The organism is Apibacter sp. HY039 (assembly GCF_004023655.1).
Taxonomy (GTDB): domain Bacteria; phylum Bacteroidota; class Bacteroidia; order Flavobacteriales; family Weeksellaceae; genus Apibacter; species Apibacter raozihei.
Genome location: NZ_SAYM01000009.1, coordinates 1 through 101,585 on the forward strand (window position 1 = coordinate 1; position 101,585 = coordinate 101,585).

Annotated in this window: 94 protein-coding genes; 38 read left to right on the plus strand and 56 right to left on the minus strand. The window is 32.8% G+C overall.

Annotated features, from left to right (window positions below; genetic code table 11):
• Positions 1–382 precede the first annotated feature (382 nt).
• On the minus strand, positions 383–1,030 hold the full coding sequence (locus EQ921_RS13630) for a YceI family protein (RefSeq protein ID WP_128332053.1): 648 nt from the start codon (positions 1,028–1,030) through the stop codon (positions 383–385).
• 131 nt (positions 1,031–1,161) lie between these two features.
• Between EQ921_RS13630 and radA the strand changes: the two genes are divergently transcribed.
• The 3 genes from radA to EQ921_RS13645 all read left to right on the plus strand — a co-directional run bounded on the left by radA (position 1,162) and on the right by EQ921_RS13645 (position 3,956).
• The gene (gene radA, locus EQ921_RS13635; RefSeq protein ID WP_128332054.1) at positions 1,162–2,514 is read left to right on the plus strand and encodes a DNA repair protein RadA; all 1,353 of its coding nucleotides are present in this window, start codon (positions 1,162–1,164) and stop codon (positions 2,512–2,514) included.
• 155 nt (positions 2,515–2,669) lie between these two features.
• Positions 2,670–3,530: a M23 family metallopeptidase gene (locus tag EQ921_RS13640; RefSeq protein ID WP_128151584.1), complete on the plus strand. Its 861-nt coding sequence runs from the start codon at positions 2,670–2,672 to the stop codon at positions 3,528–3,530.
• 15 nt (positions 3,531–3,545) lie between these two features.
• Positions 3,546–3,956, plus strand: coding sequence for a polymer-forming cytoskeletal protein (locus tag EQ921_RS13645; RefSeq protein WP_128332055.1), 411 nt, complete (start codon positions 3,546–3,548; stop codon positions 3,954–3,956).
• Between the two features lie 49 nt (positions 3,957–4,005).
• On the opposite strand, the gene EQ921_RS13650 is transcribed toward EQ921_RS13645, so the two are convergent.
• Positions 4,006–5,268: an NAD(P)/FAD-dependent oxidoreductase gene (locus tag EQ921_RS13650; RefSeq protein WP_128332056.1), complete on the minus strand. Its 1,263-nt coding sequence runs from the start codon at positions 5,266–5,268 to the stop codon at positions 4,006–4,008.
• A 171-nt stretch (positions 5,269–5,439) separates the two neighbouring features.
• Between EQ921_RS13650 and EQ921_RS13655 the strand changes: the two genes are divergently transcribed.
• A complete protein-coding gene (locus EQ921_RS13655; protein ID WP_128332057.1) occupies positions 5,440–6,027 on the plus strand; it encodes a DUF3109 family protein in 588 nt (195 codons plus the stop codon).
• On the opposite strand, the gene EQ921_RS13660 is transcribed toward EQ921_RS13655, so the two are convergent.
• The 4 genes from EQ921_RS13660 to EQ921_RS13675 form a co-directional block, all read right to left on the minus strand.
• Positions 6,028–6,558: a thioredoxin-like domain-containing protein gene (locus EQ921_RS13660; RefSeq protein WP_128332058.1), complete on the minus strand. Its 531-nt coding sequence runs from the start codon at positions 6,556–6,558 to the stop codon at positions 6,028–6,030.
• Positions 6,559–6,574: 16 nt separating this feature from the next.
• Positions 6,575–7,303 carry an LPS export ABC transporter ATP-binding protein gene (gene lptB, locus EQ921_RS13665; protein WP_128151574.1) on the minus strand — a complete coding sequence of 243 codons (729 nt, stop codon included), beginning with the start codon at positions 7,301–7,303 and terminating at the stop codon, positions 6,575–6,577.
• Between the two features lie 63 nt (positions 7,304–7,366).
• On the minus strand, positions 7,367–8,515 hold the full coding sequence (locus tag EQ921_RS13670) for a PAS domain-containing sensor histidine kinase (protein ID WP_128151572.1): 1,149 nt from the start codon (positions 8,513–8,515) through the stop codon (positions 7,367–7,369).
• Positions 8,516–8,556: 41 nt separating this feature from the next.
• On the minus strand, positions 8,557–11,349 hold the full coding sequence (locus EQ921_RS13675) for a BamA/TamA family outer membrane protein (protein ID WP_164875648.1): 2,793 nt from the start codon (positions 11,347–11,349) through the stop codon (positions 8,557–8,559).
• A gap of 9 nt (positions 11,350–11,358) precedes the next feature.
• On the opposite strand from EQ921_RS13675, the gene EQ921_RS13680 reads away from it, so the two are divergent.
• The 6 genes from EQ921_RS13680 to EQ921_RS13705 all read left to right on the plus strand — a co-directional run bounded on the left by EQ921_RS13680 (position 11,359) and on the right by EQ921_RS13705 (position 16,276).
• The gene (locus EQ921_RS13680) at positions 11,359–12,105 is read left to right on the plus strand and encodes an RNA methyltransferase (protein ID WP_128332060.1); all 747 of its coding nucleotides are present in this window, start codon (positions 11,359–11,361) and stop codon (positions 12,103–12,105) included.
• Positions 12,092–13,384 carry a deoxyribodipyrimidine photo-lyase gene (locus tag EQ921_RS13685; protein WP_128332061.1) on the plus strand — a complete coding sequence of 431 codons (1,293 nt, stop codon included), beginning with the start codon at positions 12,092–12,094 and terminating at the stop codon, positions 13,382–13,384. The genes EQ921_RS13680 and EQ921_RS13685 overlap by 14 nt, the downstream gene beginning before the upstream one ends.
• A 76-nt stretch (positions 13,385–13,460) precedes the next feature.
• Positions 13,461–14,426: a YheT family hydrolase gene (locus EQ921_RS13690; RefSeq protein ID WP_128332062.1), complete on the plus strand. Its 966-nt coding sequence runs from the start codon at positions 13,461–13,463 to the stop codon at positions 14,424–14,426.
• A 121-nt stretch (positions 14,427–14,547) separates the two neighbouring features.
• The gene (locus EQ921_RS13695; RefSeq protein WP_164875649.1) at positions 14,548–15,021 is read left to right on the plus strand and encodes a lipocalin family protein; all 474 of its coding nucleotides are present in this window, start codon (positions 14,548–14,550) and stop codon (positions 15,019–15,021) included.
• Positions 15,022–15,105: 84 nt separating this feature from the next.
• A complete protein-coding gene (locus EQ921_RS13700; RefSeq protein ID WP_128332064.1) occupies positions 15,106–15,672 on the plus strand; it encodes a cob(I)yrinic acid a,c-diamide adenosyltransferase in 567 nt (188 codons plus the stop codon).
• Complete coding sequence (locus tag EQ921_RS13705; RefSeq protein WP_128151557.1) at positions 15,665–16,276, plus strand: thiamine diphosphokinase; 612 nt, start codon at positions 15,665–15,667, stop codon at positions 16,274–16,276. Before EQ921_RS13700 ends, EQ921_RS13705 begins: the two co-directional genes overlap by 8 nt.
• A gap of 55 nt (positions 16,277–16,331) precedes the next feature.
• On the opposite strand, the gene ffh is transcribed toward EQ921_RS13705, so the two are convergent.
• Positions 16,332–17,681, minus strand: a complete 1,350-nt coding sequence (gene ffh, locus EQ921_RS13710; protein WP_128332065.1) for a signal recognition particle protein — start codon at positions 17,679–17,681, stop codon at positions 16,332–16,334.
• A gap of 181 nt (positions 17,682–17,862) precedes the next feature.
• On the opposite strand from ffh, the gene EQ921_RS13715 reads away from it, so the two are divergent.
• Positions 17,863–18,807: a manganese-dependent inorganic pyrophosphatase gene (locus tag EQ921_RS13715; RefSeq protein WP_128332066.1), complete on the plus strand. Its 945-nt coding sequence runs from the start codon at positions 17,863–17,865 to the stop codon at positions 18,805–18,807.
• Positions 18,808–18,908: 101 nt separating this feature from the next.
• On the opposite strand, the gene tssD (EQ921_RS13720) is transcribed toward EQ921_RS13715, so the two are convergent.
• From tssD (EQ921_RS13720) to EQ921_RS13805, 18 genes are all read right to left on the minus strand, one after another.
• The gene (gene tssD / locus EQ921_RS13720) at positions 18,909–19,301 is read right to left on the minus strand and encodes a type VI secretion system tube protein TssD (protein WP_128151551.1); all 393 of its coding nucleotides are present in this window, start codon (positions 19,299–19,301) and stop codon (positions 18,909–18,911) included.
• A gap of 127 nt (positions 19,302–19,428) precedes the next feature.
• Complete coding sequence (gene tssD, locus EQ921_RS13725; protein WP_128151549.1) at positions 19,429–19,815, minus strand: type VI secretion system tube protein TssD; 387 nt, start codon at positions 19,813–19,815, stop codon at positions 19,429–19,431.
• A gap of 124 nt (positions 19,816–19,939) precedes the next feature.
• Positions 19,940–20,455 (minus strand): type VI secretion system TssO, encoded by a 516-nt coding sequence (tssO, locus tag EQ921_RS13730; RefSeq protein ID WP_128151547.1) that lies wholly within the window; start codon positions 20,453–20,455, stop codon positions 19,940–19,942.
• 11 nt (positions 20,456–20,466) lie between these two features.
• A complete protein-coding gene (locus tag EQ921_RS13735; protein ID WP_128151545.1) occupies positions 20,467–21,627 on the minus strand; it encodes a hypothetical protein in 1,161 nt (386 codons plus the stop codon).
• A 22-nt stretch (positions 21,628–21,649) separates the two neighbouring features.
• Positions 21,650–22,627: a TssN family type VI secretion system protein gene (locus EQ921_RS13740; protein WP_128332067.1), complete on the minus strand. Its 978-nt coding sequence runs from the start codon at positions 22,625–22,627 to the stop codon at positions 21,650–21,652.
• Positions 22,624–23,571, minus strand: coding sequence for a type VI secretion system baseplate subunit TssG (locus EQ921_RS13745; RefSeq protein ID WP_128332068.1), 948 nt, complete (start codon positions 23,569–23,571; stop codon positions 22,624–22,626). Before EQ921_RS13745 ends, EQ921_RS13740 begins: the two co-directional genes overlap by 4 nt.
• Before the next feature lie 9 nt (positions 23,572–23,580).
• A complete protein-coding gene (locus tag EQ921_RS13750) occupies positions 23,581–24,234 on the minus strand; it encodes a C40 family peptidase (protein WP_128151539.1) in 654 nt (217 codons plus the stop codon).
• Entirely contained in the window at positions 24,231–26,081 is a 1,851-nt protein-coding gene (locus tag EQ921_RS13755) for a type VI secretion system baseplate subunit TssF (protein WP_128332069.1), read from the minus strand. The genes EQ921_RS13750 and EQ921_RS13755 overlap by 4 nt, the downstream gene beginning before the upstream one ends.
• A gap of 4 nt (positions 26,082–26,085) precedes the next feature.
• On the minus strand, positions 26,086–26,520 hold the full coding sequence (locus tag EQ921_RS13760; protein WP_128151535.1) for a GPW/gp25 family protein: 435 nt from the start codon (positions 26,518–26,520) through the stop codon (positions 26,086–26,088).
• Positions 26,521–26,537: 17 nt separating this feature from the next.
• Positions 26,538–27,251: a hypothetical protein gene (locus EQ921_RS13765; protein ID WP_128332070.1), complete on the minus strand. Its 714-nt coding sequence runs from the start codon at positions 27,249–27,251 to the stop codon at positions 26,538–26,540.
• 1 nt (position 27,252) lies between these two features.
• Positions 27,253–27,843: a hypothetical protein gene (locus tag EQ921_RS13770; protein WP_128151531.1), complete on the minus strand. Its 591-nt coding sequence runs from the start codon at positions 27,841–27,843 to the stop codon at positions 27,253–27,255.
• A gap of 57 nt (positions 27,844–27,900) precedes the next feature.
• On the minus strand, positions 27,901–29,271 hold the full coding sequence (locus tag EQ921_RS13775) for a DUF5458 family protein (RefSeq protein WP_164875264.1): 1,371 nt from the start codon (positions 29,269–29,271) through the stop codon (positions 27,901–27,903).
• Between the two features lie 2 nt (positions 29,272–29,273).
• Entirely contained in the window at positions 29,274–29,720 is a 447-nt protein-coding gene (locus tag EQ921_RS13780; RefSeq protein ID WP_128151529.1) for a hypothetical protein, read from the minus strand.
• 30 nt (positions 29,721–29,750) lie between these two features.
• On the minus strand, positions 29,751–32,198 hold the full coding sequence (locus EQ921_RS13785; RefSeq protein WP_255424503.1) for an ATP-dependent Clp protease ATP-binding subunit: 2,448 nt from the start codon (positions 32,196–32,198) through the stop codon (positions 29,751–29,753).
• A 35-nt stretch (positions 32,199–32,233) separates the two neighbouring features.
• Positions 32,234–33,322 (minus strand): PKD domain-containing protein, encoded by a 1,089-nt coding sequence (locus EQ921_RS13790; protein ID WP_128332072.1) that lies wholly within the window; start codon positions 33,320–33,322, stop codon positions 32,234–32,236.
• 427 nt (positions 33,323–33,749) lie between these two features.
• Positions 33,750–34,205: a DinB family protein gene (locus EQ921_RS13795; protein WP_128332073.1), complete on the minus strand. Its 456-nt coding sequence runs from the start codon at positions 34,203–34,205 to the stop codon at positions 33,750–33,752.
• 40 nt (positions 34,206–34,245) lie between these two features.
• Entirely contained in the window at positions 34,246–34,902 is a 657-nt protein-coding gene (locus EQ921_RS13800; RefSeq protein ID WP_128332074.1) for an HAD family phosphatase, read from the minus strand.
• Positions 34,899–37,181, minus strand: a complete 2,283-nt coding sequence (locus EQ921_RS13805) for a cation:proton antiporter (RefSeq protein WP_128332075.1) — start codon at positions 37,179–37,181, stop codon at positions 34,899–34,901. Before EQ921_RS13805 ends, EQ921_RS13800 begins: the two co-directional genes overlap by 4 nt.
• A 171-nt stretch (positions 37,182–37,352) precedes the next feature.
• Here EQ921_RS13805 and EQ921_RS13810 point away from each other — a divergent pair, with 171 nt between their 5' ends.
• The 10 genes from EQ921_RS13810 (at position 37,353) to EQ921_RS13855 (ending at position 47,493) form a co-directional block, all read left to right on the plus strand.
• A complete protein-coding gene (locus EQ921_RS13810) occupies positions 37,353–38,600 on the plus strand; it encodes a CinA family nicotinamide mononucleotide deamidase-related protein (RefSeq protein WP_128332076.1) in 1,248 nt (415 codons plus the stop codon).
• 90 nt (positions 38,601–38,690) lie between these two features.
• Positions 38,691–39,647 (plus strand): aldo/keto reductase, encoded by a 957-nt coding sequence (locus EQ921_RS13815; RefSeq protein WP_128332077.1) that lies wholly within the window; start codon positions 38,691–38,693, stop codon positions 39,645–39,647.
• 178 nt (positions 39,648–39,825) lie between these two features.
• Entirely contained in the window at positions 39,826–41,088 is a 1,263-nt protein-coding gene (locus EQ921_RS13820; RefSeq protein ID WP_128151513.1) for a sodium:proton antiporter, read from the plus strand.
• 479 nt (positions 41,089–41,567) lie between these two features.
• Complete coding sequence (locus EQ921_RS13825; RefSeq protein WP_128332078.1) at positions 41,568–41,819, plus strand: GlsB/YeaQ/YmgE family stress response membrane protein; 252 nt, start codon at positions 41,568–41,570, stop codon at positions 41,817–41,819.
• Positions 41,820–41,862: 43 nt separating this feature from the next.
• Positions 41,863–42,099, plus strand: coding sequence for a YtxH domain-containing protein (locus EQ921_RS13830; RefSeq protein WP_128151509.1), 237 nt, complete (start codon positions 41,863–41,865; stop codon positions 42,097–42,099).
• Positions 42,100–42,230: 131 nt separating this feature from the next.
• On the plus strand, positions 42,231–43,589 hold the full coding sequence (locus tag EQ921_RS13835) for an MATE family efflux transporter (RefSeq protein ID WP_128151507.1): 1,359 nt from the start codon (positions 42,231–42,233) through the stop codon (positions 43,587–43,589).
• Positions 43,586–44,212, plus strand: a complete 627-nt coding sequence (locus EQ921_RS13840; protein WP_221410503.1) for an AAA family ATPase — start codon at positions 43,586–43,588, stop codon at positions 44,210–44,212. Before EQ921_RS13835 ends, EQ921_RS13840 begins: the two co-directional genes overlap by 4 nt.
• A gap of 235 nt (positions 44,213–44,447) precedes the next feature.
• On the plus strand, positions 44,448–45,194 hold the full coding sequence (gene fabG, locus EQ921_RS13845; RefSeq protein ID WP_128332079.1) for a 3-oxoacyl-[acyl-carrier-protein] reductase: 747 nt from the start codon (positions 44,448–44,450) through the stop codon (positions 45,192–45,194).
• Positions 45,195–45,264: 70 nt separating this feature from the next.
• On the plus strand, positions 45,265–46,932 hold the full coding sequence (gene menD, locus EQ921_RS13850) for a 2-succinyl-5-enolpyruvyl-6-hydroxy-3-cyclohexene-1-carboxylic-acid synthase (protein ID WP_128332080.1): 1,668 nt from the start codon (positions 45,265–45,267) through the stop codon (positions 46,930–46,932).
• 3 nt (positions 46,933–46,935) lie between these two features.
• On the plus strand, positions 46,936–47,493 hold the full coding sequence (locus tag EQ921_RS13855) for a hypothetical protein (protein WP_128332081.1): 558 nt from the start codon (positions 46,936–46,938) through the stop codon (positions 47,491–47,493).
• Here the strand turns inward: EQ921_RS13855 and EQ921_RS13860 are convergent, their stop codons facing one another.
• Positions 47,494–48,345 (minus strand): hypothetical protein, encoded by an 852-nt coding sequence (locus tag EQ921_RS13860; protein WP_128332082.1) that lies wholly within the window; start codon positions 48,343–48,345, stop codon positions 47,494–47,496. It lies immediately after the preceding gene.
• A 215-nt stretch (positions 48,346–48,560) separates the two neighbouring features.
• Between EQ921_RS13860 and EQ921_RS13865 the strand changes: the two genes are divergently transcribed.
• The 4 genes from EQ921_RS13865 (at position 48,561) to dtd (ending at position 51,880) form a co-directional block, all read left to right on the plus strand.
• Entirely contained in the window at positions 48,561–49,340 is a 780-nt protein-coding gene (locus EQ921_RS13865; protein WP_128332083.1) for an exodeoxyribonuclease III, read from the plus strand.
• 7 nt (positions 49,341–49,347) lie between these two features.
• Complete coding sequence (locus tag EQ921_RS13870; protein ID WP_128151495.1) at positions 49,348–50,259, plus strand: OmpA family protein; 912 nt, start codon at positions 49,348–49,350, stop codon at positions 50,257–50,259.
• Positions 50,260–50,270: 11 nt separating this feature from the next.
• Complete coding sequence (gene gcvT / locus EQ921_RS13875) at positions 50,271–51,350, plus strand: glycine cleavage system aminomethyltransferase GcvT (protein WP_128332084.1); 1,080 nt, start codon at positions 50,271–50,273, stop codon at positions 51,348–51,350.
• 77 nt (positions 51,351–51,427) lie between these two features.
• Positions 51,428–51,880: a D-aminoacyl-tRNA deacylase gene (gene dtd / locus EQ921_RS13880; protein WP_128332085.1), complete on the plus strand. Its 453-nt coding sequence runs from the start codon at positions 51,428–51,430 to the stop codon at positions 51,878–51,880.
• Between the two features lie 126 nt (positions 51,881–52,006).
• On the opposite strand, the gene EQ921_RS13885 is transcribed toward dtd, so the two are convergent.
• The 3 genes from EQ921_RS13885 to EQ921_RS13895 all read right to left on the minus strand — a co-directional run bounded on the left by EQ921_RS13885 (position 52,007) and on the right by EQ921_RS13895 (position 55,615).
• The gene (locus EQ921_RS13885; protein ID WP_128332086.1) at positions 52,007–53,254 is read right to left on the minus strand and encodes a pyridoxal phosphate-dependent aminotransferase family protein; all 1,248 of its coding nucleotides are present in this window, start codon (positions 53,252–53,254) and stop codon (positions 52,007–52,009) included.
• Positions 53,255–53,271: 17 nt separating this feature from the next.
• Entirely contained in the window at positions 53,272–54,300 is a 1,029-nt protein-coding gene (locus EQ921_RS13890; protein ID WP_128151487.1) for a PLP-dependent cysteine synthase family protein, read from the minus strand.
• 151 nt (positions 54,301–54,451) lie between these two features.
• The gene (locus tag EQ921_RS13895) at positions 54,452–55,615 is read right to left on the minus strand and encodes a GlmU family protein (protein ID WP_128332087.1); all 1,164 of its coding nucleotides are present in this window, start codon (positions 55,613–55,615) and stop codon (positions 54,452–54,454) included.
• A 150-nt stretch (positions 55,616–55,765) separates the two neighbouring features.
• Here EQ921_RS13895 and EQ921_RS13900 point away from each other — a divergent pair, with 150 nt between their 5' ends.
• Complete coding sequence (locus EQ921_RS13900; protein ID WP_128151483.1) at positions 55,766–56,164, plus strand: methylglyoxal synthase; 399 nt, start codon at positions 55,766–55,768, stop codon at positions 56,162–56,164.
• Between the two features lie 35 nt (positions 56,165–56,199).
• Here EQ921_RS13900 and EQ921_RS13905 read toward each other — a convergent pair whose 3' ends face one another.
• The 4 genes from EQ921_RS13905 to EQ921_RS13920 all read right to left on the minus strand — a co-directional run bounded on the left by EQ921_RS13905 (position 56,200) and on the right by EQ921_RS13920 (position 62,531).
• Positions 56,200–58,920, minus strand: coding sequence for an outer membrane beta-barrel protein (locus EQ921_RS13905; RefSeq protein ID WP_164875650.1), 2,721 nt, complete (start codon positions 58,918–58,920; stop codon positions 56,200–56,202).
• 121 nt (positions 58,921–59,041) lie between these two features.
• On the minus strand, positions 59,042–59,527 hold the full coding sequence (locus tag EQ921_RS13910) for a hypothetical protein (RefSeq protein ID WP_128332089.1): 486 nt from the start codon (positions 59,525–59,527) through the stop codon (positions 59,042–59,044).
• Between the two features lie 185 nt (positions 59,528–59,712).
• Entirely contained in the window at positions 59,713–60,393 is a 681-nt protein-coding gene (locus EQ921_RS13915; RefSeq protein ID WP_128332090.1) for an NAD-dependent deacylase, read from the minus strand.
• Positions 60,394–60,464: 71 nt separating this feature from the next.
• The gene (locus EQ921_RS13920; RefSeq protein WP_128332091.1) at positions 60,465–62,531 is read right to left on the minus strand and encodes a cytochrome c biogenesis protein CcdA; all 2,067 of its coding nucleotides are present in this window, start codon (positions 62,529–62,531) and stop codon (positions 60,465–60,467) included.
• Positions 62,532–62,797: 266 nt separating this feature from the next.
• Between EQ921_RS13920 and EQ921_RS13925 the strand changes: the two genes are divergently transcribed.
• Positions 62,798–63,802, plus strand: a complete 1,005-nt coding sequence (locus tag EQ921_RS13925; RefSeq protein ID WP_128332092.1) for a hypothetical protein — start codon at positions 62,798–62,800, stop codon at positions 63,800–63,802.
• A 29-nt stretch (positions 63,803–63,831) separates the two neighbouring features.
• Here EQ921_RS13925 and EQ921_RS13930 read toward each other — a convergent pair whose 3' ends face one another.
• The 3 genes from EQ921_RS13930 to tilS form a co-directional block, all read right to left on the minus strand.
• Positions 63,832–65,148: a YihY/virulence factor BrkB family protein gene (locus tag EQ921_RS13930; RefSeq protein ID WP_128151471.1), complete on the minus strand. Its 1,317-nt coding sequence runs from the start codon at positions 65,146–65,148 to the stop codon at positions 63,832–63,834.
• A gap of 95 nt (positions 65,149–65,243) precedes the next feature.
• Positions 65,244–65,717: a hypothetical protein gene (locus EQ921_RS13935; protein WP_128332093.1), complete on the minus strand. Its 474-nt coding sequence runs from the start codon at positions 65,715–65,717 to the stop codon at positions 65,244–65,246.
• 43 nt (positions 65,718–65,760) lie between these two features.
• Positions 65,761–67,065 (minus strand): tRNA lysidine(34) synthetase TilS, encoded by a 1,305-nt coding sequence (gene tilS / locus EQ921_RS13940; RefSeq protein ID WP_128332094.1) that lies wholly within the window; start codon positions 67,063–67,065, stop codon positions 65,761–65,763.
• A 190-nt stretch (positions 67,066–67,255) separates the two neighbouring features.
• Between tilS and EQ921_RS13945 the strand changes: the two genes are divergently transcribed.
• The 6 genes from EQ921_RS13945 (at position 67,256) to EQ921_RS13970 (ending at position 73,502) form a co-directional block, all read left to right on the plus strand.
• Positions 67,256–68,263 (plus strand): o-succinylbenzoate synthase, encoded by a 1,008-nt coding sequence (locus EQ921_RS13945; RefSeq protein WP_128332118.1) that lies wholly within the window; start codon positions 67,256–67,258, stop codon positions 68,261–68,263.
• 198 nt (positions 68,264–68,461) lie between these two features.
• Entirely contained in the window at positions 68,462–69,463 is a 1,002-nt protein-coding gene (locus EQ921_RS13950) for an AMP-binding protein (RefSeq protein ID WP_128332095.1), read from the plus strand.
• Between the two features lie 170 nt (positions 69,464–69,633).
• Positions 69,634–70,542 carry a carbonic anhydrase family protein gene (locus EQ921_RS13955; protein WP_370449529.1) on the plus strand — a complete coding sequence of 303 codons (909 nt, stop codon included), beginning with the start codon at positions 69,634–69,636 and terminating at the stop codon, positions 70,540–70,542.
• A 285-nt stretch (positions 70,543–70,827) separates the two neighbouring features.
• The gene (locus tag EQ921_RS13960) at positions 70,828–71,106 is read left to right on the plus strand and encodes a hypothetical protein (RefSeq protein ID WP_128332096.1); all 279 of its coding nucleotides are present in this window, start codon (positions 70,828–70,830) and stop codon (positions 71,104–71,106) included.
• A gap of 104 nt (positions 71,107–71,210) precedes the next feature.
• Positions 71,211–72,818, plus strand: coding sequence for a SulP family inorganic anion transporter (locus EQ921_RS13965; RefSeq protein WP_128332097.1), 1,608 nt, complete (start codon positions 71,211–71,213; stop codon positions 72,816–72,818).
• Between the two features lie 36 nt (positions 72,819–72,854).
• Positions 72,855–73,502 (plus strand): carbonic anhydrase family protein, encoded by a 648-nt coding sequence (locus EQ921_RS13970; RefSeq protein ID WP_128151459.1) that lies wholly within the window; start codon positions 72,855–72,857, stop codon positions 73,500–73,502.
• Positions 73,503–73,547: 45 nt separating this feature from the next.
• Here the strand turns inward: EQ921_RS13970 and purD are convergent, their stop codons facing one another.
• From purD to EQ921_RS13995, 5 genes are all read right to left on the minus strand, one after another.
• Entirely contained in the window at positions 73,548–74,783 is a 1,236-nt protein-coding gene (gene purD / locus EQ921_RS13975; RefSeq protein WP_128332098.1) for a phosphoribosylamine--glycine ligase, read from the minus strand.
• Between the two features lie 179 nt (positions 74,784–74,962).
• Entirely contained in the window at positions 74,963–76,081 is a 1,119-nt protein-coding gene (locus EQ921_RS13980) for a porin (RefSeq protein WP_128332099.1), read from the minus strand.
• 38 nt (positions 76,082–76,119) lie between these two features.
• A complete protein-coding gene (locus tag EQ921_RS13985; protein ID WP_128332100.1) occupies positions 76,120–77,181 on the minus strand; it encodes a type II asparaginase in 1,062 nt (353 codons plus the stop codon).
• A gap of 463 nt (positions 77,182–77,644) precedes the next feature.
• Positions 77,645–79,045, minus strand: coding sequence for an aspartate ammonia-lyase (gene aspA, locus EQ921_RS13990; protein ID WP_128332101.1), 1,401 nt, complete (start codon positions 79,043–79,045; stop codon positions 77,645–77,647).
• Between the two features lie 32 nt (positions 79,046–79,077).
• Positions 79,078–80,460: an anaerobic C4-dicarboxylate transporter family protein gene (locus EQ921_RS13995; protein ID WP_128332102.1), complete on the minus strand. Its 1,383-nt coding sequence runs from the start codon at positions 80,458–80,460 to the stop codon at positions 79,078–79,080.
• A gap of 303 nt (positions 80,461–80,763) precedes the next feature.
• Here EQ921_RS13995 and EQ921_RS14000 point away from each other — a divergent pair, with 303 nt between their 5' ends.
• The 3 genes from EQ921_RS14000 to EQ921_RS14010 all read left to right on the plus strand — a co-directional run bounded on the left by EQ921_RS14000 (position 80,764) and on the right by EQ921_RS14010 (position 83,610).
• A complete protein-coding gene (locus EQ921_RS14000; RefSeq protein ID WP_128151447.1) occupies positions 80,764–81,414 on the plus strand; it encodes a Crp/Fnr family transcriptional regulator in 651 nt (216 codons plus the stop codon).
• A 97-nt stretch (positions 81,415–81,511) separates the two neighbouring features.
• Positions 81,512–83,203, plus strand: a complete 1,692-nt coding sequence (locus EQ921_RS14005; protein ID WP_128332103.1) for a DEAD/DEAH box helicase — start codon at positions 81,512–81,514, stop codon at positions 83,201–83,203.
• A 77-nt stretch (positions 83,204–83,280) separates the two neighbouring features.
• Complete coding sequence (locus EQ921_RS14010; protein WP_128151443.1) at positions 83,281–83,610, plus strand: heavy-metal-associated domain-containing protein; 330 nt, start codon at positions 83,281–83,283, stop codon at positions 83,608–83,610.
• Positions 83,611–83,725: 115 nt separating this feature from the next.
• Here EQ921_RS14010 and EQ921_RS14015 read toward each other — a convergent pair whose 3' ends face one another.
• Positions 83,726–84,160, minus strand: a complete 435-nt coding sequence (locus EQ921_RS14015) for an NUDIX domain-containing protein (protein WP_128151441.1) — start codon at positions 84,158–84,160, stop codon at positions 83,726–83,728.
• Positions 84,148–84,840, minus strand: a complete 693-nt coding sequence (gene mnmD, locus EQ921_RS14020; RefSeq protein WP_255424504.1) for a tRNA (5-methylaminomethyl-2-thiouridine)(34)-methyltransferase MnmD — start codon at positions 84,838–84,840, stop codon at positions 84,148–84,150. The genes EQ921_RS14015 and mnmD overlap by 13 nt, the downstream gene beginning before the upstream one ends.
• Before the next feature lie 76 nt (positions 84,841–84,916).
• Here mnmD and EQ921_RS14025 point away from each other — a divergent pair, with 76 nt between their 5' ends.
• Entirely contained in the window at positions 84,917–85,975 is a 1,059-nt protein-coding gene (locus EQ921_RS14025; protein WP_128151439.1) for a branched-chain amino acid aminotransferase, read from the plus strand.
• Between the two features lie 179 nt (positions 85,976–86,154).
• The gene (locus tag EQ921_RS14030) at positions 86,155–86,826 is read left to right on the plus strand and encodes an ABC transporter ATP-binding protein (RefSeq protein ID WP_128332104.1); all 672 of its coding nucleotides are present in this window, start codon (positions 86,155–86,157) and stop codon (positions 86,824–86,826) included.
• Between the two features lie 208 nt (positions 86,827–87,034).
• Here the strand turns inward: EQ921_RS14030 and EQ921_RS14035 are convergent, their stop codons facing one another.
• The 13 genes from EQ921_RS14035 to EQ921_RS14095 form a co-directional block, all read right to left on the minus strand.
• Complete coding sequence (locus EQ921_RS14035; protein ID WP_128332105.1) at positions 87,035–87,730, minus strand: hypothetical protein; 696 nt, start codon at positions 87,728–87,730, stop codon at positions 87,035–87,037.
• 86 nt (positions 87,731–87,816) lie between these two features.
• Entirely contained in the window at positions 87,817–88,587 is a 771-nt protein-coding gene (locus tag EQ921_RS14040; protein ID WP_128332106.1) for a hypothetical protein, read from the minus strand.
• Positions 88,588–88,649: 62 nt separating this feature from the next.
• Complete coding sequence (locus EQ921_RS14045; RefSeq protein WP_128151431.1) at positions 88,650–89,336, minus strand: hypothetical protein; 687 nt, start codon at positions 89,334–89,336, stop codon at positions 88,650–88,652.
• Between the two features lie 137 nt (positions 89,337–89,473).
• Entirely contained in the window at positions 89,474–90,169 is a 696-nt protein-coding gene (locus tag EQ921_RS14050; RefSeq protein ID WP_128332107.1) for a hypothetical protein, read from the minus strand.
• 12 nt (positions 90,170–90,181) lie between these two features.
• Positions 90,182–92,959 (minus strand): OmpA family protein, encoded by a 2,778-nt coding sequence (locus EQ921_RS14055; protein WP_128332108.1) that lies wholly within the window; start codon positions 92,957–92,959, stop codon positions 90,182–90,184.
• Between the two features lie 21 nt (positions 92,960–92,980).
• A complete protein-coding gene (locus EQ921_RS14060) occupies positions 92,981–93,472 on the minus strand; it encodes a DUF4280 domain-containing protein (RefSeq protein ID WP_128332109.1) in 492 nt (163 codons plus the stop codon).
• A 96-nt stretch (positions 93,473–93,568) separates the two neighbouring features.
• Positions 93,569–94,687 (minus strand): hypothetical protein, encoded by a 1,119-nt coding sequence (locus EQ921_RS14065; protein ID WP_128332110.1) that lies wholly within the window; start codon positions 94,685–94,687, stop codon positions 93,569–93,571.
• An 83-nt stretch (positions 94,688–94,770) separates the two neighbouring features.
• On the minus strand, positions 94,771–95,892 hold the full coding sequence (locus EQ921_RS14070; protein WP_128332111.1) for a DUF2931 family protein: 1,122 nt from the start codon (positions 95,890–95,892) through the stop codon (positions 94,771–94,773).
• A 9-nt stretch (positions 95,893–95,901) separates the two neighbouring features.
• A complete protein-coding gene (locus EQ921_RS14075) occupies positions 95,902–96,924 on the minus strand; it encodes a DUF2931 family protein (RefSeq protein ID WP_164875651.1) in 1,023 nt (340 codons plus the stop codon).
• Positions 96,925–97,002: 78 nt separating this feature from the next.
• Positions 97,003–98,133, minus strand: a complete 1,131-nt coding sequence (locus EQ921_RS14080; protein ID WP_128332113.1) for a DUF2931 family protein — start codon at positions 98,131–98,133, stop codon at positions 97,003–97,005.
• 1 nt (position 98,134) lies between these two features.
• Positions 98,135–99,529, minus strand: coding sequence for a DUF2235 domain-containing protein (locus EQ921_RS14085; RefSeq protein ID WP_128332114.1), 1,395 nt, complete (start codon positions 99,527–99,529; stop codon positions 98,135–98,137).
• Positions 99,530–99,538: 9 nt separating this feature from the next.
• Positions 99,539–99,718: a hypothetical protein gene (locus EQ921_RS14090; protein WP_128332115.1), complete on the minus strand. Its 180-nt coding sequence runs from the start codon at positions 99,716–99,718 to the stop codon at positions 99,539–99,541.
• Between the two features lie 7 nt (positions 99,719–99,725).
• On the minus strand, positions 99,726–101,585 hold a 1,860-nt coding region (locus tag EQ921_RS14095), incomplete at its 5' end, for a type VI secretion system Vgr family protein (protein ID WP_128332116.1).

Here is a 101,585-nt window from a genome sequence, read left to right on the forward strand (position 1 = left end):
TAACCTTTTTTTTTCCAATTCTCTCACTTCTTCTATTTCCCAATGTTAACACGATTTTATTTCTTTATCCTCCTCCTCTATTTTTAATCATCTATTCTATGATATACTTAATTCTCCCCCCCCTTTTAATTGGGATGTCCTGCTCTACTATTTTCTTTGGTCTTTGTTTCTTTACTTGACAGCTCTTGTTTCTACTTTCTATCCTTAGTATAAGTTATTTCTTTAAAAACTTTTTTATTATTATATACATTATATATACTGCCAAATCTTACTCTAGTATTCTCATCGCATTTTTTAAATACTCTTTATATATATACCTAATTATATAAAAATACCCTGATATAACATATCAGGGTGTAAATATTGGTTATTGTTTTTTTTATTATTTGGTTCCGTGAAGCTCTACTTCCATATCAAACAAATCTTTGATCAACTTATCCTGTGGATTTCCATTACTGTACGTAATATTAAAATCTTGTCTATTAATTGTAAATTTCTCTGTTTTTACAATAATATTATTACCTTCAATAGTTACGTTAGCTTTTACTTTTACATTTTTAGAAGTTCCTTTAATTTCCAAGTTACCTTCAAGCTCTGTATTGTAATCACCTTCTAGAGGTTTTACTGAGGTAATAGTAAATTTAGAGTCCGGATATTTAGCGACATCAAATATTTCTTCTGCTTTTAAATGCTCATCTAATTTTTTAGCAATGCTTTCGTCCGCTTCATCTTCAGATTTGATGGTGTTCATATCTGCAATAAAACTTCCTGCTTCCAGTTTACCATCTTTAACTGTTAGTTCTCCGCTTTTAAAGTTTATTATTCCATGATGTTTCGTTGCTATAGATTGTCCTAACCATTTAATATTACTATTTACAGTATTAATTTGATAATTAGCGGCATCTTCACTAGCCTGAACTTCCTCTTTAGCTTCGGTAGTTGTTTTTGTTTCTTTAGATCCTTCTTTACAAGATTGCATACCTATTATGGTGAATACTGCAATCCCTAGTGTTACTACTATTTTTCTCATATTATTTTTTGAATTTATACAAAACTAATAAAATAATTTAAGTGATTATTATCTTTCTTTGTTAAAATTATCTTACTAAAAAAATAGACTACTTTTGTATATAAATTATCTATTTAAATACAATATATATTATGGCTAAAACCAAAACCACCTTTTTTTGTCAGAATTGTGGTGCGCAATATTCTCAATGGATGGGACAATGTAAAGCTTGCGGTGAATGGAATACTATTGTTGAAGAAGTTATAGAAAAAGAATCTAAAAATAATCTGACTTTTTCTAAAAATGACTCAAAATCGCGAGTTTTAAAAATTCATGAAATTGAATCACAAGACGAAAACAGAATTCTTTCACAGGATACTGAGCTGGATAATTTGCTTGGGGGAGGAATAGTCCCAGGTAGTGTTATTCTTATCGGTGGAGAACCTGGAATAGGAAAATCTACCTTGTTATTACAGATTTCTCTTCAAATCCCCAAGAAGGTTTTATATGTTTCGGGTGAAGAAAGTTCTAACCAAATTAAAATGCGTGCTGATAGATTATCTATATCTAACCCTGATTGCTATATATTAACTGAAACATCTACTCAAAAAATTATAAATAAAGCTCAGGAAATTCAACCTGAATTACTTGTTATTGATTCTATTCAAACCATACATTCTTCTTATATTGAATCTTCGCCGGGAAGTATTTCTCAAATTAGGGAATCTGCATCGGAATTAATTAAATATGCTAAAGATACCTCTACCCCTATATTTTTTGTAGGCCATATTACTAAAGACGGAACTATTGCCGGACCTAAAATATTAGAACACATGGTGGATGTAGTTCTCCAATTTGAAGGTGACCGAAATTATCTATTCCGTCTTCTACGAGCTAATAAAAACAGATACGGTTCCACATCAGAGCTGGGAATTTATGAAATGTTCCAATCGGGATTACGCCAAGTTAAAAACCCTTCTGAGATTCTTATTTCAAAGAAAGAAGAAAATTTATCCGGAAATGCTATTGCTGCAACACTTGAGGGACAACGCCCAATGCTAATAGAGATACAAGCACTGGTATCTACTGCTGTATATGGTACGCCCCAAAGAGTTACCACTGGTTTTGATGTTAAGAGACTTAATATGCTTCTTGCCGTTTTGGAAAAAAGAGCTGGTTTTCATTTAGGTTCTAAAGATGTATTTTTGAATATTACGGGGGGGATCAGAGTAGATGATCCGGCAATTGATCTAGGGGTTATTTGTGCTATTTTATCTTCTAATGAAGATATCTCTTTACCTGATAATTGTTTGTTTGCTGGAGAAGTAGGTTTAAGCGGTGAAATCAGAGCTGTAAATCGTATAGAACAAAGAATTACGGAAGCAGAAAAGCTGGGATACGATGTTATTTTTATTTCCAAATATAATAAGGTTGATGTTAAAAACCATTCTATACGTATTGAGCTGGTTTCAAAAGTTGAAGATGTTTATAAATTATTATTCTAACATATATAAAAATCTGATTTTAAACAATTTAAACTTTAATTTATTTCTTAATGTTCTGCTAAAATATTGTTAAATAATCAGGTTCATCTAATTCAATTATTTTGCAATGAGTATCTTTGTTACCCTTATGATCAAAAAATAAAATCATTTAAAACATGAGTAAAACAAAATATTCTACGGTAATAGTAACAGATAAGCACTCTAACGAAACTAAAGTATACAGTATTAATCAAAGACATATTGAAAATATGTCTTTGTATAAAAAAGTTCTTCTTTATTCATCAATTACTGTATGTATTTTATTAACCGGATTATCCACCTTTATTGCATACGGATACTATCAGAAGAGAGAACTTCATGGAAAAATTGCAGATTTGGAAAATAAACTGGATAATAAAAAATTAAACCAAATGCTGAATAATTTAGATGAAGCTGAAAAATCATTAGATAAAATTGAAAAATATTTAAAAGAAAGAGAAGTAAAGACTTTATCATCTTCCAGAACTTCCGAAGGAACTGACAATGTCGGAGGTGAGTATTATCCTATTGAAGATCTTAATCCCGATTTGATTGAATCAAGAAAAGACAGAGTTCAGGATTTATTGAATAAAATTCAATCTATACCTGTAGGCCTTCCTCATATAGGCAGATTAACTTCCGACTTTGGTGTTAGAGGAAATCCTATGTCAGGCAAGGGGTCAGAATTTCATCCCGGACTGGATTTAGCTGGAAAAATTGGTGATCCTATTCGGGTTACTGCTAACGGAACAGTTACTTATGCAAGTGTTAAAGGCGGATATGGCAATTGTATCATGGTTAAACATTCTCATGGTTATGAAACTCTTTACGGACATTTGTCAGCTATCAATGTTAAGCTGGGGCAAAAAGTAAAAGCAGGCGATATTATTGGTAAACTAGGTAATACCGGACGCTCTACAGGTCCACACGTACATTATGAAATATTATATAATAAGGAAAAAGAAAATCCTAAAAAATACTTACAAATAACAGAATAATTAACCAACTACTATATGTTTAATAAGAAAAAAAATGACTCTCCGAGTCTAGGTTCTGAGAATATAACTACAGTCATTGCGGAAGATTGTAAAATTGAAGGAACCATCAATTGCAAGGCTTTTATAAAAATCGACGGGCAGGCTTTAGGTGGAATAACCAGCGCCGGTGGTGTTATTTTAGGTAAAAAGGGTTACGTTAAAGGCGATGTGAAAACCAAAGAATTAATTATTTACGGAAAAATAGAGGGAGACGTTTTTGCTGATAATCTAACTCTTAAAGAAACCGGAAGCATTATCGGAAATATGCACGTTAAAAGTTTTCAGGTTGAAAATGGAGCCAATTATCATGGAACTGTAAGTATGGATGCTACGCAAATTTCTTCTTCCGCTGATAAAGACACTCATCATAATAAACAGACAAAATAAAAACAGACCAATTAAATTAAATTGGTCTGTTTTTTTTATAAGTTGAAATTTACTTTTTATCTCCTATTTTGTAGGCTATGCCTAATGATGTGTTTCTAGAAAAATAAATGGTCATCCATCTATAAAATGTATTCAATTTATTTCCTACGGAAACTAAAGATATAAGGTGAATAGATGACCATATTGCCCAGGCTATGAAGCCTTTAAGAAACATAGTTGGATGTATCAAATCTGCAACCGCTTTATTTCTACCAATTACAGCCATTGAACCTCTATCAGTATAGTGAAATGGACTTAGCTTTTGATTTTTAATTTTTCTTTTTAAATTTTTTGCCAGGTTTTTCCCTTGTTGTATGGCTACCTGCGCCAATTGTGGATGACCTTCAGGAAATTCTGAATCTGTAGTCATTATACAAGTATCTCCTAATGCATATATATCTTTATATCCTTTTACTTCGTTAAATTCGTCAACCTGCATTCTTCTCCCTTTACCAAAAATGTCTTCTGACAATCCTTTAAAAATTCTTGACGTTACTCCCGCTGTCCATATTATAGTTCTGGTCTCTATTTTCTCACCTCCATCAAAATAAATAGCTCCTTCATCACAGTCTTTAACTCTCGTATTCAATAATACTTTTACCCCCAATTTTTTTAATGCTTTGTAAGATTCTTCATGAGATTTTTCACTCATTGCTCCTAAAAGAGTTGAAGCTCCCTCCACCAGATATATATTTACCTTACATTTTAAATTTCTGTAATCAACCGGAGAAATATAATTTACTATTTCACAAAGTACCCCGGCAATTTCTACTCCTGCCGGTCCTCCTCCAGTAATTACTATGGATAATAATTTTTCCTGTTCCACCGGATCCTGAACCAGAGATGCTTCCTCCATACGTAATAAAAGTGTATTCCTTAATAAAAGAGCATCGTTGAGAGTCTTCATCGGAATGGCATATTTTTCAATGTTAGACATTCCGAAATAATTACTTTGGGTTCCGGTTGCAAATATTAATATATCATAATCTATTTCGCCATTGGAAAGTACTACTTTTTTTTCCTGAGGCTTTACTTCCACTAGTTCTCCTAAATGAAAATGTACATTTTTTTTATGTCTGATAAATCTTCTGAAGGGATAACTGATAGCGGCCGGATCTAATATGCTTGAGCTAACCTGATATATGAGAGGTGGGAAAAAATTATAGTTGTTCTTATCTACCAGAATAATTTCATAGTTATCATCATTGGCCAGCTGGGTCATTATATTAATTCCAGCAAAACCTCCTCCTACAAGGACAATTCTTTTTTTCATATTTTTATTTTATTCCTTTTATTTTTTTACTGTTTTTTATGTGTATGGTATAACTGAGTGTTTAGGCATTATACAAACATTTAGCCAAAAGTGATATTTTTCATATTATATTTTAACAAACTTTTTAAGAATAAAAATATAAGCTTACTTTTGCAGTGTTATTTAAAATTTATGATTCAAATAGACGATACTATCATTTCTCTGGATGTTTTTCAAAAGCAATTTGTATGTAATTTAAACAAATGTAAAGGAATCTGTTGTGTGGAAGGAGATTCAGGAGCTCCGCTTGATGAGGATGAACTGCCTGTACTTGAAGAAATATACGATCAGGTAGCTCCTTATTTGAGAGATGAGGGTAAACGTTCTATTGAGCTGCAGGGAAAATATGTTACTGATATTGACGGTGATTATGTTACTCCTTTAATTGAAGGTAAAGAATGTGCTTACGTAATATTTGATGATGCAGGTATAGCTAAATGCGCAATTGAAAAGGCATATGAGGAAGGTAAAGTTTCCTATAAAAAACCTATATCCTGCCACTTATATCCTATCCGCCTTCAAAAACTTAGAAAATATATTGCTTTGAATTACGATGAATGGCATATATGTTCAGATGCCTGTACTTTAGGAAAAGAATTAAAAGTTAAAGTTTTTGAGTTTTTAAAAGAACCATTAATCCGAAAATTTGGTGAAGATTGGTATTTTCAGTTACAAGAAGCCAATCAACTCATTTTGGACGAAATGGAAGAAAAAAAATAATTATTTTTGGGTTTCGTTTCTAAGATTTTCTATTATTTCCTGAATCTCAGGATCTTTAGCTGTTACTGAATAATATTTAGCTATTTTTCCATCAGGAGCTATAATCATATATCTGGGTATCCAATTTAATTCTATATATTCTGTAAAAGTATTTTTCCAACCTGTATAAAACCAGTAATTATTCCCTTTTTTATCTAATCCGTATTTGACAATACTTTTTAACCAGAATTCTTTATTCCGATCTAAAGACAGATATATAAAACTCACCTCAGGATTATTTTCTTTTAGTTGATCTGAAAAAGGCATATCTACCAGACAGTCTTTACACCACCCTGCCCAAAATTTTATAACTATAATTTTCCCTTTGTAGTTTTCAAGTATTGTATTTAAGGTTATTTTATTATCATTTACATCTAATACTTGTTCAGACAATGCTTCTTTCGAAAATTCAGTCTTTGATATCTCAGGTATTTTCTGAGCCACAAGACTTATAGAGAAAAATATTGATAGTATTGTTATAAAATATTTCATGGTTATTATTTAGGATTTAAATTTTTTCAAACCTGAAATTCTCTCCAAGGTATACCTGACGGACCATTGGATCGTTTGCTAAATCTTCAGGATATCCTTCTTTTAGTATATTACCTTCAAACATAATATAGGTTCTGTTAGTAATTGCTAAGGTTTGCTGTACATTGTGGTCTGTAATAAGAATACCTATGTTTTTATTGACTAACGATCGGACTACTTTCTGAATATCTTCTACCGCTATAGGGTCTACTCCAGCAAAAGGCTCATCAAGCAATATAAAATTTGGGTCGGTTGCCAGACATCTTGCTATTTCACAACGACGTCTTTCTCCTCCGGATAATAAATCTCCTCTATTTTTTCTTACGTGTTCCAATCCAAATTCTTCTATTAAAGAATCTGTTTTTAACCTTCTTTCTTTTTTTGAAAGCTTTGTCATTTCCAACACTCCTAAAATATTATCTTCTACGGAAAGTTTCCTAAAAATTGATGCTTCCTGAGCCAGATATCCTATTCCTTTCTGCGCTCTTTTATACATTGCATCGTGTGTAATGTTTATTTTATCAATAAATACCTGTCCTTGTGTAGGTTTTATCAGGCCTACAATCATATAAAAAGTTGTTGTTTTTCCTGCACCATTAGGCCCTAAAAGTCCGACAATTTCTCCTTGCTCTACTTTTAAAGATACGTCTTTTACTACTCTCTTGCTTCCGTAAGTCTTAATTAAATGTTCACCACGTAATATCATAGGGTCAAAAATAAATAAATTACCTAAGTTTTAGATTGTACTATCTGTTAAATTTTACAAAATTTATTTTTTAAGTATAATTCGAAAGGTTGTACCTTTATTTAGCTCTGTCTTTAAAACAAATATTTTACCAAAATGATAGTCAGCTATAATTCTTCTTGCCAGAGACAAACCTAATCCCCAACCACGCTTTTTCGTAGTAAATCCTGGTTTAAATATTGTTTTAATATTTTTTAAAGGTATTCCTGCACCGTCATCAGATAGATCAATATAGACATGTTTTTTGCTTTCCTGTATTTCCATTACAATATTCCCTTCTTTTTTCATAGCATCTACAGCATTTTTTATTAAATTTTCTATAACCCAACTATAAAGGGATATATTGAGCTGTAGAAATATAGGATGTTCAGGAGATATAAATTTGAAAGTGATGTGCTTGGATACTCTGTTTTTTAAATATAGGAAGGCCTGATAGGAAACTTCTATAATATCTGCTTCTTCTAATGATGGTGTTGATCCTATTTTTGAAAATCTATCTGTAATATTTTGTAGACGATTGACATCTCTTTCTATATTTTGAATGGGATGCTGATCTATATCTTCTAGTTTTAATATTTCCAACCAGCCTATAATTGAGGATAATGGTGTTCCTATCTGATGAGCTGTTTCTTTAGCCATTCCGGCCCATAAAAGACTTTGTTCTGTTTTTTTCAGGGTTTTGAAATACCAGTAGGTAAACCACACAAATAATACTATTAAAATTATTAATATAATCGGGTAATATTCTAACTGTGTAAGTAATAATGAGTTTTTGTAATAAACATATTGCTTTCCAAATGGTAACACTATGGGAATCGGTTTATACAATTCCTGCATATTGTCCAATTCGTCTTTTAATCTTACCGGATTAGTTATAACTTCTTTCTTAACATTTTTTGAGTCAAGATAGGTTCCTTTTTCATCTACTAAAATTACCGGAATAGTAGTATTTTGCTCTATAAACTGTACTAAGAAAACCTGTGTATTAGATGGGATACCGCTTTCTGTATTTAAAAGCTCTAAGGTTTTGGCATAATTCGCTATTTTAACAGATTCTTCTCTTTTTAATTCCTTGACTTTTCTGTTTGAAAATATAACGATAAAAACAGAAACGGTTAATGCTACAACATATCCGAACCAATTGCTTAATCGTATATTTTTATAGAAAGTCATAATTTGTCTTTTATTTAAATCTGAAAAGTTAAATAAAAGGTTTAAAAAGGATAATCAATGGCAAAGTTAATCTGTGGTTTTAATACATTTATATGCTTGAAATACCAGCGGTCTCCTTCGTCTCTTCGCGGATCGTGAAATTTATAAGCAAAATCAAATCGTATGATAAAATTACTTATGTTCCAACGAACTCCCCATCCCCCTCCGATACCTAATTCTTTATAAAAACTGTCAAATTCAAATTTATTCAGGGAATTTTTTCGGATTCCCCATACATTTCCAGCGTCAACGAATAAAGCTCCTTCAAAGCCTTTACTTGGAAGCGGAAAACGATATTCAAGTGAAGTAAGTAGTTTAAAGTTTTCCAACGCAACTAATTCATATCCGTCTTTACTTCCAAACTTAGAAGTTCCCGGACCAAATCCAAACGCTTTAAAAGCCCTAACATCACTTGGTCCTCCCACAGAATAACTTCTGTCGAAAGGCATATCGAAAGAATTTCCGTATGGTATACCTATACCTGTAAAAAAACGTACATTGAATGATTTTTTCAATGATAAATTCCAATATTTCCTGATATCCAAATCAATTTTCACAAATTGAGAGTAGGGAACACCAAATATTTCTTTTACCACTTTATCATTTGATGTGGTAAAATCTTTTAAAGATTTATTAAATATAGATAAGGCATTTCCTGCTAATTCAATCTGGGTTTTAATGTAAAATGGGTTTTTGGGAGGAAAAAAACTTAATCTTTGATCGTAAGTAAAATTATATTTAAAAGAAGATATTAATACATTTTGTGTAAATCTATACCTTCTTGATTCCAATAATCCATAGGAATCCATACTTTCAGGCGAAACATGCATAAGTTCATCTCTAAAGGCCCGGTCGTTAATAACTTGTTCCTGAAGCTGCTTTTCTGTTATTTTCTTGTCGTTTAAAGCACTTTCAAGTTCAGGATATACTTTGAAATAAAGTTCTTTCATAGTATTCCAATCTTCGGTATAAATATTATAGTAATTTCCCGGATTTAGAAACTGTGTGTACTGCAACCCCCATAATGTTACCTGATGAACGGTGGTACGTGTAGGAGTAAAATTATACGATAATCCTGCATTATAATTCCTTCTATCCAGCCCTATATTATATTGTGCATTATATCCCAGGGTAATTGCTGAGGAGGGTCCCCACCTTTTAGGTATGATTTTTTTACCGTTAAAAGGAACCAGCAATTTGGGAAATGACAAACTTGCCTGAGCTGAAACTTCTGAAGCGTTAAATAAACTACTATTATTTTTTTTAGATTCTATGTTTCCTACAGAACCACCTAGTGTGACACTTAAATTCTCTGCTCCTTTGAAAAGATTTTTTGCAGTAAAAGTTACGTTAGGTGTTATCCCGAAATTCACCACTCTGGAGCCAAATGCCTCAAACCCGATTTCGTATGAATATTTATCCATAGGTGTAAGAATAATATTTGTCACCAAAGTTGAATCAGATCCGGATTCAGGTGCTGTTTTAAATCCCAGGATATTAAAGTTGTTAACTTTATAAATATTTCTCCGGGTTTCTATTTCGGAGTTTAATCGATAATATTGTCCTTTTTCAATAGCCAACATATCTCCCAATACGCGATTTTTGTATCTTCCACCTGTTTCATTAACTATGAAAGCTATTGTATCCTTTATAATTCCTTTGCGTTTTTTTCCATCTTCCCATTTGACTATCTTTCGGTCAGTAACGTAATAGGTAGAATCAATATGATACTGCATTTCTTTATTTAAATTCTGCAGAGTTACTCTTAACTGATTATATTTATATTTTTTAAATTTTAGTTGTGCGCTGTCTTTTTTTACATCTGTAGCAATAGCACTTTTTTTTATGGACATCCGAACCGGAACATTATATATATTTTTCGCAGTATCAACGTAGTAAATAACTTCATCCTTTAAATCGTTGAATCGAAAATATCCCATATTTTGAAATCTATTTTCAATACGCGAAATTTCTTTTTCAATAACATAGGCATCGAGTCTGTCTCCTTTTTTTATTGAAGATCCTCTACTGAAAAATGCATTTATCAGTTCTTCTTTTGTTCTTTCAACTGAATTTTTCTTAACTTTTATTTTTGTCTGTCTTTGCAGGTAACCGTTATATAAATTATCCTGAAGTTCCTGGGCTACGTCATAAATTATGGTATCCATAATCATAGGTCGCCCCAATTTTATATCGTAACGTACTTTGGCTTTTTTACCAGATGCTAACAAGGTGTCTTTTACTGAAGATTTTCTCCAGCCTCGGTTTTTAAAATATTGTTGAAGATTTTTAGCAGAAGAAGCTGCTATTGCAGTATCAGCTATTACAGGCGGTTCTCCGTTATTATAGAAAAACCTGTCAAACCATCGATTCTGCCCCACATAGCTTTTAAGATTGTATTTAATATAGAGAGAATCCAGCAATGCCTGATTTCTTTCTTTTTGTTTAACTTTATAATAGTCGTAATAGACCGAATCAAATTTCGGATCAGAACGGTCATACATCCATAAGGCTAAAGGAACAAAAAAAAGTATAGTTTTATTGGGCTTTTGCTTTACGTAACTATCTAGTTCATCGGAAAATGGAGATTTATATTCATTTACCACCGGTTTTCCTTTCTCATCATAAAAAGGCATTCCATACGCATCTAAATAGGGCATCCCTTTTTTATCTAAGTAATTGTATTTATTACCTATAAACAGGTATTGTTTCTCAGGAACCTTATTTGTTTTACATGAAAAAATTAATAAGATTTGAGCGGAAATCAGTATCTTTAATGTTATATTGCGTTTCAATTTTATCATATGCTGTCTACCAACAAAATTAAACTTATTCAATCACTTAGTAAAAAAAAGTATAGGCAAAAATATAACTTATTTGTTGTTGAAGGTATAAAAAACATTAAAGAATTTGTCTTTAGTGATTTTATTTTAAAAAATATTTACAGCACTGAACCTATTTCATTTCTCAATGAGTCTCAGTACGAGTTAATTTCACAAGATGAACTTAAAAAAATAAGTTTTTTAACTACTCCACACAACGCTTTGGCTTTATTTGAAATACCAATATTTAATTTAAATAAAATTGTTGGCATGCAATTAGCTTTAGATGAAGTTCAGGATCCTGGAAATATGGGAACTATCATACGCTTAGCTGACTGGTTTGGAATTGAACAGATAGTTTGCAGTCCCGGTACTGTAGATATTTTTAATCCGAAAGTTGTGCAAGCATCTATGGGATCTCTGACAAGAGTAAATATTGTGTATATGGATTTAGTCAATTTTATTACCTCAAACGAGGATTTAAGAATTTATGCTACAGATATGAACGGAGATAATCTTTATGAGACTTCTTTTGCTTCTGATGCTGTGTTGGTAATGGGAAATGAAGGAAACGGAATTTCGGACCAGGTAAAACAATTATGTACAAATGTTATTACTATTCCACGTTTTGGGAATATTCAAAAAACGGAAAGTTTAAATGTTGCTATGTCTGCCGGAATTATAATAGGTGAATTTTTTTCTCAAATTAATAAAAATGGAAACAGTTAATATTTTTTGGTTTCGCAGGGATTTACGGCTTGAGGATAATCTGGGTTTGTATGAAGCTTTAAAAAAAGGAAAAACTCTTCCGATTTTTATTTTTGATTCTAAAATTTTAGACCAATTACCAGACAAATATGATGCAAGGGTCACTTTTATTTATAAACAACTTACTGTTCTTAATAAAAAACTTGAAAAATGTAACACTTCTATAGCATTATTATCTGGCAGCCCTATAGATTGTTTTAAAAAATTATGTGATTCATATTCCATAGAATCTGTCTATTGCAACGAAGATTATGAACCGTACGGTCTTGAACGTGATAAAGAAATTGAAAAATTTTTAAAGAGTAAAAAAATTTCATTTAAAAAATTTCAGGATCATGTTATTTGTAATCCAAATGAAGTTTTTAAAAAAGATGGTTCTCCTTATACGATTTATACTCCTTATTCAAAACAATGGAAATCTACAGTTTCCGAAAAAAAAATTGAAACATATTCCAGTGAATCTTTGTTAAAAAACTGTATTAATCATAACACTCAGCAATTAAATATCGATAAGTTAGGATTTAAGTTGAGCTCTATCAATCCTCCGGAACTTAATTTATCTTCATCGATAATTACTAATTATAAAAAAAACAGAGATTATCCATCTATGTCAGCCACTACTCACCTAGGTATTTACCTGCGTTTTGGCACAGTTTCAATCCGTGAAATTTTTCTAAAATTCAAAAAACTTGATACAAGCCTTATAGATGAACTTATATGGAGAGAATTTTTTATCTCCATACTTTATCATTTCCCAAAAGTTGTAAAGCATAGTTTTAAATCTAAATATGACAATATTAAATGGAGATATAATGAGGATGATTTCGACCGATGGAAAGAAGGGAAAACAGGATATCCTATAGTTGATGCGGGAATGCGGGAGCTCAATGAAAGTGGTACTATGCACAATAGAGTACGAATGATTACCGCTAGTTTTTTATGCAAGCATCTGTTAATTGACTGGAGATGGGGTGAAGCTTATTTTGCTTCAAAATTATTGGATTTTGAACTTGCCAGCAATAATGGTAACTGGCAATGGGCCAGTGGTTCAGGTTGTGATTCGGTTCCATATTTCAGAGTTTTCAATCCTACAATTCAAATGGAAAAATTTGATAAGGATTACCAGTATATCAAAAAATGGATCCCTGAATTTTCTGATAAAGATTCTTACCTTCAACCTATGGTTGAACATTCTTTTGCTAGAGATAGAGCATTGAAAGCTTATAAAGATGCTCTTTAATTCTGCTAATATTTTTTAGAGTTTTTTAGCAGATTTATTTATTAATTATTAAATTTAATAATTAATTTTATTCGCTATGCATTTTATAGAAAAATCGGGTTATCAACCTCCCAATAACTTTATATTTAAAAATGCTCATTTATCCACTATTATTCCCGGTGCTATAAAAAAATACCCGGTTCCTCCTTATTCAAGAGAAAAGCTGGAACTTCCTGACGGAGATTTTTTACTCCTTGACTGGTGGATAAACGATAGTACGGATAGCATAGTAATTATTTCTCATGGTCTTGAAGGTCATTCAAGAAGAACTTATATAAATAGTTGTGCCGATTATTTTCACAAATTTGGTTATTCTGTTTTAGCCTGGAACCAAAGAAGCTGCGGAGGCGAAATAAATCGGCTTCCAAAGTTGTATCACATGGGGCTGATTGATGATCTGAAGTGTGTAGTTAATCAAGCCATATATTCGGGATTTAAAAAAATTCATCTTATTGGTTATTCTATGGGAGGGATTGTAACTTTAAATTATGCTGGTAAAATTAATGTTCCTCAAGAAGTAAAATCTTGTATTACATTTTCTACTCCTCTCAACGTTTTACAAAATGTAAAAGCATTTAAAAAAACTTCCAATTTTTTTTATCTTCATAATTTTATGGTTGATTTTAAAAAGAAATTAATTTTTAAACATAGTCAGTATCCTGATATTTTCAATATTAAACAGGCTAAATCTATTAAATCATTTGACGATTTAGATTCTTTTTTTACAGCTCCGATATATGGGTTTGCAAATAAAGAAGAATATTATTTAAAAGTTTCTCCTTTATTCGTATTAAACAACATTAAAACCCCTACTTTAATTGTTAATGCAGAAAATGATCCTTTTTTAACCGAAGAGAATTACTTGGATAGATATGAAATTTCAAATCCAAATATTTACTTTGAAAAACCTAAATATGGAGGACATGTGGGATTTCCATTGCATAACTCTAAGTTCTCGTGGGCTGAAATCAGGGCCAAAGAATTTATAGATAGCATACTTTAAAGTAATATCCAAATAGCTATTTTTATCATTTATTATTAATAAAAATTCCCCTTAAATTTATTTATATTAAATTTTAAACATTTTTTATTATTTTTGCCTAAATAAATTTAAATTTAAAATGATGAAAAAACTATTATTAATGTTATTGCCTTTATTATTTATTAATTGTTCAAGTGACGATAAAGATATAACTCCAAATCAAAATTCTTTAGTTGGAAGTTGGAAAGCTCTTAAAAGTGAAGCTATCATTGAAGGAAATAACCTAAGTAACGAAACTAAGCAATTGATTAACAATCAGATGGATCCTGATATTGGTTACACATATATTACATTTTACTCTAATGGTACTGGTGTTGGGGAAGATCTAAGAGAAAACAGTGTTGAAAACTTTACTTATACAGTTCAAGGTAACATACTTTCAATTGTTTATGCTGGTGATATTGATGAAGATGACAGTATAATCACTTTTAAAATTAATGGTAATCAATTATTTATAAATGATACTAGTCCATCAGTTTTAAAAAACTATCAAAAACTATTTCCTGATGCTGGTTTAACAAAAACCGATTATTTAGCTACTTATGAAAGGATGTAACTTTTTAGGAAAATAAACGAAAAAAGTGACTGTATCCAGTCACTTTTTTTTGTAATTTACTTGCTTAAATAATTTAAGTACTATATGAAAATATATACAAAAACCGGAGATAAAGGAATTACTTCTCTTTATGGTGGTACTCGTGTTCCGAAAAATGATATACGAATTCAGGCCTATGGAGATGTAGATGAGCTTAACTCATACTTAGGTTTTATTAGAAGCTATACTAAACAAAAAGAACTTGATGATCAGTTGCAAGTAATACAAAATTCTTTATTTGATTTAGGAGCAGAATTGGCTACTCCCAGTAAAAAAATGATTTTGGCTAATGGAAAGCCCAGATTAGCCTGCTTAATTAGTGAAAAGCAAATTAGTTTTCTTGAGGAATGGATTGATGCGATGGAATCTGAACTTCCTGCATTAACGCAATTTATACTTCCAACCGGATGTCAGGCTACTTCAGTATCGCATATTGCACGAACCATTTGCAGAAGGTCTGAACGATCTGTTATTTCTCTAAATGAACAGGAAGAGCTCCGCCCTTTGTGCTATATTTATTTAAACAGATTATCTGATTATTTATTTGTCCTAGCCCGTTATTTCGGTCATCTGGCGGGACATAAAGAAACTCCATGGACTCCCAATGAATAAAGCATTACTTTTTATCAACGGAAAAAAGCCTAAATCTATACCCGAAGATTTATCCTCTTATTCTTTAATATGTTGCACCGATGGTGCTTATACCCGTTATGTGAAAAAATTCAATTTAACAGTTGATTTCATTTCGGGAGATTTAGATAGTATTAAACGTAAGAAAGTACCTTCTCTTATAACTGTGATACCAACTCCTGATCAAAATAAAACTGATTTCCACAAGGCTTTAGAACTTCTTATTAAGCGTGGAATTAAAGAAGTTGATGTTTACGGTGCAACTGGTAGAGAAAGTGACCATTTTATTGGCAATTTGGCAACTGCTCTATTCTTTAAAAAGAAATTGAAAATTACTTTTTATGATGATTTTTCATATTTTTTCTTTTCTGAAAAAAGAGTAAATCTTTGTGGTGTTAAAGGAAAAACAATATCTCTCATTCCTTTTTTCACGGCAACAAATATTTGTACTGAAGGCTTAGAATATCCTTTGTCTAATGAATCATTAACATTTTCTGAAAGAATTGGTACAAGAAATAAAGCTAACAAAAATTCAGTAACTATCACCTACACTGATGGTGAATTGCTATTGTATATAGGTAAATAAAAAACACGGAGGTTTCCGTGTTTTTTTATGTAGTAATGCTTTCTGATATTTTAAATTAAAATGGTTTACCTCCGTTACCCATTTGTTTAGCCATTGCCTGCATCATCATTCTACCTTGGGGCGACTGCATCATTTTCATCATTTTGCTCATCTGCTCGAACTGTTTAAGTAATTGATTTATATCTTGAACGGTACGTCCGCTACCTTTAGCTATACGATTTTTTCTTGATGTTGTAATAATTGCCGGATTTCTTCTTTCATCCGGAGTCATTGAATATATAAGTGCTTCAATATGTTTAAAAGCGTCATCGTCTATATTTACATCCTTCATTGCTTTACCAACCCCTGGAATCATTCCCATTAAATCTTTCATATTTCCCATTTTCTTAATCTGCTTGATTTGGCTTAAGAAATCATCAAACCCAAACTGATTTTTTGCAATCTTTTTCTGCAATTTTCTGGCTTCTTCTTCATCAAACTGCTCCTGAGCTCTCTCTACCAGTGAAACAACGTCTCCCATTCCTAATATACGGTCTGCCATACGTTCAGGATAGAAAAGATCTAAAGCTTCCATCTTTTCTCCGGTAGATATAAATTTAATAGGCTTATCGACAACTGTACGAATAGTTAGGGCAGCCCCACCGCGGGTATCTCCATCCAGTTTGGTCAATACTACTCCATCATAATCTAAAACCTCATTAAAAGCCTTGGCTGTATTAACAGCATCCTGACCTGTCATAGAGTCTACTACAAAAAGTGTCTCCTGAGGCTGAACTGCCTGATGAACGTTTCTAATTTCATTCATCATAGTTTCATCTATGGCTAAACGTCCAGCGGTGTCAATAATAATTGCAGAAAACTTATTTTGCTTTGCATAATCTATTGCATGTAAAGATATATCAACAGGATTTTTGTTTTCAATTTCAGAAAATACTTCTACTCCGACTTGATTTCCTAAAACTTTTAACTGGTCTATTGCAGCCGGACGATACACATCACAAGCTACTAAAAGAACTTTCTTCTGTTTCTTTGTCTTGAGATAGTTAGCTAGTTTCCCCGAGAATGTAGTTTTACCAGATCCTTGTAAACCTGCTATCAAAACTATTGAAGGATTTGCCGAGAGATTTATTCCTACGTTTTCTCCTCCCATCAATTCAGCCAGCTCGTCATGTACAATCTTCACCATCAACTGACCTGGAGTTAATGAAGTAAGCACATTCTCTCCCATAGCCTTATCCTGGATTCTTTTGGTAAGATCTTTTGCCACTTTATAGCTAACATCGGCATCAACCAAAGCTCTCCGAATTTCTTTTACCGTTTCGGCAACGTTAATTTCAGTTATTTTTCCTCTACCGCTAATATTATGTAAAGCCTTATCTAATTTATCCTGTAAATTTTGAAACATATTCGTTCTTTATAATGTATTGCAAAAATAGAAAAGTTTTAATTAATTAAAAAATAAGTGTTTCAGTAATGCACTTTCTTTTCTTTTGTAAAAAAATCGTAAATAGCGTATATTTGCAACCTCATTATAAAATAGTTATCTGTTTTATCTTATGTTAAATAAATTTTTAATAATAACCCTCATGAGTAAAATACTAATTATAGGACATTTGAATCCTGATACAGACTCAATTACTTCGGCTATATCCTTATCATATTTACAAAATAAACTTGGAAAAAATACCGAAGCTGTGGCTTTGGGTAAACCTAATGAAGAAACCCAATATGCCTTAAATTATTTTAAAACTGAAGCTCCCAGAGTTATAAGTCGTGCCTCGGACGAGACTAAAGAAGTAATGCTTGTAGATCATAATGAATTTCAACAAGCTGTTTCCGATATTTCGGAATTGACAGTTCTTGCTGTAATTGACCATCATAGAATAGCTAATTTCCAGACTATAAACCCTCTTTATTATAGAGCAGAACCTGTAGGCTGTACTCAAACAATTATTTTAAAGCTATATAAAGAGCATGGTATTGAAATTCCTCCACATATAGCTGGATTGATGCTTTCAGGTATTATTTCAGACACTTTGCTTTTCAAATCTCCTACCTGTACAGATGAAGATATTAAAGCTGCTCAGGAACTAGCTGCCATTGCTGGTGTCGACTTAAACGATTACGGTATGGAACTTCTTAAAGCCGGAACTAATTTATCTGGTAAAAGTGCTGTTGAATTAATTTCACTTGATGCAAAATCTTTTGAAGTAAATGATAAAAAAATTCGTGTAGCTCAAGTCAATACTGTAGATTTCAATGATATTTTCTCTAGAAAGGAAGAAATAATAAATGCTATAAACGAAGAGATATCCTCAAATCATTATAATTTGTTTTTATTTGTAGCGACAAATGTGCTTGATAGTGATTCTAGGATTATTGCATTAGGGGATTCTTATTTAAGTGCTGAACGTGCTTTTAATATACATTTAACTGAAAATGAAGGTTTTTTAAAAGGAGTAGTTTCCCGAAAAAAACAAATTATTCCTCAATTAACTGTGGCTTTGTCTGAAGAAACTGTATCTCAATAATCTTAAACTTTTATATCAAAATATTCTAATAAAAAAGTTCGGAAATTTCCGAACTTTTTTATTAGAATATTTTAGTAAGAAAATAACCTACGATAGAAAATTTAGATTTTCCATGTATTTTCATAGGAAACATTGGTTACTGTTAAATTTTTAGCAACGATTAACATACTTATAGACATAGGCTCATCGTTTATGGAATCAAATTCTTCAGTAAACTCTATACAGTATCCTTTTTCAAATTTAACTTCCTGTAAACGACTCATTGCATCTCTTCTATAAAAGATAATTGTTGCATCCTTTGTTTTTTCGGAAGATAACATCCAATCTATAAAAGTTGACTTTCCTGAACTTTCAATTTTCAAATGAACCTGTCCACCACGAATTGTAGCCTGAGGCTTCCCTGTACTATCTACACCTTGATTAAAACTATATTTGCAGTGTAAAACATTGTGGACTTCTCCGTCCATCTCTAATTTGGCTAAAAAAGATGACATGTTTGTTTTTTTTTAATTAATAATAAGAATTTTCATATAATCTGTAATAAAAAAGGGAGTAATATAAAACTCCCTTTTTTGCTCTATAGAGCTTTTTCTTTTAATTGAAAACCACGAATTTTGGTTATTATACCCACTCGTTAACGTGTTCTCCTGTTCCCATTTTGATAGCTTTAGCTGAAATGGTGAAAGTTTCTGTTAGGGGGTTAGAACCAATTGCATCGAAATTTTCTCTGTATTTTACTACATAACCATCTGAAAAGTTAAGTTCTTTAAGAGTTGCATCGGAATCTCTTTTTACAAAGATTACTTTTCCGTCTTTTCTTTCGAAACTGTTGGTCATCCATTCAAAAATATCAGTCTCACCGGTTGATTCTACTGTTACTTCAATTCTACCTCCTCTAGTCTGAGAAGATGGACGCCCGGTTGGATCTGTTTCCTGAGCTAAGGAATAATTAACATTTAGTACATTGTACTTTTTTCCTGCTACTTCTAATTTAGCTTTAAATGACATAATAAAATGATTTTAATGATTAATATTATAATTTAAAATTTAACTAATTAACTAAAACTTATAATACAAATATAAACCTTTTCTTTTATCTTATCTCATTTAAAATGTTAAAAAAAAGTTAAATTTAATCTTTTCTATTTAGCATTCTGCATATATCCAAATCCCTTTTCATAATTTCAATTTGCTTTCTATATGCCTCAACTTTAGCAAGTAGAGTATCAATTTCCGCTTTACTTTTGCCATAGGTTTTAATAGTCTTTTTAGAATCAATAAGGGAGCGGCTGGTAAGCAAAAAATTCTTATACAAGAGCCCTCTTCTCACACTATCCTGACTGGGTATATTTTGTTCCATTTTGATAACCATATCGACTGATTTCTGCTGATAGTAATATGTATCCTGATTAGGCATATCAATGGAATCAATATATTTTTTTAGTAATTCCATCTGCTCTTCAAATTTGGACTGAAATCTAAATTCGTTAATCATAGAGGCATTTTCTTTTTTTAGTTCTTCGTTTTCCCTCCAAGGCAAATGAAAATTAAAAAATACTGATACTACAATGATAACTACAGTTATTAAAAACAGTGAAATAAAGAGTAGAAATGAAATTAATCTTTCTTTTTTATTTAATACTTCCATAATGTTATTTTTTAATCATCAAAAAATCTGCTTCTTTTAGTTTTTTCTATCGGATCGTTTTCCATTCTCTCTTTTACAAATATTCCGGTATCATTTCTTCTTCCGATAAAGTCAAGTTTATTTAATGCAGAGAACAGTTGGTCAATTGTTCTCATGAAAATACTCACCTGACTCATCGTTTTATCAATTTGCGAATGATTATACCCAACGTTTACTAAATCTGTAAACAATACTTCAAAGTCTCCTTGTGATAAACCGCACCATTCTGCCAAATAATTTAATAATTCTTCTTTACCTGCTCCGGATTTGGCATCTACAAAATTTTTCATAATCCTTCCTAAACGAACAATTTTGTCAAACATAAAGGCTGGACTGGTGTATAAACCAAACCATCGTAATGAATTAATTTCGTTTCCTAGATAGGTAATTATTAAATCGGATAATTTAAGTACCATAACCGCTAATTCGTTAGTTTGATGCTTACGGTTAATTTTCTGCGCAATTTGTACTGCATACAGTTCAAGCTGTCCCATAAACTTATCAATTCCCGTGTGCATATCAATAAGTTCTTTATGGCTATTGGTCGTAGTGCAGGGAGGAATATAACCCGGCTGTAAACTGGTTTCTTCTTTATTTATTATTATTTTACCGACAGTGAGCTGATAGCCTGCATATGAAGATTGTTGTGAAAGCTGCCCTTCCTGTACTAAATGTAACTTATATGTTGGTACCAAATATGGATATCTTGGAGGATTTTCTTCCGGATCCAATTCTCCAAAGGGAACTTTCTCAAAAGGATTTACAACAATATTAGCAAGCAAAACAACATTTTGCGCTTCATCCAGATTATATACAGCTTCAGGATATGGCATCTGCATATCTATGGAATTATTCATCGGGGTTATTTCTATTCTAGCTCCGTTAGGAGTAACCGCATGACATTCTTCTATTTTAACTCTTAGTAATTTGTGATTGTCTATTACCAAGGATATTTTTATAGACTCCATTGTATTCTGTACAGGTAACAAGCCATAACTTATTGGAGTTACGTGGCTACCAATGGCATCTCTGGCCATATCTACAAAGTTATCCTGCATTGCAATAAAATGAGATTTATTAATTTTCATCCCATCTATCCAATTAACCGGAAAATAATTTAATTTTTCTAACATGGTAAAGTCTTATTATCTTAAATTAAAAATTATCTTTTTTTTGTTTTTCATCTATATTAGGATTTTCTTCAATCTTATTATCTTTCATATCATAATCCAGTTCATCTTCAGAATTTAGTAACGGGGGTGTCCTACGACAGATTATAACACTGTTTTCTTCTATAGAGTTCATGTACAGCGGATAATCTGGTCTGATAAATTTAGCAAATCCGAAACTTTTGTTTTTCAAATAAAATACCCAATGTTGCTTTTCTCCATTTTTATCCATTAAATTAATAGGGGCATCCGGATTACGTAAATTGTAATCATTTACAAAGTGATAAAATAATCTACCGAAATCCATACGAATAGGAGCTTTAGCCCTAAATTCTGTTCTTACTTCCGAATCGGGTTCTTTATGAAACACAAAGGTAACTACCAGCATATCTCTATATTCACTATCCGGTGGATCAGGATATGCGTGTTCTTCGGGAAACAGCCAAGTTTTGTAAATTTTGGGAGGAATTGCTATGGATGCCTCAAAAGTTAAATAAATCACTGTAGGTATCATAAATACCAAGGAAGAAAACATCATGCTGTAAACATAGGTATTGCCTTTAACTATAGTATATACTAAGAGAAAAGGAATCAAAATATAAATGGTTACAATAAGACTGAAAAACATTTCAATCCATGGAGATTCTTTTTCAAATTTTTCAAAGTAGTTTCTATATACATAGCTATGTATAATACCTAATATGAAAAAGACTATCTGGTAAAAAATGAATATACTGAATATCTGATTATTGAAAACTTCTGAAGAACCAATAAAAATGGTAAGTGCTGTTACAAGTAATACAATTATTATGTATGTAATAAATTTTCCTTTATATTTTTGCTTAAATCCTTCTACTTTAGAGCTAAAAAAAACAGTGAGAATAATTGTAACTGCAAAAATAATTACTATTCCGACAATAATTGATGGATCTATTAAATCTTTAAAAAAGGTTTTGAATCTCATATTCTTGTTGTTATACCTAAAATTGATATTTCTTTTAAACTAAATGCTTCAGCTTCTGCATCCAGTAGTATAGTTGTCTTTACATCTACTTCCATAGGCAGGAAGTATTCATAAAATAGTTCAACAAATTTTTTTAATTTTCCCTGATGTATATATTCAAGAAAAGATGATTTTTTTAGTGGGCCTATCTTGAATTCGAGATATAATGAATAATCCATATACGCACTTCCTGAAATCATATTTAATCCTAATCTACAATCTCCCAGACTTATTTCCTGTTCAGAACTTGATTGCTCTTTATAGGTTTGTTCTGCTATATGAACCTGTTCTTCTAACAGATAACTTAAACAGTGTACTGTTAATTCTAAATTTCCAACTATCTGATGTGTATAGGGCAAAATACGTATTAGTTTGGAAACTAAAATCTCCGGTAAATCTTTATCAATTCCCCAAAATTCATAGAAAAAATCTAGCGGGCGAGATCCATTTAATTCTAAAAGGATATCTTTTTCCAGGTTTTCTCTTTCTATTGTTTTAAGGAAAAATTCATTTTCGAAAGGAAGAAAAAATTTTCGTGCATATTCTTCTTCTTTTTTATGAACTTTATACTCTTTGGTCATTTCGTCGACCGTTTTTTTCAACCGGTCTTCTCTTGGAGCATGAAAAAATCCTTCCGGAAGGGTATCGTAAATTCCGTCTCTTGATAAGTTTATTTTGACAAACTGTGTTGAATCGTAATTAAAATCTACTAATTCTGCATCTAGCACATCTTTTCTAAATGGCCTTTTAAACTGTCCTTTGTGATCAACTAAAAAAGTTTGATCTTCATGGTCAATTTTATTCATTATTTCTGAAATAATTACCTCGGCCTTTAAATCATAATTTAAAGAGTTAATTCGATTCTTAATCTGCTCTAACTTTGTATTTATTTCAGTAATTTTCATATTCTATAATTACTTAGGTTCGGTCTCTTGATCTATAATAAGCCTACCTGCACTTACATATCTTAATTGATAGTAATTCTCATTAAAATCACCTATCATCAGCCCATTTTTTTTAGTACTATATAATATCCTGTTATTTCGTAGATAGATACCAATATCACCCACTGGCATATCTTTAGCATATCTAAAAAAAAGTAAATCTCCTTCTTTTAAAAATTTTCTACCTGTGAAAAGGCTGATTTCATTAGATTTGAAAATACCTAAGGGTGTAGTAGGCAATTTTCTTTTATATGTATATTGATATAAAGCACTTATAAATGCTGCTATATTCAAACTGTCTGCGGTAAACCCTACTTTTGCATATGGAGTACCTATCCATTGATCTATAAAATCATAAAATTTATAGTTTTTCAATTCTTTTGGCTTTATTCCTAATACAATGGCATATTTTTCTTTAAGATATATTTCTCTGTCTGTCAACGTGTCTTCATCTACATCCAAAGTATCCAGGATGGGTAATGTACGGGTTTTAATATGAAATTTATTATCAATTTCTTGTTGACTATAGACTAATTTGTAAGGAACTTCCCTATAATATTTACTTTTACACGCTAATACTAGAAAAAGCATTATTATGAGTGCTGCTACGATATTTTTTTTCATTTTACGATTAATCTATAAGGATAAACATTCGATGAAACATGATCCAACTTATGCAATAAATTATCGCATAAATACTGCCATTCAAAATCTGAAACCTGATATTCGGCATTTACATTTTTTTCTAAAATAATGTCTATTGTTCTAACAAATCCTTTGTTAGTTGAAGAGTCTATTTTGGTTCCTTTTCTAATTTCAATTCCAGAAATTGTAAATTTAAAATGATTGAGACAAAAAGTCTTAATATCAGCAAATGTAACTACTCTTCCTCTGGTTAGTAAAGCTTCTCTATATGAAGTAATTTTTTCTCTTGTATTTAATCTAGACTTTCCTCCTACGGAAGTATTTATTAGCATAATTGAATTTTGAGAAAAATCACTGGTATTAACTCCATCTAATCGCGTTCCTACTTTTAAATCATTTGCATCTTCTCCACTGGTTACCCAATAAGATACTGTGAACATATCATTATCACTTTTTGTAGCAGCCGCTTTGGGTCTTATTATAACGTATGGGAAACTGGATTTTGTAAATTTCCTCTCTTTTATATGCTGTTCTAATGTTGCAATTAGTTGATTAATTTCCCTTATAGTCCCTTTAATAAAATCTCCCCCAATTACCGTAAATGACGCACTTTCGTCTTTAAGCAGTTCAATGAGATATTGTATTAGCTCTGAAGCATTTCTTTCATCAAATCTAACAACCCCTGTGTGTCTCAGGGTAGCATCTCCGATATCAAGATTTCCTTCTGAGAATTCTTTTATGTGATAATGGTATCCTCTGGAATCTGATATACTACCTAAATCAAGAAATATATCGTCTGTGGTTAAAGGAATATAATTGATAAAAGAATCTATCGACTGAGTCTGACTTAAAATCTGCTTGTTTATAACAGGAATAGAGTTTATATAAAACATGACATTTTCCAGTATATCATTGATAACAACTTCAGGAAATTGTACTTTAATCCACAACACATCAGTTAATTCATTTATTTTAGAATTATCTGAACCAAATGCTTCAAATAATTCTTCCGGTATGCTAAAACTATTCTCATCAATAAGAATATCTTCTGTAAAATGAAAAAACTTATCAGCATAAAAGTTATTAACATCTGTATACAACTGATTGATTTTGTTATAGTTTTTATTAACTATAGCATCTATATCAATTGAATAATTTTCAACATTATATCCTTCTTTAAATGATATTTCTTTGTCTTTTATAAAAAATTTAGCTTGTTTTAAATAATTATAAAATATGTCTCTCTGTGATACGTTTCTGATATCTGTAAAAAACATTAGTTTATTTATACTCTCAATTTCCTGAGGGCACTTAAGTCCTAACCATAATGTACCTGGTTTTAAAAACTGATTGCTTTTTGATAACTGGTCTTTGTGAATTACTCTTTTTAATGAGTAAAAAGTATTTCCAAAAGCCATATATTCCAAAGAAACCTCGGTTAGTGTAAAGGGTAAAGTTGTTCCAAAAAATATATCTTTAATGGTTGGCCTAAGTGGATCGTATATATTTTGTATTGTTTTTTTGCAAACAAACTGATGTTCCAGTGATATGGTAAAGTTATTTTCTACGGGTTTGAGATGCATAATTGATCGTGCGGGAATAATTCCTGAATTATTTTCGGGAGACATTATTTCCAAAAGCCTTTCAATTATTCTTGATCTTGAGTTGTTCAGCTCTGATGAAATCTTTTCAAGTTCTGAAGAACAAGCTTCAAGTAATAAAGCTACAATAGGATCGAAAGAAGTTTCCAGTTCACTGTCTGTATACCCCCATGTCTGGGCAGCTCTTCTGAGTATTCTATCTTTTATTCTTTCTTGTGTATCCATAGTATTAAATATAAGATAATGGTCCTACAAAAAAATGTCCATGAAATCTAAACGGACGATTGGTTTTTTTTACAGCTCCCAATATTTTCATTGATATCTTCTTTTTCATTCGTAATGCATTATTATGATTTAAAGATTGGTCTATTCCTACTGAAATTTCAACTTCGGATAACTCCAATCTGCTTTCATGCATTTTAATAGTTTCTTTTATATCTTTTTTAATTCTATCTCGTAATGTATTTGAATCAGATAATAAATCAAAATCCATTTCCCATATTTTACAGCCATACGTTTCATCAAATTTACATTCTCCGAAAGAAGAGGTGACCAGCAGGTTAATGTATCTTGCTATTGAACTTTCAAGATTAGTTTTTTCTATATCTTTTTTTTCAATAATGTCTTTAAAATTAATTGGCGTATTATAATATATCCCGTACATACTTCTATTTTTGGTTATTATAAGTATATGATTTTATTGACTTTACCTTTTTTATCCAACTCGTACTCTTTTATTTTTTCTGATCTTTTAATCAAGTGTATTTCTACTTTTGGTATAGTTTTTATAAATTTTTCTCTATAGGAAATATCTCCTATAAATTTTTGTCCTTCATTGTGATCTACTACATAAAAAAAATGTTCAGTATTGATATTTTCAATAGTTTCTTTAGGCAGATTTCCTGATACCAAAACTGCTGCATCTGAATTTCTTCTTAATGTATATAATAAATAGTTTTCTCTTTTAGTCCTGTATTTGGAAACTTCAAAAATCTCCATTGTTGATTTTAAAGGCTCAAAAGTAACAACAGGAAGGCTATAAACTGTTTTTTTAAACATATTTATTCCAAAAAATGTAAATCCTCCTACTTCTTTGCTTTTCAATTCTTTCATTAAAAAGGAGTCTCTTGTTACCTCATAAAATGTTCTTTCTTCTGTTTTGTCATCAGTTACCATCATTTTATACGTAGGCAGTTTAATTTTGTCAAATTGATCATTATGTATATCCAATTCGACTTCATTGACTTTATCATCGGTTATAGTTATAGTAATTGTATGATTTGTCAATGCTGAATCAAATTCAGACATTTTTTCGCGTTCACCATTTCCTGCATACATGGGAGAACCGGCACTATCTGTAATTGATAAGGATAAACCTAATTGAGGCAAGGGCATTTTAATTGAACTTAAATTTGTTATATTTTAAACATTGTAATTCATCTCTAAAGCGTTCTGAGTCTTCATCATTCATATGAAACTCATAGTCTTTTTCAAATGTAAAAATTTTGATACTTGTTATATTTCCTTGTTCTAATTTTTTTATGATTTTATTTTTAAGTGTACTTATAATAAAACCATCACAATTGGGTGAAAAATCATTTTTCAATCTATATCTAAATCCATTATCCATGATTAGCTCAACCACTTCATCTTTTTTTATACAGGTATTAAATGTGAAAATTTTTATATACAAAAATGGTGTTGTACCTTTTCTTTTTCCCACCTGAAAAACTGCAAAGTTTTTCTTGCTTTTGTAATCCATTTTATAATATGGTTCTGTATAAACGTAAGGCTTTTTTCTTAAAAAATCTACTTTTCTGTTATTTAGGGTAAATAAAGCGTTACAATCTACTACTTTAGTTATTAAAGTATCCTGAGAAATTTTTTTCACATTTGATTCATTCTCTTTTTTGGAAACAGACTGACCAAAGACATAGCTAAAACTTAGAAATATAAATAATATAAAGAGTATGTTTTTATGCCTCATAACTCAATTTTTGATAAGGAAAGGAGAAAACCCTCCTTTCCTTTATTAAATTTTTAATTACTTTTGTTCGTATTCAGTCTCCCATTCATTTCCATCATCTCCTTTATGCCCATCCATTTTAATAAGGAAGTTTTTAGCCGGGAAGTATGGTTTCATATGAATATCTAAATATATTCTATCTTTTTGAACCGGATCTTGTTCGAATCTTCTAACTTCAAAATTTTCAATTAATTTATCCGGACCTGTAATTCCATCAAGGAAACTTACAATTTGTTTCATGATTTCCTGACGTGTTTTAGCTGTAAAGTTTTCGAAAGCTCTTCTGTTTAAGAAATCCATCAATACTTTAGTTACGTAATCGAATACACGAACTACTGAATAAGTTTGAAGTCCTAAATTATCTCCGTTGAAAAGTGTTTTTCCAGAGAAAGCCATAACTTTGCCATATTCATTAACCATAGGAATTAAACCTAAGTTCTCCAAACTTGCTATTTCACTTTTTAATAAGTCAAATTTAACTCCGTCTACTTCATTAATACCCCCAAATTTTTTACCCGCAGTAACCTGAGACATTAATGTTTTATATATTTTACCTGCTAATGCTGCGGATGGTGGTACATATAAATCATCTGTTTCTTCAATGATATCAAATTTACCTCTACCTACTAACCAGTTACATGTCATTAGTACATTGGAGCGATAAATTTCACCTCCAGTAAGATATGCTTCATCAAACATCTCCATAACATCGTCCGGCTCATCTAAGTGTGCAAAGTCTGTAACTAACATTACTTTGTTCTCATGAGCTATCTTCGCCCATTTTTCAACTACTTTATTAGTACCTAAATATCCCGGAATTACTAAAAGTCCGTAGTTATTTTTTAAATCTAATCTATCATAGTTATCTACTAATTCTCCATGAATTGAATCAATAAACCTGGTATTATCCAAATCAGTCAATTGATCTAGCTCAGCATTTACGATTGAAATGTTTTTTACTTTGTCTTGTTCTGTATTTTTATAGAATAAAGCTATAGTTCTGTAAGCTTTTTCTAATTCTTCAGTTTCTTTTACTGCCGTAGCAAGATTTTTCAATAAAGTTTTTTCTGCAACTTTACTTTTATCTTCACTTTGGGCAACCATATCCGTAAGGTTATTGTTGTTTTTCAACACATTTAACCATAATTCTAACGTTTTTTTAAGAGCATCTCTTTCAGATTGTTTGTTAGCGTCGCCTAAAAAAATCTGACGTCTTGCTTTACGATCAGGATTCATATTCTGAACGTTTTCAATAGATGCTTCTAATAAATCAAAACCACCAAATTTTGCTAGTTTATCAAGACCTTTCTGAATACTAACTTTTTTATTGGGTTCAGCTACTGCAACATCTCTGGTCTGGATTTGTGCTTTTACTTCTTCTTTAGCCATAATTATTTTTGATTTAATTCGTTAATTAATCCTTCAATTGTTTCCATTAAAGCGCCTTTAGCATCAGGATCTTCAAGTGCTGCTTTTAAAATTTTATTAGTTTTTAACTGTTTGATTATTTTCTGATACTGTTCTTTTTCAACTTGTAAATCTGTTAAAAATTTACTTTGAGCAGTGATACCTTTTATTCCAAAATCTCCTAAGTTTTTAAATTTTAACTCTTCAAATTTGGTAGCCCCATCAGCATCTTCAAAATTAACTTTAACTTCAGGTTTAAAATGTTCAAACACTTGTTCAATGGTAGATAACCCTTCTACAATTTCAGGTCTTACCGGAGTCTGACCTGTCAACTTCTGGGCTATTAAAGTTCGGTTCTGTGCAATCTCCAGGATTGCCTCATTTGCGTCTAGAGGCACTTCATTTCCTCCAATTCCAAAATTTGATAACATAGAATTTTCTATTTTAAATTAATATATTTTTTAATTGATGATCCATTTTAAATTATTATCATCTAAATCTACTTGTACCGTATCTCCTTCTTTTATTTCATTGGATATAATTTTTTTAGCCATAGGCCTCCTTAATTCGGAACGTATTATTCCCTTTAAAGGTCTGGCTCCGTATGTTGCATTAAAACCATTATCCACTAAGAATGATTTTGCAGATTCGGATATGGCTAAGTTTATATTTATCCCTTTAACTAAATCTAATAGTTCTTTTTTCAAATGAATTTCAAAAATTCCCATTGCATTATCTTTACTTATAGGTCCAAAAGGAACTATCTCTGTTAAACGTCCTAAAAATTCTGGTCTGAAGTTATTGGACATAATTTCAAGTAATTGGTTGGAAGTGGGTAAACCATTCCCCTCATTTACTGATTTAACAATAAACTGAGACCCTATATTTGACGTAAATAATACTAAAGCATTGGAGAAATCTCCTTCTTTTCCTAATCTATCATGCAATTTACCCTCGTCCATAATTTGAAGAAAAACATCAAAAACAGAAGAATGGGCTTTCTCTATCTCATCGAATAAAACTATAGAATAGGGTTTCTGCCTGATTTTATTTACAAGCAATCCTCCTTCTTCATATCCTACATAGCCCGGAGGAGCTCCATATAATAATGCTGCGGAATGTTCTTCTTTAAATTCAGACATATCAAATCTGATGATTGCATGTTCATCCTGAAAAAGGAAGTCTGCCAGTGATTTGGCTAATTCTGTTTTCCCAGTTCCTGTTGGACCTAAAAAGAAGAATGATCCTATAGGTTGACCGGCTTTACTTAAACCCGATCTGGATTCTAATACTGCCTCGGTAATTACCTGGATTGCATAATCCTGACCAACCACTCTTTTCTTCAGTATCTCTTCCATATTCTGAAGCTTATCTTTCTCTTCTGAATGTAACTTACCTAAAGGTATTCCTGTTTTTTGAGCAACAACTGCTGCTAAATCAATAGGTTCTATATGTTCTTTTTTTGAAAGAGCTGCTTCGTTCAATTTTTCTAAAGTACTTTTAAGGTACATGAATAAATCTTCCTGTGAAAGATTTTCAATTTCTACCTGACTCTCTTTTTCCTGAATTAATAAGTATTGAGATTTCCTTTTTAAATCTTCGTAATACCATTTTAAATCTTGTTTATGATCTCCTTCTTTTTCTTTTATGTGGTCCAATTTTGATTCTAAACCTTCTTTTTCTTTAAGAAATGATACTCCAGCAGTTTTAATTACAGACATAGTTCTGTCTAATAAATTTAATGCTGATTCAGGCAAACTTTTTTCTTTTAGATATCTTTTAGCCAGACGTATAGATTCTGTAATTGAGTCATCTGTTACTTTAATTTCGTGATGGGCAAGATAGGATACCAACGCTGATTTTATTATTCTAAATGCTTGTTCTTCATCTGGCTCTTCAACTTTCAGCACTTCAAACATGCCTGAAAGACCTTCGTCTTTTTCAATTTTTTTGGTATATTCGTCAACTGTAGTAGTTACTATAAGCGTTAATCCTCCGTTTCCGGAAAGTTCACTTTTTAGAATACTTGATATTCCTGCATTATCACTATTTTTATCAAGGAGAACATGTATGCCGTCAATCACCAGAATTGCCTGGGGATATGTTTTTAATTCCTGAAGTATCTTTTTTAACCTATCTTCAATTTCTCCTTTGTAGGAAGCCCCGGCAATCAAAGTTCCTAAATCTAATTCATAAACTCTCGTTTTCTGAATTTTGTCTGGCACTTGTTTTTTGACTATTAAATTTACAAATCCGTCTATTAATACTGATTTTCCTACTCCCGGGTACCCCTGTAAGAGCACATTAGGTTTGGAAAACCGACAAATGATTTCAACAATTTCTTTAATTTCCTGTTCTCTAGCTACTATATTTTTAGGATTTTTACGAGCCTGTACTAATTTATCTTTACAATATTTGTATAAATATTTAACAGATACGGGAGGTTTACCATCTTTATCTGAATCATTTTCAGAAGGTAAAGCTGTTTCTACTTCTGTTAACAGCTCATCTCTAACCACAGGAAAACTTTTCATTTGATCGAAGCTAAATCCTACTCCTGGAGTTGCCAATGCAACAATTACACAGTATAAATCAACTTCTTCCCTGCCTAAAATATCTCTTATTTCATCTGCTTCGGCAGTAACTTTATCAATACTTTCATCTGGTTCGGGTTGAGTAGCTCTTCCAGCCTTTGGAGCATCGTCAATTCTGACTTCTGCCCATTCTTCAATGAAAAAAACATCTTTTTTCATAGCTTCCAATTCTTTCAATAAAGATAAATCTCTATGTAGAATTGCTTTTAACAAATGTGCCGCTCCATATTCAACATTTTTATTTTCGATGGCATATTTTTTTGCTATTTCCAAAGCCAGGTACAACTCCTCATGAAATACAGCTTCTTTCTGCATAATATATTAATATAGATAATTAGTTATTATTTTAATTAGTCATAAATCCAGATAAATCCTTTTTTTACTTTGTATTTAATTGTAAACCCTTCAATACAGTTTTTATTATTTCTGGTAAGTCTTAACGATTCTATTTTGATTTTCTTATTTTGAATGTTCTCACAGAATTCAGAAAAACGCATTATGTTTTTATTGTTTTTAATTACCGGAAATTCATAATTACCACAGGTATATTTAGAAAAATCCTCTTTGGTTTTACTTTGTTTAGCCACATCAAGTAAAAGTAATTGAAACTGATTTTCAGATATATCGGGAGCTTTATTTTCTTCAATCTCTCTAATTTTCTTCTGTACAGGCGTTTCCAGTGGTACTCCTGGTATATATCTCATGAATTCTTCCATAGGATCTTTTTGCGGTGTCCCCTTAGGTAGTGTAAAAAGTTCTGCTGCTTTTTCTACTGTATAAGCAGTGTCTTTAATTTTAGTATTTATGAGTTTTCTTGGTTTTACAAATATATCTTTACTTGATATATGAGTTACATCTCCATTGATAACAAAAGTAACTCTTTTTATTCCAGGAGTGCTATAACTATATACCGGAAATTCTGATGTATTATCCAATTGGCCTGTTTCTCCAAAACTCCATTCCCAGGAAAAAGCTTCCCCTCTGTATTTGTAATAAAACTCAATGTTCTGACCAACTTCAACTACTGTAGGAGCTATAATTTTAGGTATTTTTGTAGAATCTACCAACCTACCTAAATCTCTGATTTCTAAAATTCTTTGAAAAACGCAACTCCCGTTAACTTCTAGAGTTATCGTATATACACCTGGCTTTTCATATTTATGCAATGGATCTTTTTCAAATCTTTTCTCCGTTTTATCACCAAAATCCCATTTCCAGCTTCTTGCATTAGGAGTTTGATCTTTAAATCCAATAATTTCACCTACCTGCTTTCTTTCAGCCTCTATTGTGAAGTAAACTTGTCTGCAATCGATATGTCTATAGTATTGAAAGAAAAAGAAAAAGAAAGCCATGAGTATCAATATTATAAAGACTAAAAGAACCCGAATATCAAGCTTGGAAAAAAATTTGCTCAAAGATCTCTTTCTGTTATAATTCATAGTATATATTAATAAGAAAGTTTTATTTTTTTTGCTAATTTACGTTTTTTTTTTACTTAACCAATAAGGAGCATTCTTTTTATAAAAAAAACGCAAACTTTAAAGGTTATTTTTGAATGAAATATCATAAAATAAAGAACATTACGATTCTTTTTAATAAAAAAGATTTTATTTAGATAGATTTCATATATTACACTTCATATCTATGAGTTTTATAAACAATATAATATTTTAATATCAATTTACTTGAAACAAAAGGGTTTTATAGCATATTTTTTCAACAATAAACACTTTCATATATTATTGATTTTATGATAAATACCCCTACATCTGGTATAAAAACATTAATTTACCATAATAAATTTAGTCAGCTACAACAAAAAAAGAGCTTTAAATCTAAAGCTCTTTTATATCTCTGAAAGTATGATTATGCAATAATTTTCATTGTTTTAATTATTCCTAAATGCAAAGCCTCGTGGGCATTATTATAATCCAATGCGTCTTCAATAGTGAACAAGGTCATTCCCATAGCCGTTTCATATTCTGCAAAATGTTCAAACTGATTTTCTCTGTAATCTGATTCTAATTGTTCTACAGTGGATATAAGTTTTCTTTTGACGTATTCAACCTGATCTTCTGTTACCACAAATTTTGGCTGAGTACCTTTTTTGTAATTTTCAATCCAATCATTGGATATCAGTGGTTCTAAACCTGATAATTTATAATGTAGTGTCTGCTGTACTACCAGAGTATGCGCTACATTCCAAAAAATACTATTATGGAAACCATGCGGTATATTTTGCAACTGCTCCATGCTTAAATTATCTATCACATCAACTGTTGCTTCTCGGTAAATTTTCAGAATTTCAAACGACGTTTTCACATTTAAAAAATTTAATCAAAATTACAAAAGTTTATTTTCTTTAGACTAATTGTTTGATAACTTCCGGCGATAATTGAGAAAAGTCATTAATTATAGTATCTGCTAACGACAAATCCTGATTGGTGAATTCTCCAGCTTTATAACCAATACAAAAAATATTTGCGGCATGAGCCGCTTTTACACCATTAATAGAATCTTCAATAATAATACAATTTTCTTTAGGCTGCCCGGAAAGCTCTACAGCTTTTAAAAATATTTCTGGGTTAGGTTTTGATTGTGGAAAATCTTCCCCATTTACAATATGACTGAAATAAGGAAACAGATTAAATCTTTCGAAAATCATTGTTTGAGTAATCCGTGCAGAAGAGGTTGCTAAAATTAGCTGAAAACCCGATGTATGTAAACTTTCAATTAAATTTTTCACCCCTGGTAATAGATCTAATTCATTATTTTCTGAAAACAATGAGGTAAAAATCTCTCTTTTTCGGGAAGTAAGTTCCTGAGGGCTTTTTTGTAATGAATGATTTTCTTTTAATTTTTCATATACATTACGGGTTGATAATCCTCTGTATGTATCATATTCTGTTTTTGTCACTGGAATTCCTAATTCTTCAAAATGCTTAAAAAAAGCCATTTCATGAAGAGGCTCGGTATCAACTATAACACCATCCATGTCAAAAATAACTGTATTTATCATATACTTTTTGTTTCAAGACTTTCAATTAATTGAGTAATAGCTTTTTTATTTCCAACAATCCATACAACATCATCAGCCTTAAATGTGCTCATTGATGTAGGATTAACAATCTTGCTATCATCCCTTTCTATTCCTACTACTAAACCATTTGTTAAACTTCTTAAATACTTTACCGTTTTATCTTGAAGAAAAGATTCTTCCGACACTGTAAATTTGGTAAGAGTCACTTCTTCTTGTTTAAAGGAGTTATCTTGCACTGGTATCGTTTCTTGTAATATTTGTTGCTCAAAGTTCTTCAATTGTTCATCAGTACCAATAATACCCAATTTATCAAAAGGGAAAACCTTATCTTCTTCCGTAGGAATTGAAATCATTACATCTCCTCTCTTAATATAAGCCAGATTAATACCATATTTTTCCCGCCATGCTAATTCTGACAATTTTGAACCTGCATAGGCAGCATTAGGCATCACTTCGAAATCAGTCAGGTGAGTATCCCATAGGGAGAATTCATTTCTTTGTACAATGCTTTTCTTTTGTTTTTTTTCCTGTTCTCTGATATCTCTTTCGTTTAAATTAAACATAAATCTTTTTATGATAAGCGAATAAAAAAGATTAAACTTAGTGGATAACAAATATAAACCTATAATAACTGACAAAGTGACTATTATAGATGTTATTAATCCTGAAAAGAAAAAATTAAGGATAAAACCAACTAAAAGAACCACGACAACAAATCTAGACAACTCTAACACCAACAATGGTCCTCTGGCAAAACGATTTTCGGTCCATATTGAACTAAATATCTCATTTGCAGGCTTCTTAACTAAAATAGCCCAAAGAAATGGTCCACTCACTACAATTGTCAAAATAAAAGAACCTATATCAATCAAATCAGAGTTCCATCCTCTACTTTGAGCAAAGGGCAATATAAAGTAAACTCTTAAGTAAACAATAAAGAACAAAATGCCTATACTTACAATTCCATTAGTAAGAATCAACGATAAATATGCTTTAGTTAAAGTTTTCCATTTGTTCTCTTTTTGAATATCCTGAGAACCTGTAGAATACCGGTCTATTACTTTCAACATTTTCTGTGGCATAAACCTATCAATGAGCTGATAAAAAGAATCAGAATATTTAATCATATAAGGGGTAGTGAACGTCGTGATAGCAGAAACACCTACAGCTATAGGAAACAGAAAATCCCCGGTAACTTTGAGACTCATACCCAAAGAAGCCACTATAAAAGCAAACTCACCAATCTGAGCCATACTCATTCCGACCTGAACAGATTGTTTTAATGGTTGTCCAGATAAAATAGCACCTAAAGAAGTAAATATCAGTTTACCGAAAATCGTCAATAGTGTTACAATAAATATTTCCCAACGATATTCATACATTGAAGCTGGCTCAATCATCATTCCGATAGATACAAAAAAGACAGCCCCAAACAAATCTTTAACCGGTTTGAGCGAATGTTCGATTTTTTCAGCAGAAGTAGTTTCAGCCAGAATCGAACCCATAACAAAAGCACCTAATTCAGCAGAAAAACCAATCTCCGTAGCTAGAACTACCATCCCCAAGCAAAGTCCTATTGATAAAATCAAAAGTGTTTCTTCATCTAAAATCTTCTTTACTCTACGTAATAAAGTAGGTATTAAGAATATACCAAAAATAAACCACAATGCAAGAAAGAAAATAAGTTTTAAAAACTGCATCAACATTTCAATTCCATCAAACTGACGACTTACAGCCATAGTGGAAAGCAGTACCATTAAAAGAATGACTACAATATCTTCAACAATAAGAATTCCAAATACGACACGAGCATAATTTTTCCTTTTTACCCCCAATTCATCAAAAGCTCTGAGAATAATAGTGGTTGAAGAACTTGCTAGTAATCCACCTAAAAAGATACTATTCATCATATCCCATCCCATCCATTGACCAACAAAATACCCTAATACCATTATGGCTACTATTTCCACAATTGCAGTAATGGATGCAGCTCCCCCTACATTAATCAATTTTTTAAAACTAAATTCCAAACCAAGGCTGAATAATAAAAATATAACTCCTATGTCTGCCCAAATCTTTACACTTTCTTTATCCGCTACATTAGGTACAAAGGAAAAATGTGGTCCGACAAGAAACCCAGCAATGATATAACCTAATACCAAAGGCTGTTTGATTTTTTTAAAAATTAGTGTGGTTATGGCTCCCGCTCCTAGAATAAGCGCTAAATCGATAATAAGTTTAGGTAAATGATGCTCCATTAAGTATCTTAAAATTCAGTTATTTATTTAATTTGATTCCGGCTTTCTATCTATATAAAAATCAATAGAATTAACAGTTCTTGCAAGATAACATTTTTAACTCACGATTCCAAATTATTGTAATTTACAATCATAATAATTATATAACTTTGAAGAATTAACATAATACAAATGAAAGCATATATTATAGCTATCGGAGATGAACTTTTATCCGGTCGCACGCTCGACACTAATTCTCAATTTTTAACGTACGAACTTGATCTAATAGGTATATCAGTACTTAAAATTAATATTATATCTGATAACAATGAAGTAATAACTGAAGAGTTAACTAAAGCTTTCGAAACTGATGCAGATTTCATTTTTACTACCGGAGGACTTGGACCTACCAAAGATGATAAAACAAAACAAGCCATTTCAGATTTTTTCAACGACACTTTAGTGATGCACCAGCCTTCTTTAGATTTCATAAAAGAAATTTATTGTCGCAACGGACGAATTATGAATGATTTAACAAAAAACCAAGCACTTGTACCTTCTCAGTCGCAAGTAATTGTAAACAGGTATGGTACAGCTCCCGTACTTTGGACAACAAAAAATAATAAAGTTTTAGTTAACTTACCCGGAGTTCCTTATGAAACTCGTGCCATGGTAAAAGAGTTTATTATTCCTAAAATAAAAAATGAATATAAACTGGACTATATACTTCATCGGGCTGTAAATGTGATCAATTTTCCTGAAAGTGAGCTTGCTATTACTTTATCAAAATGGGAAGACAACTTACCTGATTTAATGTCTCTTTCATACTTACCCGGAGAATCTCGGATAGAACTGCGTTTAACATCACAGGGAAAAAATCGGGAAATTATTGAGAAACAACTAACGAATGAAATAAACAAACTACCAGCTATTCTGGGAAATAAACTTTTACTTTCCCAAAAAGAAGACATTCAACAGGTAATTATCTCTTATCTAATCAAAAATAATCTAAACCTATCAGTATCTGAGAGTATAACAGGTGGTATGATATCTGAAACAATTACTTCAGTTCCCGGAAGTTCTAAGTATTTTAAAGGAGGAATCATCAGTTATCAGACCGAAACAAAGGAGAATTTATTAAATATACCTGCAAAGATAATTGAACAACATACCGTTGTAAGTGAAGAAGTGGCTAAAGAAATGGCATTACAAACATCACAAATATTCAAAAGCGATGTAGCAATTTCTACTACTGGTGTTGCCGGACCTGATACGGACAAATACAACAACCCCATAGGCTTAGCCTATATTGGATTATATTTTCAGGGCGAAATTATAGTTAACCGATATTCATACCCGAACCTGACACGACACGAAATGATAAAAAGAATAACAGCAAAAGCTTTTGAAATGCTTTATTTTAAAATTATAGCTCAATAAAATATTCTAATAATTCTTTTTAAAAAATAAAACAATGGTACAATTTTGGAACCTGATTATGAAAATGTTAAAATCAAATCCATTATACCTATGAATTTAAAAAAAAGAAAATTAGGAGGCTCTGATCTTGAAGTTTATCCGTTTGCATTTGGAGGAAATGTTTTTGGATGGACAGCTGACGAAAATACTTCATTCGAATTACTTGAACAGTATACAGAACTAGGTTTCAATTTTATTGATACGGCAGATGTATATTCAGCCTGGGCTCCAGGAAACAAAGGAGGGGAATCTGAAACCATTTTGGGAAAATGGATACATCAAAAAAAGAATAGAGATCAACTGATTATATCTACCAAAGTAGGAGCAGAAATTAATGCTACTCATAAAGGTTTAAAAAAAGAATATATTCTGGCTGAAGTGGAAGAATCTTTAAAAAGGCTTCAAACGGATTACATTGATCTTTATTTCACTCATTATGACGATACCAGTGTTGAGATAGAAGAAGTTCTAGAAACTTATCAAAAACTCATTGAACAGGGAAAAGTACGTTTTATTGGAACTTCCAATATGTCTCCGGAAAGGATTGAAGCATCTATGCAAATTAGCAAACAAAATAATTTACCTTCTTATACAGTGCTTCAACCTGAATTTAATTTATACGACAGAAAAAATTATGAAAAAAATTATGAACCTATAGTTGAGAAATATGGTTTAGGAGTTATGTCATATTTTTCTCTTGCCAGCGGTTTTTTAACCGGAAAGTACAAATCAAAGGCAGATGCTGAAAAAAGTAAAAGAGGCTCTGATTTTATAAAAAAATATATAAATGACAGAGGCTTAAAAATAGTTAAAGCTTTAGAAGAAGTTGCGGCAAAAAATACTGCTACCTCTGCACAGGTTGCTTTAGCCTGGCTTATACAGCATCCAACTATCACAGCTCCTATAGCAAGTGCTTCTCAATTAGGTCAATTAGATATATTAAAATCTGTTGAACTGAATCTCTCAACCGATGATTTGTCCTATTTAAATAAAGCAAGCGAGTATTAATATATATTTCCATCATAGCAGATAAGCATTTTTTTATAAATGCTTATCTTTTTTAGTAAAAAGTGTTCTTTATTTTAGATTAAACAGAAAAATTCGTTTATAAAGATGTTCTGGTATCAGAAAAAACATTTTATTTTACTATTTTTGCAAAAAACAACAAAAATCTCACCTAGATCATATGGAATTATATTATTCATTTTCAATCCTTATTGTTTTAGCATCAATCTTTTCTTATATCAATGTTCGGTTTTTAAAATTCCCTTCAACGATCGGTATCATGGTTATTGCACTAGTAATGTCTATAGTACTGGTTCTTTTAGGACATTTAACATCTAAACCACTTAATGACTTTGCTTCATTAATTAAAGAATTTGATTTTACAGAAATACTTATGGGAGCCATGCTAAATTTTCTTTTATTTGCAGGGGCTATTCATATAAATATGGCCGATCTTAAAGAACAAAGGGTACCTGTAATGATATATGCTACCCTAGGTGTCATCATTTCAACCATTGTTGTCGGTTTCGGTCTTTACTACATCGTAAATTATTTATTACCTGTTATCAATATACATTTTGAAATTCCTTTAATTTATTGCTTATTATTCGGAGCTTTAATATCTCCTACTGATCCTATTGCTGTTCTAAGTATTTTAAAACAGGCCAATACACCTAAAACACTGGAAACTAAAATTGCTGGAGAATCTCTTCTTAATGATGGTGTTGCAGTAGTATTATTCACTATATTAGCTCGATTGGCCGAAAATCCTGTTGTAGTTGCAACCGGACACATGGATCTTTCTTTCTCGCATATTTTCGAATTATTTATGAGGGAAGCTATTGGTGGATTTGTATTAGGAATTGCTCTGGGCTTTATAGCTGCTTATGCTATAAAAACTGCGCATGATTATAAAGTTTCTGTATTAATTACACTAGCTGTTGTTATGGGCGGCTACCTGGTTGCTCAGTCATTGCATACCTCCGCTCCTTTAGCCATGGTTGCTGCAGGTCTTATTATAGGTGAGTCTAAAAGAAAATTAGGTTCAACCAAAAAAAGCAATGTGGGTACCTTCTGGGAATTGTTGGATGAAATTATGAATGCTGTTTTATTCCTGTTTATGGGATTTGAAATTTTATTAATTGAAGATTTAAAAAATTACTGGGTATTAGGTATCATATGTATTTTAGTGGTCTTGATAGCTCGTTATGTTTCTATTAAAATTCCAACTATAATTATTCCTTTTAAAGAAAAATTTACCAAAGGCACAATAGCTATGTTGGTATGGGGAGGCCTTAGAGGAGGTGTTTCCATTGCATTAGCTCTTTCTGTTCCCGATAGTGATTATAAAGAAATTATTATTGCTGCTACCTATGTTGTGGTTGTGTTCTCAATTCTGGTACAAGGAATGACTGTGGGCAAACTGGCTAAAAAAATTAGTTAAACGAGCATTTGTTGTTTTAAATAATATTAAAAACTTATACTAGATAAATAATATCAAGTATAGCAACTTTTGTATATCATTATTGAGCATTAATGGTTATCCTCTTACAACCTAAATTTTGCCGTTAAAATATAATTACCAAATAGTATATTTTTTTTATAATGATATATCAAAAACTATAAGTTAATCGTATAAATAGTACATAAAAAAAAACTAACCTCAATATAGTATTTTTAATCATTTTATTATTTCTTGTTTTTAAGAAATTAAGTGTAAAATAATTTTATAAACCATCTTCAGTTGCAGGATCAAAAAAATTAATGATACATAAGGTTTATTAACATTGAAAACTTTGGGTTGATATTTATCTCGCACTCATCAGTTTTATCTTATTTTTAAGTCATGGCATATTTATTGCAATACTTAAAGATAAGTAAAAGCATTTTACTATAATTAATTATTAAAAAACTTAAAAATTTATGGAAGGACTTGGATTTATATGGTCTGTAATTATTGGAGTTATAGCCGGGGCTTTAGCCGGATGGATCATGAAAGGACGTGGCTTTGGATTCTTAGTAAACTTACTGGTAGGTTTAGTTGGTAGTATGCTGGGAGGATGGATATACAGTTTATTAGGAATACAATCTGATGGAAAATTCGGCATTTTAGTAATGTCTGTTTTAGGAGCTGTAGTTCTTTTATGGATAGTATCTATGCTAAAGCGTAAATAATTGTAATAAAATCAAAGTATACTAAATTTAAAAATAAAAAGTTATGAAAAAATTAATCTTAGGTGCCGCTTTAGGAGTTGGAATAGGTTATTTAATAAGAAAAGTTCAGGAAGAAGGATGTTGGGATGATTTGAACAATGATTTTGACAAATATGCTTCAAAAGCGAAAAAAAACTTCAAAAATATTCTTGATTCCGGAAAAAATGAAGCTGATTATGTAAAAGATAGAGTTTCCGATACAGCAGATGAAATTAACCAGCGTTTAAAAGACAGATCATAATAGATAAGTTTAGAATTTATCATTTTAGATATTAATATTTACAGCTATTTAGAAAATAAATAGCTGTTTTTTTTATTTATTTAAAAGAGTATACTGATTTTATTAACTTTGTTTAAAGAAATACCCTGACAATGGATAGTAATTCTAAGGGAACACCCCTCGAACTTGGTACAGAAGATATAGGTAAACTTCTTAAAAAATATGCAATTCCGGCAATTATTGCCATGATAGCCTCTTCTTTATACAATATTACTGATAGCATATTTATTGGTCATGGAGTGGGTGCACTTGCTATATCCGGACTTGCAATTACTTTTCCCTTAATGAATCTTGCAGCAGCATTCGGTTCACTTGTGGGCGTAGGAGCTTCAACTCTTTTATCCGTCAGATTGGGACAAAAGGATTATACAACTGCAAATACCATTCTGGGTAACGTGTTTATTATGAATTTGATTATTGGGATTTCATTTTCCTTATTAACACTCCCTTTTCTGGATTCAATACTCTTTTTTTTCGGAGCCAGTGATAAAACACTTCCTTATGCACACGATTTCATGGTAATCATTTTAATGGGAAATGTTATAACACACATGTATTTAGGACTTAACTCCATGCTTCGTTCATCGGGAAAACCTAAGCATTCCATGTATGCTACCATATTTACAGTTCTAATTAACCTTGTACTTAACCCGCTTTTTATATTTGGCTTCCAATGGGGTATACGCGGAAGTGCTATTGCGACTATCACATCACAAATAATAGTATTAATCTGGCAAATTTATTTATTTAGTGATAAAAGCAATTTTATACATCTGCAGAAAGGAATTTTTAAATTAAAATCGAGAATCGTTAAAGATTCATTAGCAATCGGAATGTCTCCGTTTTTGATGAATGCAGCCTCCTGTATTATTGTAATAATTATTAATCAGGGTCTTTTAAAATATGGCGGTGACTTAGCTGTAGGTGCTTATGGGATAGTTAATCGAATAGCCTTTTTATTTGTAATGGTAGTTTTGGGACTAAATCAGGGAATGCAGCCTATTGCGGGTTATAATTATGGTGCTCGATCCTATTCAAGAGTTACTGCAGTACTTAAAAAAACCATTCTTTGGGCAACGCTTATTATGACTCTGGGATTCATTTTTGTACAGTTGGCTCCACACTGGGTAGCTTCAATATTTACGACAGATCAGGAACTTATAGATATTGCGTCCGTAGGATTGCGTATTGTTTTTCTTTGTTACCCTTTGGTAGGATTTCAGGTTGTAGTATCTACTTTTTTCCAAAGTATTGGGATGGCTAACAAAGCCATTTTCTTATCTTTAACCCGACAAGTCATATTTTTAATCCCTTGCCTGTTAATACTTCCCCGTTTTATGGGAATATCCGGAATATGGTACAGTTTACCTATTGCCGATTTTGTTGCAACCCTGATGGCTGCTGTATTACTTTATTTACAATTTAAACAATTCAAAAAACTCCCCTCATGAAAACAGATAACATGAACGAAAAATATATTATAACCATTGGTCGTCAGTTAGGAAGCGGAGGACGAGAAATAGGAAAAAAAATTGCCGAAGAATTAAGCATATCCTATTATGATAAAGAGCTTATATATCTTGCTTCCAAAGAAAGCGGGTTAAGCAAAGAATTTTTTGAAAAAGCTGATGAAAAAGCAAGTTTAAGCTTTTTTGATAACTTTTTCAACTTACAATACTCAAAAAATTATCTATGCGGCGAAACATTGTTTGAAATACAAAGTGATATTATTAAACGCTTATCTGAAAAAAGATCTTGTGTTTTCGTCGGGCGTTGTTCAGACTATATATTAAGAGAAAATAAACAACGAATTGATATTTTTATCACAGCGGATAAAGAAGATCGAATAAAAAGAACTGCTTTAAGGAAAAATATTGACGAAAAAGAAGCAGAACTTTTAAACAACAAGGTGGATAAAAAAAGAAAAGAATTTTATAATTTTTACAGTAATCGTGGCTGGGGAAGAGCCGGTTCTTATCATCTCTGTATCAATTCTTCAGTGTTGGGAATAAATGACACTGCTCAATATATTTCAGAATTTATACGTAGAAAACTACATAACAATCAAATATAAGAATCTCTGTTACACTTCTCCGTTTTAAAAATTTAAAACTCAACTTTTGACACAAAAAATTAACTTAATAAAATTTAAGTATATTAATATTTTAATTATAAAAAAAATATTAAAAAGTATTTCAAATTAATACATTACAACTAATTTAGCTAATAAATAAAGCTTAAAATTGAATAATCCTTGTGTCCGTTTTTTACAAAAACTGTATATTTGACACGAAATAAATATTAGTAACATGAAATTACTTGAAGGAAAAACAGCGATTATAACAGGCGCTACCCGAGGTATAGGTAAAGGTATTGCACAAATATTTGCTCAACAAGGGGCCAATATAGCTTTTACATATGCATCATCAGCCTCTAAAGCAGAGGAACTGGAAAAAGAGATTTCTTCACTGGTAAAAATTAAAGGATATCAATCCGATGCATCTGATTATGATGCAGCACAAAATTTGGTAGAGCAGGTTTTGACTGACTTTGGAACTTTAGATATTGTTGTAAATAATGCCGGAATAACTAAAGATAACCTTATACTTCGAATGACAAAAGAAGACTGGGAAGAAGTTATTCGGGTAAATCTTAATTCTGTATTTAACCTGACTAAGGCTGCAACTAAACCCATGATGAAACAAAAATCAGGTTCAATCATTAATATGAGTTCAGTAGTAGGTGTTAAAGGGAATGCAGGCCAGTCCAACTATGCAGCAAGTAAAGCAGGAATTATTGGTTTTTCAAAATCTATTGCTTTAGAATTAGGTTCCAGAAATATACGTTGCAATGTGGTTGCTCCCGGATTTATTGAAACAGAAATGACAGAGGTGCTTGATGAAAAGACAGTTCAGGAATGGAGAAATAACATTCCCCTTAAAAGAGGAGGTACGCCCGAAGACATTGCCAATGCTTGTCTTTATCTAGCCAGTGATTTATCCGGATATGTTACCGGACACGTTCTCAATGTCAATGGAGGAATGCTTACTTATTAAAAAATTACCTAACAAAATATAAAATACAAAGAGATTAACAAATAGTTTAATCTCTTTCTTATTTGAAAGCATGTATAGCAAAAAATTAGCCGTTCAGATTTTAGGAGAAATGCTTTATCGATATGGAATTACTGATATGGTAATTTCTCCGGGTTCACGAAATGCACCTCTAACCATTCATTTTTCGCAGCATTCCGAATATAAATGCTACAGTATAACAGATGAGCGTTCGGCGGCTTTTTTTGCTTTGGGTATGGCCCAGTCGAAAAGAAAACCTGTGGCCATTTGCTGTACCAGCGGCACAGCCTCTGCCAATTATTATCCGGCTATTATCGAAGCATTTTATCAAAATGTACCTTTGTTGGTTATTACTGCAGACAGACCCGAAAATTTTGTGGATATTTTTGACGGACAGACCATACGACAAAAAGATATTTATAAAAATCATATTTATGGTTCTTTTCAAATTTCTGAATCCGAAGAAGATCAGGATGTAACTGACAATTTCTTAACTATAAAAAAAGCGGTTCAGACAGCTATTTTACAATCAGGACCAGTCCATATCAATTTTCCATTCTCAGAACCTTTATACGAACAGACCGATAGTTTAGGTATCACCATTGAACAGTTGGCGCAGCCTGAAAAAAAATTTAATTCAGAAACCTGGCATCCCCTTTTGTCCCAATGGAATCAATACGATAAAAAAATGGTATTGGTTGGTATGCAGCCACCGGATCCTTACTTCAGTAAACTTTTGGAAGAACTTGCAAAGCGCCAGGATACGGTTATACTCACGGAAATAACTTCTAATCTGAATTCTCCGGAATTTTACCCTAATATAGACAGATACGTTTTCCCCTTTGGAGAAGAAAAAATGGATGAGTATAAACCCGATTTACTTCTCACCATAGGACAAAATGTTGTTTCTAAAAAAATAAAGGTTTTCTTACGAAATTCCAAGCTTAAAGCACACTGGCATCTGGATTCTTTCTGGCATCCGGACACCTACTTTTCTTTAACAGAAAAAATTGAAGATCAGCCCATTTCCTTTTTAACGGAACTTATCCAAGTTCCGCAAAAGACTTCCGATTATTCCAGCAAATGGAAAGAGATAAAAAGAATAAAAGAAAGAAAACACCAACTATTTATAGAAAATCTTACTTATTCAGATTTACAGGCTATACACACGATTAATAAATATTTGCCCGATTACTATAATCTACAGGTGTCTAACAGCTCAATGATTCGTTATACACAACTATTTAATTTTAATAAACAAAATAAAATTTTTTGTAACCGGGGAGCCAGCGGTATTGATGGTTCCACTTCTACTGCTGTAGGCTTTGCAGTTGCTGACAGTAATCCTACCGTACTGATTACCGGAGATGTTGGTTTCTTTTACGATTCTAATGCTTTATGGAACAAATATTTACCTTCAAACTTCAGGATCATTCTTTTAAATAACGGTGGAGGTGATATTTTTAAAATAATTCCGGGACCGGATTCTACGGATGCTTTAGATGAATATTTTGTTACCCGACACCATCGTACGGCTAAACTTCTGGCCGAAGAATATCAACTGGAATACAAAGAAGTTAGCAGCTCAGATGAACTTAGCAGCTATCTTGCTACCTTTTTTGAAAAATCCTCAAGTCCGAAATTACTTGAAATAAATACCAAACACTGTGATAATTCTACCCTATTAAGAAATTACTTTAACTTTTTAAACCCCTCATAAGCTATGAAAATAAACCTGTTTACTCCAATGTTGGAAGAACAAAATAAAATAGAGGAAGCATTTCGAGAATTCCCTACATTGTTTCATACTTATCATTGTACGAAAACCGGTATTGGAAGAGAAAAAATAGCAAAAGCGATGATGAGCAAACCGGATTCTGACCTGGACATACTCGTAGGTTTTACCGCTGTAACAGGAAATGAAAATACCATGCCCGAAGAACTAAAAAAAGGAATGCCGGTTGAAGTTACCGCTTCTTCTTTATATGGTTTTCAGGGAGGACTTTTTGAAAACGGTAAACTGAGGCTTACTACCTCAAAAACCCATCTTCCCTGCCTTTCTTCTCTTACTTCCGACAGGTTTATAACAACTACGGATATTCCGGTAGGAACATTAATTAACATGGAAGATTATACTTTTATGTACCTGAAAAGACCTCAGGATTTAATTATACGGGTTATTTCAGATTTTTTACCTCATGAATCGCCTATTGATTTTTTTGAAGTAATAAAGGATATCTCCTTTACGCCTATCATTCAACTACTGGAAGAACTGCGATAATCAGACTGTTTTATGGGTATTTTTTTTATATATTTTATAATGAAGATTTAAAAAATTTATGCCAAAAAATTTAAAATTATGATCCGTGCGGAGAATATCTTCTTCATCAACATAGACTCTAATCCATTCATGGAGGGCTTTAACAAACTTAGCCCAATGATTACCTTTATTATCAGTAACGTAGAAATAAAAACCGTTTTCTCCAAATTTTTTACCATCACTACTTAAAAGTAGTGAACCGTCTTCAAGAATTTTCTTCGTCATAATAACCGAAGCATTTCCATTAGGTAACGGAAAAACAACCTTAAGCAAATTTCTTTGAAAGTGAGGCATCCATGTGGTCGTATAAATACCCGAATATATAACATCTCCCGTACTTTTTATTTTTCTATACCAAATAGTCCAAACAGTATGTTCGCCTTTTTTAAGTTTTATAATTTCACTTTTCAAACCTTTAGACATTACTAAAGAACTTACAGGAATATTAAGCTGTTGTAACCTTTTACTGAATATAACGGTTAACAAATATCCCAACGGCTTGAAAACACCTTTCCATTCACTCCAGACTTCAAAATCATACTCTGATGTATTTTCATAGAATTTCTTTACCTTCAGATTTAATTTTTTCTTTTCATCTAAAGATAAATCAAAACGATCCCAATCATCAAGCAATCCTGAATTCTTTTCATTGACTATAACTTTAAGTTGATCCTGTTCTGCCATTCTTTTCAAATACTGATCACTAATAACATTCTCCTCTCCCAAAGGTCCTATTATCCAACTGTGTTTATCCGGATCTATTTTTTTACCTGTGCATCTTACCCATAATTGAGTTAATTTATCCTGTAACATTTATTTTAAGTTTTAACTATTATTTGCAATAGTATTAAAAATTTTTTACCCAAAAACGGATATGATTTTAAGTTCCAGCAAATTCTTTAATTTTCATGGAGCGTTATTTGTGTTATGCATTGATAATTAAAAAATTAGTTTTTATACCTACAAAAACTATTTATTATTCATATCACTTTATCTGATACAAGAATAAAAAAAACTATTTTTGCTATATGAAATTATTGAGTTATAATGTAAACGGCTTGCGTGCAGCCATAAATAAAGATTTTTTAGGATGGCTGAAATCTGCTAATCCAGATATTCTTTGCCTGCAGGAAGTAAAAGCAACCCCGGAACAGTTTGACACTACAGTTTTTAAAGATTTAGGATATTATTGCTATTGGTTTCCTGCCGAAAAAAAAGGATACAGCGGGGTTGCTATTCTATCTAAAGAAAAACCCCTGTCAGTAAAATATGGATGTGACCAGCAGGAATTTGATTCCGAAGGCAGAGTTATTCAAGCTAATTTTAAAGAATTTTCCGTACTTAGCGTTTACGTTCCCTCGGCCACCAACATGGGGCGCTTAGGATTTAAAATGGACTTTTGTGAGTATTTGCTTACGTATATACAAAAAGTTGAAAAAGAATTTTCAAATCTCATTATAAATGGTGATTTTAATATCTGTCACCACGCTATTGATATAAATGATCCGGTACGTAATGCTAAAGTATCCGGATTTCTACCTGAGGAACGCGAATGGCTCGACCGTTTTTTCAGTACATGTAAACTTACGGATTGCTTACGGGTTTTTAATCAGGAACCCTTCCAGTATTCCTGGTGGACCTACCGGGTTAAGACAGCCAGGCAAAATAACAAAGGCTGGAGAATAGATTATAATCTGGTTACCGAGCCATTAAAATCATCCTTAAAACGAGCTTACATACTTACCCAGGCCGTACATTCGGATCATGCTCCGGTCGGGATTGACTTTGATTTACAAAAAATAGACTAATACATATATGAAAAGAACAGGAATACTACTTACCTTAGCTCTTATATCCGCCTCTTGCGTACCTCAATCCAAATATAAAGAACTGGAACAAAAATATTATGCCGCCCTACAGGGCGAAACAAAAAACCAGCTTACGATTGAGGAAAAAGAAATTGCATTAAAAAACCTGGGAGATCAATTTAAATCTCTTCAGGAACAGCAAAATGCGTTGACTCGCAAAAAGGCGGAACTGGATGCAGAATATAATCAGCTTCAAGGAGAATATGACTCGAAAATCAAAGATCTGGAAAACCTGAAATTAAAAAATGAGAAGCTCTCCCAGGAAGCTTTACAAGAGAGAAAAAAAATACAAGGAGAACTGGAACAAACCCAGGGACAGCTTCAGGAAAAAATACGAAGGATCAATGAACTCGAAGGCTTAATCTCTCAACAAAAAGAAGGAGTATCTACTTTAAAAAACAAACTCCAGAATGCATTAAAAAGATACGAAGGAAAAGGAATAACCGTGGAAGAAAAAGAAGGTTATATTTATGTTTCTATGGATAATAAACTTTTATTTCCTTCCGCCAGCTGGAACGTTGAATCTGAAGGTGTACGTGCTTTACAGGAAATATCCTCTGTACTTTCCTCAGATCCGGATTTAAATATTATTATTCAGGGGCATACGGATTCAGATCGTTATGCCGGTAATGGAAATATAAAAGATAACTGGGATCTTTCCGTTATGAGGGCTACTTCTATAACTAAAATACTACAGTCCGAAGGGGTTCCTCCCACCCAAATGACCGCCTCAGGAAGAGGTGAATATCTTCCTATTGCAGACAATTCAACCTCTACAGGTAAAGCCATGAACCGAAGAGTGGATATTATTATTGCCCCGAACCTGAGAGAAATTACCCAATTATTGAACGAACTATAAACCCACCTATAATGAAAAAAACCGTATTAAACCAAAACCATGTTAATCTAGGCGCAAAAATGGTTGATTTTGCCGGATTTGAAATGCCGGTTCAGTACTCGGGAATTACTCTTGAGCATTTTGCTGTCCGGGAGAAAGCAGGACTATTTGATGTATCTCACATGGGAGAATTCTCTATCAAAGGAGAAAATGCTTTACCCTTGTTGCAAAAAATCACGTCCAATGATGTTTCACAGCTTATTGACGGTGGTATTCAATATTCAACACTTTTAAATGAAAATGGAGGAGTGGTTGATGATCTTCTTGTCTATAAAATAAAAGATCATGACTATTTTTTAGTGGTGAATGCCTCTAATATTGAGAAAGACTGGAATTGGATTTCACAAAATAATACAGATGAGGCCGAAATGCAGAATCTAAGCGATGATATAAGCTTATTGGCTTTACAAGGTCCTAAAGCTCAGCAAATTTTACAGAAACTAACCCGTGTACGCCTGGCAGATATCAGCTATTATCATTTTACCCGCGGAACGGTGGCCGGCATTGATGAGGTATGCATATCCAACACCGGATATACCGGAGCCGGAGGATTTGAGCTTTATGTTCCCAATTCCCAAGCGGTACACTTATGGGAAAAACTTTTGGAAGCTGGTAAAGATGAAGGTTTAATTCCTTGTGGACTGGCCTCCCGTGACACTCTCAGACTTGAAAAAGGATTTTGCCTATACGGCAATGAACTTTCCGATGACACCACCCCGATTGAAGCAGGCCTGGGATGGATTACCAAAACCGGAAAAGGAGATTTTCTAGGAAAAGAAAAAATTCTTAATCAGAAGAATAACGGAGTTTCCAGAAAGCTAGTTGGTTTTGAGTTGTTAGATCGAGGTATTCCCAGACATGGTTATCAGGTATTTAACAGTGAAGGTTCTTGTATAGGCGAGGTTACTTCCGGAACGATGTCACCTATAAAAAAATCCGGTATCGGTATTGCGTACGTAAAACCGGAATATGCCCGTGCAGGTTCGGAAATTTTTATAGGAATCAGAGATAAAAAATTAAAAGCACAAACGGTTAAAATGCCTTTTGTTTAATTTGAAAACACATATATTTTCTCCGGAACACGAATACATTCTATTATTTTCTGTTTTCCGGAGAAGATTTTCAAACTATGAGAGTTATAATACAACGCGTAAGCGAAGCATCAGTAAAAGTTGATAATGAAATAAAAGGCTGTATTGAGCAAGGTTTACTAATTCTGTTAGGCATTGAAGATTCTGATACGCAGGAAGATATAATCTGGTTGACGCAGAAAATCAGTAATCTGAGAATTTTTAATGATGAGTATGGAGTCATGAATCTGTCTGTTCAGGACGTAAAGGGACAACTTTTGCTTATCAGTCAATTCACCCTGTTTGCTTCCACTAAAAAAGGCAACCGTCCCAGTTACATACGTGCTTCAGGTCCTGATTTTGCTAATTCTATGTATGAACAATTTAAAGCAAAATTAGAAGAAATCCTAAACCAGTCCGTAGAATGTGGCGTTTTTGGAGCAGATATGAAAGTACATTTACTAAATGACGGTCCGGTGACCATTTTCATAGATTCACATCAACGGGAATAAGTTTTCATTAATTTTTATTCAGTGCTCTTATTAAATAGGGTAACTGTCTGATTTTAATCCTCTAAAATGTATAAAGAAAAAGCTCCTGAATATCAGGAGCTTTTTCTTTATATATTTTTTCTATAATTAATCTATCTGTATATGTTCAGATAGTTTTTTATATGTTCCGTCAACTAATTTATCTCTCACCGCTTCAAAAGCAGCTAAAGTTTCGTCAATATCCTGATCTGAATGAGAGGCTGTAGGAATTAAACGTAATAAAATCATTCCTTTAGGAATTACAGGGTATACTACTACACTGGTAAAAATCCCATAAAATTCTCGTAAATCTTTAATAAGGAAGGTGGCCTCCATAGGATCTCCCTGTAAATATACCGGTGTTACACAAGTATTCGTATTTCCTATATTGAATCCTCTTTCTTTTAATCCGGATTGCAGTTTATTTACATTGTGCCATAATTTTGCTTTAAGCTCTGGTTTATTTTTTAATAATTCCAGTCTTTTTAAAGCTCCTAATACCATAGGCATAGGTAATGATTTAGCAAAAATTTGTGAACGAAGGTTATATTTAAGATATTTAATGATTTCTTTATCACCTGCTACAAAAGCTCCGATTCCGGCCATAGACTTCGCAAAGGTAGAAAAGTATATATCAATACCGTCCTGACAATCTTGCTCTTCTCCTGCACCGGCACCTGTTTTACCTAAGGTTCCGAATCCATGGGCATCATCAACTAATAAACGGAAATTATATTTCTTTTTAAGTTCAATGATTTCTTTTAATTTCCCTTGTTCTCCACGCATACCAAAGACTCCTTCGGTAATAACCAAAACACCTCCTCCACTTTCGGAAGCATTTTTTTCTGCTCTTTGAAGGTTTTTTTCAAGGCTTGCAATATCGTTATGCTGATAGGTAAATCTTTTACCGAAATGAAGACGTACTCCGTCTACTATACAGGCATGGCTATCAACATCATACACAATCACATCATTTTTAGAAACCATGGTATCAATAATGGAAAGCATTCCCTGATATCCGAAATTCAACAAATAAGCGGCTTCTTTATTAACAAACTCTGCTAATTGTCTTTCTAGTTCGGCATGCTGAGGAGTTTGTCCCGACATAGCCCGTGCTCCCATAGGATAAGCCATACCGTAATCTTTAGCTCCTTCGGCATCTGTTTTTCTAACTTCAGGATGGTTAGCCAATCCTAGATAGTCATTGATGCTCCAAACGATCATTTCTTTCCCTTTGAATTTCATTCTTGGGCTAATTTCGCCTTCTAAAACTGGGAAAATATATTCTCCTTCCGCATATTCCGCATATTTTTCCAGCGGTCCCGGATGGTTTTTTATTCTATCAAAAATATCCATTGATTAAAATGTATTTGTTATACTTTTTCTACCGTAGCGTGAGATTCCAGACCGTTTAAACGGCTAGTTACGAATCCCTGGGCCTTCATCCAGTCATCACTAAAAACTTTAGTCATATAACGGGATCCATGGTCAGGAAATATTAATACTACTACGGAGTTTTCATCGAAACTATCGGCAATCTGACGGGCTGCTGTTAAGCTGGCTCCACTGGTATAACCGACCATCATAGCTTCTTTAAGAGCAAGCTCACGGGTAGCGTAAGCACTAGGTTCGTCAGAAACTTTCACATATTCATCGATAACGGAAAAATCTAATGCTTCGGGAATCAGGTTTTTACCTAAACCTTCTATCTGATACGGTCGAATTTCATTAGGATCCAGCTCTCCTGTTTCAAAATATTTTTTCAGCACTGAGCCTACGGCATCTACGCCGATAATTTTAATATCAGGATTTTTTTCTTTTAAAAACTGAGCGGCACCGCTAAGCGTTCCTCCTGTTCCGGTACATCCTATCAGGTGAGTAATTCTTCCCTGAGTCTGATCCCAAATTTCGGGTCCGGTAGTTAAATAATGTGATTCTGTATTTTCTTTATTAAAGTACTGATTAATATAAATGGAATTCGGTGTTTCTGCTGCAATGCGTTTGGCAACCTCATAATATGATCTGGGATCATCGGCAGGTACATTCGCAGGGCAAAGATACACTTTGGCACCCATTGCTTTTAAAAAAGAAATCTTTTCAGGTTTGGTCTTATCACTAACGGCTAAAATACATTTATATCCTTTGACAATGCTAACCATGGCAATTGAAAAGCCTGTATTACCGGAAGTGGTTTCCACAATTGTGGCTCCGGGTTGTAACAGTCCTTGTTTTTCAGCATTCTCAATAATATGAAGTGCAATTCTGTCTTTAGTTGAATGTCCGGGATTATAGCATTCGAGTTTTGCAAAAAACTCACCCTTCATCCCTTCTGTTACTTTATTCAAGCGAACTAACGGCGTATTGTTAATTAACTCAAGAACATTATTGTAAGTTCCAGCCATTCTATTCAATTCTTTTATTAATTTTTATAATTAATTTTAAGGGGCAAATTTATGATTTTTTTTTGTTACAAAAAATTTAACTGTATGAAATTTGACATAAATGCCCTGTTCTTAAATTTTTTCGAAATAATTTTAAACATTTAGTATAAAATTAAATAAGTTCCTCATATATATAGGTTAAAATTTGCTTATCTGTTTCTGTTAACTCCGCTCCTCTCCTCATCATAGCTCGCTCAGCAACTTCGAAAGCTTTGTTTATCTGAAACAAGGGACTTTCCGATTTTCCACCCCATGAAAAAGATTTAATAAGATGCGGAGGAAAACCTGCAACAAATATATTGGCAGAAACACCTACTACGGTACCGGTATTAAACTGTGTGCTTATAGCCGCTTTGGAATGATCTCCCATAATTAGCCCAGCAAACTGCAATCCAGTTTTAATAAATCCCTGTTTCGTGTAATTCCAGCATTTTACTTCCGCATAATTATTTTTCATATTGGAAGAATTGGTATCTGCCCCAAGATTGCACCATTCACCCAATACGGAATTACCCAAAAAACCTTCATGCCCTTTGTTGGAGTACCCAGTAATAACAACATTGTTTACCTCTCCTCCAATTTTGGAATAAGGTCCTATAGTTGTCCCACCATACACTTTAGAGCCCATATGAATTTTAGCTCCTTCACACATAACCAGAGAACCTCTAATCATGGAACCTTCCATAATTTCAGCATTTTTACCTAAGTAAATCTCGCCTTCTCGGGTGTTTAAAATTACATGCTCTGCGAGCACTCCTTCTTCAACAAAAATCCGTGAAGGATCTCCAATAATTTTAACAGTATCGGATAACTGAAGGGAATTTCTTCCCTGAGTAATCAGTGAAAAATCATAGGATATTGCCTGCCTGTTATAACTAAACAAATCCCAGGGATATTGTATATGAAAACTCCCGGGGCTTATCTCAACTTTCCTGCCAAAATTTCTGGATATAAAGTCTTCATAGGAAAGATTTGATGCAATCAATTCACCTTCAGAGAAAAGTGATTCTCCTTTTTGCAGATTTTTTATTGAAAGTATAAGCTCCAAATTTGGAAAGTAAGCCGGATTTATAAACCAATTGTTATCTTCTATACAAACCGGATATTTTGCGGATAGATATTTTCGGGTCAAAAAGGAAACTTTTTCAGTCTGAAGTATTTTTTTCCATCGTTCTGTAAAGGTTAAGATTCCCATTCTGAGTTCTGCCACCGGACGGGTAAAGGTCAGAGGTAGTAAATCAGAATATTCATTTCCATCAAACAGGATAATATTCATTATACTAATATTTCTATTACTTGTTCAAAGATAAAAAATAAGTTACGAAACGCATTAGTATTTATCTATAAAAGTGATTAATTACTTATTTTTGATAGATGAATACAAGGTTTTTAGTTATCTTTGAATAGATAATAATATTAAACGTTAATGGAAATAGCGATAATAGCCCACGATGGACGAAAAGCTGATATGGTGGCTTTTTTAATGTCTCACTTAAAGGTTTTAAAACAGCATAATGTTAATTTAATTGCAACAGGTACCACGGGTTCTTTTGTTGAAGAAGCGGGACTAGAAGTTAAAAAGTTTAAGTCCGGACCTTTAGGGGGAGATGCACAAATTGCCGCCCGTGTAGTGGACGGTCTAACCGATTTAGTGATCTTTTTCAGAGATCCGCTGGGTAAACATCCTCATGAACCTGATGTCAATATGCTGCTTCGGTTATGTGATTTGCATAATGTTCCTTTAGCTACTAATAAAGCGACTGCAGAAATAGTCATCAATTCTTTACAATTTATAGGATCTAAAAGCAAAGACAAAAAAATATAGCCAGTTGTATGATTGCTATTAAATATATGGGATTATTAGCCTGAGATACCGAGCCTGTAAATAAAACTTAGTAAAAAATAGCGTTTTAAAACCTGACTCTGTATATCTGAAACCTGATTTCCGTTAATCACGCGCATAATATTGTTTCTTTTATTCAGAATATCGTAAAGCTGTAGTCTTAATTCACCTTTTCCTCCTTTTAAAAATGATTTTGAAATAGCCATATTCCAAAGTATTTTTTCTTTTTGAACATTGGATGAATATCCATGGTCGTAAAGATAGCTAATATAGTTTTGAAACTGTATGTCAAATGGAAGATCCCATTGTACGAGATTGGTAATTCCCCAGGAAGTAATTTTAAGGTTTGAAACTGACGATAGATTATTTTCTGTTCTTTTATTTTGATAAAACCCGGTAAGATTTAATAATAAGTCTCCAGGATTATAATCTATGGATATAGATGAATTAACACTATAGTCATCTGTAATACTTTTTTGGTCATTCATAAATGCCAATTGTCTCTGATAGGAACTTCCCAAGCTGAATTCAAGTGTAAGGTCCGTTTGTTTTATAGGGAAATTATAGCTACCATTCAGGTTTCCTCCCCAATTACCATTCACATTTTTGTATGTACTCGCTGTATTACCTAATTTGTCTATAAAAGTATAACTTACTATCTGATTGGAAATATAGTTCAGATTCCCGATAATAGAGAAAAATCTTCCGGAATTTAGATTTGTTTTTTGATATACAAAATCAAAATTATTGGATGATGTAGCTTTGAGATCGGGATTTCCATAATTTTTGTTTGTTGGACTAATAGTTGTGGTATCTTTAGTTATCTGTTCAAATCCGGGCTGGGTAACATTGCCGAAATAGTTGAATTTAAAAACTTTGTTTTTTTTAGGATTATATTGGAATCTTCCAAAGGTGGAATAGTTAATTATTTTCTGATTCATTTTCTGAATCGTATAGCTACCTATGTGTATTTTTTTTCCAGATTCTGTAGGTTCTGCATTAACTCCAAGAGCATATTCAAATTTATCATATACTGTCTGAAAATTAAGCTGAATGTTTTGTTTGTTGAAATAGGATTCTGATTCTCTTGTATAAACAGAATCAAGTCTGGCATATATTCCTTCATCATTTTTGTTTAATGCCTTATAATTTCTTTCTACATCCATTCTTTGAAAAGCATAGGAAGCCATAAAGATACTTTTTTTTCCGATAGGTTCTGTATAAGAGATTGTTGCATTATATCCTGATGTCTGATTTTTGGAAACAAGCTGTTGATCCATTTCTACTTCTGAGCTATCAGCATCATAAAAAGTTTGTGATTTTTGATTTCCATCTTCTTTTTCGTGATTATAATCACCGTCTAATGAAAGACTTAAAGTCCTGCCTTTTTCGTTAAGCTTCCACCCAAGTGTAAGAGAACCTCTAAGTTCATTGGCTATTCCTGATATTTTAGATTCCGAATTTTCTCGGGTAGTGTTATTTAAATTTGAGAAAGTCTGACTTTCAAACAAAGTCTTTGCTTTTTTTTCCTGATGATTTCCGGATAACCGCATAAACAATGTTAAATTTGATTTTGATTCCGAACTAAGATTAATTCCAAAAGAAGTATTTTTTTGCTCTTGTTTATCCAGGGAGAGGTTATGCGAAGTTCTTTCTTCGTCTGATAAGAAATACCGGGTATTTTCGGTACTGGTCAACCGGTTTATTTCTTCATTATAAAGAAGATTGCTTTCAACTTTTAATTTATTTTTATTTTCATAAGTCCCATTTAATCCTATAGTCCGTTCGGAAATAATTCCTTCTCCATTATCAGAGTAAGACTCAATATCATCTAAACTTCCATTGGTATTATTTGCATCGCCTAACAAAGAAATTTGTGTGGTTTTTCCTAAATAGTTAAGCAGAGTTTTATAATTATACCGCTTATTACTTCCATATCCTGCTGAAACATTTCCAAAAAGACTGTTCTTATACTCTTCTTTCACATTAAGGTTAAGAACCTGATTTCCGTCACCTTCTTTTATTCCTGTTATTTTAGATAAGTCTGAAGATTCTTTATAAAGCTCTATACTTTTCACCATATCAGAAGGTAAATTGGTCAACGCTAAATGGATGTCATTATCAAAAAACTGTCTTCCATCAATTAATATCTTATGTACCGGTTTGCCGTTAGCTTTAATATTACCGTTTTTATCTATGGTGAGCCCCGGCACTTTTCTTAAAAGTTCCTGAAGAAGAGAGCCTTTCCTTACTTTATATTGAGATGCGTCATACTGAATGGTATCTCCTTTCATTATAATCTTAGATTTTTTTGCTGTTATTATAATGTTTCCTATGAGAACTGACGAATCGTTTTCTGAGTCATAGTTTTCTTCTTTTTGACTTTTGTTTGAGGTGAGATAAGCTATAAATAAGTTATTTGCATTGAATTTAATTACTTTCAATTTCCCATTAAATTCTCTGTAATTGTCTAACTTAACTTTAATTAAATAATCTCCTTTTTTTAAATTAAAACTAAATAATCCTGTACTATCCGTATTGGTTTCTTTAATAAAATCTCCTGAATAATTATATACACGGATATTCGCTGTATTATGTACCGGAAGCACAGTTTCTTTATCTAAAAGTTGCCCGTTGATTCTAATTAAGGAATCTGAACCGATTTTAGAAACCGGTACCTGAATTTCCTGTAAATTTTTTGCAAAGACAAACTGCTCTGTTAGTAAAAATAAAAACAACAGAAAAGTAAACTTTTTTATAACATCTGATTTAACCAATTATTTATGAAAATATTAGAAATTAACTACTAAAAAATAATGTGACTTAGATTTCTGATATAACAATATCTCTGCTTATATATTATCTGTACTGCGTATAATGACAGAAACCTGAGGAATCGAACTTCAGATGAATTTTTTGTTTTAATTTCTTTAATTCTGCTTCGTATCCGTTCTGACTTGATGCAATTTCAGTTAGTTCCCAACCGGTGAATTGTGAAGTTATTAAATTACTGACTTCTCCGGGAAAATAGGTTAGTAATTGAACAGGTACTGATTCTTTGGATGATTTAATTTTTTTTATAGTGTTGTTTTTATGTGCTATTTCTACATTAAGACCATTAAATGTTGACAATTTTAAAATAGAAGCTCCTTTTGATATACGTTTCAAATTAACCACTCCACCTAAATGCTCTCCTACAAGAGTTTGCACATACATAGGAATTTTAGCTGATTTAATAGATATTTCAGGGTTTTCTACTGCTTTTAAAGCCTGATCTTTTACATTTTCAGCAAATGTAACTGTAGATAAAACTAAAGCGACTATAGAATAAATGAACTTTTTCATATATGTATTGCAATTCATAGGTTTATAAACAAATGTAACGATAATAATTAATCAAAAAAGAATCTTTAACGATAAAATTGATTTTAATTTGTAATACAATTGCTTATTTACTTGTTCTTAAACACATGTAAGATAAAAAATTTATATTATTCTATAGTTTTGGTATTTAAAACCGTTTAATTTTTTTAAACCATGAGACTTTTCACCGACTGCAATCCTTTGGTGGCAGGCTCCTGAATAAATGTAACTTCTCTACCTAAAGGTGAGTCGAACGAGTTCGGATCAATTACATATACGGGGGCTGAAGCAGGAACGTAATCTAATAAGGATGCAGCAGGATATACCTGAAGTGACGTGCCTATAACCATAAAAATATCTGCCGTTTGAGCAATTTGTATTGCTTCTTCCATTTTAGGTACGGCTTCGCCAAACCAAACTATATCCGGACGAAGCTGTCCGCCATCTTCTGCCAACTGGCCTAATTGAATTTCTTCGAGCGTTTCATATACCAGCGATTCATTGGTTTCACTTCTTACCTTATTAAGTTCGCCGTGAAGATGAAGTATGTTAGTGGAACCAGCTCGTTCATGAAAATTGTCTACATTTTGAGTAATGATATAAACATTATATTCAGATTCCAGTTCTTTTAACAGATAATGTGCCTGATTGGGTTGATGATCTTTAAGTTCGGATCTTCTCATATTATAGAAATCTAATACAAGTTTAGGATTTTTAAACCATCCTTTTATAGAGGCTACTTCTGATATATCATATTTTTCCCATAGACCTCCGGAATCTCTAAATGTACTTAAACCACTTTCCGCACTAATACCCGCTCCGGTTAAAACAACCAGTTTCTTTTTCATATTTGTTTTTTAATTTAAAATTACAAAATCTAAACTGACCAAAAAATTTAAGCTATATGATTCTTGTCGGTTTATGGCTTTTTTAACTCTTTATAGGTATTTATACCACAATTGAGGAATTGTTTAAAGTCTTCTTTATCCATATAACCTGCTACCGGCTCATTCAGTATTTTGCTATCCGGTGTTACCAACACATAAAAAGGCTGAGAATTAGAGCTGAAATTTTCTCGCTGAAATGTAGACCATTTATTCCCTATGGTTCGTATTTTTCTTTTCCTACCCTCTTTAAGCTGTATTGTTTGTTGTTCATTTTCAGGTAAATATTCGGAATCATCAACATATAAGGAAGCGATAACTACTTTATCATTCAATAGTTGCCATACATCCGGCTCGCTCCAAACGAATTCTTCCATTTTACGACAATTTTCACAGCCATAACCTGTAAAGTCTATTAATACGGGTTTATTTTCTTTTTTGGCAATTTCAATTGCTTCGTAATAATCATGAATAATTCGTAAACCCAAGACTCCTTTATCTTGTTTGTTTTTATAAATACTAACGTTCAAAGGAGGTGTAATACCGCTTAATAATTTTAAATTAGGCTTTTCTGAAGGAAAAACACCGGGTATCATGTATAGGGCTACAACAGCAAAAATAAGAGCAAAAATTTTACGCCCTGTTCCTATTTTTATTTTTTTACTGTCGTGAGGAAAACGTATCACTCCTAATAAATATAATACAATTGCAATTGCTATAATGATCCATAGGGCTATAAAAATTTCTCTTTTCAGAAGAAATGTTTTGGCTACTAAATCCGCTTTAGAAAGAAATTTTAATGCCAATGCCAGCTCCATAAATCCTAAGACAACTTTGATAGTGTTCATCCATCCTCCGGATTTTGGCATATTATGCAAAAACTGAGGAAATAAAGCAAATCCTCCAAAAACCATTGCCCATGCCAACCCACAACCTCCAAAAGCCAACGTTAACTGAGTCGGATTTTGTATAGCATTTGCCAAAATACTTCCTAATACCGGTCCTGTACAGGAAAAGGAAACTATAACCAGGGTTAAAGCCATGAAAAACAAACCGATAAATCCTCCAGACTCTGATGCTTTATCAGATTTATTAGCCATCCAGCTAGGGAGTGTAATATCGTAGTACCCAAAAAAACTAAAGGCAAAGATTATAAATATGATAAAGAATATTAAATTTAGCCATACATTGGTAGATATCTGGTTAAAAATGTCCGGATTTATACCACTTATTAAGTGAAACGGAAGTGTGAAAAGCAAGAAGATTAAAAGAATAAAGAAAGCATAAAGCAAAGCATCTTTTCTTCCCTGATTTTTACTTTTCGCTTGTTTGGTAAAATAAGAAATGGTAAGTGGAATCATTGGATATACACAAGGAGTCAATAGAGCAATAAGTCCTCCGATAAATCCAAAAATAAAGATCCATCCATTGCTTTCATCCTGAATTATTTTTTCTCCACATTCTTTATTTATTGGATTTTTTCTATCTAAACTGGGTATTAGTATTTGATTTTCAGATATAATAGTATTTTCTTTTTCTAACTTTGAACCGTTATTTGAGGTAAGTAAGGAATCTTTTGTTAACTTTTTCTCAGATAATTCCAAAGCAGGGTTCTCATTATTTTCTTCTTTTTGCTCTTCGGTATTTCTTTTTTGAGGAGAAACTTCTAATGAGAAGGACTCTCCATCGGGTGCTAAACAAACTTTATCATTACATATCTGAAATTCTACATCTGCTTCAAAATGAACCGGCTTATCTCCGAGAACCTCGAATTTCTGATGATATTCTACTTTATTAGAATAGTATACTAAGGTACCTTCAAAAACCTCTGAATATTCTTCAATTTTTTTTCCTACTTCTTTAGTTGAACCTATCAGCTTTATATTATTACTTTTTGGGTAGGTTAGTGCAGTCGGAATAGCATTTTCAACCTTGGTTTCTTTTGAATAAACATGCCAGCCCGGTTCAAGAGTTGCTGTAAATATAGCTTCGTATAGATTATCCTTTACAGGTATTATTTCTGCCTTCCATTTTACAGGAGTTTTTATTTGCGAGTGTGCAAATGCTGTAATAAGCACCAATAGCCAAAATAGTTTCTTCATATCAGGTTCTGTTCATTACAAATATTCGATTCAAAATTACTATTTTTTAGTTATTACCAACTCAGCTTTTTAGAAATATTCTTATAACTTCATAATCATAAATTATACATATACAAATAAAAATTTAAACATAATCTTTAAATCCGTATATAAAAATTATCAGATATCTCAAAATTAATTTTTGATTGTAAAAAGACAGCTAATCAATTAAAATACTGTTATTTTATTAAGTATTATATTTGTAAAATATTAATAAAATATCTTAAATGATAAAAGATTTATGGAAATTCGTTTCCAATATTGGTGTTGATTTAGAAACAGATCCTTTGAGTAAATGGTCCGTTAAATTACTCAATCAGTTTACTATTATAGTGTTCTTTGTATTTTTCTTTCATTCTTTACATAATTTTTTTTACATAAAGGATATACATTCAGGTGATATACTATTAACTCTTTCATTGTTTCTTTTATTAACTTTTTTTTACCCTCAACTTCGTCGTATAAAGTTTTTAGTAGGTATAGTATTTATCATTCTGGCAACCATTATTTTTTTTTATGAATCATATTCAGGTACGGAATCAGGAATTACTTTTTATTATTTCTCACTATTACTGGCTATCCCCTTCATATTCGATTTTGAAAAAGATAAGATATTGATATTCGGAATTATTATTGTAATTGTCATTTTCATACCGATTAATATTGTAACTAATTATTCGCTATTTACCAATCATTCACTAACACTTGAAGTAAAACGAAATACTTTTCTTGTTTCGCTTTCTATAAGTTTTATGATAGCTATTGCAGATTTAATATTTATAATTAAAAAAAATATCGCTATTTATAAATTATACAGCATTTCTATTGAAAATGAATTTATTCTTCAAAAACAAAAACAACAAATAGCCTTTCTACGAAGTGATGAAAAAAATAATACATTCAGAGATCAAGAGTTAACGCAGCTGGCAGTTACTAAGGATCCTTCATTTTTTTCAATATTTACAAAGGTTTATCCTTCATTTTGTCACATACTTTTAGACAGTGCTCCTAATCTGACATTATCTGAACTTGAACTTTGTGCGTATATTAAATTAAATTTTTCGACTAAGGAAATTGCCCAGTATGCCTCTTTATCTGTTCGTGCAGTAGAAGGCAGAAAATTCCGAATCAGGAAAAAATTAAATATGAAATCTGAAAAGGAATTGGTAAGCTGGATGATGGACATAGATTTTTTTGAAATTCCATATACGGTAAAAAAACTACCCCTTTAAAGCTTATTAATTATTAAATTAAAATTACATTAAATATCTTTTAATAATATATTACCTTCTTTTTCTTTAATCATTTTTTTGACTTCCACAGTTTTATCCCACAAACTCCTCAATTCTCCGTGAATGTCCAGCTTAAAATTTTCCGAGCCATACCTATCTATCTTTGTAAAAAAATAACCAATCGTAATTTTATTGATGTCTATGGAAGGGATGTAAGCTAAAACTAGTGAATCATCTGTCGGAGTTTCTATAATGATACCAACTTGTAGTAAATAAAACAAGGAATCACTGGTTAATTGTGTCGGAATTTTATACTTTTCCGACAGCTCATCAGCTGTATAAGGTTTTTCACCTTTTTCAAAACGTTTAACAATAAGAGTAGCTATAAGTAATAGCACAAAATCTTTATAACGACGACTTATATTTGTTATTTCTTTTTCAAAACTAAACTTGTTAACATTTTGATATGCAAAGGATAACTGAACACCAAATAGACATATAAACCAACTAAGCTGAAGCCACAATAATAGTAAAGGTAGTGCTGCAAAACTGCCATAAATGGCATTATATTTTGAGATCCAAATCTGACCGGAAATATATAGCATCTGAAATACCTGAAAACAGGTTCCGCTGAAAGTACCGGCAAGCAAAGCTGCACTAAACCGGACTTTTGTATTAGGCATGTACAGGTAAAGCAATGTAAATAAAATAATGGTAATTACGTAAGGTGCAATTTTAATAATTGTACTAACTACTGAGCCTATAATGTTTATATCTATAGTTGATGATAATAAAATAGACAAACCTGCATTACATATAAGGAAAACTGGAAATATTATAATTAATGCCAGATAATCAGTGAATTGTCTAAAAATAGTACGTCCTTTTTTTATTCTCCATATGGTATTAAAATTATCTTCAATGCTGGATAGAAGCATAATAACGGTATAAAGAAGGACAACTACACCAATACCTAAAAATATTCCACCCTGAGCATATTCAATTGATTTATCAATAAATTGCATAGCTTTAGCCAATACTTCTTCCTGACCTGCAAAATATTGAAATAGCTGACTTTTAACAATATTCTGAAATCCAAATCCTCTGGCAATAGCGAATAGTACAGCTAATAAGGGAATAATGGATAATAAAGAGCTGTATGTAAGCGCTCCTGCTCTTGTATTGAGCTGTGAGCCGTTTATATTTCTAAATGTTAACAAAAATGCTTTAATTACATTAAACAGACCTATTTTCCTTACAGTACTATCATTCTCGGTAATCCGCCAGATATCATAGGTAAGAAAATTGAGTAGTTTGCGTATTTTTGCCCTTATTCTAGCAAGCATTTATTTATTTTTTAGTTATAATAAAACAAATTTACTATTTGTTTTTGAATTATTTATTGTTGTCAATTAAAGTCTCTGTTTAAAAAAATAAAAGTCTATTTTTTAACAGCTGATAAACTGATAAGAATAACTGCTGCCAGCTCATTCGAATTTAAACTACCTTCAACAGTAAATAATATATGGCTTGCTAATCTTGAATTTCCGTCATATATTTTATTTCCCTCTTTAGATGCCAAAAGGCTGTTATCAGTATCGTATATTCTGTTTCTTTCTATTAGTATAACCAGGTCTTTTCTATAAATGGATTTCTTTTTGTACACTCTGTAATCATTCCTGATAGTAAATAAAATATCTCTGTCGGTGCCATAATTTTTATAATATATTTTATCCTCTTTTATATTGCATATAATTATACCTTTTAAACTTCCGGCAAAGATTTTTCCATTCATAATTGTAAAAAGTAAATCTTTATCTGAAGAAGAATCTCCTTTATATATTTTTGTCTGGGCATAACTAAATGCAATAAAAAAGAAAGCAATAAGTAACAGAATATATCGGAATATTTTCATGTTTAAAAATTAAATTAATTAAATACGTTTTTCCAACTCAATTTTAGACACCTTCATTTGAAACAAAGCTCATGCCTAAATATTTTGTTGTTGTCGTAGTAACTTTAAACCTATCATCGAGCCTGTAATTAATAAGCCATATAATTTTACCATCAGCATTACATAAAACCAATACTTTAGTTTTATTAAAAACTGAAATTTTCAGATCTTTAAGATATTTGCTTATTTTTTTTTTTCCATTTCCATTTATAGGGTAAAAGTAATCACCTTCTTGCCAATTACGGATATATATAGGTAATTTAACTTTCTCCCAATCTATCATTTCATTATACATACCATTATCTGGTGATACTTCTAATGACAACTTTAAAGGTAAAGGAAATGAATCTTGTAATGGAATTTTATCAATAACTTCAAAAACCTTAGGCTGATCAATAATAATAGGCTCTATGATTAAATGTTTCCTGTCAATCCATATTTTATGAGTCTTTGATTGAAAAGTACTTCCTGTAGAAGCTTTTAAAATATTGTTTACATCATTTTCATCTGTAAATCCAAATTCTGAAAAAATAAGATAAACCAAAATAAAGTCTGACTTTTTAAATTGTTCCCTGTCAAATAGTTTGATTCCGTTATTATTATTAATTAAAGCTTCCTCTGCCAATTCCCTGGATTTTTTTATAATAAATTGATGGGAAGAATCAATAATCTGCATACTTTTTTTAATTTGCGGCAAAAATGCCTGATTCATATTTTGTAATTCAGGAATAATAATGTGTCTGATTTTATTTCGTAAATAATCTAATTCTTGATTTGTATGATCCTCTCTCCACAAAATTTTTTTATTCAAGGCATACGATATTATTTCTACCTGCGTATAGTTTAGTAAGGGTCTGAGAACTCTCCCCGCCAAATAACTCATACCGCTTAACCCTTTCAAACCGGATCCTCTTAATAAATTAATGAAAAATGTTTCTGCCTGATCATTTAAATGATGAGCTGTTACTATATAATCAAAGGAGTGATTCTTACATAATTCAAAAAAGTAATCGTATCGAAGTTTTCTAGCTATCATTTCGACTGATTCCCTGTTTTTCTTTTCGGACAAAGTATCAAAGCGACGAACAAATAATTCTATTCCTTTTTGATCGCAATAATTTCTCACAAGATTTTCATCTTCAAGGGAATCTTCACCTCTAAGCTGGAAATTACAATGAACCACGCTATAATTCAAATCAGAACTGACAAATAAATCTAACAAAACCATACTATCTGCTCCCCCACTTACAGCAAGCAAATATTTTTTGTTTTTATTCAGTGAATCTAATGCTTTGTGAATCGTTTCCAATCTTCTATTTTATTTATTCTTGAGTTTAAATTAGGAAAATAATAGTATTGAAAATTATATTTAATATTTAATCCTAAATACAAAACTAAGCAAATCTATCAACCTTTGCTTTTATCAAATTTAGACAAAGATATCTTAATTTAGTGTTAATACCTGTGTACTTTTATTCCAGAGTGTTTATTTTTGTATGATGAAAGCAAGTTTCAACTATTATGAATTAGTATTTAAAAATCCTGCTGGCACATCCAGGGGTACTTTAAAAACCAAACTTACTTATTTTTTAAAAATTAAAAGTCCTGACTTTGAGTATATAGGTGAGTGTGGCTTTTTCAAAGGCTTAAGTGCAGACAATGAATACGAATATGAAAACAAACTTCGCTGGGTATGTGAAAATATAGAGCTTGGTAAAGATTTCTTGATTGAATCATGTCTTGAATTCCCATCTATACAATTTGGAATTGAACAGGTTTTTTGCCAGCTGGAGAATAAAAAAGCAAACTTATACTTCACTTCTGATTTTACTAAAGGTACTCACGGTATTCCTATTAACGGATTAATATGGATGGGTAGTCTGGAATTTATGAAAAATCAAATCCGTGAAAAATTAAATACTAATTTTCATTGTATCAAGCTTAAAATCGGGGTTGACTGGAACGGAGAACATGAAATACTTAAGAGTCTTCGAAATGAATTCTCATCCAGTCAATTAGAATTACGAGTTGATGCAAATGGAGGCTTTACTCACGAAGAAGCTAAAATAGTTTTGGAACAGTTAGCTAAATTAAATATTCACTCTATAGAACAACCGATACGCGCCGGACAAATTGAAAAGATGGCTGATTTATGTAAAAATACTCCTGTGCCTATAGCTCTTGATGAAGAGCTTATTGGCAAATTCCATAGCAAAGAGAAAATACAGCTTATTCAACAAATCCAGCCTCAATATATTATTTTAAAACCGTCTCTCATAGGCGGATGGCAAGGTTCTCAAGAATGGATTGACATTGCAAAGGAAAACAATTCCGGATGGTGGATAACCTCTGCATTAGAATCTAACATCGGTCTGAACGCTATTGCGCAGTGGACTGCTGTTTTAAATACCAATATGCCTCAAGGGCTGGGCACAGGTGGATTGTTTACCAATAATTTTACTTCAAATCTTGAAGTTAGGGGAGAAAAATTATTTTATAATCCCTGATATTTACTTTTTCGAATCAATGCTCCCTTACTAATTCTAAAAAAAATTATCACAAAAACAATAAAGCTCTTATTTATATTTTTTTAACAAAAAACTTTTAACTTTAAATAATTAAATTGTAAATTAATAAAATAAATTTAGAATAAATATTTACATATTTAAATAACTGAAATAAAAAATTCAAAATTGCATTGTGACATGTTTTTATTAGATTTTTCAAAACCAATAAATATCCTTGAATTGCCTCAGGAAAAAGAATGGCAAAAAAACATCATTTCTTTTTTAAAAGACTGGTACAATAACTCAGAGACAATAGTAACTCAAACATCCGGTTCTACAGGAATACCTAAAGATATAGTATTGACTAAATCGGCTATGACAGAGAGTGCATCACTTACCGGGAAATATTTGAATTTATCTTCCGGGGATACTGCGCTTCTATGTATGCCCTCCTTATATATTGCCGGTAAAATGATGCTGGTTCGTTCTATAGTCTGGAATTTAAAATTATATTGTATTGAGCCGAGTTCATATCCCTTGAAAAATACTGATAAAAAGTTTACTTTTTCGGCCATGACTCCTATGCAGGTAGAGAAATCTTTAGAAAAAATTGAAAATATAGATAAATTGATCGTGGGTGGAGCTCAAATTCCTTCTTCGTTATTATCTAAACTTAAGTTCTTAAATACAGATGTTTATGAATCTTTTGGAATGACTGAAACTATTTCTCATATTGCATTGAAAAAGGTTTCGGGTAACTCCCCCTGCACTTCTTTCCAACTTCTCCCTAACACAAAAATCCGCGTGGACAGACGAGGCTGTTTATGTATTCAACCCTCTTTTCTATCCGAAGAAATTATTACCAATGATTTAGTTTCACTTGTTTCTGATCGGGAATTCGAATGGCAAGGAAGAATTGATAATATTATAAATTCAGGAGGAATAAAAATATTTCCTGAAAAGGTTGAAAAACAATTGAAATCAATAATTAATCGAGAATTTATAATTTCGTCCCGAGAAGATGCAGTATTAGGTAAAAAAGTAATTTTAATTGTTGAGGGTGATGTTATTCCGGAACTTAAAGAAATAGTATCTCAGTTTACTTTTGATTCTAAATATGAAAAGCCTAAAGAAATTATTTACGTTAATCAATTTGAAAGAACTAAAACCGGAAAGATTATACGAAATAAAATTTTTTAAACTTTCTCAGCAATCACTTGAATAAAAAATAAAATTTAATATTTATTTTTTTGTAAAAAACTTAGTATTATTCTTTTTTTTTCATATCTTTATAACCAATTACATAGTTAATTAATAATAATTTATCTAAATATTTAATTAAACTACTAGGTTCATTTAAAAACAAGCTTATGAAAAAACACAAATTAAATTTAAAAAAACTAAGTTCAATTCTTTTAGTTACCCTTACTGGAATCATGATATCTGCAAGTGCTGTATCTTATGCTAAAAATAGAACTATAAATTTAACAAGCCTTTTAAAAAAGAATATCCATCCAATAGATTCTGTCACAACAGCCTCAGTAGACTATAAAATTAATTACTTAAATAACACTCATTCAGAAATACAAATACTGTCTGATAATTCTCAATTTACTACTAATAATTCACCAAAGAGTTTTATCAGTCGTGTAAATTTAGATGACATAACTCCTCATCAGGCTTTGCAATATTTAAAAGACGGTAATTTTCGTTTCGTAAATAATTATAAAGTAAACAGAAATCTGATTCAGCAGGTAGAAGAAACACAAGCTGGTCAAAACCCTTTTGCTGTAACCGTAAGCTGCATGGATAGCAGAACTTCCGTTGAACATATTTTCGACCAGGGAATCGGAGATATTTTCAGTATCAGAAATGCCGGAAATGTGATAAATAATGATGTTTTAGGTTCGTTGGAATATGCTTGTAAAGTTGTTGGTTCGAAACTGATTTTAGTCTTAGGGCATTCGCATTGCGGAGCTATAAAAGGAGCATGTAAACATTATGAATTGGGGCACCTAACCGGTTTGTTACATAAAATTCATCCGGCAATGAATAAAGTAGATAAAAACATTTTGGACAATGATAATCACCATGATGACTACATTAATAAAGTAGGACATGAAAATGTAATTCATAGTATTGATGAAATTTTACGTAGAAGCCCTATACTTAAAGATCTTGTAGATCAGGGCAAAATAGGAATTACCGGCGGTTTTTATGATGTAAAAACAGGAAAAGTTGAATTTTTTGATGAAATCATTTATAATTCTCCTAAATAAAAAAAATACATAAATTCTTTTTTCAGTTACTAAATTTCAGTTACAATAAATATTTTTTATAGCATTTGGTTTCTCAAATAACTATTAATATATATATTTGTATACCTGTTAATACGAAAACAACTTAAAAAATAGTTACGCTTAAGATATGGTCTAATTTTTGCCGTAATATATTTTCCTGTTTTCTAAAAATATTTAAAACTGAAATTTAGTAGTAAACATATCGTTACTTTAATACTGGCTTTTGTACTTACCTTTAATATAGGCAATAGTATAAATGCAATTATGTTTGTTAAAACAGATATGTTATCATATTGCGAAAAAACAAGTGATAAACAAGCTTCAAAAAAAGATACGCCGGTAAGTAAGAAAAACTCATCTAATAATCCTTTAAATGAAGAGGAGCATGACGATCAGAAGAAAATTTCTTACCATAGCCAGATACGTTCAGAGCGTCTGAGCTTTAATTTGTCTGAATCTCATAATCTTTTTCTTCAATTAAGTAAATATCAAATTTACCGGGAAATACCATCCCCTCCTCCCAATTTTAATTATTTTTCTTAAAACTATCTATTATGTACACTTTTTTATCTTATTAATAATTAATAGGATGCATCGCCTTGTGACCTGTTTTTAAGAAAAATAATTATTAATGAAATACATAAAAAATGTCTTCTAAATCTAATTTAAAAAATGATATAATAGCAGGAGTAGTTGTATCACTGGTAGCCATTCCTCTTTGCTTAGGTATAGCTCTTTCTTCAGGAATGCCACCATTTGCCGGTATGATTTCAGGTATACTGGGAGGAATTGTAATTGGTTGTATCAGCCGTTCTCAATTAAGTGTCAGCGGCCCTGCTGCCGGATTAATAACCATTGTAGCTACAGGGATTACTGATATTGGTATTAACGGAGTATTGTTAGCCGTATTTTTGGCCGGGTTATTCCAGATTGGGCTTTCTTTATTAAAAGCAGGAGGTATTGCCTATTATTTTCCTTCCAGTGTAATAGAAGGAATGCTTGCGGCAATCGGAATAACCATCATATTGAAAAACATTCCGACTCTTCTGGGTTTTCCTGAAGCTTTATCCGATGAAGAAACAGGATTCCAGTTTTACCAGAGGATTCTTTCAGATGTCTCTGAACATGTTAACGAAATAGCTTTAGGTACAGGAATTGTGGCTTTAGTCTGTATGGTACTTTGGGATAAATATAAACCTAAAATTTTAAAAACAATTCCCGGAGCTTTAATAGCTGTAATTGTAGGTCTTGTAAGTTATTTCATATTCCAGAAAACCAATACTTCTTTTGAAGGAAGCGAACTAGTTCAGCTTCCGGTTGTAGAAAGTTTTAATTCTTTTACCCAATTATTTTTATTTCCTAATTTTGGTTTAATAGCAAATCCTAAAATCTGGGTACTGGCATTGACAATAGGTATGGTTGCATCCATTGAAACTTTATTAACTATAGAAGCTACAGATAAAATTGATCCATTAAGACGGGTGACTCCTACTAACAGAGAGCTTTTTGCTCAGGGAATCGGTAATTCATTAAGCGGATTAATCGGGGGGCTTCCAATCACTTCAGTAATTGTCAGATCAAAAGCAGGTTTGGATGCCGGTGGACGAACGAAAACGACCACTATTGTACATGGAATTATTCTTTTATTAGGAGTATTATTTATAGCTAAATTTTTAAATATGATTCCTTTGGCTTCACTGGCTGCGATTTTAGTTGTTACCGGTTACAAATTATGTAATCCTGCCTTATTCAAACACGTTTTCAGCTTAAGTAAACACCAGTGGATTCCTTTTGTAATCACTGTATTGGCTATTTTACTTACAGATTTGCTTAAAGGTGTTGGAATAGGAATGCTGGTAGCTGTCTATTTTATTTTAAGAGGAAACATGAAATCGTGTTATACTATGTATATAACTCATGTAGATAACCAAAAATATATTCACCTTATCTTATCAGAGGAAATATCGTTTTTAAAAAAATCAACCATAATTAAAACTTTATCCCGGATTAAAAATAATTCCAACATAATTATTGATGCTGAAAAAACAGTTTATATAGATTTTGACGTTTTAGAATTGATACGTGAATTTAAGGCAGAAACTGCACCTCGTAAAAACATTAATTTAAAACTTATTAACTTTAAAGATGTTTACGAAATTCCTAACAATGGTGATGGTGTAAACTTAAGTGTTGCCAACACCCGTTCAGTAAAACTCGAAAATAAAAATATAGACAATTTAGATACAATCAAATAATATAAATTTAAACTACCTTTATAAAACAATAAATATATGAAAGCACATACAAAAGAAAATTTAATCTCTATAGATCCTCATCAAGCATTACAATATTTAAAAGACGGCAACTACCGTTTTGTCAACAATCTTAAAGTTAACCGTAATTTAATGCAGCAGGTAGAAGAAACCAATGAGGAACAGCACCCGTTTGCAGTTATAGTAAGCTGTATGGATAGCCGTACTTCTACTGAACACATATTTGACCAGGGAATTGGAGATATTTTCAGTATCAGAAATGCAGGAAATGTTGTTAATACAGACGTTCTGGGTTCATTGGAATATGCATGTAAGGTTGTAGGTTCCAAGCTTATTCTGGTTTTGGGGCATTCACACTGCGGTGCTATCAACGGAGCCTGTAAACATTATGAATTGGGACACTTAACCGGCTTGTTACACAAAATTCATCCGGCTATGGAAAAAGTAGGAATTGATAATCCGGATGATGATAAAGAACATGAAGACTATGTTAACAAAGTTGCGCATGAAAACGTTATTCACAGTATTGATGAAATATTAGAGAAAAGCTCAATACTAAAAGAATTGGTAGATCAGGGTAAAATAGGTATTACCGGTGGTTTTTATAATGTAAAAACAGGTGAGGTTGAATTTTTCGATGAAATTATATATAACTCCCCAGAATAATATATTTAATAAAAAAACCGAGCTTACTGCTCGGTTTTTTTATATTTATAATTCTCCAATATCTTTTCTACAATAATTATAATCAAAGTGGATTTTAGTAATATTATCATATGCCTGTTCCCGGGCTTTTTCCTGGGTATCACCTATACCGACAATATTAAGCACCCTTCCTCCCGAAGTATATAGCTGCTCATCTTTTAAATAAGCTCCAGCTACAAAATAGGGACAAGTTACCTGATCAAGGCCTTTAATAGGGAAATCGGTCTCGTAATTCAACGGATATCCTCCTGATGCTAAAACTACGCACACCGTATGCTGATTTTTCCAGTTTAAAGTGATTTCATTTCCTGTAAGGGCATTATGTAAAACATCTAAAAAATTGTTTTGCATCAATGGAAGAGTAGCCTGCGTTTCTGGATCTCCCATTCGCATGTTATATTCCAATAAATAAACTCCCGTATTGGTTATCATTAATCCGAAAAATATAATACCGGCGAAAGTAAGATTTTCAGCCAACAATCCTTTAAGCGTAGGTTCTAAAATATCTTTACGGAAAGCCTCTTCAAGTTCTTCTGTAAAATATGGATTTGGCGCTACAACTCCCATACCTCCCGTGTTTAGACCTGTCTCACCTTCACCTATCTTTTTATGATCTTTTGCTGATATGAATGGATAAATATCTTTACCATTGAAAACAGACAAAATTGAAGTTTCAAATCCTTCTAAAAATTCTTCAATGACTACATGATTTCCTGCTTCTCCAAAAATTTTATTGTTAAGCATTTCATCTAAAGCTTTTTCTGCTTCAAACTTATCATAACATATAACCACTCCTTTTCCGGCTGCTAAACCATCTGCTTTAACAACTAACGGATAGGTTTGATTTTTGGCATATTCATTGGCTTCTGTATAATTATTAAACGTTTTATATTTAGCGGTTTTAACGCCGTATTTAAGCATAAAGTTTTTTGCAAACTCTTTACTACCTTCTAGTAATGCCGCTTTTTTATTAGGTCCGAAAACAGAAAGTTTCCTCTCCTGAAATGTATCTACAACACCTTTCATCAACCAATCTTCAGGCCCTACGAAAGTTAAATCAATTTGTTCCTTTTCAGCAAAATCAGCTAAATCTTCAACTGTTTTTAAAGACAAATTTGTACCAATCTGAGCAGTTCCTCCGTTTCCGTTATTAAAATAAAGTTCTACTTCCGGGTTATCTTGTCTTATTTTCCAACCGATGGCATGTTCTCTACCCCCGTTTCCAATAATCAATACTTTCATAAATTTTATTTAGTTTAATTTTTAGTTTACTCTGCTTTACAAAGATAAAATTAAAATATGTATTACTTTAAAATTAAATTTGATTATCTACAGAACTTTATAATTATTCTGACTGGTTAAAATAAAAAAGGCTACGCACTAAAAACTGCATAGCCTGAATATATCAATTTCTATTTTTATTACATTATTTTAAACATCCATCGAGTACCCACGATAATCATATTTTGATTAATACCCTCCATAGCTTTAAAATCACCATTGTAATTTGTTCTGGTATAAGCATAAACTGCATGGAATCTTAAATCTTTTAATAATGGGTTTGTAAACGGATAATATTCTATTCCCGCCTGTACTCCACCAGTCATATAGTTACTGGAAGTAAGTTGATCTCTTCTTTTATTCCATGTTCCTTTCACTAAGGATTTAATTTTACCAAAATCATATCGTAAGTTTAAAGAAGCAGACTGATCTCTAACTGGTCTATATCCTTCAACAGTAGGCACTACAGAGCTAAAATTCATATTTCTATCTCCCATGTACCAATCCATTTCAGCCATAAATTTATTTACAGTAACTTTAGTACCCAAGGTAAGCCAGCTGTAGTATTTACTTGAATCGTGTTGAAATGCACCGTATCCAAAACGAGTTTTAATTAAATCATTAAATAAGTTTCCTTCCCATACAAATAATCCGGCTAAAGATTTATTCTTATATTTTTCAGTTGAAAACTGAGGCGCGTCAGAGTTAACAACCTGCAAATTAAATACTTGTTTCCCCGTTTTATAAGCTACATTTAAACCGGTTTTAAAAGCATCTAAATCATCATAACACGTAGTTGTTAAATAAACATCAGAAGGTAGATAATCAAATTCGAATGTACCAAACTGAACCACTTGTTTACCGATTCTAAATGTCCAGTTTTTACCTGCATCCAGTTCTATGTAAGCTAAATCTGTTGCTCCTGATAAATTATCTCTTTCCAACGGATTTTGCGGTTTGTTCAATCTGTGTCTTACACGGTATCTTACTCCGGGAGCAATTTCTCCGGTGAACCAAATTTTAAGGGTTTGCCCTCTGAAACCACTTTCCTGTGTTTCATGTTCATTAAATTTTGCCTGATAATCGAAACGGGTATCCAATCTTATTTCCAATAACTCTTTATTTTTCAATAAATAGTCAACCACAGTTTTTAAACCGGATTCGCTGTTTGTATCGGCAACACGAACTGAATCGGGCTGCTGAGCTAACAAACCGGAAATACAGGAAACAGTTATTAATAATGATAAAATTTTCTTCATAGTAAATTGTTTATAATTAATATAATGATTAAATTTTTTTAATATTCTGTAAACATTCTTTGAATTTCTCTATAATCTGTTGTTTTTGTTAATGCAAGCATTAGCAGAATTCTGGATCTTTGAGGCGTAAGATACCAAGAAGCAGAGAAATTATGAGCATCGTCGTCAATTTCATCCCACTGACAGGTTGGACCTGCCGGTAATCTTGAAGATCTGACAACAGGAATTCCTTTTTTTACAGATTGTGATAAGGCATTTAAAACTTCTCCGGACATATTTCCATTTCCTACTCCTGCATATACTAAGCCTTTGGCTCCAGCATTTAGCGCTGCATCAACAAATACTTTATCGGTGTTTACATATCCCAGAATAATATCAACTCTTGGTAACTTGTCTAATTTAGTTACATCAAACTCGGCATCGATAGTATTTTTTTTCTTAGAGGTTCTTGTATAAATAGGTTTTCCATTATACATAATCCCTAAAGGTCCAAAATTGGGGTTATCAAAGCTTCCGACACTTAACGTATTCGTCTTTGAGATATCATCAGCCCCTATAATTTTATCATCCATTACAACCATTACACCTTTTGCAATAGATTCAGGTGAAGCTGCACAAGCAACGGCATTGAACAAATTCCTTGGTCCATCCGCACTTAAAGCTGTTGATGGACGCATAGCACCTACCAAGACTATAGGTTTGCTGGTTTTTGCTGTAAGATTAAGAAAATAGGCTGTTTCGTCCTGGGTATCTGTACCGTGAGTAATTACAAACCCATTAATGTTAGGATCTTTTGACAATTCATTGATCCTTTTAACTAATTTTAACCAAACCTGAAAGTTCATATCCTGACTTCCTATATTAGCTATTTGTTCACTTTTAATATTTGCGACAGTTGCTAAATCCGGTACTGCATCTAAAAGCTGCTCAACAGATATACTTCCGGCCTTATATGCAGATGTTGTGGACGATTTACCTGTTCCGGCAATAGTACCACCAGTAGCTAATACATAAATAGTAGGTTTTACCTGTGCTCCTATTGTTATAAAAACAATGAGCATACAGAGGCTTAAAATGCTTTTGATTTTTTTTGTGTTCATAGTCCTGCTGTTTAAATTATTGTTTAATATTTACTTTTTATAATTAACTGTTAAAAAAACCCGTGATTATCACTCTCGTTCATTTTCTGAGTCTCCATTACAAAAATTTTAATTCATCCAATCAACGTAATTAAAATAATAAGCACAATCATTTTTAAAATCAGTCAGCAAAATATCCTTTTTAATCCAGTAAACCTGCTCAACAATAATCTAAATAAAAACAAAAGTACATCATTTTATTTTAATCTATCACTATTTACTTTTTATATAATTCACCTTGCGAGTTTTTTCTGTTAGTACTTAACAGATTATTTCCTCTGTTTAAAAGGCACAAATTTATGTATTATTAATTAAAAACAAATAAATTTTTAGTTATTACTATTATTTTATTCTTTTCACTACGAAAATATCCATTGTAAAAAAGTATTTTATTTTACAATGGATATAAATAAATTAATGTATTTTAATTATTGAATTTATGAGGACCGAGCATATTTTCCGGGTTGAGAATTTCATCCAGTTTGTCTTTGGACAGAAGATTGTATTCTAACACCAGATCATAAACACTTTTATGTTTTTCTAAAGCTTCTTTTGCTATTTTAGTACTGTTTTTATATCCTATGTAAGGGTTTAAAGCAGTTACAATTCCGATACTATTTAAAACCATGTCTTTACAGTGCTGTTCATTAGCAGTAATTCCATCCACACAATTCGTACGTAAACAGTCCAGCGCGTTTATCAATATGTGTACAGATTCCATTAGGCTATAAGCGATAACCGGCTCCATCACGTTTAACTGTAATTGACCTGCTTCAGCAGCCATGGTTACGGTTAAATCATTGCCGATAATTTTAAAACAGGTTTGATTCATCGCTTCCGGTATCACGGGGTTTACTTTTCCTGGCATAATGGAAGAACCCGGTTGCATAGCAGGTAAATTTATTTCATTCAAACCACAACGGGGTCCGGATGAAAGTAATCTTAAATCGTTACAGATTTTAGACAGCTTAATAGCAACTCTTTTTAATGCTGAAGAGTAGATTACGTAGGAACCGGTATCCGGAGTTGCCTCCACAAGGTTTTTTGCAGAAACAAATGGATGTCCCGTAATTTTAGCCAGATTTTCTGCACAAAGTTTGGCATATCCGGGAATAGCATTTAAACCGGTACCAATAGCAGTAGCCCCCATATTTATTTCAAGAAATAAATTTGAGTTCTGCGTTAATCTGTCTACATCTTCGCTTAATGTTTCAGCAAATGCTTCAAATTCCTGTCCTAAAGTCATAGGTACAGCATCTTGTAGCTGCGTCCTACCCATTTTTAGCACTTGCATAAAACTTTCTCCTTTTTTCCTGAAAGAAACAATCAACTGATTCAAATGATCTATCAGTATCTTATTGGAATTAATAGCCGCTAACTTTATAGAAGTAGGATAAGCATCATTAGTTGACTGAGAAAGGTTTACATGATCATGCGGAGAACAAAACTGATATTCACCTTTTTTGTGTCCCATAATCTCTAACGCAATATTGGCAACTACTTCGTTAATATTCATATTGGTTGATGTTCCTGCTCCTCCCTGAATTACATCACTGGGAAATTCCTGATCATAGTTCCCCTGAATTACGCGCTTACAAGCCTCAATTATTGCATCTTTGATATTTTCATCCAAAATATCCAGTTCATAATTTGTTTCTGCTGCCGCCCATTTTACATAAGCTAACGCTTTGATTAATTCGGGATATTGTGATAATTTGATGCCGGTTATATGAAAATTGTTTACCGCTCTCTGTGTCTGAACTCCGTAGTAAGCTTCTTCTGGAACCTGTAGATCTCCGATTAAATCATTTTCTGTTCTGTACATGTCGTTATATTTAAGATTATATTTTAGTTATGTTAAAAAATTAAGTAGGCAAGAGCAAATCCTATGGACACTGCAACAATAGTTGCAATAAATCCCGGGATTTGAAAGGAATGATTAACAATATATTTACCAATCCGGGTAGTTCCTGTACGGTCAAAATTTATGGCAGCAACAATGGTTGGATAATTAGGAATAAAAAAGTAGCCGTTTACCGCAGGAAACATGGCTATCAGACTATTAGCAGGGATGCCCAGCGACACACCCAGCGGCATTAAAGCCCGAACGGTCGCCGCCTGACTAAACAACATGATAGACATTAAAAATAAAGCCACAGCAAACGTCCAGGGGTAATCAGTCACCATGTCCGTCAGAAGACCTTTGAAAAATTCCAGATTTCCTCCAAAAAATGTATCTCCCATCCAGGCAATTCCAAATATTGCAATAACAGCCTGCATACCAGCTGTAAAAACAGTTCCTGAGGCTATTTTCCCAACGTTTGTACGAGTACATATGATAATGATTCCAGCTGCCGCCAGCATAATAATTTCTATAACATGAGGCATTTCCATAGGCGTCCCGTTCCATGATGGCCTTAAACTTTGCACAGAACCAAACATTACTATTGATGCAACACTTAAGAGAAATATAATTACAGACAATTTAGCCCCTGTTGAAGTTCCGCCTGTTTCCACTTTGTGTGTCTTTTTAATTTCCATTAATCCTTCTTCTACCCGTTTTAAGTATACCGGATCTTTTTCCAGATCTACACCTATAAACATTTGAACGATGGCAGCTACAAGCACACCTATCAATGTTGAAGGAATAGCAATAGCCAGAATATGAGCAAGTCCGATTTCTGGATTTTTGATCATTATAACACTTAATAAAGCGGCTGTAGCAGCGGATATAGGACTAGCAGTAATAGCCTGTTGTGAAGCAATTACAGAAATACTCAAGGGTCTTTCCGGGCGGACTTTAGCTTCAGTTGCTACTTCTGATATAATAGGTAACAGAGCATAAGCAATATGTCCGGTTCCTGCTAAAAAGGTGAATATATAGGAAACCAAAGGAGCCACAATGGTAACGGCCGGTGGATAAGCTCTAAGCATTTTTTCCGCTATCCTGACCATGTAATCTATTCCTCCTGAGGCTTGTAAAGTGCTTGCTGCAGTTATAACAGCAACAATCATTAACATAACATCTATAGGCGGCGATTTAGGCTGAAGTTTAAATACGAATACTAACACAGCCAGTCCCAAACCTCCGAAGATACCTAGTCCTAATCCTCCTTTCTTAGCTCCGATAAATATTGCAGTTAACACTACGGCAAATTCACAAAGTATTTTCAATTCATTTCCGTAAAGTTGTATTAGCTCTTGTATATACTGATAAAGTTGATTAATAATATCGCCCATTACATTGTTTTTTTTATCTATTATCACTCTGTTTTTGCTATAAGCAACTTCAGAATCATTATTTATTTCTTAGCAAATTAACGAAGTAATTACTAGTTTTAATTTTTCTTATCCGGTTTGTTTGTTTTCCAGTATATTACTTTTTCAATATATACTATAATAATTAAATTGATTAACCTATACGTACAAATTTATACTAGTTATTTCTAAGTCTCCCTATAGTAAGCAGTGGAGTTATTTGTAAAATAAAAACAATATACTTACCTTTGCGAGTGAAAAATTTCACTTTTCACACCCTATCACATGAAGCATCATTTCTCGTGTATTCCTTTTTATGATATATTAACTGAACAAGAGCAAATCTGTTTCATTGAAAATTGCAGCGTGGTGGACTTTGATTGTCGCGAAGCTGTTTTTAAGCAAGGCAGTTTTGCTGTTAATATTTATATTATACTGGAAGGTTATTGCAAATTAACATTTCAGACAAATGAGAAAAAAAGAATTGTCTTTATCCCACATAAAGGAGAGATGATTGGTAAAGATTATATGGTTAAAACACATTATCCTTATAGTGTCCACACTCTTACCAAAACTAAATTAATGATTATTCCCAAAACTTTTTTGAATGATATCTGCCTACGAAATCCTGATTTTTATGTAAAACTTACGCAAATGAGCGAAAGCAATATGCTGAAGACTATGGAATGGATGATTAACCTGGGATTTAAAAATATTGAAGGCGCCGTTGCCATGTTTTTAATGAAATTCTGCAATACGGAATATAGAAACATTGATCTTTCACGTACTGAAATAGCAGAAGTTATCGGTTATTCAAGAGAAAGTGTGATACACACTTTGAAAAAATTTGTATCCGAAAATCTAATCTCTACCAAAGGTAAAGAGATACATGTAATTGACCGCGAAAAACTGGAGGAAATCATCAAATATAGTTAGTTACATAGTCTTTGGATTTCATTATCATAAATATCTCATAATACAGTTGTTAATTCACAAACAAATCCTATCTTTGCATAGATTTTAAAAATTATTAATGAATTTATTCGAACAGTATGGTCTTTCAGAAGATATATTAAAGGCCATCACAGAATTAGGTTATACTCAACCTACCGAAATCCAAAAACAAACTATTCCGTTTTTATTGTCCAAAGAAGAGGATTTAATTGCGTTAGCCCAGACAGGGACAGGAAAAACAGCTGCTTTTTCTTTACCAATTCTTGAAATGATTGACGGGCATCAAAAACAAGTGCAGGCACTTGTTCTTTGTCCTACACGGGAGTTATGTTTACAAATTTCTAAAGATGTTGCCAGCTATTCCAAATATTTATCAAATATCCGCTCATTGGCTGTATATGGCGGTTCCAGTATTTCAGATCAGATTAAAGGACTAAAAAATAATCCTCAACTTGTAATCGGTACTCCTGGAAGGGTAAATGACATGATTAAAAGAGGTGTTCTAAAATTAAATCAAATTCAATGGTTAATCCTTGATGAGGCTGATGAAATGCTATCTATGGGTTTTAAAACCGAATTGGAAACTATTCTTAAAGAAACTCCTAAAGAACGTCAGACGTTATTATTTTCTGCAACTATGTCCAAACAGGTGGAAGCAATTGCAAAAAATTATATGAAAGGCGCTCAAAAAATATCAGCGGGCGGTATTAATGAAGTAAAGAAAAATATAACACACAAATTTGTTGTTGTTAGAGATCGTCAGAAAAACAATGGATTGCGCAGACTGTTGGATGCCAACCCGGATATTTATTCGATTGTTTTCTGCCGTACACGTATGGAAACTCAAAACGTAGCCGACTTCCTGATGCATCAGGGATATTCAGCAGATGCTCTTCACGGAGATCTATCTCAGGCTCAAAGAGATACCGTAATGAAAAAATTCAGATTAAAAAATCTGCAAATATTGGTTGCGACAGATGTTGCTGCCCGGGGACTTGACGTAAACAATTTAACCCACGTTATTCACTTTTCTTTACCTGATGATCCTGAAATTTTCGTACACAGAAGCGGAAGAACAGGACGTGCAGGAAAAGATGGTGAATCCATAGCTATCATACGTCCTAGCGAAATGGTTAAATTTAACCGTATTAAAAAGGAAACTGCTATTAAGGTTGAAGAAATGAAGATTCCTACCAAGGAAGAAATTCTTCATGCCAAAGAGATTTTCCTTTCTAATAAACTTCTTGCTCATGATTTTAATACTGAAGAATTTGAAATATCAGAAACTCCAGATTTATCCCTTATTTCCAAGGAAGAACTTTATAAAAGAGTTATGTTCCTAGAACTAAAATCTACCTGGGAATTTTATAAAAATGAAAAGGATATTGCTCCTATCGAGAAAAACGAACGATTTTCCGATAAGGACAGCTCCCGGGGCGGAAGGAGAGACAGAGATCGCGATCGTGACAGAAAGGGACGTAAAGACGGACGTAAAGACAGTAAAGATACCAGAAGCCGAAGCCGTAAACAAAATGCCAACTTTACCCGTTTTTTCTTTAATCTGGGTAAAAGAGACAATTTGAATAAGGTAACGGTTATTGATCTTATCAATAAAAATACAAAAGGTGCTCGTGCAGATATCGGAGATATAGATATCAGAGATAAATTTACTTTTTTTGAAGTTGATTCTAATTTTGCCAATCAGTTACTGAAAAAATTCAATGAATTGAGTTTTAACGGCAAAACTATGTCATTAGAGATTGCACAGTAGTTTAAAAAAATGTTAAATAACTGTTCTTTTGGAACAGTTTGGTATGAAAAATGCTATTTAATTAGTAAATTAAAATTATGAAATTTATTAATTCAATAGCATTTTTTATATTATTTTTTACAGCTATAAGCCTTAACGCTCAAATTAAAAACCCTAAAGTTGAAAAAATAAAAATATACGGAAATTGCGAGATGTGTAAGGAGACCATTGAAAAATCGGGTTCGGCTGAGGGCGTTTCCAAAGTTGAATGGAATAAGGACAATAAGATTGCCGTTATTACATACGACGACAAAAAAACCTCGGTGGATGCTATTTTAAAAAATATAGCAAAATCGGGTTATAGCAGTGATAAGTATAAAGCAAAAAAATCTGATTATACGAAATTACCTCCTTGTTGTCAATACTAAGGAGTTAATATAATACTTAGATTTTCTCATAATTTAATACATTAATTTATCAAATAAGTAAGGGGCTGAATAGTATTCAGCCCTTTTTATATACTCGTCTTGATTATATGTTTTTTCATTTCTTACCTTGTGAATCATTGAGCAACATTTTAATCACCCGCTTATCTACGGGTAGGGTTGCCATTTCTGGATTCAAATCTTTCAAGGCAATCCATTCAACCTGCTCTATATCTTTGTCCATAATTTGCAAAGCAGATAAATCATGACATTGTACTTTATAGTATATGAGTAATATCTGAGCATCCGGAGTTAATTCAGATTCTATAAAAAAATCCTGTGTATAAAAATGTTCTTTGACCTCTACGTCTAAATTAAGTTCTTCCATGAACTCCCTTTTAAGTGTCTGGCGGGTTCCTTCTCCCAATTCCAGTCCTCCCCCGGGTAATTTTAAAACTTTTTTACCTGCATACATTTCCTTAAGAAACATAAGCTTTTCCGATTCTATCAAAAGGGCATAGACCCTTACATTTATCCTTTTTAAATTTTCCATGCGTTTACCATTTCTCTTTTTCCTTTAGGTCCTTCTTTTTTCTCAACTTTAAATCCGGCATGTTGCATTGCCCTGCGGGCACTTCCCTTGCTGGAGTAGGTAGTAAGTAATGCTCCTTCTGACATGGTCCCGTACAGTTGTGAAAAAATTTCATTTTCCCATAATTCAGGCTGCACCCTCGCTCCAAATGCATCATAGTAAACCAAATCAATAGAAGAAACCGGTAAATTTATCAATTCAAAAAAGTCTGAATTATACCTCATTATGCTAAAATTTTCATTAATTTCAGTTAATTCACCCCACGGAGCCTGATGCAAATTAAAATATGTTTCTTCAGCGTTCCCCTTGTTTATAAGTTTCCAATATTCAAGTTCACGCAATTCTTTTTCTTCTACCGGATATTTTTCCAGAGTAAAATAGGTGATTTTTTTATTTTCTTCCTGAGCTTTATAACAAGTTAAAAATGCGTTTAACCCTGTTCCAAAACCCATTTCCAATATTGAAAATACATCTGAATCTATCTGGTCAAATCCTTGATCTAAAAAAACATGGGATGCTTCCTGAAGGATTCCATGCTGAGAGTGGTAACACTCATTCCATTCCGGAATATGCAGCGTTTTACTTCCCTCTGTGGTAGTTATGATAATTCTTTCCAGCATTATTTGATTTGTATTCTTCAAAATTACGATACTTTTTTGATCATCAAGCTGAAATATTTAGTATTTTTGGAATAGAAACATCAAGTAACAATCACTAATGAAAATAAATAAAACCCAACATTCTAAATTAGACCAAGTAGATCCTAATAATTCTCCATTTGGAGAAAATATCTCTGATCACATGTTAATTTGTGAATATGAAAATGGCAAATGGGCAGATCCTTATATTTTGCCTTACGGAGGAATGAATTATTCTCCGGCATTAATGGCTATTCATTACGGACAGGCAATTTTTGAAGGAATGAAAGCCTATAAAGATAAAAATAATGATGTTTTCTTATTCAGACCGGAAAGGAATTTTGAACGTTTCAACAAATCAGCCGAACGATTGGCCATGCCTTCCATAACCAAGGAGGCGTTTCTGGACGGGCTCTATACACTTATTGATTTGGACAGGGACTGGGTACCTAGTAAAGAAGGAAATTCATTGTATATAAGGCCTACTATGTTTGCTTCTGAAGAAATGTTTTCTGCAAGAATATCTAATAAATATACTTTTGCAATTATGACTTGCCCGGCAAACAGTTATTATGACAAACCTTTAAAAATAAAAATTGAGAATCACTACACACGTGCTGTGGATGGAGGTGTAGGTTTTACCAAATGTGCCGGCAACTACGGTTCTTCTTTTTACCCTACCCAGCTTGCCAACGAGCAGGGATTCGATCAGGTCATATGGACTGACAGCCAGGAGCATAAGTACTTTGAGGAATCGGGTACTATGAATGTTATGGTTAGAATTGAAGATACGCTTTTTACTCCTCCTACATCCAATACTATTTTAAACGGGGTTACCCGTAGCAGCCTAATCGATTTGGCGAGACATCATCAAATTGAAGTAAAAGAGGAACGAATCTCTGTGGATCTTGTTGTCAATTCTCACAAAGAAGGAAAATTAAAAGAAATTTTCGGTTGTGGAACGGCTGTAGTTGTCAACCGATATTCTCATCTGGGGTATAATGATTCAATATTGGAATTACCTCAACTTAGTGATGAAGATAGCTATGCTGTATTTCTTAAGAAACAATTGGTAGGCATACAAACCAATCAGCTGGAAGATCCATTTGGATGGAGGGTTCAGGTTGATAAAAAATAAATTATAAAATAAAAATCCGGAAGTTTCCGGATTTTTATTTTATGCCAGTTTATATTTATATCCCTTACCGATAAAATACTAGTTAAACTCTTGTTACCTGCTATATGCCTTATCACTTATATTTGAGAATTTTTAGATCGGGTTGCATTAATTTTTAGTATTTTTGGTAAAACATTTTTATGGTACTGATAAGAAATATACATAAATCTTTTGGAAACCTGGAAGTATTAAAGGGGGTTTCCCTTCATATTCAAAAGGGGGAAATCGTTACTATTGTTGGAGAATCAGGAGCAGGAAAATCCACTCTCCTACAAATAATAGGAACGTTGGATAAGCCTTCTACTCCGGAAAAATATCATAGTATCATAGAAATTGATCATTTGCCTATTACTCAACTGCGTGACAAGGAACTATCTATTTTCAGAAACCAGAATATCGGTTTTATTTTTCAATTCCATCAGCTATTACCCGAATTTACTGCTTTAGAAAATGTTATGCTGCCGGGAATGATTGCCGGAAAACCTAAAGTGGAGTTACACAAAAAAGCGACAGAATTACTTAAATATCTGAGCCTTGCTCACAGACTGGAACATAAACCGGGAGCTCTTTCAGGGGGGGAGCAACAAAGGGTAGCAGTTGCCCGGGCATTAATGAATGATCCTAAAGTGATACTTGCGGATGAACCTTCCGGAAATTTAGATTCTAAAAATGCTGAGGATTTACATCAATTGTTTTATAAACTGAGACAGGAATTTAATCAAACTTTTATAATTGTCACTCATAATACTCATCTTGCTGAAATGGCAGACCGTAGCTTAACCATGAAAGACGGCACTGTAATATTCAGCTAAATGTTTAATCAACAAGTTTTGTAAATTGAAGTATCTCTGAGACAAAATCAAAATTAAATTCAATAGACTTTCTTTATTTATTAAGTAAAACTATTTATATATACATCTACTGTACAATACCTTAGACACCTTGGTAAATTACTATTTTTTAAAAACACACTTAAGTCTAGATGTAGAATTATATTTATTCGGGTTGTATATCTAAAATTTACTTTACATATTTGGAAAGAGGAGAATTAGCCGGAGGTTTTAAATGACCAAAAATAACATTATCACGAAAGGCTTCTTTAGTAACAGGCGAATACGTAGCATTATAATCTTTAAATTGAAAATTAAAGTTAAGTAAATGATAACTATTATCGTTCTCCCATATAATAATACTTGGATAGGTTACATTATAAATTTGTGAATTCGTTCCATCCATTATTTCCCAATGAAATTCATTAGGAAATAATTTTTTCACATCCGTTAAAAAAGAAATTTCATTTTTTTCTGCAGTAGTGTTATTACTTATAATTCCTGAGGGCTTACCCAGTTTTTTAAGTAATTTTCTTGTTAATTTTATTAATTCCTTCTTATCTGCATTAAATTTGTAACTGGCAATTTTATTATTATAAATAATTATTTTAATAGGTTCAGAATCTTCGTTTCCGGGTATACCCTCATAGTTTACCTGATGATTATTCCCAAAATTGCAACTATACTTTATTGTTAATTCTGATCCAGGAACTAGCTTAGGTCCTTCATAATGACCATTCTGTTCTTCTTTTTCAAAAAAATTATACTTTTCTATTTTTAAATTCTCAGAATTTTCTCCTAATTTTATGGTAGACAAATCTAAAGTTTGTCCACTATAACTAACTATTACAAAGTTAATAATGAGATAAATAAATAATTTTTTCATTTGTTTAATTCTAGAATCTATTACTATAAGCTTTAAAACTTTTTAGTTATCAAAGGTCTGACCAGTTCTTTAAAAAATACATTTTATCAAATGACTTCAAACTCCGTTTTTCCTTTAGGAATATAGAATAACAAATCTAACATTAATTCTTCACGAGTTTCATAATTTATTAAATATAAGGCAGATTCTCCGTTTGTTTTTTTTAAGGCTGCTGCCTTATCAAAACCATAAGACATATAAATGGCATCGGAGGGAATAGGTTGAACTTTAAAACCCGATTGAAAATCATTGATCAAATCTGAAATTCTTTTTTCTGACTTTTCATTACTCAGGTACATAGAAGTTCTCATACTATTTTCACGAGTAGCTATTTTTTGCTTAAAAAGCTCATATTCTCCATTGTTTATAATCTGCGTTAGTCTATTGTATGCATCAATCAATTTTGATTTTACATTTTCCATCTCTTTAAGGTTTTCTCCCGTCGTCCAACCATCAAATGAATAAGGAACTGCCGCTTGAAAAACAGAAGTATAAGTGAGAACGGGAATAATTTGTTCTTTTTTTATTGAAGGAAAAGAATATTCCCATACTTTTTCTTTAAAATCAAATTTATGAGATATTTCATACAGAGAAATTTCTACTTTTAATTCTGCTTCAGGATTTAAATTGGTAGTTCCGGTTATGGGTAATAAATGTACACTTATAGTTTGTTCTCCACTCTTAGGTATGGCAAAGTTTATCGGAACGATAGATGAAGCTTGTCCTTCAATATTAATTGTTATTACAGAAATATCATTAATCCTTACTTCAAACATACAGGCAACGGCATTGAATTTTATTACATAATAGGGTTTCATCTTAAATTTTTTTAAATTAATATATTAAACTTTCCATAAGCTTTAGATCTATGGGTGTTCTTCTAATTTTCAACTAGTATATCTGAAATAACATCCCATTCACCACTTAATACTTCTGTAAAATAGTTATCATCAGATTTTGTTACAGCTAAATGATGACCTAGATAAGTATTGTTTTCACTATCATAATATTTTGCCATACTATAAGTTTTTCCTTCTATGTTTTTCCATACATAACCAATTTGTAAAATATTTTTTTTATAATTAGTGCCTGAAGGAAAATGAGATACCTGCGAACTGATTAATGTATTTTTTTTAGGTATTCCCAGCTTATTCTCTAAAAGAGAAATGAGTTTTTCTCCTTTATTTTCATTTTTAATATTAATGATATACATTCCAATCTTCTGGTTTTTATCATTATAGTCAAAACTTAGTTGTTCTCCTGATAACGAAAAACCCTTTAAAAAAATATTTTTTGGTGATGTAAATGTAATAACAGAATAATCTATCAGCATCCAAACTTCCGCTTCTTCTTCAAAATCTATATCTTTATTACTGATTAATGGGGGATTGAATTTATTTTTTTTCATGTTCGTAAGATTAAACCCAATTTTTTTTAAAGTGGGATTAATCTCTTCTGTAAAATTTATGGAATCTAAATCAAACGTTTCTGTTACTTCTTTTTTTTCCTGCCCATTACATGAAATTAATAAACAAAAAGAAAGCATTAATAAAATTATTTTTTTCATACACACGAATTTATATATTATTATTGATTATAAAATTATCAAGCATTATTTTTATTATACAGCTATTTAACAATAAAGTTATATAATTTAATTAACTACATTATAAGAGTAAAAAAGTATTATAATTTTTTTATTTGTTAGGGATGATCAATTAATTTATCTACTGCTCGCCATCCTCCCATTATACGTAAAGAAATATTATCATCGGCTTTAGCCCAAGCGAAATGATGACCCAAATATTTATCTTTTTCATAAAATTTCACAATACAATAAGTTTTACCATTATTATTGTTCCATACCATCCCCGTTTGTTTAATTTTCCTTTTATAATCAATTACTTTTGTTTTGGAAGAGTACCCAGAGAAAACTTTATAATCAGTAAATTCTGTTGTTTTAGGAGCATCAAAATCTTTTACTAATTGAGCAATTAAGTCATCCCCTCTTTGCTCATTCCAAATATCTACTTGAATCATTATTATTCGAGAGTTTTCTTTATTATAATGAAAACTTAATTCATCTGATTCTAATGAAAAATCTTTAAAATAAATATTGTTAGGAGCTAAAAACTTGATAATATGACCATAAGTAGCTAATGCAAAATGATTGTCGAAATTAGATTTAAAATCTGATTCTTTTCCAAAAATAGATAAAACCCGATAGTTAGTTTCTTTTGATTTTGAAAGATCAAATCCAAGTTCATCTAAGATAAAATCATTTTTTTCCGTGAAATTTATGGAAGCCAAATCATTTTTTTTTGTCAGCTCTTTGTTTTCCTGTCCATTACACGAACAAAATAAATATAAAGCGAGTGCTAATAAAAATATTTTTCTCATGATAGAAAATTGCTAATTATTATCTAAAAACACAATATTAGGACTGTATCCTGTAAAAGCTTCTAATTTTTCCATTATATCAAAATCTTTAAAGAAAATATCATGAACTTCTTTATCTACAATTTCCTGATTGAAATTAAGCCAACTTAGCCAGCTTTTTTTAGTAGATAAACCCGCTTCAGCTTTTAATACGAAATCTACAGCGAGTCCTTCAAAAATAAGTTTAGGCCTATAAAAAAACTTATTATCTTTATAGTTTAAAGTATGTCCAAATGAAGCCGTTGCTTTTCCTGAAGCTTTAATTTGTCCTCTTACATAAGCTTTTACACCTACTATCACATATTCCCCTTCTATTATAATCTCTGCTATTAACTGTATAGATAATCTTGTACTAAGTTCGGCCCTAGCTTGGGTTTGTGTATTTGACTGAGTATTAATTTCCAAATTTGCTTCTCCATTAATCATTCCGGTAATAATTAAATCCATCCTAAAATCTATTCCAGCTTTAGCTGCCCAGTCCTTTACCTCATGATAAACTTTTAATACCACTTTATTCGCTGATCCTCCTGATAAATAGGTAGATCCAGCTTCCAACAAACCAGCCAATAAATCTATCGTTATTTCCAATCCTATTAATGGTTCTGCTTTGAAGAAAAAATTGAGCAAAGTACCTAATTTCGGTTGTTTAACCTTGTCAACATCTCCTCTTATCAGTTCCCATTCAGACCCAATAGAAAAATTAGGCGGTTTCATTTCTATTTTATAGGAAGCTTCGGGAGTTGCTTGTCTTATCCCCCCCTTGGTAACATCAGTAATTACTTTAGATATTTCCTTCAGCCCTCCAAAAATATTATAAAAGGCTTTTATTTTGCTTTCATACTTAAAAGTTGCATCTTGTTTATCCAGATATTTCTCCCCATTCTTGTTCCATTGAGCTTCTAAAATAACCCCCCATTTTATATTTGTTTGTTTCCAACGGGTTCCTGCACCAATTTTCCCAGCCTTGCTTTGCATTTCTTTATGCTGTGCAGGAGAAAGTTTTGACCATTTAACGCTAAGTTCATCACTTAAATTCATATAAAGTGAAAACATCCATTTGATATCTGGGTAGGCATGTACTACAACCGTTGGATTATTGTTTTCAGAATAATAACGACATGAGTGTATATGAATATGAAATTGATTAGGACTATTAAGACTCGGAATTATATATTTTAAAGGAAGAACATCTATTTGAGGAAGGGTGGAATATACAGGAAATTTTGATTTCCCTGTAGGATAGGGTTTAGGGCGAGTACCATCGCTCAATTTTTGTTCTATATCAATAATTGTAATTGGTTTTGCTGGATTTCTATTGTGTGAATCCGTGAAACATTTATTTACATTCATGTCCTCCACATTCAAGGTCAGTTGTTTGGTAAACTTATTCTTTTCATTTTGACTGTAGAGTGAAGGAGCGGTGGTCTCAAATATAATACTACTGGCATCGTGCCCTATAAAAGTAAAAGAAATATCGACTCTTCTTGCTTCCCTGTAATTTTTTTCATCTTTATATTTAATATTATCACGACCTTTTTTATCATCCGTAGCATCAATTTCTCCCCGTCCTTTAGATATTATTCTTTTAGGATCCAGCTTACCGTCAATAAATATTTTTTGGATAGCATCAGATCTTCTTTGTGATAATTTTTGGTTATATGTTTCCGGACCTATTACACAAGCATAACCGTCAATAGTTATTGTAGAGTGCTCATGCTCAAGTAAAAATAAAAGTATATTATCTATTTTCTTTTTATTTTCAGGTGTAATATCGGAGCTATTGAAGTTGAAGTAAATAGTTCGGCTAATCTTTTTTTTAGGATTTCGAGATTTTATTTTTTGTCCATTATCAAATAATTTGACCGGATCTTTTTCATCTTCATCAATAATGAAAATTTTAGTGAATTTACAAGATTCATAACGTTCCGGATTATTTTCAGGCACCCCTATCTGAGTAGGTGTTAAATTAACCGAATTATTTACTTGAGTATTTGAAACTTTATTTAGAATTTTTAAAGAAATAGCGTGTTTGTCGTCATTTTGGTTATCTTTGATGTAAGAACCTTTAGCGTCTTGCTTAACCATGACATAAAAATTTTCTTCTTCCCTAATTTTGTACGAAATTCCCCAAGAAGATTTTCTTAATTTAGTATACCAGTCATAAGTATTATTAATTTCTAAAGTAATAATTCCATTAATACATTGAACTTTTGAATATGTATAAATAAGTGGATCTTTTCCTGGTCGAATATTATAAATATCAACAATAATATTTTTATATCCATTTAACCCTTCCGTTTCTAAACGAAGAGTAACCGAATCGCCATAACGAATCGATTCTAAATTCTTGATATTTTTATTTTTAAATAACCATTTAGATTTTACTATTTTTGGTTCCGCATAACCTCGTACATGTAATCCTACTTTTTTTGGATCGGGTTTGCCTCCTAAACTCGCTTCTATGTAGAAAAAATATTTTCCACATAAATATTCAGGTATGGAAAAACCATAAAGTTTGGATGAAGGTATAGTCATTTGGTTAATAATTATTTTTCTATCCTCACTCTGTTGTATCCATGTTAAATCTTTTTTCTTATCCTCAGCATTAGTTCCTGCTTCCCATTCTCCGACAGTAAATGTTGCTTGTTTGCCTGCAACTATTGTCATATATTCATTCGGTTTAGATAAATCAGCTCTAACAACTCCCGTTTCTTTTCCTGTCCATTTTATCTTTTTAACGCCTTTTGCCATAATTATCTGAATGTTTTACGATTAAATAGAACTATCTTCTCCTCCTTCAAGTATTAATTCTTCTTCTTTCATTTCATTGATATCGACCATAGGATTAATCTGACTATGGATTTCCCGGTCAACATTTTTAAAATTCTGAGGGCTTGGTTCTGATATTTGCCCGTGGTGGGTAACGGATATGCAGGGAGACCCGGCAACAGCACAAATGGCTTTGCTATTTTCTACAATTATTTTCCCTTGATTGCTTAAGGTTACGGGTTCATAGAAATCTGTCCATTGCGTAATATTGACTTTGCAGGGAGGCGGAGGGCTTCCCATTTTGGAACAACTTCCAAAAGTATTATTTTTTAAGGTTGAAGAGCCTAATTCCTGAGTGGTAACTATTAATTTATCAGAACCCTCGGCGTCATTGGCATATTCTTTTGTATGGGTGTTTACCACCAGGCTATCAGGAGCATTTCCAAACTGGCATGCACAGGTAGCTCCTTGTACGACTATATGCTTTTCACTCATGATTTATAATTTAAAAATAAAATTTATATAATAAAATAATTACTATTCAAATATAATAAAAAATGGCTATTTATTATCTAATAATAAATAGATTCATCAATCGAATAGAAAAGATTTTCTATATTGCGACTTTTCTTCTTTAATTTGACCAATATTTATAATTCCTACTTCTTTTACATAGGTACTTTTGTCCTTTACCCGGGAGGCAGTGACGTATACTTTTCGTTTTTCAGCAAGCTCAAGCGTACATTCCAGATACAAGCTTTCAATTTCGCTGTATTTTGGTTCTAAAAAGTACCGAGCCCTATACTTCCCTACAGCCGGAGGAAGAGATTCTTCTTCAGGGACTCTTACCGGGAAATAGGCTTCGTTTTCAAAATCGAACAGGCTTCGTTCGTCGCAAGATACTCCTTTTCTATCTATACAATAGAGGGTTTCATTTTCATCCTCTATGAGGTTTATCTGATCATTTACTTTATATTCCACTGCTGGAATAAAGGGTAACACAGGAAATAAACAATTGAGAGTCTCGGCATTCTCGTTTGAATATTCGTGATATAACCCGTTAAAAAAGGTCTGATAAAACCAGTCTTTTTTTATTTGCTGAAACAACAAGCCAGAACTGGATATTATTTGATCGTTTTTGGAAATATACCTTTCAAAAGTCTCCCCGATATAGTTATCTTCAAGATCTTTTTTGTTAGCATTCCATCTTTTTTGTATTTCCGAATCATTTAACAGATCGGTAATTTCTCCGGAAGTATTAATGGATAAATCCATAGGATAAAGAGACGAGACTACTTCCCAGGCTAGTTTATCTGCCATTAAATTGGGTTCCTCATCATTAATAAAAAGATCAGTACGGTAAATACGTACTTTATTTCTCTCTAACCAGGTGATTTCCGTTTTAAATTTTATTGTATTTTCCTTTTCTCCTGTAAACGACGATACCATCACCTGATAGATATTGGTTTTTAATTGAGGATTTAGATTAAGTGTAAATAAGCCCTGCTTTAATTGAGAAATATCTCTATTTACAGATGCTTCTTTGGGTTGATAATAAATTTCTTTAAGTCTGCCCGGCAGTTTATCGCCAATGAGTTGAAAAAGCTCGCAATGATTGTTGTGAAAATTTTTAAGCTCAAAAAGGCTCAGGCCTAAAGCCGAAGCTATGCTCTCTAAGGTATCTCCTCTTTTTATCAGGTATTTTTTCATAGACTTTCGTTTTTTTATCAGTTTTCGATTATAAATATTTTACATTTATTAAATCTTACTATATAAATAAATCTACTCACTTTTTATTTTTTAAATTCATACGGAAAAACATAAACAATGATATCGGTTAGTTCCACTTCTTTTTCCGGGGTTCGTACCCAGACGGTCATCTTTTGCGGATCGGCTCCTACTTTAAAAACCAGATCTATGGGTTTGTCTTTTTCCATCTGTTTAAATACCCGGTAGGCCTGTTCTTCTTTAGTATCTTCGGGCCAGTAGGGGCCTATTTCCGATTTATAATTCACCCGGTAGTATTTGCTGTCTTTCGTAAAATAGACCAAGGCATAATAGCCTTTACCTTTAGCATCGGTAAAGTAAAAACGAAACCAATACGGAACTGCCCGCTCTTTATATTGATCGTTCCCTAAACGGGGAGGAAAAATTCCTTCTTCTTCGGCATTAATAGCTCTAAAATGTAAATAATATACCGGCTTTGCTCCTTCCACCACATATTTCCATACAAATCGCTCCCGGTAACTGTCCCAAAGAGTATAGGGCAGACTATGGGTGGCTATTTCTTTTTTTACTTTTTCGGAAGCTATTTTTTCTAAATAATATGCAACCGTTTCTTCCCTACCCCCATTTTCAAAAATATCTCTCCAGTTTCTCTGCACTTCCTTTGCCTGATAAACACCTAAACCTACCTGATCCATAGGACCGAAAATCCAGAGATAGACCTTGCCCCCGGGGGTAACACTTACCGTAAGTCCGTTGTATTTACGGTAAGGAAGCATCTTACCGGACTGATTGTCGTCAAAAGTTTTCCCTTTAATTCTTGGGTTATCCGGCTCTTCCTCAAATAGTTGTACAATCTTTTCGTAGGGCAGGGCAAAATCTCCTTCGTAAAATTTATCTTCCGAATCAGAGTAGAAACCAATATGCAGGCTGTCCGGAACCGGATTTAGCCCGCTCCCTATGACATCCCCCCCTCCTTTCGCTCCCCATGGACCGCTTAAATGATTGGTATATATAGGGATACTCTTTTCTCCGGGAGAACTAAAGTATCCGTGATATAAATGCATTCCATACCCATCCGCACAAAAGGCATTGGTCGTAAACTTATAATTTTTTTCCCTGGTTTTCTGACAAGAGAACAGGGAGATATTCAACAGAATACTTAAAAATATCAATACACACCGAAACATCCTTAGTTTTTATTTTTTAAATTCATACGGAAAAACATAAACAATGATATCGGTTAGTTCCACTTCTTTTTCCGGAGTCCGTACCCAGACGGTCATCTTCTGCGGATCGGCACCTACTTTAAAAACCAGATCTATGGGTTTGTCTTTTTCCATCTGTTTGAATACCCGGTAGGCCTGTTCCTCTTTGGTATCTTCGGGCCAATACGGTGCCTTTTCGGATTTATATTTTTTTAAATAATATTTGAGTTCTTTCGTAAAATATACACGGGCTTCGTGGCTTTTACCTTCAGTATCTGTAAAAAAGAAACGAAACCAATAAGGTACTGCCCGCTCTTTATATTGATCGTTCTCTAAACGGGGAGGAAAGATTCCCTCTTCTTCCGCATTAATAGTTTTAAAATGTAAAGAGTTGACCGGTTTTGCTCCTTCTAATACATACTTCCACAAAAACCGCTCCCGGTAACTGTCCCAAAGAGTATAGGGAATATGATCTTTTTTGAAAGATTTACTTACCTCTTCTCTATCTCCCGGCTCTGAGGATTCTCTAAAATCTTTCCAATTGAAATTTATTTCCTTTGCCTGATAGACTCCTAAGCCTACCTGATCCATCAGACCGAAAATCCAGAGATATACCTTGCCTCCGGGGGTAACACTTACCGTAAGTCCGTTGTATTTACGATAGGGAAGCATCTTACCGGACTGGCTGTCATCAAAAGTTTTTCCCTTCTCATCGGGGTCTTCCGAATCTTCCTCAAATAGTTGTACAATCTTTTCGTAGGGCAGGGCAAAATGTCCTTCATAAAACTTATCTTCTGTATATGAGTAAAACATTATATGCAGGCTGTCCGGAGCCGGGTTTAGTCCGTTTCCTATGACATCCCCTCCTCCTTTGCCTCCCCAGGGTCCGCTCAATGACTCTGAGTAAATAGGAATACTCTTCCCTCCGGGAGAACTAAAATATCTTAAATAGAGTTCCATATGGTATCCATCTGCACAAAAGGCATTGGTCGTATATTTATAGTTTTTTCCCATAATTTTCTGACAAGAGAACAGGGAGATATTCAGCAGAATACTTAAAAATATCAATACATACCGAAACATCCTTAGTTTTTATTTTTTAAATTCATACGGAGATACATAAACAATGATATCGGTTAGTTCCACTTCTTTTTCCGGGGTTCGTACCCAGACGGTCATCTTCTGCGGATCGGCACCTACTTTAAAAACCAGATCTATGGGTTTGTCTTTTTCCATCTGTTTAAATACCCAGTAGGCCTGTTCTTCTTTGGTATCTTCGGGCCAGTAGGTTCCTTTTTTTGATTTATATATTTTTAAATAATATTTAGGATCTTTCGTAAAATAGACCAAGGCATAATAGCCTTTACCTTTAGCATCGGTAAAGTAAAAACGAAACCAATACGGAACTGCCCGCTCTTTATATTGATCGTTACCTAAACGGGGAGGAAAAATTCCTTCTTCTTCGGCATTAATAGCTTTAAAATGTAAATAAGATACCGGTTTTGCCCCTTCCACCACATATTTCCACAAAAACCGCTCCCGGTAACTGTCCCAAAGAGTATAGGGCAGACTATGGGTGGCTATTTCTTTTTTTACTTTTTCGGATGCTATTTTTTCTAAATAATATGCAACCGTTTCTTCCCTACCCCCATTTTCAAAAATATCTCTCCATTTCCTCTGTACTTCCTTTGCCTGATAAACACCTAAACCTACCTGATCCATAGGACCGAAAATCCAGAGATAGACCTTGCCCCCGGGGGTAACGCTTACCGTAAGTCCGTTGTATTTACGATAGGGAAGCATCTTACCGGACTGGCTGTCGTTAAAAGTTTTTCCCTTCTCATCGGGGTCTTCCGAATCTTCCTCAAATAGTTGTACGATTTTTTCGTAGGGCAGGGCAAAATCTCCTTCGTAAAATTTATCTTCCGAATCAGAGTAGAAACCAATATGCAGGCTGTCCGGAACCGGATTTAGCCCGCTCCCTATGACATCCCCCCCTCCTTTCGCTCCCCATGGACCGCTTAAATGATTGGTATATATAGGGATACTCTTTTCTCCGGGAGAACTAAAGTATCCGTGATATAAATGCATTCCATACCCATCCGCACAAAAGGCATTGGTCGTAAACTTATAATTTTTTTCCATAGTTTTCTGACAAGAGAACAGGGAGATATTCAGCAGAATACAGCCTGTAATAAGTAGTATTTTTTGTACCTGATTCATATTATCCGGTTATTATTTTTCGTTTATTATCGCTTCGGGCCCCGTGTCCGGTTTTTCCGGTAGCCGACCAATGGACATAGCCGTTACGCAGGATTTTTTCATTGGTAAAATCGAGATAGTCCTGATACCGTATCTTTGCGCCCTGCCGGGGAGAAACTTTTTTTACTGCTTCTATATAGTTGTCCAGCCTGCTTTTTACATAGCCCAGAATATGCGTTTTACCATCAGAGGTTTTTAAAGGTATCGGGAAATTATTTAATTTTCTCATCTCTATTAAATCAAATTCCGCTTTTTTTTCCGAAGCCAGCTGGCACATCAGGTGCAGGGTAATATAACTGTAACGGTTATCTATATAGCGTTTCCCTATCCACTCATAACTTATTACCTCGTTGTGATAGACTTCTGCCAGTTTTAGTTCCTTTTCTTTATACCATCCCCGGGAAATTAAAGATTTTTTTTCAGCATCTATCTGGGTTCTTCCTCCAGCTACTTTATGTGCCTGTTCAAACCAACCGCTTTCGTAACAGCCTCCCACATCGGCATGGGCACCGGGTATGAGGTATTCTCTTCCTTTTTCCCCGGCACTGCTTATATCGGTACAGTTAAAGTTTTTCCGCCATTCATCGGAAGCGGCTAATTGCACCACATGGCTTACCCGCCAGTTACCTAGAGAATTCAGATTTAGATCTTTTACATCGTCATCAAAATTGACTCCATAGGAAGAAACCGTATCGTATAAGCCCACAAAGCGTATGCTGATACTTTTTACAGTTACATTTTTTTCCTGCAACAGATATCCCAAATGTCCGAACCGGGGAAGATTCTCATAACTTACTATTTTATCAAAAGAATCTTTAAAAGTCATTCTTTCCCTTTTAGCCTTATAGGCCGGTTTGGTTATTTCGTGTATAAAATTGCGGGCTCCGGCCGCTCCCCGGCTAAATCCGAATACATCCAGAGTCAGGGTAAGTTCTACATTTTTATCTACCTTATCGGCTATTTTTTCACAGGCTCTGCGTACTTTCATCCGTACCCCGGTATCTCCGGTTCCGGTAAGATAGTCGGTTACCGTATCTGTTTTCCCATCCTGGGTTCCCGGCCCTTCGATATAAACCGCCATATCTTTCCCATCTTTATAATAATCTGCCATTCGGGCTACGTTGGAGTAGTCGTTGTTGTAACTATCTTTACTCAATGAATCAGAAAAAGCCCAGGGGTCTTCTTTTACGGCTTCTTTATCGTAGGAAAGCCCTTTTTTCTTTTTTTCTTTTTCTTTGCGTATGTAGGTGTTTCTCCGGTTATTAAGGGTTCCGTCAAAAAAAATTCCTAAGGTTAGATCCTGAATTTGCTTATTTCCCTCCCCAGGGGTATACTCACCAAATTGTATATCTGCCATGTCTTTTTTTTAGTTTTCCATTTTTTTATTTCCTTGTACCTCTATCTTTTTATTTGAATTGAGGCTGAGGTTTCCATGTCTTGCTTCCATAAGCAGCTGATCTGCAATTTTCACCAATTTACCGGTGCGCAAATGGTACTCATTGTCAACCTTTATTTCTATATTTTTTGCTTTTTTATGAATTGCCATTTTTAATTTAAAATAAGTTGGATTTTTCGGCGCTGTTCATCTGTACGGTTTTGCCGCTTTGCAACAGCATATTTTCCTGGTTGCTAAAAATAGAGGACTGCTCGCTAATTTCCCGGGAAAGAGATGACTCGCGGTGATACAGATTATCGGCTGTTTCCGTGCGCATTTCCGAACTTTCACTAATCGTTCCCGCAGCTGTCTGGTATATATCGTTTCCTGCAGTCTGGTTTATATTCTCGCCAACGTCTATAGACAGGTTTTTAGCAACACTTATATCCATATTTTCACCAACATTTATTGAAAAATTTCTGGGAGCATTCATGGAGATATTTCCTTCTCCGTCCATAAACATACGGTTACCGCTGGGGTCTTCAATCAGGATGGAACCCTGTCCTTCGGCATCGTTAAATACGATTTTGGTTCCGCTTCGGGTTTGAATGACTTTCATGTCGTTTCCTTCGGTATAGTAGGCCGCAATTTCTCCTCCGTTGTAAGCGGTTCCCAATACTACCGGATATTCGGCATTGCCTCCCTGAAAGGCTACCAATACGGTTTCGCCTATCTCAGGATTCAGGTAGGTGCCTTTACCGCTTCCCGCATGGGGCTGTATGACCTGCACCCAGGGGCTCTGGCTGTTTTCGGGCTTTTGCCAGGTAAACTGCACCCGCACGCGTCCCATCTTCAGCGGGTCCTGATTGTCGGTTACGGTGGCATGCTGCAAATCGGCTTTCGGAAAGGCATTTTCTTCGTACACATCGGGTACGCTAAGGTCTTTGGGTATGCCTTTAAAGCTGTTGGTATAGCCTTCGCCATCGGCAAAATGATGCGTAATTTCCGTGATTTTATAGGATTCTACCGGTACTTTTCCCGATTTGAATATTTCGTGTCCGGGCATCCAGGCCATCATCTTTACGACCGTACCTACCTGCAGCTCCGGATGGTTGGTGGTGGCTTCCATATACACCAGGTTCTGCCTGTTTCTTTTTTCCCTTTCTACCGAGCGTTGCAGCTGCGAGGCATCGGCAGGATTTTGAAGGTAATGTCCCGAAGGGGATACGTTAAAGGCTGAGGCCGAGGCATTCTGGGCAAATTGCTGGAAAGGGTTTTCCGAGGCCTGTACGGATTGCGAGGAGGAATCTACGCTATAGTCTTCCGCCTGTTTGGGATCGTACACCGATCTGCTGAACTGCTGGGGCCTGATTTCCATTTTAAGCTCGTAATCGTAAATATCTTCGCCTTCGGTAAGCTCTACGATTTTTCCGCCCCAGGCGGAGAAACGGAACTGCTCGCCGGTATAGTGCAAATTTTCCCCGTACCTTTGGGAAAGCCTGCGCAGAAAATGGTAATCGCTTTCGTTCATCTGTACGGTATAGGGAAGTTTTTCTTTGTAATTAGGATTGAGGTCAAAGTTTACCAAATCCTGCGGATAGCCGGCGGTTACTTTTTTTACAATGTCTTCGAAGCTGGAATCTTCGAAGCTGCGGCAGTGCCTTCCGTTTTCCATCAGGACAGAGGGCGATTTTCCGCGTAAAACAATATGTTTGGAGCCGTTTTGTATCCGGCTGGATATCTGGGTGATTACGCCAATAAACTGACTCATCACCCGGCCGTACTGCCGGAAGGAAAATGTGATCCTCTTACCCAGATGGCGGCGGGAGTTTTCCAGCGGATAGGCTTTGGATTCTGAAAATTCGTCGGGGTCGGCGGTAAGCTCAAACTCGTGGTGTCCGCTAAAGGACTGCTTCAGCTCCAGCTTCAGGTTGGTCTGGTTGAAATAATCCACTCCCTGTATCTGTACGCTTATGCTGACCAGCGAGCTGTTGCCGTACTGGCTGTCTTTGTTTCCTCCGTAGCGGGCATAGTAGCT

Coding starts and splice junctions, on each gene's coding strand:
- EQ921_RS13750 (WP_128151539.1), bottom strand. CDS start 24,234: ATGAAAAAAAATATCGTAGCAGCACTCATAATAATGCTTTTTCTAGTA.
- EQ921_RS14005 (WP_128332103.1), top strand. CDS start 81,512: ATGAATTTATTCGAACAGTATGGTCTTTCAGAAGATATATTAAAGGCC.
- EQ921_RS13985 (WP_128332100.1), bottom strand. CDS start 77,181: ATGAACACAAAAAAAATCAAAAGCATTTTAAGCCTCTGTATGCTCATT.
- EQ921_RS14085 (WP_128332114.1), bottom strand. CDS start 99,529: ATGGCAGATATACAATTTGGTGAGTATACCCCTGGGGAGGGAAATAAG.
- EQ921_RS13680 (WP_128332060.1), top strand. CDS start 11,359: ATGCTGTCTACCAACAAAATTAAACTTATTCAATCACTTAGTAAAAAA.
- EQ921_RS13735 (WP_128151545.1), bottom strand. CDS start 21,627: ATGTTAGAAAAATTAAATTATTTTCCGGTTAATTGGATAGATGGGATG.
- tssD (WP_128151549.1), bottom strand. CDS start 19,815: ATGTCATTTAAAGCTAAATTAGAAGTAGCAGGAAAAAAGTACAATGTA.
- EQ921_RS13660 (WP_128332058.1), bottom strand. CDS start 6,558: ATGAAATATTTTATAACAATACTATCAATATTTTTCTCTATAAGTCTT.
- EQ921_RS13915 (WP_128332090.1), bottom strand. CDS start 60,393: ATGAAAAAGAAACTGGTTGTTTTAACCGGAGCGGGTATTAGTGCGGAA.
- EQ921_RS13755 (WP_128332069.1), bottom strand. CDS start 26,081: ATGGATACACAAGAAAGAATAAAAGATAGAATACTCAGAAGAGCTGCC.
- EQ921_RS13840 (WP_221410503.1), top strand. CDS start 43,586: ATGAAAACAGATAACATGAACGAAAAATATATTATAACCATTGGTCGT.
- fabG (WP_128332079.1), top strand. CDS start 44,448: ATGAAATTACTTGAAGGAAAAACAGCGATTATAACAGGCGCTACCCGA.
- EQ921_RS13800 (WP_128332074.1), bottom strand. CDS start 34,902: ATGATAAATACAGTTATTTTTGACATGGATGGTGTTATAGTTGATACC.
- gcvT (WP_128332084.1), top strand. CDS start 50,271: ATGAAAAAAACCGTATTAAACCAAAACCATGTTAATCTAGGCGCAAAA.
- tssD (WP_128151551.1), bottom strand. CDS start 19,301: ATGTCATCTTTTTTAGCCAAATTAGAGATGGACGGAGAAGTCCACAAT.
- EQ921_RS13825 (WP_128332078.1), top strand. CDS start 41,568: ATGGAAGGACTTGGATTTATATGGTCTGTAATTATTGGAGTTATAGCC.
- EQ921_RS14065 (WP_128332110.1), bottom strand. CDS start 94,687: ATGAAAAAATACCTGATAAAAAGAGGAGATACCTTAGAGAGCATAGCT.
- EQ921_RS13910 (WP_128332089.1), bottom strand. CDS start 59,527: ATGAAAAAGTTCATTTATTCTATAGTCGCTTTAGTTTTATCTACAGTT.
- EQ921_RS13860 (WP_128332082.1), bottom strand. CDS start 48,345: ATGTTACAGGATAAATTAACTCAATTATGGGTAAGATGCACAGGTAAA.
- EQ921_RS14060 (WP_128332109.1), bottom strand. CDS start 93,472: ATGAGTGAAAAGCATATAGTCGTACAAGGAGCTACCTGTGCATGCCAG.
- EQ921_RS13785 (WP_255424503.1), bottom strand. CDS start 32,198: ATGCAGAAAGAAGCTGTATTTCATGAGGAGTTGTACCTGGCTTTGGAA.
- menD (WP_128332080.1), top strand. CDS start 45,265: ATGTATAGCAAAAAATTAGCCGTTCAGATTTTAGGAGAAATGCTTTAT.
- EQ921_RS13805 (WP_128332075.1), bottom strand. CDS start 37,181: ATGGAGCATCATTTACCTAAACTTATTATCGATTTAGCGCTTATTCTA.
- EQ921_RS14010 (WP_128151443.1), top strand. CDS start 83,281: ATGAAATTTATTAATTCAATAGCATTTTTTATATTATTTTTTACAGCT.
- EQ921_RS13885 (WP_128332086.1), bottom strand. CDS start 53,254: ATGGATATTTTTGATAGAATAAAAAACCATCCGGGACCGCTGGAAAAA.
- EQ921_RS13740 (WP_128332067.1), bottom strand. CDS start 22,627: ATGAGATTCAAAACCTTTTTTAAAGATTTAATAGATCCATCAATTATT.
- lptB (WP_128151574.1), bottom strand. CDS start 7,303: ATGATATTACGTGGTGAACATTTAATTAAGACTTACGGAAGCAAGAGA.
- EQ921_RS13790 (WP_128332072.1), bottom strand. CDS start 33,322: ATGAATTATAACAGAAAGAGATCTTTGAGCAAATTTTTTTCCAAGCTT.
- EQ921_RS13695 (WP_164875649.1), top strand. CDS start 14,548: ATGAAAAAACTATTATTAATGTTATTGCCTTTATTATTTATTAATTGT.
- EQ921_RS13935 (WP_128332093.1), bottom strand. CDS start 65,717: ATGAAAATATTCCGATATATTCTGTTACTTATTGCTTTCTTTTTTATT.
- EQ921_RS14040 (WP_128332106.1), bottom strand. CDS start 88,587: ATGAAACCCTATTATGTAATAAAATTCAATGCCGTTGCCTGTATGTTT.
- aspA (WP_128332101.1), bottom strand. CDS start 79,045: ATGTACAGAACAGAAAATGATTTAATCGGAGATCTACAGGTTCCAGAA.
- dtd (WP_128332085.1), top strand. CDS start 51,428: ATGAGAGTTATAATACAACGCGTAAGCGAAGCATCAGTAAAAGTTGAT.
- EQ921_RS13920 (WP_128332091.1), bottom strand. CDS start 62,531: ATGAAGAAACTATTTTGGCTATTGGTGCTTATTACAGCATTTGCACAC.
- purD (WP_128332098.1), bottom strand. CDS start 74,783: ATGAAAGTATTGATTATTGGAAACGGGGGTAGAGAACATGCCATCGGT.
- EQ921_RS14070 (WP_128332111.1), bottom strand. CDS start 95,892: ATGTTTCGGTGTGTATTGATATTTTTAAGTATTCTGTTGAATATCTCC.
- EQ921_RS14035 (WP_128332105.1), bottom strand. CDS start 87,730: ATGAAAAAATTATTTATTTATCTCATTATTAACTTTGTAATAGTTAGT.
- EQ921_RS14090 (WP_128332115.1), bottom strand. CDS start 99,718: ATGGCAATTCATAAAAAAGCAAAAAATATAGAAATAAAGGTTGACAAT.
- EQ921_RS13865 (WP_128332083.1), top strand. CDS start 48,561: ATGAAATTATTGAGTTATAATGTAAACGGCTTGCGTGCAGCCATAAAT.
- EQ921_RS13700 (WP_128332064.1), top strand. CDS start 15,106: ATGAAAATATATACAAAAACCGGAGATAAAGGAATTACTTCTCTTTAT.
- EQ921_RS14080 (WP_128332113.1), bottom strand. CDS start 98,133: ATGAATCAGGTACAAAAAATACTACTTATTACAGGCTGTATTCTGCTG.
- EQ921_RS13900 (WP_128151483.1), top strand. CDS start 55,766: ATGGAAATAGCGATAATAGCCCACGATGGACGAAAAGCTGATATGGTG.
- EQ921_RS13765 (WP_128332070.1), bottom strand. CDS start 27,251: ATGCCCTTGCCTCAATTAGGTTTATCCTTATCAATTACAGATAGTGCC.
- EQ921_RS13955 (WP_370449529.1), top strand. CDS start 69,634: ATGAAAAAACACAAATTAAATTTAAAAAAACTAAGTTCAATTCTTTTA.
- EQ921_RS13925 (WP_128332092.1), top strand. CDS start 62,798: ATGATAAAAGATTTATGGAAATTCGTTTCCAATATTGGTGTTGATTTA.
- EQ921_RS13965 (WP_128332097.1), top strand. CDS start 71,211: ATGTCTTCTAAATCTAATTTAAAAAATGATATAATAGCAGGAGTAGTT.
- EQ921_RS13780 (WP_128151529.1), bottom strand. CDS start 29,720: ATGTTATCAAATTTTGGAATTGGAGGAAATGAAGTGCCTCTAGACGCA.
- EQ921_RS13770 (WP_128151531.1), bottom strand. CDS start 27,843: ATGAGGCATAAAAACATACTCTTTATATTATTTATATTTCTAAGTTTT.
- ffh (WP_128332065.1), bottom strand. CDS start 17,681: ATGTTTCAAAATTTACAGGATAAATTAGATAAGGCTTTACATAATATT.
- EQ921_RS13775 (WP_164875264.1), bottom strand. CDS start 29,271: ATGGCTAAAGAAGAAGTAAAAGCACAAATCCAGACCAGAGATGTTGCA.
- EQ921_RS13930 (WP_128151471.1), bottom strand. CDS start 65,148: ATGCTTGCTAGAATAAGGGCAAAAATACGCAAACTACTCAATTTTCTT.
- EQ921_RS13980 (WP_128332099.1), bottom strand. CDS start 76,081: ATGAAGAAAATTTTATCATTATTAATAACTGTTTCCTGTATTTCCGGT.
- EQ921_RS14030 (WP_128332104.1), top strand. CDS start 86,155: ATGGTACTGATAAGAAATATACATAAATCTTTTGGAAACCTGGAAGTA.
- tssO (WP_128151547.1), bottom strand. CDS start 20,455: ATGGAAGTATTAAATAAAAAAGAAAGATTAATTTCATTTCTACTCTTT.
- EQ921_RS13645 (WP_128332055.1), top strand. CDS start 3,546: ATGTTTAATAAGAAAAAAAATGACTCTCCGAGTCTAGGTTCTGAGAAT.
- EQ921_RS13960 (WP_128332096.1), top strand. CDS start 70,828: ATGTTTGTTAAAACAGATATGTTATCATATTGCGAAAAAACAAGTGAT.
- EQ921_RS13995 (WP_128332102.1), bottom strand. CDS start 80,460: ATGGGCGATATTATTAATCAACTTTATCAGTATATACAAGAGCTAATA.
- EQ921_RS13630 (WP_128332053.1), bottom strand. CDS start 1,030: ATGAGAAAAATAGTAGTAACACTAGGGATTGCAGTATTCACCATAATA.
- EQ921_RS13690 (WP_128332062.1), top strand. CDS start 13,461: ATGCATTTTATAGAAAAATCGGGTTATCAACCTCCCAATAACTTTATA.
- EQ921_RS14055 (WP_128332108.1), bottom strand. CDS start 92,959: ATGGCAAAAGGCGTTAAAAAGATAAAATGGACAGGAAAAGAAACGGGA.
- EQ921_RS13745 (WP_128332068.1), bottom strand. CDS start 23,571: ATGAAAATTACTGAAATAAATACAAAGTTAGAGCAGATTAAGAATCGA.
- EQ921_RS14015 (WP_128151441.1), bottom strand. CDS start 84,160: ATGGAAAATTTAAAAAGGATAAATGTAAGGGTCTATGCCCTTTTGATA.
- EQ921_RS13810 (WP_128332076.1), top strand. CDS start 37,353: ATGAAAGCATATATTATAGCTATCGGAGATGAACTTTTATCCGGTCGC.
- EQ921_RS13670 (WP_128151572.1), bottom strand. CDS start 8,515: ATGACTTTCTATAAAAATATACGATTAAGCAATTGGTTCGGATATGTT.
- EQ921_RS13640 (WP_128151584.1), top strand. CDS start 2,670: ATGAGTAAAACAAAATATTCTACGGTAATAGTAACAGATAAGCACTCT.
- EQ921_RS13950 (WP_128332095.1), top strand. CDS start 68,462: ATGTTTTTATTAGATTTTTCAAAACCAATAAATATCCTTGAATTGCCT.
- EQ921_RS14075 (WP_164875651.1), bottom strand. CDS start 96,924: ATGGGAAAAAACTATAAATATACGACCAATGCCTTTTGTGCAGATGGA.
- EQ921_RS13655 (WP_128332057.1), top strand. CDS start 5,440: ATGATTCAAATAGACGATACTATCATTTCTCTGGATGTTTTTCAAAAG.
- EQ921_RS14025 (WP_128151439.1), top strand. CDS start 84,917: ATGAAAATAAATAAAACCCAACATTCTAAATTAGACCAAGTAGATCCT.
- EQ921_RS14050 (WP_128332107.1), bottom strand. CDS start 90,169: ATGAGAAAAATATTTTTATTAGCACTCGCTTTATATTTATTTTGTTCG.
- EQ921_RS13835 (WP_128151507.1), top strand. CDS start 42,231: ATGGATAGTAATTCTAAGGGAACACCCCTCGAACTTGGTACAGAAGAT.
- EQ921_RS13890 (WP_128151487.1), bottom strand. CDS start 54,300: ATGGCTGGAACTTACAATAATGTTCTTGAGTTAATTAACAATACGCCG.
- EQ921_RS13705 (WP_128151557.1), top strand. CDS start 15,665: ATGAATAAAGCATTACTTTTTATCAACGGAAAAAAGCCTAAATCTATA.
- EQ921_RS13650 (WP_128332056.1), bottom strand. CDS start 5,268: ATGAAAAAAAGAATTGTCCTTGTAGGAGGAGGTTTTGCTGGAATTAAT.
- EQ921_RS13945 (WP_128332118.1), top strand. CDS start 67,256: ATGAAAGCAAGTTTCAACTATTATGAATTAGTATTTAAAAATCCTGCT.
- radA (WP_128332054.1), top strand. CDS start 1,162: ATGGCTAAAACCAAAACCACCTTTTTTTGTCAGAATTGTGGTGCGCAA.
- EQ921_RS14045 (WP_128151431.1), bottom strand. CDS start 89,336: ATGAAAAAAATAATTTTATTAATGCTTTCTTTTTGTTTATTAATTTCA.
- EQ921_RS13870 (WP_128151495.1), top strand. CDS start 49,348: ATGAAAAGAACAGGAATACTACTTACCTTAGCTCTTATATCCGCCTCT.
- EQ921_RS14000 (WP_128151447.1), top strand. CDS start 80,764: ATGAAGCATCATTTCTCGTGTATTCCTTTTTATGATATATTAACTGAA.
- EQ921_RS13820 (WP_128151513.1), top strand. CDS start 39,826: ATGGAATTATATTATTCATTTTCAATCCTTATTGTTTTAGCATCAATC.
- EQ921_RS13830 (WP_128151509.1), top strand. CDS start 41,863: ATGAAAAAATTAATCTTAGGTGCCGCTTTAGGAGTTGGAATAGGTTAT.
- EQ921_RS13815 (WP_128332077.1), top strand. CDS start 38,691: ATGAATTTAAAAAAAAGAAAATTAGGAGGCTCTGATCTTGAAGTTTAT.
- EQ921_RS13970 (WP_128151459.1), top strand. CDS start 72,855: ATGAAAGCACATACAAAAGAAAATTTAATCTCTATAGATCCTCATCAA.
- EQ921_RS13760 (WP_128151535.1), bottom strand. CDS start 26,520: ATGTACGGGATATATTATAATACGCCAATTAATTTTAAAGACATTATT.
- EQ921_RS13685 (WP_128332061.1), top strand. CDS start 12,092: ATGGAAACAGTTAATATTTTTTGGTTTCGCAGGGATTTACGGCTTGAG.
- EQ921_RS13715 (WP_128332066.1), top strand. CDS start 17,863: ATGAGTAAAATACTAATTATAGGACATTTGAATCCTGATACAGACTCA.
- EQ921_RS13895 (WP_128332087.1), bottom strand. CDS start 55,615: ATGAATATTATCCTGTTTGATGGAAATGAATATTCTGATTTACTACCT.
- EQ921_RS13855 (WP_128332081.1), top strand. CDS start 46,936: ATGAAAATAAACCTGTTTACTCCAATGTTGGAAGAACAAAATAAAATA.